This window comes from Sphingomonas melonis, from assembly GCF_013409985.1.
In the GTDB taxonomy this organism is placed as follows: domain Bacteria; phylum Pseudomonadota; class Alphaproteobacteria; order Sphingomonadales; family Sphingomonadaceae; genus Sphingomonas; species Sphingomonas melonis_A.
Genome location: NZ_JACCBY010000002.1, coordinates 56,460 through 171,802, shown reverse-complemented (window position 1 = coordinate 171,802; position 115,343 = coordinate 56,460). Strand labels below are relative to the sequence as shown.

Genomic DNA, 115,343 nt, shown 5'->3' with positions numbered 1-115,343 from the left:
GCGCATCATCGCGGCGAGCGCGAGCGTCTTGCCGCCGCCGCCCGCGCACAGGTCCACGATGCGCTGGCCGGGCTGTGCCTGGGCGGCAAGGCTGACGATCTGGCTGCCGGCGTCCTGCACCTCGGCCTGACCGGCGAAGGTATCGACGTTGGTGCCCGCCGGCAGACGCAGCGCATCCGGCAATCCGGGGATCGGCGCGCCGCCGAGTTGGGCGGCGAGGGTGGCGGGGTCCGCCAGCAGGCGATTGACGCGGATGTCGAGCGGCGCACGGGCGATCAGCGCCGCCTGTTGCTCCGCGGTGATCCCCGACGCCGCGAGCGCGTCGGCGAGCCAGGCGGGCATGACGCCGCCGGCCGCCGCCGCCTCGCCCGCCCCGATCGGTGCCGGCCCGTGGGTCGAGCCGTCGAAGGTCGCCGCGACCGCCGCGTCATCCGCCGCGACGGCGAGCATCGCGGCACGGCCCGAGGCAGGAACCTCGCCGGCGCGACGGATCGCGGCATAGACGAGGTCGCGCACCGCGCGGCGGTCCTTCGACCCGGCGTAGCGGCGGGTGGCGAAATAGCGCGCGATCAGCGTGTCCGCGGCCGCGCCGCCGCCACGCGCGGCGGCGATCACGTCATCGAGGAGTTCGATCGCGGCCTGCGTGCGGGCGGCGGGCGTCACCGTGGGTAGAAGGTCATGGAGTCGGTCATATCCTGCCGGACGGCCGGCGCGCGGCGATGCACTGACGTGCCGCCCTCATCACCGGGTCGGGTAATTGGGTGCTTCGCGGGTGATGGTGACGTCGTGGACGTGGCTTTCCTTCAGGCCGGCGCCGGTGATCTGCACGAATTGCGCGCGCTTCTGGAGATCGGGGATCGTCGCCGAACCGGTATAGCCCATCGCCGCCTTGATGCCGCCGACGAGCTGGTGGATGACGTCGCGTGCCGGGCCCTTATAGGCCACCTGCCCCTCGATGCCTTCCGGCACCAGCTTCATCTGGTCCTTGATATCGCCCTGGAAATAGCGGTCCGCCGAGCCGCGGCCCATCGCGCCGACCGAACCCATGCCGCGATAGCTCTTGTAGGCGCGGCCCTGGTACAAGAACGTCTCGCCCGGTGCCTCTTCGGTGCCGGCGAGCAGCGAGCCGACCATGCACGTCGAGGCACCGGCCGCCAGTGCCTTGGCAAGGTCGCCCGAGGTGCGCAGGCCGCCATCGGCAATCACCGGAACGCCGTGCTTGGCAGCGGCTTCGGCGCAATCCATCACCGCCGTGAGCTGCGGCACGCCGACGCCGGCGACGACGCGGGTGGTGCAGATCGAGCCCGGACCGATGCCGACCTTGATGCCGTCCGCGCCCGCGTCGATCAGCGCGCGGGTCGCCTCTCCCGTCGCGACGTTGCCGGCGACGACCTGGACCGAATTGGACAGCTTCTTGACCCGCTCGACCGCGCGCGCCACGTCGCGATTGTGACCGTGCGCGGTGTCGATGACGATCAGGTCGCATTCGGCGTCGACCAGCGCCTCGGTGCGCTCGAAACCCTTGTCGCCGACGGTGGTCGCCGAGGCGACGCGCAGCCGGCCTGAAGCGTCCTTGGTCGCGGTGGGATAGGTCACCGCCTTTTCGATGTCCTTCACCGTGATGAGGCCGACGCAGCGATAGGCATCGTCGACGACGAGCAGCTTCTCGATACGGCGCTGGTGAAGCAGGACGCGCGCCTCCTCCTGCCCGACATCGGTCGAGACGGTGGCGAGATTGTCGTGGGTCATCAGCTCGGCGACGGGCTGTTTGGGATCGCCGGCAAAGCGGACGTCACGGTTGGTGAGGATGCCGACGAGCTTGCCGTCGCTCTCCACGACCGGGATGCCGCTGATCTTGTGATGCGCCATCAGCGCCTGCGCCTCGCCGAGCGTGGCGGTGGGCGCGATCGTGATCGGGTTGACGACCATGCCCGATTCGAAACGCTTGACCTGGCGCACCGCGGCGACCTGTTCCTCGATCGACAGGTTGCGATGGAGCACGCCGATGCCGCCCAATTGCGCCATGACAATCGCCATGTCCGCCTCGGTCACCGTATCCATCGCCGAGGAGAGGATCGGGATGTTGAGCGCGATGCCGCGTGTCAGCTGCGTGCGCGTGTCGGCGGTGCTCGGCAGGATGTCCGACTCGCCGGGTACGAGCAGTACGTCGTCGAAGGTGAGGCCGAGCCGGATGTCCAAGGTGCCGTTTCCTCGCGGGAGGGAGTAAGTGGCGGGCCATGTAACCGCAGCGCAGCATCTGCGCTAGAGGGCGGCGAGATGTGCTGCGACGTATTCGGTCACCACGCCGACGAGCGAGCCGCCGAACCGCGGGTTGAGTTCGAGGATGCGAAGCTGCTCGCCCTCCCATTTGTAGTTGAAGCAGCAGGTGCCTTCATAGCCCAGCGCTTCCAGGATCGCGGTGCAGGTGGCGAGCGCCGGGCCGGGGTCGGCGGGTGCGATGCTCGCAGGGCGATCGACCGCGCCGCGAATGCCGAGCGGTTGGCCCATGTCGTAGCGATAGGCGACATGGAAACGGATCGTGCCGCCGATGCGCAGGAGGTGGAGGACATATTCGTCGGCACCGGCGATCGCGCGCTGCCGGAAGACATCGGGGGACTCGCGGCCGTCATCCTCGCCGGGGCCGCGGATCATCGCACAGCCGAGGCCGAAATCGCCGCGCCGCGTCTTGCGGATATAGGGATAAACGGTCGGCCGGGGGCCGAGCAGGTCGGGCACCGTCGCGCCGAAGCCGTGATCGATCAGCCAGAGGTTGAGCGCCAGCTTGTCATCGCACAGGGTGACGAGTTCGCGGGTCGGCAGCACCGTGCGGCCGGCGCGGGCGCCGTCGATCTGCTCGACGCGCAGCGGCACGACCAGGTCGAACCGCGACAAATCGACCGCATCGAACGGCGCAAAGCTCGCTTCATAGCGATGATGGTCGATGTAGCGCGCGATTGCGGGCATCTGCGTGGAATGGTTGCCGAAGAGAATGCGCTGCATGGTGACCTTTGTCGGACGTCGGGCTGTGCTAGTATCAGGCAACGGCGCCAAGAATCACGCCGGCGGGAGGGATCATGGGTATCACGATTGCCGCATTCGCACTGCTGTTGGTGTTGTTCTACCTGTTCACCAGCATCAAGATCGTCCGCCAGGGGTATAAATATACGATCGAGCATTTCGGTCGCTACACCGCCACCGCCAGCCCCGGCTTCAACTTCTACCCTGCGTTCTTCTACCGGGTGGGGCGGAAGGTGAACATGATGGAGCAGGTGATCGAAATTCCCGGTCAGGAGATCATCACCAAGGACAATGCGATCGTCTCGACCGACGGCGTCGTGTTCTTCCAGGTGCTCGACGCACCCAAGGCGGCCTATGAGGTATCGGATCTGTATGTCGCGCTGCTGCAACTGACGACGACCAACCTGCGCACCGTCATGGGTTCGATGGACCTCGACGAGACGCTGTCGAAGCGTGACGAGATCAATGCCCGGCTGCTCTCGGTGGTCGATCATGCGACGGTGCCGTGGGGCGTCAAGATCACCCGCGTCGAGATCAAGGACATCCGCCCGCCTGCCGATATCGTCACCGCAATGGGCCGGCAGATGAAGGCGGAGCGCGAGAAGCGCGCCAACATCCTCGAGGCGGAGGGCACGCGCGCGTCCGAGATCCTGCGCGCAGAAGGGCAGAAACAGGCGCGCATCCTCGAGGCTGAAGGCCGCCGCGAATCGGCCTATCGCGATGCCGAAGCGCGCGAGCGTGCGGCGGAGGCCGAGGCCAAGGCGACGCAGGTCGTGTCGGAGGCGATCGAGACCGGCGGCACGCAGGCGATCAACTATTTCATCGCGCAGAAATATGTCGAGGCGATCGGCAAGTTCGCGACGAGCCCCAACGCCAAGACGATCCTGTTCCCGGTCGAGGCGACGCAGTTGATGGGGACGCTGGGCGGGATCGGCGAACTCGCCAAGGACGCGTTCGGCAAGGCCCCTGCCCCCGCCCCCACACCTGCCGAGCCGCAGGCAAAGCGCGGGCCGTTCGAACTGCCCCAGGCGTGACACTCGATTCGATCGGCGGCGCGGGCGGTGCATGGCTGATCGCCGCGCTGCTGCTCGGCATCGCCGAGTTGGTGATCCCCGGGGTATTCGCGGTGTTCCTCGCCATCGCCGCCGCCGTGGTCGGCGTTGCGGTGCTGGTGATGCCCGGCCTGCCGCTCGCCGCGCAGATCGGCGCCTTCGCGCTGTGGAGCATCGTCACCGTGCTGATCGGCAAGCGCTGGTACGTCGACTTTCCCGTGCCGAGCAGCGACCCGCAGCTCAACGATCGCGTCGCACGGCTGATCGGCACCACCGCGGTGGTGCAGGTGGCGATCGGTCCGGAGGGTGGCCGCGTGGCGATCGGCGACGGCTCCTGGCCGGCGCGGGGCGTGGTGGCCGAAGCCGGCGCGCGGGTGCGGATCGTCGCGATTCGGGACGGTATCGCGATCGTCGAACCGGCCGGCTCTTAATTCGCACCGGCGCGCCGTTGGCGGGTGTAAGCGAGGCCGCGATCTGCTATATGTCAAATGTGACACAGAGCATCCCCCACGCCTTTCCGATCGGTATCGATCCGGCCGACATCGACTTCATGGGCCACGTCAACAACGCGAGCTATCTGAAGTGGGTACAGGATGCGGTGGTCAGCCACTGGCAGAAGCTGGCCCCGGCCGAGGCGGTCGCCTCGCACCTTTGGGTCGCGCTGAAACATGAGATCACCTATCGCAAGCCGACCTTCCTGGGCGACGACGTGATCGCGACGGTGCTGCTCGAGAAGGTACAGGGCGCGCGCGCGTTTTACGCGACGGTGATCCGGCGTGGCGAAGAGGTGCTGGCCGAGGTGAAGTCGAGCTGGTGCTGCCTTGATGCCGAGACGCTCAAGCCGGCGCGGCTGGCACGGGATATCGTTGAGCAGTTCTTCCAGCGGGGCGACGCGCCGATGCCGGCGACGGGGCTGGTGGAGCGCCGCTGACGATTGGTTCTTGGATTTGGCCGAGGGACGGTGTGCCGCGCATAGGCGGGGGCGGACAGTCTAGGGCGTGATCGCGCTGCTTGAGGGTTGGTCGCGCTAGGCTGGATCGACATTCGAGCTTTGGGGACAACACCTGCCTTGGCAGGGCCAAGCTATCGTGTGGACGTTCGCTTGAGTCCGCCGCCCTGTCATCCCACCCCGTCACCCCGGACTTGTTCCGGGGTCCACTCTGCTGCAAGGAGAGGGACTCGATGGGACACCGTTCTCCTGTGGCCCGGTGGACCCCGGAACGAGTCCGGGGTGACGGATGCGAGGAGGACGCCGATCGAACCTCATCACCGGAGCCATAGGCGATAGCCCTCCCCCTGCGGGAGGGGAATTGGGCTGAATGTCGATCCGGCCTGGGTCTGACGGATCTGAACGTCGCCACGGGCGTCTTGCTGAGCGGATGCTTTAGCCGAAACGTGACCTTGCGCTCGTAGGTTGCCGTGGCTTCCCCTGCTTTGGGTCCCGGGACGGCCTGCTCTGAACAAGCCTGCCGCGCAGCCGGCAATCCCCCGCTATGCCTAAGCGATGAACGCCATCTGCGAATAGTCCCGCCATAACGCCCGCGTCTCACCGCTCCGGCCGTGGCGCGACGCGAGACGCGTGACCTCCGCGGCCAGATCCTCGCGTGGGGTCACGTCGAAATGGCCGAGCCAGGCCAGGAACGGCTTGCGCCACAGCGCCGGCCAGCCCGATTGCATCCCGAAATCCACGACCGCGAGCCGCCCGCCCGCCTTGGTCATCGCCAGCCCCTGCGCGAGCGCCTCGCGCCATGGCGGGATCATCGACAAGGTGTAGCTGAACATGACGCGGTCGAACTGCGCCACCCCGAACAGCGCCTGCGGATCGCAGGCGGCGGCATCGCCTTGCGCCAGCGTGATGCGATCGGACAGCCGGGCGGCGGCGACGTTGGCACGTGCGGTGGTCAGCATCGCCTCGGAAATGTCGATGCCGTACAGTCGCGCCTCCGGCCAGGCGCGCGCGGCACGGATCAGGTTGCGTCCGGTGCCGCAACCGATCTCCACCAGCGTGCCGCCAGGCTGGAGATCGAGCCCCGCAATCAGCCGGTCACGGCCGAACAGATAATATTTGCGGGTGAGATCATAGATATGCCGCTGCCCGCCGTAGATCCGATCCATGCGGGAGGCGTGATCGCCCTCAGCCATCGGCGAGCACGTAGAGATGCACGCCGCCATAGATCGCCGAACGATCCTGCGTGGTGAAGCGACGCGATTCCTCGGCACGGTATTGCCAGCGGGCGACGATCGCGTCGGGGACGCGCCCGGGGATGATGTTCGCCTCGCCCGCGGTACGGAACAGGATGCGCGCCCCCGGCCGGGCGGTACGGGTGATCTCCGTCCACAGCGCGCCGAGCTGCTCGTCCGTCATCCAGTCCTGCGCATCGAGCAGGATGTAGCGATCGCGCGACGCGGCGGGCAGCGCGGCGAGATGCTCGGTCATATTGGCGTGGCGCAGCGTGACGCGGTCGACGCGCGAGACGATGGCGTCGTAATTGTCCGCCTGCAGATAGGGCGGCAGCGGCGCCGCAGGGCCATCGGCATAGCGGCGCCCGAAAGCCTGCCACGCGAAGTAATTGTCGCGCAGGTCGAAGCCGCAGGCGAGCTTTTCGAGCCGCTGGCGGAGCACCGCCGCCATGCGGCCGTCACCGGCAAGCGCCTCGAACTGCGCCGGAGGGATGCCGAGGCCGAACAGGGAAGCGGGCTGATCGGTCAGCCATTTGACGAAGCCGCGATCGAACACCGGCGCGAAGTCGCGTTCGAAGATGGCGCGCTGTTCCTCGATCGTCTCGGCTTCGAGCAGCAGCCGCGGATCGACGCCGTTGAGCTTGGCGAGCAGATGCGCCGCGCCGATGAACCGGCCGAGCAGGCCGCGCTTGTGGACGCCGCTGGCGAACCCGGCGATGCGGCGGCGGCCGCTGAGATCGCGCCCCTCCCAGTAACGGCGGGTTGGTTCGTCGATATGCGGGCGGATGTAGCGTTGATAGGCGGCGAGGTTCTCGCGGCTCGCGGCGTTGCCGAAGAAGCGGTGGAAGCTCGCATGATCGGGCAGATGACGCGCCGCGGCGAGCTTGAGCGTGCCGAGCGCGATATGCGCGGTGTTGAGGTCGACCGCGTCGATCGCTTTGGGATTGGCGGTCAGGTAGGACAGCATGTTGCAGCCGCCCGACGCGATGGTGACGACATGGCTGTCCGGCTCGATCGCCAGCGCCGCCATGTCGACCACCGGATCTTCCCAGATCTGCGCATAGACGAGGCCGCGGAACGCCCAGGTGAAGGCACGTTCCAGCAGACCCTGTTTGGAAAGGTGGCCATGGCGCTGCATCGCGGCTGCCACTGCCTTTTGCGTTCCGGTCATCATCCGCCCCTACATGGTCCTGGGCGGGCCCATGCGCCGCCAATGTGACGGCGCATGGTCTGTTGCGCGATACTATCGTGACAGCGTCAGGCGGCGGCGGTCGCCGTGTTCACCTGCGGTGCCGACTGGCGCACGCCAGCGTCGACGTGATCGGCAAATTGCGCAAAATTCTCGACGAACAGGTCGACGAGTTTCGCCGCGGTCGCGTCATATGCGGCCGGGTCCGCCCAGGTGCTGCGCGGGTCGAGGATCGCACTGTCGACGCCGGGCACCGCGACCGGGACCTGGAAGCCGAAATTGGGGTCGGTCCGGAATTCCGCGTCGTTCAGGCTACCGTCGAGCGCCGCGTTGAGCAGCGCGCGGGTGGCCCTGATCGGCATGCGATGGCCGACGCCATATTTGCCGCCGGTCCAGCCGGTGTTGACCAGCCAGCAATCCACTCCGCCACGTGCGATCCGCTCCTTGAGCAGATTGCCATAGACCGACGGGTGACGCGGCATGAACGGTGCGCCGAAACAGGTGGAGAAGGTGGCGTCGGGTTCGGTGACGCCGATCTCGGTACCGGCGACGCGGGCGGTATAGCCCGACAGGAAATGGTACATCGCCTGATCGGGCGTCAGCTTGGCGATCGGCGGCAGCACGCCATACGCATCCGCCGTCAGCATCACGATGTTCTTCGGCACCCCGCCCATATTGTCGCGCGAGGCATTGGGGATGAAGTCGATCGGATAGGCGCCGCGGCTGTTCTCGGCGAGGCTGTTGTCGTCGAGATCGAGCTGACGGGTGACCGGGTCCATCACGACGTTTTCGAGGACGGTGCCGAATCGCTTCGTGGTCGCGAAAATCTCCGGCTCGGCATCGGGCGAGAGGCGGATCATCTTGGCGTAGCAGCCGCCTTCGAAGTTGAAGACCGCGGTATCGGACCAGCCATGTTCGTCGTCGCCGATCAGCGTGCGGCTCGCGTCGGCGCTGAGCGTCGTCTTGCCGGTGCCGGACAGGCCGAAGAACACCGCGGTCGAACCGTCCGCGCCCATATTGGCCGAACAGTGCATCGGCATGACACCCGTCGTCGGCAGCAGATAGTTGAGCAGGCCGAACACCGACTTCTTCATCTCGCCCGCGTAGCGCGTGCCGCCGATCAGGATCAGCTTCTCGGTGAAGTTGACCGCGATCACCGTCTCGCTGCGGGTGCCGTGGCGCGCGGGATCGGCGCGGAAGCTCGGCAGATCGATGATCGTATATTCGGGGACGAAATCGCGCAGCTCATGCTCTTGCGGCCGGACCAGCATCGTGCGGATGAACAGATTGTGCCAGGCGAGTTCGTTGATGACGCGCACGCGGACGCGATTTTCCGGCTGCGAACCGCCGTACAGATCCTGGACGAAGAGATGCTCCTTGTCGCGCAGCGCGGCGAGGAAGTCGGCCTTGAGCGCGGCGAAATGGGCCGGGTCCATGCCCTTGTTGGACTTGCCCCACCACACGCTCTGCTCGGTCTCGGCATCGCGGACGATGAACTTGTCCTGCGCCGAACGGCCGGTGTGCGCGCCGGTCTCGACGACCAGTGGGCCATCGGCGCTGAGCTTGCCCTCCCCGCGGGCGACCGCGGCCTCGACGAGCCGTGCGGTGACCAGGTTCCAGTGAAGATCGGCTCGCGTCTCGATTGTCTGGCTCGCGAGATCCGCGTGCGGAATGCGCTCGTTCACGTACATCCTCCCAATGCTTTCAACCCGGCGCGCGCATCCTGGGGAGGGTCTGCACGCACGCCGGTGACGGAAGGCGGCATAGGGCGGCACCGCCGTAGCGTCAAACCGGGACGCGACGGATGGTGGATCGTTGTGGGACGGGACGATGTTGCTTTTGCGGCCGTATGTCGGCTGTCGGGGGGTCGCGCCGCGTGGCGGACCCGCCGTGCGCCCCACCCCCGATCGCCCCGGTTGAGCCTTGCGCCGCTTTGCCCTACCGCATGCCGATGATGCCGAGGGTTCCCCACGCATGACGGCGACGATCGCGCTGGTCGACGACGACCGCAACATCCTCACGTCGGTTTCGATCGCCTTGCAGACCGAGGGGTTTTTGACCCGCGTCTATTCGGACGGCGAGACCGCGCTGAAGGCGCTGACCGATAACCCGCCCGACCTCGCCATCTTCGACATCAAGATGCCGCGGATGGACGGGCTCGAACTGCTGCGCCGGTTGCGCGAGAAGAGCCAGATCCCGGTGATCTTCCTGACCAGCAAGGACGACGAACTGGACGAGGCGCTCGGCTTGGCGATGGGCGCGGACGATTATATCGCCAAGCCGTTCAGCCAGCGCCTGCTGATCGCGCGCATCCGTGCGATCCTGCGACGCACCGACCTTGCCGCCACCCCGGCCGAGGACAATGAGACCGCCGGCGCGGGCCCGCTGGTGCGCGGCCGCCTGTCGATGGACCCGGCACGGCATCGCACCACGTGGGGCGGTGAGCCGGTGACGCTGACCGTGACCGAATTCCTGATCCTCGAGACGCTGGCGCAGCGGCCCGGCATCGTGAAGACGCGCAACCAGCTGATGGATGCCGCCTATCAGGACGACATCTACGTCGACGACCGGACCATCGACAGCCATATCAAGCGCTTGCGCCGCAAGTTCCGCGGCGTCGATCCCACCTTCGACGCGATCGAGACCCTGTATGGCGCCGGTTATCGATTCTCCGAGGAGTGAGCCGCGGCCCGAGGGTGGCGATCTCGCGCTGCGCTGGTCGGGGCAGATTTCGCTCACCCGGCGTATCCTGGCGGTCAACATCATCGCGCTGCTGCTGCTCGCCGGCGGCTTCTTCTATCTCGATTCGTATCGCAGCCGGATCGTCGACAGCCGCGTCGCGCAGGCGGGACGCGAGGCGCGGCTGATCGGCGAGGCGCTGGCGATGGTCGCTCCCGATCAGCGCGACGACCTGCTCCGGCGGCTGGCGCGCGATACCGGTGCGCGTCTGCGGGTGTTCGATGCGACGGGGCGGACGATCGTCGACAGCCGCGCGCTCGGTTCGCGCAACGCGGTGCTGCTCGATCCCGACAAGCAGGCGTGGGACCAGGCGGTGGCGCGCTGGCTGGATGCGGGGATCGACATCGTCGTCGGCGCCGCACGCCCTCCCCTCTATCGCGAGCGCCGCGACGGGCGGCAGTGGCCCGACGTGCGCGGCGCCCAGTCCGGCCGGACCTCCGCCAGCGTGTGGCGGGCGCCCGACCGAACGCCGGTGATCACCGCCGCGGCGCCGCTGCCCGACGGCCGCGTCGTGATGACCACGATCAACGCGCGCGACATTACCCAGACGGTGCGGATCGAGCGGTTCCGGCTCAGCCTCGTGCTGCTGCTGGTGACGATCGTGTCGGTGCTGCTGTCGCTGTTCCTCGCGCGGACGATCGTGCGGCCGCTGCGCCGGCTGGCGCGGGCCGCTGTGCGCGTGCGGCTGGGGCGGGCGCGAGAGGTGGTCGTCCCCCGCCTGCCCTCGCGCCGCGACGAGATCGGCAGCCTCGCCCGCGCGCTGTCGGACATGAGCCTCGCCTTGCGTGCCCGGATCGATGCGACGGAGGCGTTCGCGGCCGACGTGACGCATGAGATGAAGAACCCGCTCGCCTCGCTCCGCTCCGCGGTCGAAGGACTCGATGCGGTGAAGGACCCGGCGCTGCGCGAACGCCTGCTGTCGATCGTCCGCGACGACGTGCACCGGCTCGACCGGCTGATCACCGACATTTCCGAAGCCTCGCGCCTCGACGCGCAGCTCAGCCGCGCCAAGTTCGAGGCGATCGACGTTGCCGCGATGATCCGCGCCTTGGTCGATCAGCGCATCGCCCGCGAGGTGGAACGCGGCGTGCGCCTGCGCTTCGACCATGCCGGCGCGCCGCTGGTGACGCTCGGCGAGGGCGCGCGGCTCGAACGCGTGTTCGACAATCTCATCGACAATGCGCTTTCCTTCTCGCCCGACGGCGCGCTGATCGCGATCGCGGTGACGCGCGAGGGCGACGACCTCGTCGTCCGCGTCGAGGACGAAGGGCCCGGCGTGCCGGAGGAAGCGCGCGAGGCGATCTTCCGCCGCTTCCAGTCGATCCGCCCCGAGGCCGAGGCGTTCGGCCAGCATTCCGGCCTGGGGTTGGCCATCGCCCGCACGATCGTCGAGGCGCATCAGGGCAGCATCGCCGTCGAATCGCGTGAGGATCGGCTGAGCGGCGCGCGGTTCGTCGTCCGCCTGCCGCTTGCCGAGCGATGACCCGGGGGGACCCCGCCATGTTCCTGTCCGAACGCTGCCACGCCACCTGCGTCGCGATCCACGGCCATGCGGTGCTGCTCGAAGGGCCGCCGGGCGCGGGCAAGTCCGATCTCGCACTGCGGCTGATCGATCGCGGTGCGATACTGGTCAGCGACGATCAGACCTTGCTGGTGCGCGACGGCGCGATGGTGCTGGCGCGCGCGCCGGCGACGATCCGCGGGCAGATCGAGGTGCGCGGGCTCGGCATCGTCAGCATGGCGTCGATCGACGATGTGCCGGTCGCGCTCATCGTCCGGCTCGACGGCGAACCCCTGCGCATGCCAGAGCGGCAGCGGCGGCGGCTGGCGGGAATCGAGGTGCGCGAGATCGCGCTCGATGCCTTTCATGCCGCGACGCCGCTCAAGATCGAATGGGCGTTGCGCCAGCCCGAGGCGACGCCGGAATGACGGGCCGGAATAAGGGGCTGGAATGAGGCCGGAATGAGGATCGTGCGATGACCAAGGACATATTGCTCGTCACCGGCCTGTCCGGGGCCGGCAAGTCGACGGTGCTCAAGACGCTGGAGGACCTCGGCTGGGAGGTGGTCGACAACCTGCCGCTGGTGCTGCTCGACCGGTTGCTCGACGCGCCGCTCGCCGCGGCGGCGGCCGACCATAGCCAGCCGCTGGCGATCGGCATCGGTGCGCGCACGCGCGACTTCGACCCGGCGCGGATCGTCGAGCGCATCCGCGCGCTGCGTGACGACCACGGCCTCGACGTCGGCATGCTGTTCCTCGACTGTTCCGGTGCCGAGCTGGAGCGACGCTATTCGGAAACGCGGCGGCGCCACCCGCTCGCCCCCGACCGGCCGGCGGGCGACGGCATCGCCCGCGAACGCGAGCTGCTGCGCCCGTTGCGCGACTGGGCCAACCGGCTGATCGACACCACCGACCTCACCGCCAACGCACTCGCCCAGCAGGTGCGCACCACCTTCGCCGGCCACGGCCGCGACGCGCCGGTCCTGTCGATCCAGTCGTTCGGCTTCGCCCGCGGCCTGCCGCGCAACGCCGATCTGGTCTTCGACATGCGCTTCCTGCGCAATCCGCACTGGGACCCGGTGCTGCGTCCCGGCACCGGGCTCGATGCCGACGTCGCCGCCTATGTCGCCGCCGACCCGGCCTATCCGCAGGCGATGGAGCAGATCGGCAGCCTGCTCGAATTGCTCATCCCGCGCTATCGCGCCGAGGGGAAATCCTATGTCAGCATCGCCATCGGATGTACCGGAGGGAGACACAGATCGGTGCATGTCACCGAGTATCTCGCTGACCGGTTGCGCAAAGCGGGATTTTCGCCCACCATTACGCATCGCGACCTCGGGGCCGCACCGCAGGACTCGCTCGAGGGGCCGCCGGCCAGCAAATGAGTAACGTATCTGAGATGATTGGCCTCGTTCTGGTGACGCACGGGCGGCTCGCCGAAGAATTCGTGACCGCGATGATCCACGTCGTCGGTCCGCAGGATCGCATCGCGACGATCTCGATCGGTCCCGACGACGACATGGAGGAGCGCCGCGCGGATATCGCCGCGGCGATCGCCACGGTCGAATCGGGGCGCGGCGTGATCGTGCTGACCGATCTGTTCGGCGGCACCCCGTCCAACCTCGCCATCTCGCTGATGGAGCGCGGGCGGGTCGAGGTGATCGCGGGCATGAACCTGCCGATGCTGATCCGGCTGGGTTCGGCGCGCAAGTCGATGAAGGTCGTGGAGGCGGTCGCCGCGGCGCGCGAGGCGGGACGCAAATATATCTCGGTCGCCTCCGAAGTGCTCGGCGAGGCGGCAGCGTGAGCGACGCGGTCACGCGTACCGTCCTCATCACCAACAAGCGTGGGCTCCACGCGCGGGCGAGCGCCAAGTTCGTCACGCTCGCCTCGACCCAGCCGGTCGAGATCCGGGTGAGCAAGGACGATGGCGCGGTCACCGGCACGTCGATCATGGGACTGATGATGCTCGGCGCGGCCAAGGGCGATTCGATCACGATCAGCGCGAGCGGCGATGGCGCCGAAGCGGCGGTCGGCGCACTGTGCGAGCTGGTCGAAGCCAAGTTCGGCGAAGATTGAGCTTGCACTGACCGGCCGCTGTGCCGGAGGGGGAAGCCATGCCCCGTGAGATCACCGCCTTTTCCAACCCGCTCGTCAAATATGCCCGCGAGCTGCGCGACAAGAAGCACCGGCGTGGCGCGCGCCAGTTCATGGCCGAGGGGCTGCGCATCCTCACCGAGGCGCGCGAGACCGGGCGCCTGCCGCGCATCCTCTTCTACGCCGCGGCCAATGCCGATCATCCGCTCGTCCACGCGCTGTCGATCGACGTCGAGATGGCGGGCGGCGAGTCGATCCAGACGACGCCCGACATCCTGTCCAAACTGTCGGGCAAGGACAATCCGCAGGCGGTCGTCGGCGTGTTCGACGAGTTCGACCGGACGCTCGCCGATCTCGACCGGGGATCGTCGGGCATCTGGCTGGTCGCCGAGCGGCTGCGCGATCCCGGCAATCTCGGCACGATCCTGCGCACCGCCGATGCGGTCGGCGCGGGCGGGCTGATCCTGATCGGCGAATGCGTCGATCCCTTCTCGGTCGAGGCGGTGCGGGCGAGCATGGGCGCGCTGTTCACCATCCCCGTCGTGCGCAGCGAATGGGCCGAGTTCCTCGGCTGGCTGCGCGAGGAGCCGGGGCAGCTCGTCGGGCTGAGCCTCGACACCGAGCATGATTATCGCGCGGCGCGCTACGCGGCGCCGACCTTCCTGCTGACCGGCAACGAGGCGCAGGGGATGCCGGCGGACTATGCCGCGGCGTGCGACCTGCTGGTCAAGATCCCGATGCTGGGCAAGGCGGACAGCCTCAACGCCGCGGTGGCGACGGCGGTGATGGCCTATGAGGTGCTGGCGCAGCAACGGAGGTAAGGGGCAAAGGCGCGACTGCAAACGCAGTCGCGCCCCTGCTGCACCTAAACGGCGTTCCGAGCCAAAAGCTCGATAAAGCGAGTCATCGCAAGCGATGCCTCCGCCCTATTGGTCCAACCACGCCGCGATACCACGATCTTGTCCGACCCGGGCATGAACCCAAGCCAGTGCCAAAAGCCGTGGCGGTCTAGATGCAGGTCGAAGAGCAAGTTGCTCATCTTCCTTCTCCAGGCCTCGCGCCTTCTGCTGTTTAGCTCCGGTGGTCCGAGGTGATCGGGGCCTCTTTGAGGCTCTTCTCCACTTCCTAGAAACCAAGCCTACATGGCAGTTTCAGACGCTTCATTCTCCGAGGGAGACTTTCCCAAGGACCGATCATCGGGCCACGCATCGCTGCGCAACTTCGAGAGCGGACGGGTAGCTTGATCGATCATCGGGGGCGAATCAATGGTTCTGTTGCTCGTTTCGACATTAAGTGTCTCAAATCGGCGCGCACTCGTCAGGACCTGTGACTCGATGCTACCAACAAATGAATTGTAGGCAGTCACCGCTGTATCCAAGTTCTTGCCGAGCCTTGTTACGTGCCCCCCCATCACCGAGAGCCGCTGATAAAGCTCTTTGCCCAAGGCGGCAATTTCACGCGCTTGATTCGCTAAGTTCTCCTGCCGCCACACCGCCGCGACGGTGCGCGCGATCGCGATCAGGTTGGTCGGCGTCGCCAGCAGCACCTTCTTGTCGAAGGCATAGTCCCACAGGCCGGCATCATGCTCCAGCGCGGCAGACAGGAAATGCTCGCCGGGAACGAACATCACGACATATTCGGGCGTGTCGTCGAACTGCGACCAATAGGCCTTGGCGGACAAGCCGTTGATGTGGGCGCGCATCGAGGCGGCATGCGCGGTCAGGCCGATGTGGCGCTCGCCCTCGTCGACGGCGCCGAACGCATCCTGATAGGCGTTGAGCGAGACCTTGGCGTCGATGATCAGCGACTTGCCGCCGGGGACCCGGACGATCGCGTCGGGACGCAGCCGCCCCCCCTCGCCGTCCGCGACGCTGACCTCCATCGCGAAGTCGGTGTGTTCGGCAAGACCGCAGGTTTCGAGCACGTTGCGCAGCTGCTGCTCGCCCCAGCGACCGCGTGCCTTGGGCGCGTTGCGCAGCGCATTGACCAGTTTCGCCGCCTCGCCCGAGACACGCTCCTGGCCGAGGCGCATCTGTTCGATCTGGCCCTTGAGGTCGCCGAACGCGTCGCGGCGCTCCGCCTCGACCTTGGCGACGCCCTCCTCGTAGCGCGCGAGCCGCTCGTTGACCGGCTGGAGCAGCGATTTGAGGTTGTTGCCGGCAAGCTCCTCCGACTGGCGGAAGCGCGCATCGGCGCGGTCGAGGAACGCCTTCTGCGCGTCGGTCAGCGCCTTGTTGGCGAGGTCGTTGAACTGCGCCGCCATCAGCTCCTTGGCATCGCGCATGTCGGCAAGCCGCGCCTCGAACGCCTCGATCTGCGCGCTGGTGGTGGCGAGCGCGGTACGCGCGGCGTCGCGGTCGGCGCGGATCGTCGCGAGTTCGTCGCGTAGCGCGTCGAGCGCGGCGGCGCGATCGTCGGTCTGGGCGCGCAAAGCGGCGAGGTCGCGCATCGCCTCGTTGCGTTCGCGTTCGACCGCGTCGCGTGCGCGAGCGACCAGTTCGGCGTCGGCAGCCTTGCTCTGCGCGACGGCGAGATCGGCAGCGAGGCTGCCGGCCTTGCGACTGGCGAGCAGCCAGCCGATGAGCAGACCCGCGGCGAGCGCGAGGATGGCGATGATGACGGTCGACAGGTCCACGTTCATTCCCTTTGGCGGCCGGCGGACGTCACGATGGATGTCAGCGGCGGTCTTTTCGCGGTGAGGAACATAGATCGAACGTCGGGGGGAAGACAGTCCCTAAATAAGGCATGTGGGTCGCTCGACGCTGCCGAGTTCGGGCCATCCCGTTCACGGGCAGGGCTGTCGCACAGCCACGCTTATGTGAGCCCTTGCCGAACTCCCCGCCGATACCGTCACCCCGGACTTGTTCCGGGGTCCACTCTGCGACGAGGAGCACGGCTTGAGCCGACACCATTCCCGTGCGGCGCGGTGGACCCCGGAACAAGTCCGGGGTGACGGACGCGGCGAGGAAGCCGACCGAGCCGACCGAGCCGCCCCGCGTCCGTGCGTCAGCGGCGCATCTTGGCCAGCTTCTTCATCACCATATCGCGCTTTAGGCGGCTGATATGGTCGATGAAGAGCACACCGTTGAGATGGTCGATCTCATGCTGCATGCAGGTCGAGAGCAGGCCGGTCAGCTCTTCCTCATGCGTTTCGCCCTGTTCGTCGAGCCAGCGGACGCGGCAACTCGCCGGGCGGGCGACGTCGGCATATTGTTCGGGGATCGACAGGCAGCCTTCGTTATAGCTGCTCATCTCTTCGCTGACCGACAGGATCTCGGGGTTGATATAGGCGTGCGGCGCCTTGATCGGCTTGTCCTCCTCGTCCTTTTCGTCCTGAAGGTCGATGACGAGGATGCGGCTGTCGACGCCGACCTGGATCGCGGCGAGGCCGATGCCGTTGGCGTCGTACATCGTATCGATCATGTCCTGCACGAACGCGCGGGTCTCGTCAGTAACGTGCTCGACGGGCTTGGAGATCAGGCGCAGGCGCGGATCGGGGACTTCGACGATGGGGAGGACTGCCATGCGGCGTGAGCTAGGTGGCGAGGAGTTTGGCGTCAAGTTCGGGCGTATTCCTCCCGGTGCAGGGAAGAAGTTATACCGGCCGCCGCGCGCGCAGCGCCTGCGCGAGCGTCCCCTCGTCGAGGTAATCCAGTTCGCCGCCGACCGGCAGGCCGTGGGCGAGCTGGGTCACGCGCACCGGGAATCGCTCGATCCGGTCGGCGAGATAATGCGCTGTCGTCTGCCCTTCCAGCGTCGCGTTCATCGCAAGGACGACCTCGTCGATGCCGCCCGCCTCGATACGGGTGACCAGCGCCTCGATCGCGAGATCCTCGGGGCGGATGCCTTCGAGCGCCGAAAGCCGCCCGCCGAGGACGTGGAAGCGGCCGGGGAACAGGCGCGAGCGTTCGAGCGCCCAGAGGTCCGCCACCTCCTCCACCACGCAGAGCGCGCGCTGGTCGCGGCGCGGGTCGGCGCAGATCGCGCAGGGATTGGCGGTATCGACGTTGCCGCAGGTGGCGCAGGTCTCCAGCCGCTCGTCGACCGCCTCCAGCGCGGCGCGCAACGGGCCGAGCGCGGCTTCACGCTTCTTGAGCAGGTGCAGGACCGCGCGCCGCGCCGATCGCGGGCCAAGGCCGGGGAGACGCGCCAGCGCCTGGGTCAGGGCTTCGATTTCGGGAGACGCCATGACGGAACAGATAGGGGGTTGCGCCGCCGCCCGCCAGCGCGTTGAAGGCCCCCATGCGGATCATCTTCATGGGAACTCCCGACTTCGCCGTACCGACGCTGGAGGCGCTGGTCGCGGCCGGGCATGACGTCGTCGCGGCCTATAGCCAGCCGCCGCGGCCGGGCGGCCGGCGCGGGCGCGAGACGGTCGCCTCGCCGGTGCAGCAGCGTGCCGAGGCTTTGGGGATCGCGGTGCGGCATCCGGTCAGCCTGAAGGACGCGGAGGAGCAGGCGGCGTTCGCGGCGCTCGATGCCGATATCGCGGTGGTCGCGGCCTATGGGCTGATCCTGCCCAAGGCGGTGCTGGCGGCGCCGCGCTTCGGGTGCCTCAACGTCCATGGCTCCCTGCTGCCGCGCTGGCGCGGGGCGGCGCCGGTGCAGCGCGCGATCCTCGCCGGGGATGCCGAGACGGGCGTCGGGATCATGCAGATGGAGGCGGGGCTCGATACCGGGCCGGTGCGGCTGGAGGGACGCGTGCCGGTCGATCGCAAGACGGCGGGCGACTTGACCGCGGAGCTGGCGGCGCTGGGCGCGCGGCTGATGGTGGAGGTGCTCGGCGACCTCGACGCGCATCCGCCGGTGGCGCAACCCGAGGAGGGCGTCACGTATGCGAGCAAGATCGACAAGGCGGAGGCGCGGATCGACTTCACGCGCAGCGCGGTCGAGGTCGAGCGGCTGGTGCGCGCGATGAACCCGGCGCCGGGCGCGTGGTTCGAGATCGCCGGCGAGCGGGTGAAGGTGCTCGGCGCGGACGTGCTGCCATTCAGCTTCCCCGGCGGCGAGGGGACGACGGTGGACGATGCGCTGACGATCGCTTGCGGCGACGGCGCGATCCGGCCGACGTTGGTGCAGCGCGCCGGGCGCGGCGTGACCAGCACGGCCGAGTTGCTGCGCGGCTTTCCGGTGCGATCGGGCACGCAGCTTTGACGCGGTTCGCGCTGACGGTGGAATATGACGGCCGGCCGTTCATGGGCTGGCAGCGGCAGAAGCACGGGCCCAGCGTCCAGCAGGCGCTGGAGGAAGCGGTGTTCGCCGTCACCGGCGAGCGTGCCGCGGTGCATGCGGCGGGGCGGACCGATGCCGGGGTGCACGGGCTGGGGATGCGCGCGCATGTCGATATTGCCAAGGATATCGCGCCGTTCCGGTTGATGGAGGCGCTCAACGCGCGGGTGCGGCCGGCGCCGGTGGCGGTGCTCGACTGCGTCGTGGTGGCGGACGACTGGCATGCGCGGTTTTCGTGTCTGGGGCGGGCGTATGACTATCGCATCGTCAACCGACGGGCGCCGCTGACCTGGGAGGCGGGGCTCGCGTGGCAGGTGCCGCAGGTGCTCGATGCCGATGCGATGGCCGCGGCGGCGGCGGTGCTGGTCGGGCGGCACGATTTCACGACGTTCCGCTCGGCGCATTGCCAGGCGGATAGCCCGGTGCGGACGCTCGACGTGCTGTCGGTGGCGCGGGCGGGCGAGCGGATCGCGGTGCGGGCGGCGGCGCGGTCGTTCCTCCACCATCAGGTGCGCTCGATGGTGGGGTGTCTCGCCCTGGTCGGGATGGGGCGATGGTCGGTGGAGGACGTGCGGGTGGCGCTGGAGGCGCGGGATCGGGCCCGGCTAGGGCTTAACGCTCCGCCCGATGGGCTGTTCTTCGTGTCGGCGGTATATTGATTCACGCGAAGGCGCGAAGGCGCGAAGGTGGTGCGACCGGAACATCCGCAGCACGTTCCCCATGCGGTGGCGGGTCTTCCGGTCGATAGGTTCGCCCTTGGCGAAACCTCTTCGCGCCTTCGCGCCTTCGCGCGAACCAATTACCGGAAGAAGCGCGCTGCCAGTTCGACGTGGGTGGACCAGCGGAACTGGCCGACGGGCTGGACCCAGTCGATCCGCCAGCCGCCGTCGACCAGCAGACGCGCGTCGCGGGCGAAGCTCGACGGGTTGCACGAGACGTAGCCGATCACCTTCGACTGGCAAGCGGCGAGCGCCTCGACCTGGTCGCGGGCGCCGGCGCGCGGCGGGTCGATGACGATCGCGTCGAAGCGGTCGAGTTCGGTCACGGTCAGCGGACGACGGTAGAGATCGCGATGTTCGGTGAAGACCGGCAATTGCCCCCTGCCCGCCGCGGCCTTGAGCGAGAAGAGCGCATCGCGGGCGCCCTCCGCCGCGTAGACACGGGCGGCCAACGCCAGCGTGAAGGTGCCAAGCCCGGCGAACAGGTCGGCGACGGTGGCCGCGCCGCTGGTCGCCTCCCGCATCGCGGCGACGAGCGCGTCCTCGCCCTCCTGCGTGGCCTGCAGGAAGGCAGCGGGGGGCAGCGGCACCGGATGGCCGCCGAGCGTGATCGTCACCGGCTGTGGCTCCCAGCGCGTCTCCGCACCGATGCCGCTGTCGAGCGTGAAGCGGGCGATGCCATGGCGTTCGCAGAAGCTCGTGATCGCCTCGGCGGCGGCGAGGCCGTCGGCGGTGAGGTTGGTCACCATCACGTCCGGCCCCTGATCGGACAGCGTCAGATGGACGTCGCCGCGCCGCTTGAAGCCGAGCTTCTGGAGCAAGGTCCGCAGCGGTGCGACGATCGCGAACAGCGCGGGCGCGAGGATATGGCATTCGCGCATGTCGACGATCGCATGGCTTTTCTCGGCAGTGAAACCGAGCGTGACGCGGCCGCCCTTCCCTTCCGCGTGCAGCGTCGCGCGGCGGCGGGTGTTGGGCGGTGACACCAGCGGCGGGCGCAGCGTGGCGGTGAGGTCCTGGCCGTCGAGCGCGCTGGCGACGCGGTCGGTCACGAAGGCGGCATAGGCGTCGTCGTCGAGATGCTGGAGCTGGCAGCCGCCGCATTCGGGGAAATGGCGGCAGGGCGGCTGCTGGTGGTGCGGCCCATGGGTCAGCGTGCCGTCGTCGTTCAGCAGGTCGCCGGGCGCGGCGAAGGCGGCGTGGCGGCCATCGGCGGTAACGCCATCGCCGCGCGCCGCGACGCGCAGAATCGTATCGGGGGAGGTCATGCGCCGGCTCTGGCCGGGGTGAGCGCATTTGCCAAGTCGTCGGCGATGAAGCTTTTCCCGGCGATACGCGCGGCGCGGGCGTGCAACCAGACGCCGGCATCGGCGGCGGCGAGCGGATCGACATGCGCGTGCGCGAGTTGCGCGGCGATCGTGCCGGCGAGCACGTCACCGGTGCCGGCGGTGGACAGCCAGGGATTGCCGGCCGGGTGGATGCGGGCATGGGTGGCGCTCGCCACGATCGTGGTGGGGCCTTTGAGGACGACGATGGCGTTCGCACGGGTCGCGGCGGCGCGTGCCTGATCGATCAGCGAGCCGTCGGGTGTGCCGAACAGCGCGCGGAACTCGCCAGCGTGCGGCGTCAGCACGACGGGGTGGCGGCGGTCGTGCAAAGCCTCGGGGTCCAGGAGGTGGAGCGCGTCACCGTCGATGACGAGGGGATGCGCGTCGGCGTCGATGAGTTCGTGCAGGCGGTGGCGCGCGTCGTCGTCGCGGCCGAGACCGGGACCGATGAGGATCGCGCCGATCCGCTCGTCGGCGAGCGCCTCGGGATCGTAGGAGCGGTGGACGAGCGCGTCGGGACCGCCCTGGCCGCTGCCGCCATAGAGCGCGACATAGCCGGCGCCACTGCGCAGCGCGGCGACGGCGGCGAGCCGGGCGGCACCCTCCATCCGTCCGGCGACGACCGCCACCATGCCGCGGGTGTATTTGTGCGAGTCGGGGCCCGGCTGCGGCAGGGTCGGCGCCCGCACCACGCTGACCGGACCCGCGCAGTCGATGCCGAGATCGATCAGGCGCACGCTGCCGCATGTCGCGGCGGCCGGATGAAGGACATGCGCGGGCTTGAGCGCACCCAGCGCGAGCGTGACGGTGACGGGATGGTTGCGCGCCCAATCGGCTGCGGTGGCGGTGTCGGCGTTGGTGCCGCTCGGCAGGTCCGCGGCGATGACGACGCGCGCCGTCGCGGACAGGCGGGCCAGCGCTGTATCGATCTCCGGGGCAAGCGGGCGGGTGACGCCGGTGCCGAACAGACAGTCGAGCAGGATCGGCGCGGGGCCGGCCTCGGCCAGCGGCTCGATCGCACCGGTCCAGGCGGCACGGGCGGCGGTCGCCGCGTCGGTCTTCGGCGGTACGCTGGCGGCGACGCGGACGGCGTGGCCGAGCCCCGCGAGCGTGACCGCGGCGACATAGCCGTCACCGCCATTGTTGCCCGGCCCGCAAAGGATCAGGATCTCGCCACCGGCGGCAAGGCGGCGCGCGGCATGGGCGATGCCCTCCCCCGCCCGCTGCATCAGCGCAGTGACCGAAACGCCGCCGGCGACGGCAGCATCTTCGGCGGCGCGCATCTGCGCGGCGGTGAGGATCGGCCGGCCATCGATGGCGATCATCGCGCCGCTCCGATCGTGGCCGGCAGGCGATAGCGGTCACCGCCGACCGCGACGTCGATCGTGCCCTTCTCCACGATGCTCACCATCGCGGGCTCCGCCCCATCCGCCGCGACGACGCCGCGCCCATCGCGGGTGACGAGCAGGCGGCGGAAGCCGCCATCGGGGTGGCGCAGGGTGAGGATCAGGCCACGCGTGCCCGGTGTCCGGTTCACGGTACAGTCGCGCGCCATCGCAGCGCCACCGCGCGCGCAGAGGATGTCGCCGTCATGCTCGGCCACCGCCTGCGCCACGGCGTTGCCGCCGGTGCGCGGATCGCTGCAGGCGGCGAGAAGCAGCAACGCCGCTCCCGCCGCCGCGCGATCAGATATCGGCATAGACGTGCGTTTCGGCCTTGGCGCCGGGATGGGTGACAGCGCCCTGCCAAGCGGGACCGACGTTCTGGGCATAGCGCCACAATGCGCCCGAGCCGTAATCGTTCACCCGCGGGCGCCATGCCGCCCGCCGCGCCGCCAGCACCGCCTCGTCGACGACGAGGTCGATCGTGCCGGCCTCGGCATCGATGCGGATCGTGTCGCCATCCTCGACCAGGGCGATCGGGCCGCCCTCGGCCGCCTCGGGACCGACATGGCCGATGCAGAACCCGCGCGTCGCGCCGGAGAACCGGCCGTCGGTGATCAGCGCGACCTTCTCGCCCATGCCGAGCCCGTAGAGCGCGGCGGTGGTCGACAGCATCTCGCGCATGCCGGGGCCGCCCTTGGGCCCTTCGTAGCGGATGATCAGCACCTCGCCCTCGTTGATCGAGCGGGCTTCGACTGCGGCGAAGCAATCCTCCTCGCAGTCGAAGACGCGCGCCGGCCCCTCGAACTGGAGGCGGTGCATGCCGGCGACCTTCACAATCGCGCCATCGGGCGCGAGGCTGCCGCGCAGGCCGACGACGCCGCCGGTCGGGCTCAGCGGCGTCCTGACGTCGTAGATGACCTTCTGGTCGGGGTTCCACGTCACCTGATCGATGTTCTCGGCGAGCGTCTTGCCGGTGACGGTGATGCAATCGCCGTCGAGCAGGCCACCGGCAAGCATCGTCTTCATCAGCATGTAGACGCCGCCCGCCTCGTACATGTCCTTCGCCACATACTTCCCGCCGGGCTTGAGGTCCGCGATGTACGGCGTTGATTTGAAAGCTTCGGCAACGTCGAACAGGTCGAAGTCGATGCCCGCCTCGCTCGCCATAGCCGGCAGATGCAGCGCGGCGTTGGTCGAACCGCCGGTCGCGGCGACGACGCGGGCGGCGTTGATGAAGGCGGCGCGGGTGCAGATGTCGCGCGGACGCAGCTGCTTTGCGACCAGCTCCATCACCTGCGCGCCGGCGGCGACGGCGATCTGTTCGCGGGTCGAATATGGCGCGGGCACCATGTTGCTGTTGGGCAGGCTGAGGCCGATCGCCTCGCCGACGCAGGCCATGGTGTTGGCGGTGAACTGGCCGCCACAGGCACCGTGGCCGGGACAGGCGACCTTTTCGAGTTCGTGCACTTCCGACAGCGGGCAGCCGCCGGCGGCATATTTGCCGACCACCTCGAACACGTCGACGACGGTGACGTCGCGATCATGGAAGCGGCCGGGCAGGATCGAGCCTCCGTAGACGAAGATCGACGGGATGTTGAGGCGCAGCATCGCCATCATCATGCCGGGCAGCGACTTGTCGCAGCCGGCGAAGCCGACGAGCGCGTCGTAGCAATGACCGCGGACCGAGAGTTCGACCGAATCGGCGATGACCTCGCGGCTGACCAGCGAGGCCTTCATCCCCTGATGGCCCATCGCGATGCCGTCGGTGACGGTGATCGTGTTGAAGCGGCGCGGCATGCCGCCGCCCTGGATCACGCCGGCCTGCGCGGCATCGGCCTGGCCGTCGAGCGTGGTATTGCACGGTGCGGAATTGTTGCCGGCGCTGGCGAGCGCGACGAACGGCTTGGCGATATCCTCCTCGCCGATGCCCATGGCGTAATAATAGCTGCGGTGCGGAGCGCGTTCGGGGCCGACCGAGACGTGGCGGCTCGGCAGGCGGGACTTGTCAAACTGGGTCATGGCGACGCCCTATGTCGCGAGAGCCCCCGTCAACGCAAGCTTGTTACGCGGATAATCGTATTTTCAGCTACGAACGTCCGTCGACACGCCGTGCGGCGTTCGCCCATCGGGTTCAGAGCGCGTCGAGCGCCTTGGCGACACCGTCCATGGTGAACGGCTTCTGCAATACCGGCCGGTCGCGGAACTGCGCATCGACGCTGTCGTCGCTGCCGCCGGTGGCGAAGATGAAGGGGATGTCGCGGGCCGCCAACGCTTCGGCGATCGGCGTGCTCTTTTCACCGCCGCGCAGGTTGACGTCGAGGATCGCGGCGTCGATGCCGCCGTCCTCGACCCGCGCGAGCGCGCCGGCGACCGTGTCGACGGTACCGGCGGACGTCTTGTCCAGGACCTCGAGAAAATCCTCGAGCATCATCGCGATGAGCGGTTCATCCTCGACGATGAGGATCTGCGTAGGAGAAGCCATGCCGCGCCCTTACCCGCGGTCATTGCGCAATGCCAACAGATGATTTTGTCGCGCTGCGCTGTGGCGAGGCGTGCGCGTTCGAATTGCGCACCATCCAGCGCGCTGGATGTGGGAAATCGCCGTCCGTGTGATCCCGAGCCACCGCATCGCCCCCGCCCCCTGCCCGCGGCGTGTCTACCGTCCGACCAGCACGTCCCGCGCCGCCTCGGCGAGCTGCTGGACGCTGAACGGCTTCGGCAGGAAGGCGACGTTGTCGAGGTCGATCGAGCGGCGCAATTGCTCCTCCGCATAGCCGGACATGAAGATGATCGGCAGGTCGGGATAGCGGTCGCGGGCGTGGCGGACCATCGTCGGGCCGTCCATCGTCGGCATCACCACGTCGCTGATCAACAGGTCGGGGCGGCCGTTGCGTTCGAGCAGCTCGAGCGCCGCCTCGCCGTTCTCCGCGGTCATGACCGTATAGCCCTGCCGCGTCAGCGCGCGCTCGGCGACGGCGCGGACCATGCCCTCGTCCTCGACGAGCAGGATGGTGCCGGTGCCCCACATCTCGACCGGCTTGGGGCTGGGGCGCGAGGCGGGGACGCGGGTGACGGTGCCGGCCGCATGGACCGGCAGGTACATGGTGAAGGTGGCGCCCTGCCCCGGTTTCGATTCGGCGAAGATCCAGCCACCCGACTGTTTGACGATGCCATAGACAGTCGACAGGCCGAGGCCGGTGCCCTTGCCGACTTCCTTGGTGGTGAAGAAGGGTTCGAAAATCTTGGGCAGGATCTCCGGAGGGATGCCGCCGCCCTCGTCGCTCACCACCAGCGCGGTGTAATCGGCGACGGGCAGGATGTCGGAGGCCATCGCGCGCACCTCGGTGGCGGTCACCGACTTGGTCTGAATGGTCAGCGTGCCGCCGCCGCCCGGATTGTGCGCGAGCATCGCGTCGCGCGCATTGACCGCGAGGTTGACGACGACCTGTTCGAGCTGCCCCGGATCGGCGCGCACCGCACCGAGGTTGCGGCCATGGGTGACGTCGAGGCGGATCTGTTCGCCCATCAGGCGCTTGAGCAGGTTGGACACTTCGGCGACGACATCGGGCAGTTGCAGCGTCTGCGGGCGCAGCGTCTGCTGGCGGCTGAACGCGAGCAACTGGCGGGTCAGGCTGGCGGCGCGGTTCGAATTGGTGCGGATCTGCTGGATGTCGTCGTAATCGCTGTCGCCGGGCGAGTGCCGCATCATCATCAGGTCGCAATGGCCGATGATCGCGGTCAGGATGTTGTTGAAATCATGTGCGACACCGCCGGCGAGCTGGCCGACCGCCTGCATCTTGGTCGCCTGTGCGACCTCGCGCTTCAGACGGCTTTCCTCGCTATTGTCCTTGAGGCTGAGCAGCACCGCGGCATCGCCGAGCCCGCGGGCGCCAGCGATGGTGAGCGCGACCGGCTCCTCGGGATGGCTCTTGAGGCGCACCGCCATGTCGGACGAATGCGTCGCGCCGCCGGCGAAGCGGCGAATCGCATCGGCGACCGCGGCCTTGTCCTCGCGCACGACGAGATCGCCGGGATAGAGCGGCGGGGTGCGCGATTCGACCCCCGCGGCGCGGATGAAGGCGTCGTTCATCTGGAGGAACTTGCCCTCGCGATCCACGAGCGCCATGCCGAACGGCATCAGGCTGACCAGGCTGCGCACGTGCGCCGAGGCGGAGGCGCCGATCGCGGGCGCGCTGTCCTCGTCGTCGAGCAGCGCGACGAGCACCGGCGCATCCTCCGAATCCATGAAGGGGATCTGGACGACGCGCAGCGGCGTGCCGTCGAGGCCCTCGCGCTCGAACCGGACGAGGCCGCGGCTGTCGGTGATCAGCAGCCGGGCGAAATCGCGCCCTTCGAGGCGCTCGCCGCTGCCGAGCGCGCGCTGGGCGAGCACGCGATTGGCGGCGCGGACGCGGCCGTCGGGGCAGATCAGCGCCGCCATCACGCCGGCGCCGCCGAGCCGGTCCCCGGTCGCGCCCTCGATCAGCGCCTCGGTGGAGGCGGCGACGTCCTGCTCCTCGAGCACCGAGAAGCGCCAGACGAGCATGTCGCCCGCATCGCCAGCGCGGGTGATACGCGCGCAGATACGGTGGACGCCGACCTGGAGGTTGCGGACGACGCCATTGCCCTCGCGCCAGGCGATGCGCCCGGCGTTGCCAAGCAGCGCGACGCCGTCATTGTCGAGCGGCAGGCCGGGCGGCGTCGGGAAGCCGGCGAACAGCGCCTCATAGGCGTCGTTGGCGCAGACGAGGCGGCCGGCACGATCGGTGATCGCGACCGCGTCGCTGCTCGCCTGGGCGACGGCACGGGTGAATTCCCAGTCGATCGTGCGGGGTTCGGTGGCGTGCTGCGGGGTGAGCAGATGCCAGGCGAAGACCATGCCGGCGGCGATGATGCCGACCGCTAGGAACCCGGCGGCGGCAACAAGGCTGCCGACGACGGCGAGGACCAGGACCGCGGCGGCGAGCGTGATCACGCCGGCGATCAGCGCGGCAGTGCGGGTGGGATGATCGAAGATCGGAGGCGACGCCATGGCCGCGCCGTCATCGCGGGATCGGACGGGTCAGGTCAAGCGATTGGTGGGGGCCTGGCGCACGAGCAAGTCGTTGGGGCGTATCGGTTCCCTCTGGCGGGCGCGAATATCTCCCCCGTGAGTCGGGCAGGACAAGCACATACGGTCGAGGTGGCGAGGTTAGGTTCGTTCCGCATCCTCCTCCTACCCGTCACCCCGGACTCGTTCCGGAGTCCACCGGGCCGCGGGGGTTTGCTGTGTTCTCAACCCACTCTCCTCGCCGCAGGGTGGACCCCGGAACAAGTCCGGGGTGACGGGGGAAGTTTGGCAGGCGCGGGGCAGAAGGGGTGCTGATCGGCAATGCCCCCCTGCCCACGGGTCGGGGAGAAACCCGCTACCAGATCCGCACGCGCTGTTCCGGCGGCAGGACGATCTTGCCGGTCGGGGCGGGTTTGTACGCCGCATACCAGGGGTCGAGGTTGCGGACGACCCAGGTGCGCTGCTGCGACGGGCTGTGCGGATCGGTCATCAGCCGCTGCTTGAGGTTGGCCTCGCGATAGTTGCGGCGCCACACCTGCGCCCAGCCGAGATAGAAACGCTGGTCGCCGGTCATGCCGTCGATCACCGGTGCCTCGCGGCCATTCAGCGACGTCTTGTACGCGTCATAGGCGACCGACAGGCCGGCGAGATCGGCGGTGTTCTCGCCGAGCGTCAGCGCACCCTTCACGTGCAGGCCGGGCAGCGGCTCGTACGCATCATATTGCACGACGAGCTTGCCGGTGAGCGCCTTGAACCGTTCGACGTCCTGTGGCGTCCACCAGTCGGTGAGTTGGCCCCTGGCATCGTATTTCGAGCCCTGATCGTCGAAATGGTGGCTCAGCTCGTGGCCGATCACCGCACCGATGCCGCCGTAATTGACCGCCGGATCGGCGTTGGGATCGAAGAACGGCGGCTGCAGGATCGCGGCGGGGAAAACGATCTCGACCATGCCGAAATTGGCATAAGCGTTGACCGTCATCGGCGTCATGCCCCATTCCCAGCGCTGCAACGGCTTGCCGAGATGGCCGATGTTATAGGCATAGCGCCATTCCGCCGCACGCCGTTCGTTGCCGAACGCGTCGCCGGCGACGATCTTCAGTGCGGAATAGTCGCGCCAGCGATCGGGATAGCCGATCTTCGGAGTAAAGGCGGCAAGCTTGGCATGCGCCTTGACCTTGGTCTCCGGCGCCATCCAGTCGAGCTTGTCGATGCGGGTGCCCATCGCCGCCAGCACGTTCTTGACGAGGCTGTCCGCCGCCGCCTTGGTCGCGGGCGGGAAATATTGCGCGACATAGACCTTGCTGACCTCGTCGGACAGGGCGCCGCTGGTGAAGCCGACCGCGCGCTTCCAGCGCTCCTCCTGCTGCGGCGTGCCCGAGAGCAACGTGCCGTAGAAGGCGAATTGCTCGGCATCGAAGGCGGCGGGCAGCACGTCGGCGTAGTTGTCGAGGCTGCGGATGAGGAGCTGGTCCTGCAACACCGCGATCGGTGCGGCCGCGATCAGTTTGGCGATGCCGGTGATCGCCGAGGGCTGGCTGACATTGAGGCTGTCGACCGGCGTGCCGAGCGCTTTCAGATAGGTGACGAAGTCGAAGCCCGGCGCGCTGCGGGTCAGGTCGGCCATGCCGGTCTTGTTATAGGTCTTGTTGGCGTCGCGGCTGTCGATCCGCGTCCAGCTGACCTGCGCGATCTGCGTCTCGAAATCGACCAGCGCCTTCGCCCGCGCCGCGGCATCGGGTTCGCCGGCGAGGGTGAACATCTTGGCGATATGCGCCTCGTAGCCCGCCTTTTCCTTCGCGTTCTTGGCGTCGAGATAATAATCGCGATCGGGCAGGCCGAGGCCCGACTGGCGGACCCCGACGATATAGACTTCGGGGTTCTTGGCGTCCTGACCCACGCCGGTGCCGAATGGCGTGCCGACGCCCTGCTTCGCCGCCCTGGCGATCAGCGTCGGATAGCCCGCCTTGGTCACCGCCTTGATCTCGGCGAGCCATGGCATGATCGGGGCGAGACCCTTCTTCTCGATCGCCGCGGTGTCGAGATAGGTCGCATAAGCGGTGCCGATCTTCGACCCCTTGGTCCTGGCCGCCGATTCGAGGATGCCGCGGGTGCGGTCGCGCGAGCGATCGGCAAGCACGTCGAACGCGCCGAAGCTCGACTTGTCGGCGGGGATGGCGGTGGTCTTCGCCCAGGTGCCGTTGGCATAGTCGTAGAAATCGTCGCCCGGCGCGACCGCGGTGTTCATGCCGGCGGTGTCGAAGCCATAGGTGCCAAGTTCCGGCTTGCCGATCACGGCGGCGGCCGGCGCGGGGGTGCTCTGCGCATGGACGATGCTGGCAAGCGCCGAGGCGCCGAGCAGACCGGCGAGGAGGAAGGACTTCATAGCATCTCCCAAAAACGAAAACGCCGCCCGCTCCGGGTGGAGCGGGCGGCGGAAAAGCGCGTGATTACCAGATCTTGATGCGGTCTGCGGGGGCCAGATAATATTTCTGCCCCGGCTTCACGTCGAACGCCGGATACCAGGCGTCGAGGTTGCGGACCACATAGGCACGCCACTGGCCCGGGGTGTGCGGATCGGTGGTGAGCTGGTTCTTGATCGACGCCTCGCGCGCCTTGGTCTGCCAGACCTGACCGAAACCCATGAAGAAGCGCTGGTCGCCGGTGAAGCCGTCGAGCACCGGCGCCTTCTTGCCCTTCAGCGACAGCTTGTAGGCGTCATAGGCGACGTTGATGCCGGCAAGATCGGCCATGTTCTCGCCCAGCGTCAGCTTGCCGTTGACGTGGCTGCCGGGGATCGGCTCGTAGGCGCCATATTGCGCGACGACCTTGTCGGTCAGCGCGGTGAAGCGCTGGACGTCGGCGGGGGTCCACCAATCGGCGAAATTGCCCTTGGGGTCGAACTTGCGGCCCTGATCGTCGAAATGGTGGCTCAGCTCGTGGCCGATCACCGCGCCGATCGCGCCGTAATTCACCGCCGGGTCGGCATTGGGGTCGAAGAACGGCGGCTGGAGGATCGCGGCCGGGAAGACGACCTCGTTCATCAGCGGATTGGCGTAGGCGTTGACCGTCTGCGGCGTCATGAACCATTCACTGCGGTCGACCGGCTTGCCGATCTTGTTGAGCTGGCGGTTGTATTCGAACTCGGCGACGCGGTCGGCGTTGCCCAGCACGTCACCCTTGACGACGCGCAGCGCGGTATAGTCGCGGAACTTGTCGGGATAGCCGATCTTCGGCGTGAAGGCGGCGAGCTTGGCGCGCGCCTTCACCTTGGTCTCGGGCGCCATCCATTCGAGCTTGGCGAGACGCGCGTCCATCGCGACGATGAGGTTGTGGACCAGCTCGTCCGCCTTGGCCTTCGCCTCGGGCGGGAAATACTTCTGGACGTAGATCTGGCCGACCGCCTCGCCGAGGCTGCCGTTGACCAGATCGACGCCGCGCTTCCAGCGCTCCTTGAGCTGCGGGGTACCGTTGAGCGTCGTGCCGTAGAAGGCGAATTGCGTGTTGACGAAGTTCGACGACAGCAGAGGCGCGGCGTTCGAGATGGTGTGGAACGCCATATATTCGCGCCACACCGGCAGCGGCGTCGCGGCGACGATCTTGGCGATGCCGGTCAGCGCGGAGGGCTGGCCGACGATTACGCGGGTCTGCGCACCGAGGCCCTGCGCGGCGAGCATCGCCTTCCAGTCGAAGCCCGGCATGCTGGTGGCGAGATCGGCGACCTGCGCGGGGTTATAGCCCTTCTCGACCTGGCGCAGCTCGGCGCGATCCCAATGCGCCTGCGCGATCTGCTTTTCGAGATCGTAGATGCGCTGCGCCGAGCCCTGCGGATCGGGCTGGCCGGCCATGCGCAGCATGTCGGCGATGTAGGTGACGTATTTGGTCCGCGCCTCGGCGAACTTGGCGTCGTCCTTCAGGTAATAGTCGCGGTCGGGCAGGCCCAGGCCGCCCTGGCCGAGGTAGACGGCATAGACCGTATTGTCCTTCAGGTCCTGCTGCACGCCGGCGCCGATCGGCACGTCGATGCCGTGCATCGTCGCCTCGCCGAACGCCTTGGCGAGATCGGCCTGCGAGCGGATCGTGGCGATCTTGGCGAGATAGGGCTTGAGCGGTGCGGCACCGGCGGCTTCGATCGCGGCGGCGTCCATGAAGCCGGCATAGGTGTCGCCGATCTTGGCGGCGACGGGGTCGCTGCTCGGGCTTGCCGCCGCGCCTTCGATCACCGCGCGGGTGCGCTGGTCCGACAGGTCGCGCAGGATGCCGAAGCCGCCCCAGCTCGCCTTGTCGGCGGGGATCTCGGTGCGCGCCATCCAGGCGCCGTTGACGTAATTGTAGAAGTCGTCGCCGGGCGCGACCTTGCGGTCCATGGCGGTGAGGTCGACCCCGAAATCGCCGAGCTTCGGCTTGCCGGGAGCGGCCGGCGCCGTCGCGGTGGAGGTCGTCGTGCGCGACGCACTCTGCGCATAGACCGCGCCGGATGCCGCCGAGGCGAGCAGTATCGCAGCAAGTACCTGTTTACGCATATTTTCCCCCTGTCTCATGATATGGTATCTCGGATGTTGTACCGGCTTGCCGCGGCGCGTCAAATGCGGTTCGGCGCATGGCGGTGACGCCATTTGCGTGCGATCCACAGGCGCCAACCGAGCGCGCTCAACGCATAACCGAGCGCGGCGCAGATGCTGGTGAGGATCACGAGGCCGAGTGCGAAGGCCGGCCCCTTGTCCCACAGCCAGCCGAGCGCGCCGGTGACGCGATGCAGCCAGTCGGTCGCCTCCGCCACCGGCTGGACGATCGCGGGCGCATCGCTGTGCAGCATCCAGGCGCCGATCCGGTAGGCGACGAACCACAGGAAGGGCGTGGTCAGCGGGTTGGTGATGAAGGTGGTGAGTGCGGCGACCGGCACGTTGGCGCGGAACGGCAACGCGAATAGCGCGGCGATCGCGATCTGCGCGACCGGGAAGAGGAAGCCGGCGACTATGCCGAGCGCGACGCCGCGCGGCACCGAGCGGCGATTGAAGCGCCACAGCCCCGGCTCCATGACGCGATGCGCGACCGGCCGGAGCAACCGGTTCGATTCCATCGATTCGCGGGTCGGCATGTTGCGACGACACCAGGCGACGCTTTTCTGGAACATGCGGTGCGCGTTTCGCTCCGCTCAGCCGCGGTCGCGCATAATGCGACCGGCTTCGCGCTTCCATTCGCGCTCCTTGATCGCGGCGCGCTTGTCGTGGTCCTTGCGGCCCTTCGCCAGTGCCAGCTCGACCTTCGCACGGCCGCGACCGTTGAAATAGACGCTCAACGGCACGAGCGTCATGCCCTCACGCGCGACCGCGCCGTGCAGCTTGTTGATCTCACGCTCGTGCAGCAACAGTTTGCGCGGACGCTTCGCCTCATGGTTGAAGCGGTTGCCGTGGCTGAACTCGGGGACGTTGGCGTTGACGAGCCAGACCGATCCGTCGCGCACCTCGGCATAGCTTTCGGCGATGCTGCCCTCGCCGAAGCGCAGCGACTTCACCTCGGTCCCGGTGAGCGCGATGCCCGCCTCGTAGACGGTGTCGATGGTATATTCGAACCGGGCCTTGCGGTTCTCGGCGACGATCTTCTTCTTGTCGAAGGTGGCGGGTTTGGGACGCGACATGTGAGCGCGATGTAGGAGGTGTTGCGGGCAAGGGGAAGCGGGCGCGGGTTATATCGTTTGGACGCTCCGATCCTTGCCCCGCCTTGGCAGGGGGATGGCATGTGGGCGTCCGCGTGAGCCCGCCGTCTACCAACCCCGCTCCGTCACCCCGGACTTGGTCCGGGGTCCACTCTGCGGCGGGGAGAAAGGCTTGAGCCGACACTGTTGCCTTGCGGCACGGTGGACCCCGGAGCGAGTCCGGGGTGACGGGTAAGAGGAGGAAGCCGATGGAGCCTCATTACCGCATCCATATGCCCGCCAGGCGGAGGTGGCGCCGCAAAGCGGTGACGGAGGATACGGTAAGTTTGGCCGTATGCGGCAACGCCCCCTCTACCACCCGGCTGCGCCGGGCGGTTCCCAGCGCAAGGGCGGATTAGATGAGCCCCGCATGCGCGAGAGCGGCATCGACCGCCGCCCGCGACGCCTCCGACGGCCAGGTCATCGGCAGGCGCAGGCCCTGCGGGAAGCCCGGCCGGACGCGGGTCATCGCATATTTCACCGGCCCCGGCGACGCATCCGAGAACAACGCGTCGTGCAGCGGGTAGAGCCGGTCCTGCAACGCCAGCGCGGCGGCATAATCGCCGGCCTGACACGCCGCCTGGAAGGCGGCGCACAGACGCGGGGCGACGTTGGCCGAGACGGAGATACACCCCACGCCCCCCATCGCGTTGAACGCCAACGCCATATCGTCGTTGCCGGACAGCTGGACGAAGTCCGGGCCGCAGCCGGCGCGATGTGCCGAGACGCGGGCGATCGCCCCGCTCGCGTCTTTCACCGCGACGAAGATCTCGGGAAAGGCGGTGACGATCCGCACCAGCGTCGCCGGCTGGATGTCGGTGACGGTGCGGCCGGGCACGTTGTAGAGCACGATCGGCAGCTCGGACCGTTCGGCGAGATGCGCGAAATGCTGATAGATGCCGTCCTGGCTCGGGCGGTTGTAATAGGGCGGGACCATCAGCGCGGCGTCGGCGCCGGCATCCTTGGCGCGGGCGATGTTGGCAGCGGCGACCTGCGTGTCGTTCGAGCCCGCGCCGGCGATCACCGGCACGCGGCCGGCCGCCTGCTCGACGCAGATGCGGACGATGCCGAAATGCTCGTCGGCGGTCAGCGTCGCCGCCTCTCCCGTGGTGCCGCAGGGGACCAGCGCCGACGATCCCTCCGCGATCTGCCAGTCTATAAGATCACGATAGGCCGTTTCGTCGAAGGCCCCGCCGTCGGCGAAGGGGGTGACCAGGGCGGGGATGGAACCAGAGAACATGGGACTTTTCGGGCTCCTGCTGCGCCGGGTCGGGATTTTCGTTCAGGACAGATACGGGTCGAGACCGTATGATGTCCACATGCACCCGACCAGCCTGCCGATCTCGATCCTCATAGCCGCCTTCGCCGGAGTGACCGCGGCGCCCGTACAGCAGCAGCTCCTGCCCGGCAATCAGGCGAGCAGCCCCGACGCGCTCGAACGCTATCGCACCCAGATGGCGAACATGTCGCCGCAGGCGCCGCAATCGCCCGCCGACGGGGCGATCGCCGCCGCGATCGCGCAGTGGAAGACGATCCAGCAGACCGACGCGCTGCCGTTCGACAGCTATGCCGGCTTCCTGATGGCGCATCCCGGCTGGCCCAGCCAGACCGCCAACCGCCGCGCCGCGGAACGGCAGGCGGCCAATGCCTCGCCCAACAGCGTGCTCGCCTTCTTCACCCGCTTCCCGCCGCAGTCGGCGGCGGGGCTCGTCGCGCAGGCACGCGCCTATCAGGCGATCGGTCGCGTCGCCGAGGCACAGGCCGCGGCGCGCGCCGCCTGGCGCAAGGGCGGGCTGTCCGCGAACGACGAAGCGACGATCCTGACCGGCTTCGCCAGCGCGCTGACGCCGGACGATCACGACGCGCGGATGGACGCGCTGCTGTGGCAGAATGCGACCGGCGTCGCCGCGCGGCAGATCGTCTATACCAGCCCGGCACGACGGCCGGTGTTCGAGGCGCGGCTCGCCTTCCGCACCAACGCCGCCAATGCCGCCGACCTCGCGATGCGGACGCAGGACCAGTTCGCCAGCGATCCGGGCTATGTCGCGGATCGCGCGGTGTGGCTGCGCAATTCGGGCGCCTCGCCGACCGCGCGCAACTGGCTGGCGCGGCCGCGCAGCCTCGCCTCGCGGCCCGGCGCGGTCGAGGCGTGGTACGAGGTGCTGCTGACCAATGCGCGCGGTGCGGCGGCGGACGGCCAGTATCAGCTCGCCTATGACATCGCGCGGCAGGTCGACGATGCCTATCCCGCCGGCACCGACGTCTCCACCAAGCCTTATGGCGAGCGCGACGATTATACGAGCCTCGTCTGGCTTGCCGGGCAGACCGCGCTCAAGCAGCTCGGGCGGCCGGCGGATGCGATGGTGATGTTCGAGCGCTACGGTCGCGGATCGCAGGCGCCGCAGACGCGCGCCAAGGGCTTTTATTGGGCCGGTCGCGCCGCCGAGGCCGCCGGCAAGTCGGCCGAGGCTGCGGCTTATTATGCCCAGGCCGCCACCTATCGCGACCAGTTCTACGGGCAATTGGCGCTGGAGCGGACCGGCCGACCGCTGGTCGCGCCGCCGGCGATCGGCACCCCGGCGATCGCGCCCGAGGTCCGGCAGGCGTTCGCCAATCGCGAGACGGTGCGCGCGGCGCGCTTCCTGGGTCAGATCGGCCAGTGGCAGGACCAGACCGCCTTCATCCGCCAGATCGCCGCGGATGCGACCACGCCAACCGATCACCTGCTCGCCGCCGAGCTGTCGACGCAGATCGGGCGCCCCGACCTCGGCGTGCTGGTCGGGCGCAGCGCGATGCAGAACGGGCTGAGCGACTATTCCGCGGCGGGCTTCCCGACCGTGGCGGTGCCGGCCGGCTATGAAGACAATTGGACGCTGATCCACGCGATCGCACGGCAGGAAAGCCAGTTCGACAAGACCGCGGTCAGCCATGCCGGCGCGCGCGGCCTGATGCAGCTGATGCCCGCCACCGCGCGCGAGCAATCGGGCAAGATCGGCATCGCCTACGACCCCGCGTCGCTGACCACCGACCCGAAGCTGTCGATCATGCTGGGATCGAGCTATTTCCAGCGCATCTTCAACATCTACGGCAGCTATCCGCTCGCCATCGCGGCGTATAACGCGGGTGGCGGCAACGTGAACAAATGGCTGCGGGCCAACGGCGACCCCCGCACCGGCGCGGTCGACATGGTCGATTGGATCGAGGCGATCCCCTATCAGGAAACGCGCAACTACGTGCAGCGCGTGATCGAGAATGCGGTCGTCTACGACCTCATCAATCCGGCGCGCGCGAAGAGCCGCGGGCCGGCGAATACGAGCTGGTACCTCGGCAAGGGCCGTCCGGGCTGAGCCATGGCGATGGAGCAACGGCCGAATTACATCACCCCCGCGGGCTATGCGGTGCTGCGCGCGGAATATGAGCGTCTGTTCGGCACCGAGCGGCCGGCGCTGGTCGAGACGATCGCCTGGGCGGCGGGCAATGGCGACCGGTCGGAGAACGGCGATTATATCTACGGTCGCAAGCGGCTGCGCGAGATCGACCGGCGGCTCGGCTGGCTGTCGAAGCGGATGAAGGCGGCCAAGGTCGTCGATCCGGCGCGGGCCGAGGACCGGACCCGCGTCTGGTTCGGCGCGACGGTGACGATCGCCGACGAGGACGACAACGAACGCATATTGACGCTGGTCGGCGACGACGAGGCCGAGGCGGGCGCTGGCCGGATCGGCTGGAACGCGCCGATCGCGCGCGCGCTGCGCGGTGCGACCGCCGGCGACCTGCGCCGCGTGCTGCTGCCGGCGGGCGAGAAGGAGTATGAGGTGATCGCGGTTCGCTATCCCGAGGCGTGATCCGCAACGGACCGTTTCGGCCCTTCGCATTGTCGCCACTGGCGGGATGGCCGATGTTTCGGGCCGACAACGAAAGGTCCCCCGTCATGCCCTTCCCCGCCCGCTGGTCGCCCCAGCTGCTCAGCGTATTTCGCTTCGTCTTCGGCCTGCTGTTCTTCAGCCATGGCGTGTCGAAGTTCTTCGCGCTGCCGCCCTTTCCGATGCCGCTCAACCCCTTGCTCACCGTCGCGGGGGTGCTCGAACTGGTCGGCGGGGCGCTGATCGCGCTGGGATTGGCGACGCGCCGGGTCGCCTTCCTGCTGTCCGGCCAGATGGCGGTCGCCTATTTCCTGGCGCATGCGCCGCAGGGCCTGCTGCCGCTGGCCAACGGCGGCGAGGCGGCGATCCTGTATTGCTTTGCGTTCCTGTACCTTGCCGCCGCCGGCGGCGGGCGCTGGAGCATCGATGCGATGCGCTGGCAGGCGTGACCCGGCTCTGATAGGCCGGGCGGATGCCCGACGACAACAATCGCAATATCGCCCTGCTGATCGACGCCGACAACGCCTCCTGGCACGCGATCGACCCCGTCCTGACCGTGCTGGCCGAGCTCGGCACGGTCAACATCCGCCGGGTCTATGGCAATTGGTCGAAGCCGGCGCTGAAGGGCTGGCGCGACATGACGCTGAAGCACGGCATCGAGCCGCAGCAGCAGTTCGACCTGACCAAGGGCAAGAACGCGACCGACATGAAGATGACGATCGACGCGATGGACCTGCTGTTCCGCGGGCGGATCGGCGGCTTCGGCATCATGTCGTCGGACAGCGACTTCATGCCGCTGGCGATGCGCATCCGCCAGGACGGCATTCCCGTCTATGGCTTCGGCAATCTCAAGACGCCCGAGGCGTTCAAACAGGCGTGCACGCGCTTCATCGATGTCGGCGCGCTGGTCAGCGAGGCGAAGGCCGAGGCGATCGTCGCGGCCAAGCCGGCAAACGTCGACGTGCCGATCGGCGAATCGCTGCCCCCCTCGATAGCCGCGCCCAAGGCGAAGAAGCCGATCGATCCCGAGCTGATCGCGCTCCTCATCGACGCCTATCAATCGGTCAAGCGCGACGAGAAGGGCTATGTCAGCCTGTCGGCGATGGGCCAGCTCGCCGGCAACCGATCGAGCTTCGACGCGCGCAACTACGGCTATCAGCGATTGTCCGACCTCATCCAGGCCGTGCCGAACTTCCAGACCGAGCGGCGCGAGGACGGGCGCATCTTCGTCAAGCGGGTGCGGTAGCGTCGCCGCCGCCGCAGTGGTAAAACGGCGTCATGACTGGACTGGCGCCGCTCATCACCACCCCCCGGCGGGTCAAGCTGCGGGTCGAGGACTATCTGGCGCTCGATGCGGCAGGGGCGTTCGACGCCTATGGCAAGACGGAATTGATCGATGGCGAGATCGTTCATATGAACGCGCAGCATCGACCGCACGCACGGATCAAGTCACGCCTGTTCCGAATGCTGGCAGATGCGCTCGACCGGATCGATGGACGGCTGGAGGCGCTGGTCGAGGGCTCGATCGCGATGCCGCCGCATAACGTTCCCGAACCCGACATTGCGATCACCACCGAGCCGGAGGGCGACGGGCTGATCCCGCTTGCCTCACTCGCGCTGGTCATCGAGGTGGCGGATACGACGCTGCGCAACGACCTCGGCCGCAAGCGGAAGATCTACGCACGGGAAGGCGTCCCCGAATATTGGGTGGTCGACGTGAAGGACGGCGTGATCCACCAGATGGCCCATCCGAAGGGCGCGGGCTTCGCCACGGCGCGGCGCATGTCGTTCGGCGAGCCGATCACCGCCCTGACGATCCCCGGCCTGACGGTGTCGACCGATCGTCTGTCAGGGCAGGACGCGTAACGCCGCGAGGCTGCGATCGCCTGAAGCAAACGGCAACGGCATGTGGGAGGAGGGGGCGGCTCCGTCGCCGAAGCCGCCCCCTGCCCGTTCAGCGCGTGAGCTTCTTGTACGCCAGCCGGGTCGGCCGGTCCGCGGCATCGCCGAGGCGACGGCGCTTGTCCTCCTCGTAGCTTTCGTAATTGCCCTCGAACCATTCGACGTGGCTGTCGCCCTCGAACGCGAGGATATGCGTGCAGAGGCGATCGAGGAAGAAGCGATCGTGGCTGATCACCACCGCGCAGCCCGCGAACGTCTCCAGCGCCTCTTCGAGCGCGCGCAGCGTCTCGACGTCGAGGTCGTTGGTCGGCTCGTCGAGCAGCAGGACGTTGCCGCCCTCCTTGAGCATCTTGGCCATATGGACGCGGTTGCGTTCACCGCCCGAGAGCTGGCCGACCTTCTTCTGCTGGTCGGGGCCGCGGAAGTTGAACGCGCCGACATAGGCGCGCGTGCCCAGCTCCTGCTTGCCGAAGCGGAACACCTCGAGCTCGTCCGAGATTTCCTGCCAGACGTTCTTGTTCGGATCGAGATCGTCGCGGCTCTGGTCGACATAGCCGAGCTTCACCGTCGAGCCGACCTCGATCGTTCCCGCATCCGGCTGTTCCTGCCCGGTGATGAGCTTGAACAAAGTCGACTTGCCGGCGCCGTTCGGGCCGATCACGCCGACGATGCCGCCCGGCGGCAGCGTGAAGTCCAGGTTCTCGAACAGCAATTTGTCGCCGTACGACTTGGTGAGGCCCTTCGCCTCGATCACCTTGCCGCCGAGCCGCTCGGGCAGCTGGATGAGGATCTGCGCCTTGCCGGCGACGCGATTCTCCTGCTTCGCCATCAGCTCGTCGAACGCGCGGATACGCGCCTTCGACTTGGTCTGGCGGGCCTTCGGCGTCTGGCGCATCCAGGCGAGTTCGTCGGCGATCGCCTTCTGCTTGCCGGCCTCCTCGCGCTCCTCCTGCTCGAGCCGCTTCGCCTTCTTCTCGAGATAGCCCGAATAGTTGCTCTCGTAGGTGTAATAGCGGCCGCGATCGAGCTCGAGCACCCAGTTGACGACATTGTCGAGGAAGTAACGGTCGTGCGTCACGAGGATGACGTTGCCGGTATATTCCTTGAGGTAGTTTTCCAGCCACGACACGCTCTCCGCGTCGAGGTGGTTGGTCGGTTCGTCGAGCAGCAGGATGTCGGGCTTTTCGAGCAGCAGCTTGCACAGCGCGACGCGGCGCTTCTCACCGCCCGACAGGCGGGTGACGTCGGCATCGCCGGGCGGGCAGCGCAATGCCTCCATTGCCTGTTCGAGCTGGCTGTCGAGCGTCCAGCCGTCGACCGCGTCGATCTTGGCCTGCAGCTCGCCCATCTCCTCCATCAGCGCGTCGAAGTCGGTGTCGTCCTTGGGATCGCCCATCTCCGCCGAGATGGCGTTGAAGCGATCGACGAGGTCCGCGACGGGGCGGACGCCGTCCTTGACATTGCCCATCACGTCCTTGGTCGGATCGAGCTGCGGCTCCTGCGCAAGGTAGCCGACGCGCACGCCTTCCGCCGCCCAGGCCTCGCCCGTGAAGTCCGGGTCCATGCCCGCCATGATCTTCATCAGCGTCGACTTGCCGGCACCGTTGGGGCCGATGATCGCGATCTTCGCCGACGGGATGAACTGCAGGTGGATATTGTTCAGAACGGGCTTGTTCGCGCCCGGGAAGGTCTTGGTCAGACCTTTCATGACGTAAGTATACTGGACGGCCATATGCCGACGGCTCCTGATCGATAAGGACGGGAAATCTTGAAGCGGCATGTAGCGATCCGATGCCCCCCGTGCAAATGCCGCCGCCGGGCGGCGCGGTGGCTTGTGTCCGGCGGGGCCATCGCTCACACCTTCGCCGACACGACACAGGGGAACCACCGAATGACGCGTATCGCTTTGGCCTTGCTGGCCCTTGCCTCGTCCACCACGCTGTCGGCGCAGCGTACCGCACCGCCCCAGCCGGCGCCGGTCGACCCCAGGGTCGCGACGCTGCGCGACGCCGCGCTGAAGGACGAGTTGGCCTACGACATCGTCGAGGGGCTGACCACCGAGGTCGGCCAGCGCCTCGCCGCCACCGAAGCGGAAGCACGCGCGCGCACTTGGGGCGTCGCCAAGCTCAAGGCGCTGGGCTTCAAGAACGTGCACGTCGAAACCTATCAGATGCCGGTCTGGCTGCGCGGCGAGGAGAGCGCCGAGGTGCTCGCCCCCTTCCCGCAAAAGCTCAAGCTGGTCGCACTCGGCAATTCCGGCGCGACGCCGGCGGCGGGCCTCACCGCGCCGGTCGCGATCTTCCGCAGCTATGGCGACCTCGCCAACGCGCCGGCCGCGGCGGTGCGCGGCAAGATCGTCTATGTCGGCAACGCGATGGTGCCGACGCAGGACGGATCGAGCTATGGTGCCTATGGCCCCGCGCGCTTCGTCGGCCCGGCGCTGGCGGCGCGGCTGGGTGCGGCGGCGATCATCATCAAGTCGATCGGCACCGATCATCATCGCAACCCGCACACGGGCGTCACCAACTTCCCCGACGGCGTGACGCCGATACCCGCGGCGGCGCTGTCGGTCAGCGACGCCGACCTGCTCGAACGGATCGCCGATCGCAACCAGACGATCACGCTCAAGCTGGTGCTCACGCCCCGCTTCGCCGGCACCGGCACGTCGGGCAACGTCATCGCCGAGGTGCCGGGCAGCGACCCCAAGGCGGGAATCGTGCTGGTCGGCGGCCATCTCGATAGCTGGGACCTCGGCACCGGCGCGATCGACGACGCCTCGGGCATCGCGATCACGACCGCCGCCGCCAAGCGCCTGCTCGACGGGCCGCGGCCGAAGCGGACGATCCGCGTCGTCTGGTTCGGGGCCGAGGAGCCGGGCGGCTATGGCGGCAAGGACTATGCACGCGTGCACGGCAGCGAGCGTCACGCGACCGCGGGCGAAAGCGATTTCGGCGCCGACCGCATCTGGCGCTACGAGGTCAATTTGCCCGACAGCGCCAAGCCGATCGCCGACCGGCTGCAGACCGCGCTGGCACCGCTCGGCATCAGCCGCGGCACGGCGGTGGGCGGCGACGGCACCGATGTCGGCCCGACCCTGGCGCTCGGCGTCGCGGCGATCGACCTCAACCAGGACGGCACGCGCTACTTCGAAACGCATCACACGCCCGACGATACGCTCGAACGGATCGACCCGGAACAGCTCCGCCAGAACGTCGCCGCGTGGACGACGATGCTCGCCGTGGTGGCCAACGCACCGGAGGATATCGGGCCCGTCACGCCGCGGCGCTGACCGCCGACGAATGCCGGAACCTTTCCCCTAGGTGAATTTCCTGATTGACCGGGGGAAGTCGTGCGGTATTTGGGCTGTCTCGCGACGGCGATCGGGCCGGCCGCGATTTTGCTTTGCTTTGCTTGGGAGCAACCGAATGAAGAAGATCGCTTTCGTTCTCGCTGCCGCCGGCCTGATGTCCGTCGCTGCCTGCAACAAGTCGCCTGAAGCTGCTGCCGTTGAGAACAACGGTGACATGCTGGCCGACAACATGGAGGCGCAGGCCGACAACATTGACGCGCTGGCCGACAACACCTCGAACGCTTCGGCCGCTGCCGCGCTCGAGAACGTTGCCGACAACACCAACGCCGCAGCGGACAACGTCCGTGACGCAGCCGAGGCCAAGGCCGACAACATGTAATCGCGCTGCGTCGGGTCCGCCCGGCGCGCCGATCATGCTGTTGCACGATCTCGAAGGGCGCTTCCCGCATGGGAGGCGCCCTTTTCGTTGCGCACGACGCGACGCACCGTCTTTTTCTTTGCCGCGGGTTGCGCTAGCGATCCCCGAGGTGGGGCCTGTAGCTCAATGGTTAGAGCTGGCCGCTCATAACGGCTAGGTTGCGGGTTCGAGTCCTGCCGGGCCCACCAAGATTTTCGTCATGCCTCACATACTTGTGCGCAGCGAAAAGCGTGCACCGGACTCGGATCGATCCTGGCCAGTAGACGCCGCGTCGTCTCGGCGCTCCCGGCTGCAGCTTTTCGCCGCGGGTTCGTCTCGAACTCGGCAGACATAGCATGTCGAGGAACGCCTGCCTGGTTGGAGCGTGCATTCCGGCCCGACCCGCCGTTGGCATAAACAGCTTCGTTTCACCTCACGCTGCCCCTGAAGCCGTTGCTTCTTTCCTATGCACTGCCTCGTCGACGATTTCTGCGATTGGGTCGCAATAAGGCATCTGCTATATGCGCGGCATGGCGGGAAAGGTAGGCAGCGCGACGCTCGGGGACATCGATCGTGACAGTCTGTTCCTGGCGCTGCGCCCAGACTTGCTCCGCTACGGTCGCGCGATCGCCGCCGATGTCGCCGATATCGAGGATATCATCCAGGAGACATGGCTCCGCTTCAATCGAGCCGGCCCGACCCAGCGTTCGGCGGAGCCGCGCGGCTTCCTGTTCCGGATCGTGCGCAACCTCGTCATGGATGGCTACCGCCGTCGCCGGATTGAGCAGCGGCTGTTTGCTTCTGACGGGGGCGACGCGGCCGCATCCGTGCCAAGCGACGAACCCTCGGCCCACGCACGGGTTGAGGCGACCAGCGAGCTTTTCGCAATTGGAGCCGCGATCGAACGACTACCCCGGCGAACGCGCGAGGCGTTACTGATGCATCGGGTCCATGGCATGAAGCTGGTGGACATCGCCGAGCGGCTGGAAATTTCCAAAAGTCTGGCGCAGCAACTGGTCGTCGAAGGCCTTGAGCGATGCCGGGAGGCACGTAGACGGACCGGATAGTCCCGCACGATTGCGCTGGAAATAGGCAGGCGTCATCCGTCCTATCGGTCAGAGTGCTGGACGGTGCTCATCAGCAAGGAAAGCCGCTGGCGTCATGACCCCGAGAGAGGATCGGAAACGAATCGACCGGGAGGCGGCGATCTGGTTCGTGCGCCTTGCCGACGATCCGGAGGACGCCCCCCTGCGCGCGCAATTCGCCCTCTGGCTCACCACCGGGCCGCTGCATCGCGCGGCGTGGGACGAAATGCGCGCCCTCGACGCATCGGTGGGCGTCGCGGGTGCCGACCGGAGCCGCGTCGGAACGGCTCGACAGGATGCTGTCCTCGGTTCAGCACGGACCCGCCCATTCCGGATCAGGTCGCGCATGGCGATCGCCATTGGGATCACCGCCTGCGTCGCATGGGCGACCGGACCGGACCTCCGCATCCGGGTGACGGCGCAAGCCATTGCGCCGGCCGGACAGGTTCAGGTGATCGCGCTACGCGACGGCAGCCACGCCTGGCTTGCGCCCGGTACGGCGATCACCTTCACCACCCGCCCGAACGAGCGCCGCCTGACCTTGCTGCGCGGCACCGCTTTTCTCGACGTCGCGCATGACCCGGCCCGTCCCTTTCGCGTCGAAACCGACCGGGCGCTGGTCAGCGTGCGGGGAACCGCGTTCGAGGTCAGTGCCGGCGAGCCGACCCATGTCGCAGTCGCGCGGGGGCTGGTCAGCGTCGCGGATCGACAGCAGCATGAACTCGGTCGGCTCAGAGCAGGCGAGGTGATCGCGTTCGGCGCGGCGATCAAGCCCGAGCGGCGATCCATCCAGATCGACCGGATCGCCACTTGGCGGGTCGGCCAATTGATCGTCAACGACCGCCCAGTCGGAGAGGTCATCGCCGCGATCCGACCCTGGTATCCCGGTTACATCGTTGCGCGTGGCGCCGGACTTGCCCGCGACCGGGTGACCGGCGTGTATGATCTGCGCCACCCGGATGACGCGCTGGCGGCGCTTGCCCGCGCCCGGCCGATCCGCATCGACCGGATCACATCCCGGCTAAGGATCGTGACGGCGGACTGATCCGTCGCTGATTATTCCTATGCCTCAGTATCTTGGCGCTGCGGGCGGCGGAATCTACCGACCCGCGCATTTTTCCGTGGAAAAGTCCCGGCATTGTTCGTCCTATAAATGCGAACGCATCGCAGTAGCATTGTGGGCGTATGAGGCTCTAGCGGGGGACATGACGCGTGACGTCGGGGAAAACATTCGGACATTGCAGGTCGTTAGGCTCGGTGATCTGCCTATTGCTGACATCAGTGTCGGCGGCGGGATTGTTGCCGCAAGCGGTGCATGCACAAGCCGTTGCGGCGGCGCAAGCGTTCGACATTCACGCAGCGACCATGGCCGATGCTTTGGTCGAGTTCGGCCGACAGGCGGGGCTTCAGGTCAGCGTCAGCGCGGAGGATGTGCGCGGCCTGTCCGCGCCAGCGGTCACCGGCACGATGACTGCGACTGAGGCGCTCAGCCGCCTGCTGGCGGGCAGCGGCTTCACCTACAGCGTCGAAGGTCGCATCGTCACGCTGGTCCGCGCGCCGGCCCCGGCTGCTGGTGCCATCGCGCTCGATCCGCTGCGGGTGCAGGACGCCACGCCGGACGCGGCATTGCGCGAGACCGGCACCGAACGCGACGCACGCGGCCACGACGCGGTCTATGACCTGGACCAGTCGAGCGTCTTCGCGGGACGCGAGGAGGTCGAGCGATACAAGGGCGTCAACGCCGCCGACGTGCTCAAAGGCATGGTCAACGTGTTCAGCGGCGACGCGCGCAACGGCGGCGCTCTCGATCCCAGCATCCGCGGCGTGCAGGGTCCGGGCCGCGTGCCGGTCATCATCGACGGCACCGAACAGGCGCTGGTCGTGTGGCGCGGCTATAACGGCGCGGGCAATCGCAGCTATATCGACCCCAGCCTGATCGCGGGCGTGCAGGTGCTCAAAGGACCGGGCTCGACGCGCGGCGTACATGGCTCAACCGGCGGCGCGGTGGTCGTCAACACGCTGGACGCCAGTGACATCCTGAAGCCCGGCCAGCCTATCGGCGTCGAGCTGAAGCTGGAGGGTGGCAACAATTCCACCGACCCGCGCCTGCCGACGCTGCTGACCGGCAAGGATTACCGCACGGTTCCGGATTTCGTCTGCCCCGGCAATTTCCCCTCGCCGACCTACCCCTATTGCGACAAATCGCTGCGCGTCGCGCTACGCCACGACGATGACAATCACCTGCTGTCGCTGGGCGACCGCGCCTTCCGTATTGCCGTCGCAGGGCGCACGGGCGATGTCGACCTGTTCGGCGCCTATGCCTATCGCGAGCGCGGCAATTACTTTTCGGGCAAGACCGAACCGGGCTATTACCAGCAGCGTGACGGCCAGCTGGAGGCCGCCACCTATGTCCGCAAACTGGGTCTCAATTACGAACCCGGCAACGAAATCCCCAATACCTCGACCGAATCCGAATCTTGGCTGTTCAAGGCAGGCTGGCACGTCGCGCCCGATGCCGCGTTGCAGATCGGCTTCCGCGACAGCAAGTCGCGGTTCGGCGAGATCATGCCATCGCGTATCTTCTACGCCGGGAACGGCTATTTCGGCGACGCACAATGGCCGTTGAGCAAGGTGCACGCGCAGGCGTGGAACGCCGACTATAAATGGCAGCCGGACAGCCGCTGGATCGACCTGAAACTGTCCGGCTGGCGAACGCATACGGTCAGCGACACCTATACTTCGGGCGGCTTTCCCAATGCGGCGTCCTACGAGGACCCGATCATCGTCAACAATGCGGTCGCCAATGCGATCAACACCCGCACCGGCTTTTCGGGCAGCAACCAGTTCAGGCTCGCCTCGCGCCTCGACCTGCTGCTTGAGGGCAATTGGCAGCATGAGAAACTTGCCTCCAACGATAGCTATTCGACCGCGATCGCCAACGGTTGGCGCGCCTTCCCGCGCGCCGGGCGGCGCGAGGAATGGCGTATCGATCTGAAAAGCGAATGGCGGCCGACCGACTTCCTCAAGGTCAACGGCGGACTGACCTATGCCAAATTCTGGGCGCAGGACGATTTCCTGCCGGAATATATCCGGCGTAAGGGTGGGTCGATTTTCGATGTCGTCCCCGTGTCCAGGTACATAACCTATAAGACGAGGCAATTCGGGATTGATGTATATGAAGCCTTTCTTCGTTCGCAGGATTATACCGAAAGGGCGATTCAGCGCAAACTAAACGAATACAGAGCCAAGCCCTTTCCGATCGACATCGAACGCAAGGCTCCATGGGATGCTGATGCGAACGGGAAATACTCGAGGTACACCAATATCTGTCTGAATGGCGACGTCAACCAGATCGCCAACTACCTTTCGGATAGCTGCCGGTCAGGCTTAGTTCAGGGCCGGGTTTTTACAACCGAAGCGAAACGCAGACGAGGCGATGGCTGGGCGCCCAATTTATCGGCCACCCTTAATCCGACCGCCAGCACACGCGTCTATGTCCGCTATGCCGAGGCGTGGCGCTTTCCCAGCATGTTCGAAAGCACGGTCGGCTTCTCCGCCTCGGTCAACCTGAGACGCGAGCTGAAGCCCGAGCATATGTATAGCTGGGAAGCCGCAGCCATTCAGGATCTGCGACCGCTGTTCAGCCTGACCGGCGACGATCAGCATGCCGACCTCAAGTTGACCTGGTACAGCAACCTCACGCACGACGTGATCGATCGCGACAGCAGCCTGATGTTCAGCAATATCGATCGCCAGTTGATCGGCGGTCTTGAACTACAGGCACGTTACGACAACGGTGGCTTCTTCACCGAGATCAGCGCCGGTCATATGACTGTCAATAAGGTTTGCGATGCCGAAGTCGCCATACTTACCGACCCTGACAAAGGGCGTGTTCCCGATTGCGTTAACTATGGGTTCGTCGTCAGCTACCTGCTGACGCAGGCAACACCGAAGGACAGCATCAACTGGTCACTCGGTGGTCGCTTTTTTGAAAGACGGCTCGAACTGGGCGGCCGGATGTCATGGTATAACCAGTACCACAATCCGCAACTCTACGAATTCACCAGCCGCGCCGTTTGTGCCGGAGGAGGCTGCGCGCTCAACATTCCCTATGTCTGGGGTGAGACGCTAACCGTGGATGCCTATGCCCGGTACCGGTTCAACGACCGGTTCGCCGCCGAACTGGTTGGGACCAATCTCAACGACCGATATTATCTGGACCCCCTTTCGCGCTCGATGATGCCGGCCCCCGGCCGCACCGTGCGAGTCAGTCTGACGGGACGGTTCTGATCCGCAATTCAGGGCCGCCGCCGCATCCCTCTATCCTTGCAAGACACGGGATGACGAAGACGACCCTGGATGAATGCGCCTGAATGGTCAGGCGCTCCAACCGCAGGAGACGTAGAATGAAGTACGCTCATCTCAAAGCCCTCGGCCTCGCATTGCTCGGCTCGGCCGTCCTAGCCGGTACGGCACAGGCGCAGATCGTTGGCGGGTCCAGCGATACCGACAAGGTGAAGATCGGCGAAAGCACGGTCAATGGCGGCCCTCACACGTCGGGCAAGGTCGGCATTCATGTGCCGAACCTCGACAACGGTAAATATGTCGACTTCCGCGGATTACAGAACGTCATTCCCGCTGACCTGAACGGCGTGGTCACCTATACCGACACGACCACGACCACGCCCCGCCACAATGCGTACGGCCGCTTCGACTTCGCGCAGGTCAGCTCGCACGACGTCTATTTCGGCGAATGGTCGCAGACCGGCAGCGCCACGGCGGGCGATCACACCGTCTATTATGGCGGCACCGGCGCATCGTCGTCGCTGCCGACGGCGGGGACCGCGACCTATGCGGTGAAGGGGATCAGCGACTATCAGAATCGCAGCATCCTGACCGGCACCTTCACCGCCGACTTCGCCAACAAGGAACTGACCGGCTCGATCCAGTCGTCGGGCGGCTACAAGGTCGACATCGGCACTGCCGATATTCGCGGGACGACGATCAGCGGCTCGGGCGCCGTCGCCTCGCAGGGCAGCAGCACGCTGGCCAGTGGCGGCACGGTGAACGGTCAGTTCTTCGGCACCAACGGCAGTGCGCTGGCCGGCACCGCCGCGTTCGCGGGGGCGCGTCAGTACGACACCGCCTTCGGCGGCACCAAGAACTGATCGCCCGATCGTGGCGAAGGCCGGGTATTCGACGAAGCCCGGCCTTCGTTTTTTCCCCTCCCGACAGGCCTCCCCGCACTTGCGACCCCGTCTCCCCCGCCCTCTGCCCGCGCTGCTGCTCTGCGCCGCCACGCCCGCGCTCGCCCAGACCGAACCGGGGCAGGACACGCGCCTTCGCCTCGACCAGCAACTCGACCGGCAAAGCAAGAAACAGGACGCCGATACCCGCGAACAGGCCGCGGCGCTCGACGGCGCGCCCGCGTCGATCACGCTGGACGGCGAGACCTATGCGGTCGGCACCACGCCCGACGATATCGGCCGCGCGCTCTACGCCGCGCTGTCGCACCGGCAATGGGCGGACGTCCGCCGCTTCCTCGCAGCCTATGAAAAGCTCGCCGAACCCGACCCCTTGCTGGTCGATTATGCCCGTGGCGCGCTCGCCCGGCAGGACGGGCATTTCGCCGATGCCGAACGCGCCTATCGCCGGCTGCTCGCCGCACGGCCCGATTTCCTGCCCGGCCAGCTCGAACTCGCCCGGCTGCTGTTCGAGGACCACAAGGACCGGGAGGCACGCGCCGCATTCGAGGCGGTCCGCGCGCGGCTGGCCGCCGGCTCGGACCAGAGCAGCGGTGTGCTCCGCTCGGTCGACCTGTTCCTCGCCGCGCTGCGCCGGCGCAGCGGCTGGCAGGGCAGTATCGCGATCGGCCCCGGCTACAGCAGCAATCTCAACCAGTCCTCGGCGAGCTATACCTGCCTGTTCACCACGACCGACGGCAATTGCCTGTTCGAGCGCACGGTCCCCGATCCGATCGGCGCGCCAGGGATCACGATCGAGGCGGCCCTATCGCGCCGTTTCGCCCTGGCCGGCCATGGCGGCCTGCGTGCCCGCACGCTGCTGTTCGGCGACGTCTACCCGGGTCAGCATGGCTATTCGCAGGGAACGCTCATCACCCGGATCGGCTATGAGCATCAGACTGCGCACGATACGCTCGCCGTGTCGCCGACCGTCGATCTCGGCACGCTCGGCTCCTCGCTGCTGTACCACGCCGCCGGCGTTAACGCCGAATGGACGCACGGCATATCGCCGAGAGCGCTGGTCAAGCTGGAAGGCAATTATCGCCGTTACGCCTATCCATTGCGCGCGTATCGCGCGCAGGACGGCGATCAGGCCGACCTGTTCCTGACCGGCTGGTATGGGCTGCCCGGCGACTGGCTGCTGCTCGGCGGCGGCGATATGGTCGACAAGCGTGCCGCCAATGCTGAGAACGCCTATCGGCAATGGGGCGCGCGGTTGGGCGTCAGCAAATCGCTCGGCCACGCAGCGACCGTGCTCCTGATCGGCGCCACGCGCTGGCGCGCCTACGGTGGCTATAGCGAAACGTTCGAGGCAAAACGCAGCGATCGCGAACAGGTCTATACCGGCATCGCCCGCTTCCCATCGCTGGAATTGCGCGGGCTCGTTCCCGAACTGCTCGTCCAACACACTCGGGTCACCAGCAATATCGACTGGCTTTACTCCTGGCACCGCACCACCGCCAGCCTGAGGCTGAGCCATGTTTTCTGACCTACGCCCTCCTTCCCCTCGCCCTGGAGACTTCGTCATGAGCCCGCTGCCCGACCTTGCTATCCCCGCGGATAGCCGCGCTCTCCGCCTCCGCGCGATGACCCGCGAGACACATGAACGGCTCGATCATACGGTGATGAATGCCGCCTCCTTCGCCACCCGCGACGGCTATGCGCGCTTCGCTGCGTCCCAGTATCTGTTCCACCGGGACATCGACGCGCTCTATGCCGATCCCGCCCTGCGCGCCGTGCTGTCAAACTTGGCGCTGCGGCGGCAATTACCGCTGCTCGCGCTCGATTTGGCGGATCTCGGGGCGCCCGTTCCGCCGGGGGAGTCGCCGCCGATCTTCGCTGCCGACAAGCCGATCGACCTACCGACCGCGCTCGGCTGGCTGTACGTCGCCGAGGGATCGCGGATGGGTGCCGCGCTGCTGCGCAGGGAGGCCGCCAAGCTCGGCCTGTCCGACGGCTTCGGGGCGCGCCATCTCGCGCCTGCGCCGGAAGGCCCTGCCGCGCATTGGCGCGCCTTCGTCCGGGCGCTCGACGCGGTCGATCTTGCCCCAGAAGATGAAGCGCGGGTGATCACCGGCGCCACCGCTGCCTTTGCGCAGGTACAAGCCCATGTCGACCAACGGCTCGGCTGACCGCCCTGCACCCGCGTCGGTTCGGCACGCGCGGGGCCGCACGACCCGGACTCTGCGGATGGCGCTCGGCCTCTTCTTGGTCGGGATCAGCTTTGTCGGCCTGTTCGTGCCGCTGCTGCCAACGACCGATAGCCTGATCCTTGCGCTGCCCTGTTTCGCGCGCTCATCGGTGCGGCGGGAACGCTGGTTATTCGATCATCCGCGAGGTGAGCCGCCGCTATGCGCCTGGCGAGCGGAGCGGGCGATTCCCCGCCGCGCGAACATCGCAGCCTGTGTCGAGATGACGGACGATTACGCGATCTTCTGCCTTGCCGCGCGACCGGGTCAGATCGCTGCGATGTCGGTCGCAGCCGCGATGATCGGCAGCGCGGCCTGGATCGTCACCCGGCCTAGCCCGAGCATGGAGGCGTGACGATCATGGATGGACACGACCGGCGGCGTGACGCGCGCTATTGCGACCGGCACAGTGACTGGTCGAGCCGGCTGTTCGGTGTCGGCGGCACCCTGCTGATCGCCGCGCTGGTGCTGGCCGGTGCCCTCGTCACCTGGACGATCGTGCGACCCGCGCCACCGATCACGCGGCCGATGGTGGTGAACCTGATGCCGCTCGCCTCACCTCCGGAGCCTGTGCGCGATGTCGCGCCCGGCCCGCAGCAGGTCGAGCGGCAGGCGGCCAAGCCCGATACCCGCACAGTGGCTGCGCCAGTCCCTGTCATCCCGCTTCCGGCGCCGCCCGCGGCCCCGACCCGGCCTGCGGAGGCCACGCCGCCGACCGATCCAGCGCCGCCGGTTGTCCAGACGACCGCTCCGCGCACGATCGCCGCGCCCGTGATGGATCGCCTGTCCGACGCTGCCAGACCAGATTGGGAAGGCATCCTGCTCGCGCATCTCGAGCGATTTCGCCGCTATCCCCCACGCGCCCGTGCCGCCCGGCAGCAGGGCATTGTCCATGTCCGGTTCCGGATGAACCGTGCCGGCATGGTACTCGATGCGCAGGTGGTGCGCGGATCAGGGTCCGTCTCGCTCGACCAGGCGGCGCTCGAAACATTTCGGCGGGCGCAGCCGTTGCCGGCGATCCCGCCGGATAGGCCGGACCAGCTCGAATTGACGATCCCGGTCGAATTCCACCTTGACCTGCGCTAAGTCAATCCAAACGCGTGACCGAATGGTGTCCACAGTCGTTAGCCCGGTCCCTCGGAGACGCGCCGCTCGAGGAGCAACAGGTCGGCGCGGCCGTGGGCGCCATAGACTTGCACGGGCGGCAACTGCGGCTGGTGACGAACAGGATTAGTGGTCCAGCGCCGTTCGAATCCCAGATCCGACACGCAGCGGTTTGAGCGAGAGATCGAGCAACGGAGCCCTTCCTCAAAGCAGGGTGCCGTCCAGCGTAATCAGTTGTCCGATCGCGACTGGCGTGCGGCAGGCGATACCCACCCTAAGATTGCAGTCGGCAGCAGATCGCAACGCCAACGCAAGCGATAGGTGCTGCCAGCTTGGTAGAAACGGTCAGCAGCAGCTCGATCGGGACTACCGCCCCAGGACGCTTGCGAACGGCACTTGTCCTGATGCGGGACCGCCCGATAGGGCTCGGACGCCCCATGCGATCCACGCACCATTGGCAAGCTCGCTGACCGCCCACCCATTCTCAAGGACGCCGCACGCACCGGCCAGATGCGCACCGGTCCGCATCGCGGGGTTAGAAGTTGAACTTCGCGCCGGCACTGAAGTTGCGGCCGACGACCCCTGTATAGTGCCAGCTGTTGAGATAGTTCGGGTTGGTCGTATAGGCGCCCGAGGCCAGCGGCGCGCGGGCGTTGGTCAGGTTCTGTACGTTGACGAAGAACCGCAGCTGGTCATTCACCTCCACAGCCGCGTTCAGGTCGACGTAGATGAACGGGCGCACATAGCATTGGTTGTTCTTGTCGCCACCGTCCGGCACCGGCGCCAACGTATTCTTGCACGACAGATCGATCACCCCGTCGCTGTCGTTGGGCTTGATCCGGTCAGCCGCGACCTGTTTGATCCTCCCAACATAATAGGCCGTCGTGGTAAGCGAGAATTTGCCCACCTCCAGCGCGTTCTGCCAGTTGCCGCGGATGCTTGGCGTACCGCCGCCTGACGACAGCCTGTACGGCCCCAGCGTTCCTGCGTACTTCTGCACCACGCCCTCGGGGGTCACCAGATCGAGGCGAAGCACGCGGGTGACGTCGAGGCGACTGATCAGGCGCACGCCATCCGACAGCGGAACATTGGCGCTGGCCTGCATGTCGATGCCCGAGCTGATCTGATAATTGGCGTTGGCATAGGGTGCCTTGAACACCAGCAGTCGCGGTAAGGCGCCCGGGTTATAGGGATCGGGCGCATCGACGACATCGCATCTATAGCCTTCACCCACGCGAGCAAGCGCAGCGCAGGCGTCCGCCTTGTTGGTCTGGCCATAATAAGCGTCGATCGCGGCGGCTCCCTTAGGCCCACTGACGATGAGGTTTGATTTCTTGATGTTGTAATAGTCGACGGTCAGGTTGAACCAGCGCGTCGGCTTGATGATCGTACCGAGCGTAATGCTCCGCGACACTTCCGGGAGAATCTCGGGTGCGCCCTGCGCCGCGGTACCCAGGATATAGGTGCTCGTATAGGCCGGATTGCTTTTGTGCGCTTCGATGAAGCTTTTAGGCGGCGTGAAGGGCGAGAAGCCGGCGTAGCTGCTCGCCGGGTTGTACTCCGCGAAGGTCGGCGCGCGGAACCCTTGCGAATAGGTGGCGCGAAGCGCGATCTGCTCGACCGGCGTGAACTTGACACCGACCTTGGGCGAGAAGTGGCTGTAGCCCTGCGAATAATGATCGTATCGACCCGACACGTTGAGGTCGACTTCGTTGGCGAACGGCGCGTCGATCTCGAAGAAGCCGGCCGTCACGGTCTGACGTCCCTGGGCGGACGACGTGGTCATCCCATAATAGCTGAGGTCGGCGTTCTGGTTGCGGTTCATCAGCGTCTCGCGACGCACCTGGAAGCCCGCGCCCATGTTGAGATCCCCGCCGGGCAGCGCCATCACGGCCTTGATGATCGAGCCGCCGATCGTCGCGATCGTCGAGTAGGAGGGCGTGGTGCGGTTCGGCGATATCTGGCTGCGCACGGCCGCAGTGTTGAGTTCGGGATTGACGAAATTGTACGCGCCCGTGTTGATCGCGTTCAACAGGCCCTGGACGTTGATGGCGCCATATTGCGTGATGCTGAAATCGTCGCGGGCGTAGACGCCATTCAGGCGGAACCTGAAGCCATTGCCGAGATTGCCCGAAATGCCCCCCGTGGCGCGGAACACGTCGACATAGCGTTCGCTGCCAGTGGGGATGTCGCCGAACAGATAATAGATGCGCGCGGCACCATCGCCGGGGTGTTCGGCAAAGGCGGCCGCATAGGGGTTGTTTGGGTTCAGCCTTTTGTCGGCCGCGTTGGCGCAGTTCACACCCGCCGAGCAGACATAGACGGGCAGGACGATGCCGGGGTTCTTAGAAGACAATGCGGGTGAACCGCCAAACGGCTGGTTCTGAAGGATGGACGAAGGCACGTCCACGATGCCGACGTCGGAATGGGAGTAGCTGGCACTCGCGAAGGCTTCCAGATTGTCGCTGAGGCGCATGGTAAGCCGACCGGTGGTCGAATACCGCTGCTGGCGGGGCTGGACGATGAAATACTCATCGGGGATGTTGTGGGCACAGCCGGTTCCCTGGGCCTCGTTTGTGTTCACCGTGAAGGTGCCGCGCGGGCAGGCGTTCGGGTTGAGCAACTGATATTCATTGGTGGGTGGCGCACCGTCCTGGCCGGAGAGCGGATTGTTGAGATCGGTCTGCGTCACGCGGGTGACGACCGCCTGCGGGTTCGACACCACCAGCGAGTCGTCGTTGCGGTTGCGGTCGGCCAAGCCGCTGGGCCGCAGGTCGAGCGTGTTGAACGGATAGCCGCGTGAGTGGTTCTTGATGTACCCATCATAGGTGTATTCACCGTTCAGGTAGAAGTTCCAGCCCTTCTCCTCGTAATTGCCATAGCCGGCGGTCAGCGTCGCACGATAATGCGAGCCATCGCCCTGCTCGGTCGTACCGCCTTCGGCCGACCCTTCGATGCCCTCGAAATGCTTCTTGCTGATCAGGTTGACCACGCCGCCGATCGCGTCCGCGCCGTAGGTCGACGATGCGCCGTCCTTCAACACTTCGATACGGTCGACGATGCTGAACGGGATCGAGTTGAGATCGACATAGGCGTTGTGGCCGTCGTCGTTGAGCGGGAAGTTCGCCGAACGCAGCCCGTCGATCAGCACCACGGTCGACGAGACCCCCAGGCCGCGCAGCGACACCGCGGCGCCGCCCGCCGAGAAGCCGTTACGGAAGCCGGTGGAAATCGACCCGGCGCTGTCGGCCGACACCGAGCGGATCGCGGCCTGCGCGGTCGTGATGTTCGCGCGTTCCAGCGTCTCCGCGGTCAGCATGGTCACCGGCGAGATCGAGGTCGCGTTGGAATCGCGGAACAGCGTGCCGGTGACGACGATCTCGTTGCCCTGGCCGGGATCGGCCTGCGCGGCGGGCTTGCTCGCCTGCTGATCCTGGACGGCCGCCGCTGCCGGCGCCTGCGGCGCTGCGGTCTCATCCGCGCGGGCTGCCTCCGCCACCGCCGCCGGCGTCGCGTCCTGCGCTTGGGCCTGGACCGCCATCGCGGTCAGCAACGCCGCGGCCGAAACGCCATAGCGCAGGGTCGAACATGCAGATTTCACCAAAGTCACCAAGCTCACCCCTTGTCTTGCAGCAGCGGGGTGCGCTGACACGTCTACCCCCCTGCTCTCCCGTCCCCATCTTAGGAACGAAACGACGGGAACGGACTCGCTCGGCAAATTCCGTGACCAAGCGCCGCCCGTAAGCGGCCGTCGTCGGTGCGGCCTGAAGCCGCTTCACGGAAGATCGCCGCTGGCGCAGCACACATGAGCGGACCGAACCGGCGCCCTATCCGTGGCTGGTACATGCCGATCCATTGTGGAGGACGATCTGAAAGGCTGCGCAGCAAGCATGTGCCTCATGCTTTGAGCGACGCTCATCACGAGGACTGTACCCATCGGTCGTCTTCTACGTCGGGGTCCTGTCGCAAGCCGCACAGCTCAGACTACGACAGGCCCGTGGGATGGCGTGACGCCAATGCTGCGCGACGCGGGCGACGTGATGTCGATTTAGCGCAAGACGCCCGAGATGCCGCCGCTCGGCGAATCAAACAGCGACAGTGCGTACCGCATCAACCGTCCACTGTTTGTCATACCGCCCTCGGGCCCCGCGCCGGCCGGATTTGCCACTCTGGCGGGGCGGCGGGCGGACGGGCTGGTGCAGGTGCCGGTCAGGATCAACGGCGTCGTCATCGATGCGCGGATCGACACCGGTGCCACCATTTCGATCGGCAATCCGGCGGCACGGGCAGCCCTCGGGCTGGCGGCGGACGATCCCCGCTTGCAGGCCGACTGCGCCATTCGCGGCACCACCCGCCGCCCCCCCCCCCGCGCCGCCGCTACGCCCCCGGCCGGACCGGCCGGGGACACGGGCGGGCTATTGCGCCGGGCCGATCAGCTTCTGGGCGAAATAGGTCATCTGCAGCGCCTGGAGCCGGGCCCCCTGTTCGATGTCCGCGTCGCCCGAATGGCCGCCGGCGGTGTCCTCGTAGAACAGGTACGGCAGGCCGTAGTCCTTCAACCGCGCGGCGAACTTGCGGGCGTGCTGCGGCCCGACGCGATCGTCCTTGGTCGTCGTCCAGATATACGGCTCGGGATAGGCCACGCCCTTCTTGATGTTGTGATAGGGCGAGATCGTCGCGAGGAACGCCTTCTCCTCGGGCACCGTCACCGAGCCATATTCGTCGACCCAGGATGCGCCCGCCGCAATCTGTTCGTAGCGCAGCATGTCGAGCAGCGGCACCTGGATGGTCACCGCCTTCCACAGGTCGGGGTGCTGGTTGAACTCGACGCCCATCAGCAGCCCGCCGTTCGACCCGCCATAGATGCCGAGTTTCTGCGGACTGGTCAGCTTCCGCGCGATCAGGTCCTTCGCAACGCTCGCGAAATCGTCGTAGATCACCTGCCGCTTGGTCTTGCGGCCGGCGTCGTGCCATTTGGGGCCGAACTCGCCGCCGCCGCGGATGTTGGCGAGCACGTAGCTGCCGCCGCGCTCCAGCCACAATTTGCCGGTGATCGCCGAATAGCCCGGCAGCATCGGCACCTCGAACCCGCCATAAGCGGTCATGATCGTCGGCGTCGTGCCGTCGAGCGCGATGCCCTTCTTGTGGACGATGAAATAGGGCACCTTGGTGCCGTCGGTCGAGGTCGCCTCATGCTGTTCGACGACGAGGTTGCTCGCGTCGAACTTGGCCGGCAGCGTCTTGACCGGCTTGGCGGCGCTCGCCGTCGCCGCGTCGAGCGGCAGCAGCGTGGTCGGGGTCAGGAAGCCGGTGACGGTGAGATAGCCGTGGTTGCTCTTGTCGTCGGCGCTGGCGACGCCGAGCGAGACATTGTCGGGCAGCGCGATCGGCCGCGCCGTCCAGCCCGCCTTGCCGGGCGTGTAGACCGCCGCGCGGCCCCGGACATTGTCGTTGTAGATCAGGACGACATGGTCCCTCGTCGTCACCACCTCGTCGACCGACTGGCGCGGCGTCGGCGCGAACAGCACGATGGGCTTGATCGCATTGGCCTGCACGTCGGCGAGCGGCGCGGAGGCGACCGAGCCGGCGGTCACCGCGCCCCAGGGATCGCTGGTCTGGAACAGCACCTGTCCCGCCACCATGCCGACCGGGCTGGTCCGCGCGGGGATATCGAGCTTCTTGGTGCCCGCCGGGGTCCAGACGTGCGTCTCGCCGCCGAAGAAGGTGACGCGGCGCTCGATCGCGACCAGCCGGTTGCCCTGACCGTCGGTGATCACGCCGGCATAGGTGCCGAGCTGGTCGGTCGGCTGGCCGCGGAAGATCTCGCGGGCCGCGGCGAGCGGCTGGCCGCGCTTCACCATCTTGACCACGAACGGATAGCTGGACGCGGTCATCGTCCCCTCGCCCCAGTCGCGGCTGACCAGCAAAGTGTCCTTGTCGAGCCAGCTCGCGCCCTGCTTGGACTTGGGCAGCGCGAAACCGCCGTCGACGAAGCGGCCGGCGGCAAGGTCGAATTCGCGATAGCTGATCGCATCCTCGCCGCCCTCCGACAGCGCGACGAGGCACAGGCGCTCCTCGGGCTGGAGGCACGAGGCGCCCTTCCACACCCATTTCTTGCCCTCGGCCTTGGACAGCGCATCGAGGTCGAGCACAGTCGTCCAGTGCGGCTGCGGCTGGGCATAGTCCGCCTCGGTCGTCCAGCGCCAGATGCCCTGCGGATGATCGGCGTCGCGCCAGAAATTGTAGATGCGGCCGAACAGCTGGCTCGGCATCGGGATACGGTCCTTGGCGGAGGCGATCGCCAGCGCCTCGGCATAAAAGGTCCGGTAGCGCGGGTCGCCCTGTAGGCGCGGCAGCGTCCTGGCGTTCTCCGCCTCGACCCAGGCCAGCGGCTTGGCGCCGTCCTTGTCCTCGAGCCAGATATAGGGATCGGTGTCGGTGGTCGGCGTGCGCGTCATCGGGGCGTTCTGCGCGAGCGCGGGCGCGGCGGCAAGGATCGTGGAGGCGATCAGCAGCGTACGAAGGATCATCGGCGCGGTTTCTCCCTGTGGTGGACCGGTCTTGCCGGGCAAAGCGCCGCCGCGCAATCCGTCCGTGACCTCGCCGCCGGAGGCACGCCGGTCGCCGGCAGTCCACCCTCCCCCGCCGGAGCGAGGGAGGGCATGCGACCTCAGAACACCGCCCGCGCGGTCTCCTCGCCCATCATCCGCTGGCGGACGAGCGGGATCGCCGGGCCGCCATAGCTCAGGAACTGGTCGTGGAACGCCTTCCACGCCTTGCGGCCGCCGCGCGTTGCGGTCCAGTCGTCGCGCAGCTTGCGGATCATCAGCTTGCCGAGCGTGTAGTTGAGATACGCCGGGTCATAGGTGCCGCGCGCCGCCTGCTGGCGCGAATTGCCTTCGTCCTGATAGCATTGCTCGCGGAACATCTGGAGGCTCTGCTCCTGCGTCATGCCGCGCGCATGCAGGCCGATCGCCGACAGGAAGCGGCAGTCGCGTAGTAGCGCATTGCTGATCTGGCCGACGTGCGTCTCGGGATCGCCGTCGCCGAGCCCCGCTTCCCACATCATCTCCTCGGCATAATGCGCCCAGCCCTCGGCAAAGGCATAGCCGACGAAGATCCGCCCGAACATCGACTTGGAGCGATTGGCGTGCAGGAACTGGAGGAAATGGCCCGGCATCACCTCGTGCACCGAGGTGAACAGCAGATCCTTCTTGCCCGGGACGAAGGCGTCGCGCGTCTTCTTGTCCCACGCCGGATCGGGCGGCGAGATATAATAGACCGACGGCACGTTCTTCTCATACGGCCCGGCGGGGTCGATATAGGCCGAGTTCTGCCGGTTGTACGGCGGGCTCTCCTCAACCTTCGCCTCCTCGGTGCCGGGGATGGTGACCAGGTCCTTGGCAATCACGAACGCGCGCAGCGTCGGGATCTGGCGCCGTGCCTCCGCGACCGGGCCGTCGGCCGATTTGTTCGCATTCATCTTGTCGATACAGGCGGGGATCGTCTGCCCCGGCGCGAACTGCTTGCAGGCGGCGGCGAGCGCGTCCTGGTTGCGCTTGAGGTCGGCGCGACCCGCCGCCTCCAGCGTCGCGAGCGAAGTGTCGACGCCCTCGGTCGCGCGCACCATCCGCTGGAACCGATCGGCGCCGAGCGCGAAGCTGCCGGTCGCGGTGCCGCGCTGCGCATTGAGCCAGCTGCCGAGCTCGCGCATCGCCTTGCTCGCCGCCGCCGCCGACGTGGCGAGCTGCGCCTGCAACGTGGGATCGCGCACGTCGGCGAAGGCGGTCTTCGCGTCGCCGACATAATAATCCGCAAAGCCGTTGAACCCGGCGACGCCGTAATCGATGAACGAGCGCGGCATCGGCGTCTTCAGGTTGGCGCGGATCGCCTGCGCCGCCGCCGGCACCCGCCCGAAGAAGGCGATCAGCGCCTTCAGCCGAGTCGGCGCATCGGCATAGGGCCGCGCGATATAGACGTTGGGGTCGAGCCCGCCGCCGACATAATAGGCCGGGTTGGTATGCGGCTGGTCGGCATCCTCGAGCCAGAACAGCTTCCCCTCCGCGACGCGGATCAGATAGTCGCGCTCGAACCGCTCGTCGGGGCTGAGATCGGCATCGCCGAACGCGCGCGCACGATCGATCGCGTGGTGGAGGAAGGCGGACTGGCGTTGCAGGCCGGCGGCGCTCCAGTCGGGCAGCTGGCCGTCGAAATCATGCCGCCCCTGATAGACCGCATTGGCCGGATCGAGCTTGAACCAGCTTTCGACGAAGCCGTCACGGAATTGCGCGAAGCCGTTCGTCGGCGCCGGACGCGCCGCCGCGCTGTCGTTGGTTGCCGAGGGCGCGCCGCCCGAACAGCCCGCCACCGCGAGCGCGAGCAGCGATGCCGCCGCGAAGATACGCATAACCTGATCCCCTGATCCGTGTTTCGCTTCGTGTTTCGCGCGCGATGCTGGCAGCGGCGCGCCGCGAACGCCAGCCCGCGATGGCGAGGAACGGCCGGCGGTCCGCCACGTTGACCGCGCTGACATTACGAGAGGACGGTTTCATGCCCTACGTCAAGACGCGCGACGGCACCGACATTTACGTCAAGGACTGGGGATCGGGCCGCCCCGTCATCCTGCTGCACGGCTGGCCGCTGTCGGCGGACAGCTGGGACCCGCAGATGATGGCGCTCGCCGATGCCGGCTTCCGCGCCATCGCCTATGACCGCCGCGGCTTCGGCCGTTCCGGCCAGCCGTGGAGCGGCTATGACTATGACACGCTCGCCGACGATCTCGCCGACGTGATGGCGGCGACGGGCGCCGACAGCGAGGCGACGCTGGTCGGCTTCTCGATGGGCGGTGGCGAAGTCGCGCGCTACATGAGCCGCCACGGCGGCAAGGGCGTGATCGCCGCGGCGCTGGTCGCCTCGGTCGTGCCCTATATGCTGAAGACCGAGGACAATCCGCACGGCACGCCCGAGGAAAAGCTCGCCGAGATCGGCGCCAACATCCAGAAGGATCGCGCGCATTTCTTCCGCGACACCTTCTTCAAACAGTTCTTCGGCGTCGGCGTGATCAGCCATCCGGTCAGCGACGATCTGCTCGACTGGGCGACGACGACCGCGTTGCAGGCCGGGCTGAAGCCGACGCTCGCCTGCGCGGAGGCGTTCGGCCACACCGATTTCCGCCCCGACCTCGCCGCGTTCAACGTCCCGACGCTGATCATCCATGGCACGTCGGACCAGACGGTGCCGATCGATGCCGCCGGCCGTGCCGCCGCGGTGGGAATCGCGAACAGCCAGCTCGTCGAATATGACGGCGCGCCGCATGGCTTGTTCGCGACGCACGGCGATCGACTGACCAACGATCTGCTGACGTTCCTCGGGCGGTAACGCCGCGTCCGCCGGTCGCCTCCGCCTGTCGCGGCATCGTGCGCAACGATGCGCCGCGGCAGGCGCGGGGCGAACGGACCGGATCGACGGCCGAACGGCCTCTCGCGGCTGGCATCCTGCCCGCCGCTCCAGTATCGAACCCAGCGGGCGCCGCCCGGCGTCCGCGATATATAACCTTGGCGGGGATGCGTTGCGTGACCGATCCTGAAATCTATCCGATCACCGGCGATTGGACCAACGCCAGCCTGAACGCCAAGACGTATGAGGATCTCTACGAGGCGGCGGCGAGCAGCCCCGGCAGCTTCTGGCTGGATCAGGCGACCAAGCGCCTCGAATGGATCCGGACGCCGACGATCGGCGGCGACTGGTCGTTCGCCAAGGCCGACTTCCACATCAAATGGTTCGCCGACGGCCAGCTCAACGTCGCGACCAATTGCATCGACCGGCATCTCGCCAGGCGCGGCGACACGGTCGCGATCATCTGGGAACCGGACGAGCCCTCCGAAGAGCCGCGCCATATCACCTATCGCCAGTTGCACGACGAGGTCGGCCGCTTCGCCAACGTGCTCAAGGCGCAGGGCGTGGCCAAGGGCGACCGCGTCACCCTCTACATGCCGATGATCCCCGAGGCGGCCTATGCCGCGCTCGCCTGCGCCCGGATCGGCGCGATCCATTCGGTGGTGTTCGGCGGTTTCTCCGCCGATGCGCTCGCCGGCCGAATCGAGGATTGCGGGTCGAAGATCGTGATCACCGCCGACGAAGGCCGCCGCGGCGGCAAGCGGATCAAGCTGAAGGCGTGCGTCGACGAGGCGGCGGCCCGCGCGCCGACGCTGGAGAGGGTCATCGTCGTCAAGGCGACCGGGGCCGAGGTGGCGATGAGCGCGCGCGACGTCTGGTATCACGAGGCTGCCGCGAACGTCGGCACCGACTGTCCGGCGGAACCGATGGCGGCTGAGGACCCGTTGTTCATCCTCTACACCAGCGGGTCGACCGGCAAGCCGAAGGGCGTGCTGCACACCTCCGGCGGCTATCTGCTGTGGGCGGATTTCACCTTCAAGATCGCCTTCGACTACAAGCCGGGGCAGGTCTTCTGGTGCGCCGCCGACATCGGCTGGGTCACCGGCCATACCTATCTGCTCTACGGGCCGCTCTCGAACGGCGGCACGACGCTGATGTACGAGGGGCTGCCGACCTGGCCCGACGCAAGCCGCATCTGGCAGGTGGTCGATCGTCACAAGGTCCATACGCTGTTCACCGCCCCGACCGCGCTGCGCGCGCTGATGAAGGAGGGCGACGCCTTCGTCCGCCAGACCGACCGGTCGTCGCTCAAGCTGCTCGGTTCGGTCGGCGAGCCGATCAATCCGGAGGCGTGGCGCTGGTACCATGATGTCGTCGGCGAGGGCCGCGCGCCGATCGTCGACGCCTGGTGGCAGACCGAGACCGGCGGCATCATGATCGCCCCTTTGCCCGGCGCGGTGCCGATGAAGCCGGGTTCGGCGTCGAAGCCGCTGCCCGGCGTCGTGCCGCAGCTGGTCGACGACAAGGGCACGGTGCTGACCGGCCCGGCGCAGGGCAATCTGTGCATCACGCAGAGCTGGCCCGGCCAGATGCGCGGCGTCTGGGGCGACGACGAGCGCTTCTTCCAGACCTATTTCACCACCTACGAAGGCAAGTATTTCACCGGTGACGGCTGCCGCCGGGATGCGGACGGCTATTACTGGATCACCGGCCGGGTCGACGACGTCATCAACGTCTCGGGTCACCGCATGGGCACCGCCGAGGTCGAGAGCGCGCTGGTGCTGCACGAGGCGGTCGCCGAGGCGGCGGTCGTCGGCATGCCGCACGAGGTCAAGGGCCAGGGCATCTACGCCTATGTCACGCTCAACGCCGGCCGCGACGGCGACGAGGCGCTGCGCAGCGCGCTGGTGGCGTGGGTACGGCAGGAGATCGGGCCGATCGCCACGCCCGACAAGCTCCAGTTCGCCCCGGCGCTGCCCAAGACGCGCTCGGGCAAGATCATGCGCCGCATCCTGCGCAAGATCGCCGAGGGCGACATCACCGCGCTCGGCGACACCTCGACCCTCGCCGACCCGGCGGTCGTCGACGACCTGATCATCAACCGCGTCCCCTGACCCTCCGTCCTGACGGTAAAGGACGCTCACAACCAAGCGGTCTTATCGGCCCCACCCCCACCCAAGCCCACCCCGTCACCCCGGACTCGTTCCGGGGTCCACCCCGCGGCGAGGAGAAAGGCGCGATTGGAGCCGTTCCCCTGCGGCCGGGCGGATCCCGGCACGGGTCGAAACCACCACAAAACTACGCCAATGCTCCTGAGAGAGCAGCAGCTCAGGCGGAATAGACATCCAGCCCAATTCCTCCCCCGCCAGGGGGAGGTGGCATGCCGAAGGCATGACGGAGGGGGAGGACACGCATCCGAAGACGTCGCTTACCGCCCCCTCCGTCACGCCCTTCGGGCGCGCCACCTCCCCCTGGCGGGGGAGGAATTGCTCCAACCCTGCCTGGCCGGGCCAACCGGACCGACCACCGCAAGCCACCCGCACGCCCCAGCCGCCACCCGCCCAGCGCCCCATCCTTTCAAACAGGCCGTCACCCCGCCGCCCGCCCGCGGGGCGGAGCGGGTTGCCCTCGCCCGCCACCCCCATTAGGCACCCCGCCTGAAGGGAGCCCCGAGCAATGACCATCGCGAGCAGGATCGGCTGGATCGTCGTGGCGCTGATCGGCGCCGGTGCCCTGGCGGTGATCGCCACCGCACGCGGCGAGGCGGTTAACGCGGTGTGGATCGTCGTTGCGGCGGTCTCGGTCTATCTCATCGCCTACCGCTTCTACTCGCTCTACCTCGCCAAGGTCGTCGTCGGCATCGATCCCGCGCGCCCCACTCCGGCGCAGCGCCATCCCGACGGGCTCGACTTCGTCCCGACCGACCGGCGCGTGCTGTTCGGCCACCATTTCGCCGCCATCGCCGGTGCCGGGCCGCTGGTCGGGCCGGTGCTCGCCGCGCAGATGGGGTATCTGCCCGGCATGCTGTGGATCCTCGCCGGGGTGGTGCTCGCCGGTGCGGTGCAGGACTTCATGGTGCTGTTCCTGTCGATGCGCCGCGACGGTCGCTCGCTCGGCGAGCTGATCCGCATGGAGATGGGCGCGGTGCCGGGGACGATCGCCCTGTTCGGGGCGTTCATGATCATGGTCATCATCCTGGCGGTGCTCGCGCTGATCGTCGTGCGGGCGCTGGCGGGCAGCCCCTGGGGCCTCTTCACCGTCGCGGCGACGATCCCGCTCGCGATCCTCATGGGCATCTACACCCGCTGGGTGCGGCCGGGCCGGATCGGCGAGGTGTCGCTGCTCGGCCTCGTCGGGCTGATCCTCGCGATCGTCTACGGACAGGATGTCGCCGCCTCCGCCAGCCTCGCGCCGTGGTTCACCTATACGCCGGTGCAGCTGTGCTGGATCCTGATCGGCTATGGCGCGGTCGCGGCGCTGCTGCCGGTGTGGCTGCTGCTCGCGCCGCGTGATTACCTCTCGACCTTCCTCAAGATCGGCGCGATCGCCGCGCTGGCGATCGGCATCGTCGTCGTCGCGCCACCGATGCGCATGCCGGCGCTGACCCGGTTCGTCGACGGCAGCGGCCCGGTCTGGTCGGGCTCGCTCTTCCCCTTCCTGTTCATCACCATCGCCTGCGGCGCCGTGTCGGGCTTCCACGCGCTGATCGCCAGCGGCACCACGCCCAAGCTGATCGCCAGCGAGGGCGATGCCCGCTTCATCGGCTATGGCGCGATGCTGATGGAAAGCTTCGTCGCGATCATGGCGCTGGTCGGCGCGTCGATCATCGATCCCGGCGTATATTTCGCGATGAACAGCCCCGCGGCGATCGTCGGCACCGATCCGGCCAGCGCGGCGGCGGCGGTGACCGCGATGGGCTTCCCGATCACGCCCGCGGCGATCGCCGCCACCGCCAGCGACGTCGGCGAGACGACGATCATCAGCCGCGCCGGCGGCGCGCCGACGCTGGCGGTCGGCATGGCGCAGATCTTCAGCCACCTCGTCGGCGGCCGCGCGATGATGGCCTTTTGGTACCATTTCGCGATTCTCTTCGAGGCGCTTTTCATCCTGACCGCCGTCGACGCCGGCACCCGCGCCGGGCGCTTCATGTTGCAGGACCTGATCGGCCTCGCGATACCACGGTTCCGCAACTCGACATCGCTCATTCCCGGGCTGATCGGGACTGCGCTGTGCGTCGCCACCTGGGGCTTCTTCCTCTACCAGGGGGTCACCGACCCGCTCGGCGGGGTGAACACCCTCTGGCCGCTGTTCGGCATTTCCAACCAGATGCTCGCCGCGGTCGCGCTGGTGCTCGCCACCGTCGTGCTGTTCCGGATGAAGCGCGAACGTTATGCCTGGGTGACGGTGCTGCCTGCGGCGTGGCTGGTGCTGTGCACGGTAACCGCGAGCCTGCTCAAGCTGTTCTCGGCGGATCCCAAGGTCGGCTTCCTCGCGCACGCCCGCCGCTTCGCCGACGCGGCGGCACGCGGCGAGACACTCGCCCCGGCCAAGTCGGTCGCTGAGATGGGTCGGATCGTGATGAACGACCGGATCGACGCGCTGCTCTGTGCGCTGTTCCTCGCGGTGGTTGTATCGATCATCGGCTACGGCATCCGCACGTGCCTGCTCGCGCGGCGCCTCGACCACCCGAGCACCAGCGAGCTTCCCGCATGCGCGGTAGCGGCGGAATGACCATCAAGGCGATCCTGCGCGGGCTTGCCGACACGGGGCGGCTGATGGTCGGGGTGCCGTGCTACCGCACCTATGTCGACCATATGACGGCAGCCCATCCCGATCAGCCGGTGATGAGCGAGGCCGCCTTCTTCCGCAACCGGCAGGACGCGCGGTATGGCGGACGCAACGGCGGCCGTTGCTGCTGACGCAGTCGCCCGCGTCACGACCGCCGGGCGGCTCAGCCCAGCAGGGCGAACGTCACCGCGCAGATCGACAAGGCCGCACCGCTCGCGCAGCATAGAATGCCAAATCCGCATTGGCACAAGGTCGGTTGATACCGGTCCATAGCACCTCTCCTATCCGTCGCTCTTCCGGCGACGTGGAGAGGCTAACACAGGCCGATCCGGATGCAATAGGCCTCAGCGGCGCGGGCGCGCCTCTTCCGCGTCGAGCGCCGCCGACAAGGTTGCTAACATGCCGGAAAGCGTCGCGCGCTCCTCTGCCGTGAGTGCGCCGAACACCCCGCGGATCAGCTCCTGGCGCAGTGGTTCGGTCTCGCCGATCACCCGGCGCCCCTCCTCGGTGATCGACACCTGTTTGACCCGTCGGTCACGCTCGTCCGGCGTACGCAGCACCAGTCCGTCCCGCTCCAGCCCATCGATCGCCTCGGTCACCGTGCGCGGCGCATAATCGAAGAAGTCGGCGATGTCCGCCGCCCGCGCCGGCCCCCGCTTGTTGAGGAACAGCAGCAGCTTGGTACGTGCCAGCGATGCGCCCTGCTCCGCCATGCGCTGGTTCATCAGCCGCTGCATCCGCAGGAAAAGCCGAAACAGGTCGGCGGCAAGGGGTTCGCAATCAGTCATATGTGAGGACCCTCATTAAATGGTCTTGCACAATGCTGCAAGTGCGAGCATCACAGCGCCGATCAAAGCAAGAAGATGAAGCTGATGACCGAAAACGAGCAAAATCGGGATGATAGCGCCGAATCGCAGGGCGAATCGGATCAGGCGCCGGGCAAGCCCTCACCGCTGAAGAACCCGCGGGTGCGCATCATCCTGTTGATCGTGCTCGCGGTGGCGGTGATCGGCGGCGTCCTCTGGTACGTGCGCTACCAGAGCGTCGGCAAATACATGCAGGGCACCGACGACGCCTATATCCAGGCCGACGCGGTGACGATCTCGCCCAAGGTTTCCGGCTATGTCGACAAGGTGTTTGTCGCCGACAACCAATATGTGAAGGCCGGCACTCCGCTCGTCCAGATCGATGCCCGCGACTATCGCGCGCAAGCCGCGCAGGTCGAGGCGCAGATCGATGTGGCGCGCGCCAATGCCGAGGGCGTGCGCGCGCAGATCCACGAGCAGCAGGCGGCGATCGACAAGGCGCGGTCCGACCTTGCCGCCGCCCGCAGCGATGCCGCCTTCGCGCATGCCGAGGTCGTCCGCTATCAGCCGCTCGCCGCCTCGGGCGCAGAAACGCGCGAGAAGCTCTCGCAGCTGCAGAACCAGGCGCGTCAGGCGGATGCGCAGGTCGCCGCCGCGCAGGCGGCGCTGACCAGCGCGACGCGCCGCGTCGGCACGCTCCAGGCGCAGGTGCAGCAGGCGCAGGCACAGGGCGAGGCGAGCCGCGCCCAGCTCGCTGCCGCCCAGGTGAATGTCGGGGCGACCATCCTGCGCGCGAGCATCGACGGTCGGGTCGGCGACAAGACCGTGCGCATCGGCCAGTTCGCCCAGGCGGGCACGCGGCTGATGTCGATCGTTCCGGTCCAGCAGCTCTACGTCGAGGCCAATTTCAAGGAGACGCAGCTCGGCCTGATGCGGGTCGGTCAGCCGGTCACGCTGGAAGTCGACGCACTGCCCGGTGTGGAAATCCACGGCCGTGTCGAGAGCGTGTCCCCCGGTACCGGCGCGCAATTCTCGCTGCTGCCGCCGCAGAATGCGACCGGCAACTTCACCAAGATCGTCCAGCGCGTGCCGGTTCGCATCGCGCTCGATGCCGGCCCGGAGACCCGCAAGCTGCTCGTCGCCGGCATGTCGGTCGATGTGACGGTCGACACCCGCTCGGCCAAGGGCAGCGTCAAGCGCATCCGCGACGAGCAGGATCAGCACAACGAGCGGCGCGGCCGATGAGCGCCGCTGCCGCCCCTTCGGCCGCGGCTGGGCGGGCGCGGACCGGAACGCCCGAGCGCGCCGACCTTGCCGCCTGGCTGGCGGTCGCCGCGGGCAGCCTCGGCGCGCTGATGGCGACGCTCGACATCTCGATCGTCAACTCGGCGCTGCCGGTGATCCAGGGCGAGATCGGCGCGAGCGGCACCGAGGGCACTTGGATCGCCACCTCGTATCTCGTCGCCGAGATCATCATCATCCCGCTGTCCGCATGGCTGGAAAGGGTGCTCGGCCTGCGCACTTTCCTGCTGATCGCCTCGATGCTGTTCACCGCGTTTTCGGTAGTCTGCGGCCTGTCGACGACGCTGACGATGATGATCATCGGCCGCGCCGGCCAGGGCATTACCGGCGGCGCGCTGATCCCCACGGCGATGACGATCATCGCGACGCGCCTGCCGCGTTCGCAGCAGCCGATCGGTACCGCCCTGTTCGGCGTCACCGCGATCCTCGGCCCCGTGCTCGGACCGCTGATCGGCGGTTATCTGACCGAGAACGTCAGCTGGCATTACGCCTTCTTCCTCAACGTGCCGGTGGGCGCGGTGCTGCTCGTATTGCTGCTCGTCGGCCTGCCCCACCAGAAGCCGCACCTCAAGGAACTGCTCAAGGCCGACTGGCTCGGCATCGCCGGGCTGGCGCTCGGGCTCGGCGGGCTGACCGTCGTGCTCGAGGAGGGGCAGCGCGAGCAATGGTTCCAGTCGGCGCTGATCATCAAGCTGACCGCGCTCACCGTCTTCGGTCTGGCGATGCTGTTCGCCGGCCAGTTCATCGCCGAAAAGCCGGTGGTCAAGCTGCGCCTGCTGATCGACCGCCAGTTCGGCAGCGTCGCGATCATGGGCCTCGTGCTCGGCATGGTGCTGTACGGCAGCAGTTACGTCATCCCGCAGTTCCTCGCCGCCATCGCCGATTACAATGCGCTGCAATCGGGCAAGGTCGTGCTGCTCAGCGGCATCCCCAGCCTGTTGATGATGCCGCTGGTGCCGCTGATGATCCGTCATCTCGATATCCGCATCGCGGTCGCCTCCGGCCTGCTGCTGATGGCGCTCAGTTGCCATCTCGACACGACGCTGACCGCAGAGTCGGTTGGCAGCGCCTTCACCGATTCGCAGCTGTTGCGCGGCGTCGGGACGATCCTGGGCTTCGTCTTCCTCAATCAGGCGGCGATCGCCTCGGTCCGGCCCGAGGAGGCCGGCGACGCGGCCGGGCTGTTCAGCGCCGCCCGCAACATCGGCGGCTCATTCGCGCTCGCCGGAATTGCGACGTTGCAGGATCAGCGCAGCTATCTGCACAGCCGGCGCATCGACGAGGTGCTCAACGCCAATTCGGTCGCGTTGCAGGACTATCTCGCGGGCACGGCGCGCGCATTGGGCGATAGCGCCACCGCGATCCAGTCGCTCGGCGGCACGATCCAGCGCGAGGCGCTGGTGATGACCTATAACGATTTGTTCTGGCTCCTGTCGGTCGGCATCTGTTGTGTCGTGCCGCTCGTCCTGTTCCTCCGCCCGCTGCCGCAGGGCGGCCCCGTGGCGATGCATTGAGGCGATGATGCACCTTCTCCGCTCCCCTTCCCTGCTGCTGCTGCCGCTGCTCGCGCTCGGCGCCTGCACGGTCGGCCCGAACTATGCCGGACCGCCCAGGACCCTGGCCGACAGCGCAGGGCCGGCGACCTTCAAGCGTGGCGGCGCACTTGCCTCGCCGACGGCGCCGGGCGTTGCCGCCTGGTGGACACAGCTCAACGATCCGCTGCTCACCGAACTGGAATCACAGGCACTCGCTGCCAATCCCAATATCGCGGTGGCAACGGCGCGGCTGCGGCAGGCGCGCGCCGCGCTGCGGCTGGAGCGGGCCAACCAGGCGCCGAGCGCCAATGCCTCTGCCACCTATCTGCACGCGCGCATTCCCGGGTTCGACTTCGGCGGCAACGGCAATGGCGGTGACACGGGGGCCAGCGCGGTCGACGTCTACAACGTCGGCTTCGACGCGAGCTGGGAGGTCGATCTGTTCGGCGGTCGCCGCCGCTCGGTCGAGGCGTCGCGTGCGCAGGAACAGGCCGCCGAGGCGAATGTCGCCGATGCGCAGGTCAGCCTCACCGCCGATGTCGCCCAGGCCTATGTCAACTTGCGCGATGTCCAGCGCCGCATCGCGCTGTCGCGGGACGCGGTGCAGATGCAGCAGCAGATGCTCGAGCTGACGCAACAGCGCTTCACGCGCGGCGCAGCATCCGACCTCGATGTCGAGCGGCTCCGCGGTCAGGTGGAGGCGACGAACGGCCAGATCCTGCCGCTGCAGGCGGAGCTGGAAAGCTACCTCAACGCGCTCGCCGTACTGACCGGCCAGGAGCCGGGTGCGCTCGACGCCCGCCTCACCCCGGCCGCCCCGGTGCCGTTGCCGCCCGCGCTGGTCGCCGTCGGCGATCCCGCCGCGCTGCTCCAGCGCCGGCCTGACATCCGCGCCGCCGAGCGTCAGCTGGCGCAGCGTACCGCCCAGATCGGGGTCGCGGACGCGGCACGCTTCCCGCGGCTCAACATCCTTGGACTGATCGGGCTCGGTGGGACCAAGCTGTCCGACATCAGCCCGGACAAGCTGGTCGGGCTCGCCGCGCCGATGCTGCAATGGAATTTCCTCGATTTCGGCCGCAACCGCGCGCGGATCAACCAGGCCGAGGGGCTGCGCGACGAGGCGGCGGCGCAATATCGCGGCGCCGTGCTGAGCGCGCTGAAGGATGCCGAGGACGCGCTCTCGCGCTTCGGGCATCGCCGCGAAACGGTCGCCAGCCTGCTGCGCAGCAAGGCCAGCGCCGACCGCGCCGCCGACCTGATGCAGCAGCGCTTCCGCGCCGGCACCGCGACGCTGATCGACACGCTCGATGCCGAACGGCAGCGCGTCTCCGCGGAGCAGAACCTGTCGGCCGGCACCGCCGGGCTGACCGGCGACTTCATCGCCCTTCAGAAAGCGCTCGGGCTCGGCTGGGGCGCGGTGCCGCCCGCGGCGTAATCGACTGCGCAATATGTTGATCTTACAGCCACATTCTGGAAGAGGACCGTATACGCGCCGCGTTCCTTGCGCTGGGAAATGAGCCGATGAGCATCGTCGTACGGACCCTGTCCGACCAAGTTTTCGAAATCGTCCGCGAGCGGATCGTCGACGGGTCAATCCGCGCCGAGGCGCCGATCCGCCAGGACGCGCTGGCTGCCGAACTGGGGGTCAGCAAGATCCCGCTGCGCGAGGCGCTCGTGCGGCTCGAACATGAGGGGCTGATCCACAGCCAGGCGAACCGCGGCTATGCGGTCCGCGCGCTGTCGGCGGAGCAGGCCGACGAAATCTATGCGCTCCGCCTGGCGATCGAGCCACGTGCCGCGGCGATCGGCGCCGCGGAGGCCGACGATGACGACCGGAGCCATGCCACCAAGTCTCTCGTCGCGCTCGAAGAGGCGCGCGATGCCGCGCCGACCGAGGTCGCGGTGCGTCACCGCCGTTTCCACGTCGCTTTGGTCCGGCCGGGCGACCGGATGCTGACGACGCAGTTGATCGAGCGGCTGGCGATGCTGGCCGAACGCTATGTCATCGCGCATCTGGAACCCGCCGGCCGGTTCGCCCGCGCCGATCGCGAACATCGCGACCTGCTGACGGCGTGGCTGGACGGCGACGGTGCGACGGTCGAACAGTTGATGATCCAGCATCTCGAGCTGACCCGCGCCGATCTCGACGCCGAATTGCAGCATCTGCGCAACGCATGAAGGCGGCGCGGCGGTCGCCGCGCGCGCCGCTGGTCCTATAAAGCTGTCATGGAATGGAGATCCGCTTAGGATCGATCCGGCCGCTCGCTCCGAGCGGATGAAATGGTCGGGGCGACAGGATTCGAACCTGCGACCCCCACACCCCCAGTGTGATGCGCTACCAGGCTGCGCTACGCCCCGACCGAGGGACCGTCGGCGCAAGGCCTTCGATCCCGGAGCGGGGCCTGTAGGCGGGTCCGCCGGGGGATGCAAGCGGCCTTTATCGTTGCCGCGCCGGGAAGAGCCGTTGCAGCGGCGCAACATTGCGCGCTGCCCTGACCGATGCTAGCGCGCGGATATCTTGTGCGGAGGATTTCCCCCGCCGATCAGCCATGCACGGATCCGATGTTCATCTCTCCAGCCTATGCACAGACCGCCGGCGGCGCCGCTGAATCCGGCGGCTACGCCCAGCTTATCAGCTTCGCGCCGCTGCTGCTCATCTTCATCGTCTTCTACTTCCTGATGATTCGCCCGCAGCAGGCGCGGATGAAGGCGCTGCAACAGGCGGTCGCCGCGGTGAAGAAGGGCGACAGCGTCGTCACGGCCGGCGGCGTCGTCGGCAAGGTCACGCGGGTCGAGGACAATTTCGTCGAGGTCGAGATCGCACCCAACACCCGCATCCGCGTGGTCAAGGCGACGCTGGCCGAGGTGACCGGCCTCAACACGAAGCCGGCGAACGACTGATGCTCGACTTCCCGCGCTGGAAGGTAGTCTCGATCTGGGCAGTGCTCGCGCTGCTCTGCGCGCTGGCCATCCCGACGTTCCTGCCCGAATCGACAACGGCGAACTGGCCGTTCCACCCGCGCGTCAACAAGGGGCTCGACCTCGCCGGCGGCAGCTATCTGATGCTCGAGGCGGATACGCAGGACCTGGCGAACACGCGGATCGAAGCTCTGCGCGAGCAGATCCAGGGCACGATGCGCAACGGCACGCCGCGGATCGAGATCGGTGAAATCTCGACGCGCAACAACCAGATCAGCTTCATGCTGCGCGATCCCAGCCAGGTCGACGCGGCGCGCGAGCGGCTGCTCGGCATCACCGGCGGCGGTGCCGGCATGACCGGCCAGCGCGAATGGGACATCCAGGTCGTCGATTCGAGCCGCTTCGTACTGTCCCCGACGCAGGCCGGCCTGCAGCAGGCGATCAAGACGGCCATGGAGGACGCCACCAACGTCGTCCGCAAGCGTATCGACGAACTCGGTACGCGTGAGCCGACGATCGTCCGGCAGGGCGACAATCGCATCCTCGTGCAGGTTCCGGGCTTGCAGAACCCGCAGGCGCTCAAGGATCTGCTCGGCAAGACGGCCCGGCTCGAGTTCAAGCTGGTCGATACCACCGCCAATCCGGCCGATCTGCTCAAGGGCATCGCCCCGGTCGGCAGCCAGGTGCTGCCGTACCCCGGCAATCCCTCCGGCATTCCGTTCATCGCGGTGAAGCGGTCGGTCATCATCTCGGGCGACCAATTGGCGGATTCGCGTCAGGCGTTCGATCAGCAGACCAACCAGCCCAACGTGCAGATCACGTTCAATGCGGCCGGCGGCAACCGTTTCGCTCGCGTCACGCAGCAGAACACCGGCAAGCCGTTCGCGATGATCATCGACAACAAGGTGATCTCGGCCCCCAACATCAACGAACCGATCCTCGGCGGCAACGCTGTCATCAACGGTGGCTTCACCGTCGAGAGCGCCAACCAGCTCGCGATCGCGCTGCGCTCGGGCAAGCTGCCGGTCGCTCTCAAGGTCATCGAGGAATCGACCGTCGGCCCCGATCTCGGCGCAGACTCCATCCGAGCCGGCATTCTCGCCTGTTCGGTCGCGGTGGCGCTGGTCGTCGCCTTCATGTTCCTGACCTACGGCCGGTTCGGGCTCTATGCGAACATCGCTGTCGTCATCAACGTGTTCGTCATCCTCGGCGTGCTCGCGCTGCTCAACGGTACGCTGACGCTTCCCGGCATTGCCGGCTTCGTGCTGACGATCGGTACCGCGGTCGATGCCAACGTGCTGATCAACGAGCGTATTCGCGAAGAGCGCCGGCGCGGACGCACGGTCGTCCAGGCTGTCGAACTCGGTTACAAGGAAGCGAGCCGCACCATCTTCGAGGCCAATATGACGCATGCCATTTCCGGCATCATCATGTTCGCGCTGGGCTCCGGCCCGGTCAAGGGCTTCGCGGTCGTGCTGCTGATCGGTATCGCCACCTCGGTCTTCACCGCCGTCACCTTCACGCGCATGCTCGTCGCGCAGTGGATTCGGCGCGAGAAGCCCAAGACGATCAACATTTGAGGCGAAAGGCCAGAACATGCGCCTCCTGAAAATCGTACCCGACAATACGAACATCGACTTCGTCCGCCTGCGCGGCTGGGCGTTCGGACTGACGCTGCTGCTCAGCGTGATCGCGATCGGCATCACCGGCCTCAAGGGGCTGAACTTCGGCGTCGATTTCGTCGGCGGCCTGATGATCGAGGAGAAATTCCCGAGCCAGCCCGATCAGGACAAGGTGCGGACGGTCATCGATCGCCTCGGCGTCGGCGATGCGTCGCTGCAGCAATTTGGCGACCCGAAGACCTTGACGATCCGCCTCCCCGTCCAGGAAGGCGCCGATGAGGGAGCGACCAACGCCGTCGTCAAGAAGGTCGAGACCGCGCTGGCGCAGGCGTTTCCCGGCGCCACCTTCAGCCGTTACTCGACCGTGTCGGGCAAGGTGTCGGGCGAGCTGATCCAGCACGGCGTCCTTGCCGTGGTGCTCGCGGTGCTCGGCATCGGCCTGTTCGCGATCCTGCGCTTCGAATGGCAGTTCGGCGTCTCCACGATCGTCGCCATCGTCCACGATCTGCTGATGACCGTGGGCTTCTTCGCGCTGACTCAGTTCGAGTTCGATCTGAACATCATCGCGGCGGTGCTTACCATCATCGGCTATTCGATCAACGACAAGATCGTCATCGACGATCGCATCCGCGAGAACATGCGCCGCTATCGCAAGATGGATATGCGCGAGATCATCAACCTGTCGGTCAACGAGACGCTGCCGCGTACCGTCATGACCTCGGTGACGATCCTGCTCGCGCTGATTGCGATGCTGCTGCTCGGCGGCCACGTGCTGCGCGGCTTCACCGCAGCGATGATCCTCGGTATTGTCGTCGGCACTTATTCGTCGATCTACGTGTCGTCGTCGCTGCTCATCACGCTCGGCCTGCGCGCCGAGCCGACCGGCGGCGAGAAGCCGGCGCGCGGCGTGACGGACAATGCGGAGCGCGTCGCCCCGCGCGAGCGCTGAGCCGATGCGCATGCAGCCCGATGCCCAGAGCGGCGGTCCGATCGTACGCGGCTTCGTCGGCAGCGGCTTCCGTATCGACGAGGAGCACGTCGTCCGCGCGTTGCTGATGACGCATGAAGAGGCGGCGGAATGGACACCGCCGCCGCTTGCCGATCTCGGCGAGGCGGCATTGCAGATGCTGATCGACGCCAGTCCCGAATTCATCCTGATCGGCACGGGCGCCACGCTGGTGCGGCCGCCGGTGACTCTGGTCGCCGCGCTGGAGGATCGCGGGATCGGGGTCGAGGCAATGGACAGCCGCGCCGCCGCCCGCGCCTGGGGCGTGTTGCGCGGCGAGGGCCGCGTCATCGGCGCCGCGCTCTACCCCCTCGACGCCTGAGGCATCGGAACCGCGTCGCGCCTATAGCGGGCGACCAAGCCACATAGATGGTCGACAAGGGCCGCCGTATTCGCCTCCCAGGTGAACGGCAGTGCACTGGCGCGCACGGCTTTAGGCTCCGGCGGCGCGGCGAGCAGCTCGGCAATTGCCGTCGCGAAGGCCCCCGCGTCTCTCGGCACGATCCGTCCGGCAGCACGGGATGTCACCAGCTCCCGCGCACCGCCCGCGTCCGAGATCACGATCGGCGTGCCGCAGGCGAGCGCCTCGATCCACGCATTCGCCAATCCCTCCGACGCGGAGGCCAGCGCCATCACATCCGCCGCGGCGCAGATTGCGGGCAGGTCGCCATGCGGGACGCTGCCGAGCATATGCAACCGATCGCCCAGGCCCAGCTCCGCCCCGCGTGCGATCAGCCGATCCCGCTCCGGTCCGTTCCCGGCGATCGCCAGCGAAACATCCGGCAAGGCGGCGACGGCTTCGATCACCAGATCATGCCCCTTGCGCGGGATCAGCGCGCCGAGCGACAGCACCAACGGTCCCGCGAGCCCAAGCGCTGCCTTCGCCACGCTACGGTCTTCTACAGGCCGGAAACGATCGAGGTCGACGCCGGTATGATGGACGCGGATGCGGTCGGCGGGCATGCCGAGCGCCGCCATGTCGTCCCGCATCGACGCGCTCACCGCCAGCAGGCCGTCGGCCGCCTGCGCGGCGGCGATGACCTGTGTCGCGGTCGGACGCTGCCTGCCCCAATGATGGATATCGGCACCACGCGCCTTGATCGAGACGGGGACGCCGTAGCGCTTGCCGAGCACCACCGCTGCTGGTCCGTCAGGGAAGAAGAAGGATGCATCGATGACGTCGAAGGGGAAGTCGGCCCGGATCTGATCGAGTAGCGGCGTCAGCGCGCGGACCAACCGGTCGACGTGCCAGCGGCCGCGAACCGCGGGGATCGACGCGAAGCGAGGACGATAAACGTCGAGCCCCTTCCATTGCTCGCGCTGCGGCAGGGTCAGCTTGTCGGCATGCTGGATACGCGCGAGCGGCCCCGGCGGCAGACCGATGGGTGCAACGACACGGACCTCGACACCGTCGGCAGCGGCGAGGCCCCGCGTCTGCCGCTCGACGAACACCCCGAAATTGGGCCGGGTGGCATCGGGGAAGAGCGTCGAGAGCGTCAGTACGCGGACCATGATCCGCGTACTAACCACATGACGTTAAGGCTTTCCCCAATCGGATCGTCAGATCCGCTGCGTGCCGGGGTAGGCAAACAGGATATCGGCATCACCGCTGGTGGTGACCGTCTCGCTGCCCGTCACCGTCAGGCACTCACCGGCGTTAAACGCCACCCCCGCGATCTCGCCCGAGCCGCTGATCGGCACGAGCCAGCCGGTGCGGCCTTCCGGCAAGGCCACCTGCCGCTCGCCCGCCGACCAGCGTTCCAGCACGAACTTCGGCCCCTCGACCAGGATGGTGCGCCCCTCGCCCGCAGCGCCCGGCGAGGTGATCGGCTGATAGGGCGTGAGGTGCGAGACCGCGACGCCGTCGTCGAGGTGCAACTCGCGATCGCTGCCGTAATCGTAGAGACGGTAGGTCGTCTCGCTGTTCTGCTGCACCTCGATCAACGTCAGCCCGCCGCCGATCGCGTGGATCGTCCCCGAGGGCGCATAATAGAAATCGCCGGCCTTGACCGGCACCCAGTCGAGATCGTCCTCGATCGAGCCGTCCTGCGCATCGGCGCGCAGCTTGTCGGCGGTGATCGGCGCCTTGGGGCCGAGTGCGATCGTCGAATCGGGGCGGGCGGCGAGGATCGTCCAGCATTCGTCCTTGCCGCGCGGCAGGCCGCGCGCATGCGCCTGCTCGTCGTCGGGATGGACCTGCACGGACAGTTTCTGGCCGGTGAACAGATATTTGATCAGCAGGTCCGGGGAGGTGTCGCCCGGCTCCTGAAACCAGATCTCGCCGATCGGCTCGCCATCGGCCGGCGCATCCTCGAACCCGAAGCCCAGATCATGCCGACCCCATGGCTTTTCGACGCGATGGGTGTGGAGCAGGGTAGCAGGCATGCGGGTCCTTTCGTGATCGTATCAACTTGGCGCCAACGTGCGACGGGGGGGATTGTTCGCACGGGCGGCCTTACGCTAAGAGCCTTAGCCGATGCGTATCCCCCAGTCCAAGGCGCTTGCCGCAGCGCTGATCGCCGTCCTCGCGCTTCCCGTCGCGGGCTGCGCCCGCAATCGTGCGAAGTCCGACCTGCCCTATGTCGCCCGCGACGTCGGCACGCTGTATTCGACGGCGCGCAAGCGGCTCGATCAGGGCCGCTACAAGGAGGCGGCGGTGCTGTTCGACGAGGTCGAGCGCCAGCATCCCTATTCGATCTGGGCACGCCGCGCGCAGTTGATGAGCGCGTTCAGCTATTACCTGAACAAGGATTATACCCAGAGCATCCAGTCGGCGCAGCGCTTCCTGTCGGTCCATCCCGGCAACCGCGACGCGCCCTATGCTTATTATCTCGTCGCGCTGAGCTATTACGAGCAGATCCGCGACGTCACCCGCGACCAGAAGATCACGCGCCAGGCGCTCGACGCACTCGGCGAACTGACCCGCCGTTATCCGAACACGCGCTACGCCTCCGACGCGCGGCTGAAGATCGATCTGGTCAACGATCACCTCGCCGGCAAGGAGATGGAGATCGGGCGGTTCTACGAGACGCGCGGCCAGTGGCTGGCGGCGACGCTCCGCTTCCGTACCGTGATCGACAAGTTCCAGACAACGACGCACACGCCCGAGGCGCTGATGCGCCTGACCGAAAGCTACCTCGCCGTCGGCCTGCCCGAGGAAGCGCAGAAGGCCACCGCGGTGCTCGGCGCCAATTATCCCGGTACCGACTGGTACAATCACGCTTACGAGCTGATGCAGAAGCATCCGGTCAAGCCGGTCGCACCGATCCCGCCGGGCCAGCCGATCATCCCGGCCGGCACGCCCGGGGCGAAGACGCCCTCGCTCCCCGGCGAATCGGGCACGGCGGTACCGAAGGCGGAGGCGCCCGGCGCACCGACGCCGATCGGGACGACCGGCGGCACCACCGGCGGCCCGGCACCCAGCACCGAGACGCCGACGAGCTGACGGCCCGCCGCCGGGTGAGCCGCCTTTCGTACGACAGCAGAACGTTTAGGGATCAACATCCCGCTAACGCCGCGCTATATCCGCCGCAATGCTGACCGCGCTGTCCATTCGCGATGTGGTGCTGATCGAGGCGCTCGACCTGGAATTCGGGGCGGGGCTCGACGTGCTGACCGGGGAAACCGGCGCGGGCAAGTCGATCCTCCTCGACGCGCTCGGGCTCGCGCTCGGCGGGCGCGGGGAAACCGGACTCGTCCGCCACGGCGCCACGCAGGCGGTCGTCACCGCGACCTTCGATCCGCCGAGCGGCCCGCTCGCCGCGCTGCTCGACGACAATGGCGTCGAGGTCGAGCCGGGCGAGCCCTTGCTGATCCGCCGGATCGTCAAGGCCGATGGCGGAAGCCGGGGCTTCGTCAACAACCAGCCCGCCGGCGCGGCGCTGCTGCGCGAGATGGCGCCGATGCTGGTCGAAATCCACGGCCAGCATGACGACCGTGGCCTGCTCAACCCACGCGGCCACCGCGCGCTGCTCGATGCGTTCGGACGGGTCGATCCGGGCGACACGGCCCGCGCCTGGACGACGCTGCGCGCCGCCGAGACCAAGCTCGCCGCTGCCCGTGCGGAGATCGAGACCGCCGCCCGCGATCGCGAATGGCTGGAGCATGCGGTCGGCGAGCTCACCAAGCTTGCCGCCGAGCCCGGCGAGGAAGAGGCGCTGGCCGACAAGCGGCGCGACATGCAGCGTGCCGAGAAGATCGCCGACGAGCTCGCCGCGATCGACGACTATCTGGAGGGGTCGAACGGCGGCCTCGCACAGCTGCGCCAGGCGGCGCGCGTGCTGGAACGGATCGCCGAGGATCACGTCGCGCTCGGGGAAGCGCTGGCGGCGATCGACCGCGCCGTGATCGAGGCGACGGTGGCCGAGGAGCAGCTCACCGAGGCGCGCCGCGACCTCGCCTTCGATCCGCGCGCGCTCGAAGAGGACGAGGCGCGGCTGTTCGAGCTGCGCGGCATGGCGCGCAAGCATCGCGTCCAGCCCGACGAGCTGGCCGCGCTTACCGAGGAGCTGCGCACCAAATTGGAACGGCTCGACGCCGGCGAGGGCGGCATCGCGGTGCTGGAGAGTGCCGTCGCCGCGGCCCGTGCCGATTACGACGCGGCGGCCGACATCCTGTCGAAGCGGCGTCACGCGGCCGCCGAGCGGCTCGATGCCGCGGTGGCAGGCGAACTCGCTCCGTTGAAGCTCGACGCGGCACGCTTCCGCACCGTCGTCGTCACCCACGCACCCGACGGCTGGTCCTCGCATGGCAAGGATCGCGTCGAGTTCGAGATCGCAACCAACCCCGGCGCGCCGTTCGCGCCGCTCGCCAAGATCGCCTCGGGCGGCGAACTGTCGCGCTTCATCCTCGCGCTCAAGGTCGCACTGGCGGAAGAAGGAGGCGCGGCGACGATGATCTTCGACGAGATCGATCGCGGGGTCGGGGGCGCGGTGGCGAGCGCGATCGGGGAGCGGCTGGCGCGACTTGCCGAACATACGCAGCTGCTGGTCGTCACCCACTCGCCGCAGGTCGCGGCGCGGGGCGCGGAGCATCTGCTGATCGCCAAGAGCCACGACGGCACGGTGACGCGAACCGGCGTCCGCATCCTCGACGAGGCGGAGCGGCGCGAGGAGATCGCACGGATGCTCTCCGGCGCGACCGTGACCGACGAGGCGCGCGCACAGGCGGAGCGGCTGCTCGAAACCGCGTGATGCGGGGATCGCGGGACCGGCATGGGCCGATCCCGCGCGACGCGATCAGATCGCGCCGGTCCCGCCGTTGGCGCCGAACGCACTGCCCGTCGTGAAGCTGTTGCCGCCGTCGGCGAGCGCCACGTAGAGGCCGGCGAGCTCCGCCGGTTGTCCTGCCCGCCCCAGCGGCGTGTCCTGGCCGAATTCGTGCATCTTGCCCGGCAGCTGCCCGCCGGCGACCTGCAGCGGCGTCCAGATCGGCCCGGGCGCCACCATGTTGACGCGAATGCCCTGCTTGCCGAGCTGCTTGGCCAGCGCCTTGGTGAAGATCAGGATCGCGCCCTTGGTCGAGGCATAATCGAGCAGTTCCTTTTCCGGCGCGACCGAATTGACCGAGCCGGTGTTGATGATCGCCGCACCCGGCTTCATCAGCGGGATCGCCGCCTTGCACAGGTGGAACATCGCATAGACGTTGGTCTTCATCGTCCGGTCGAATTGCTCGGCGGTGATCTCGGCGATCGACTCCTTCGACTGCTGATAGGCGGCGTTGTTGACGAGGATATCGAGCCCGCCGAGTTCGCGGTTGGCGCGGGCGATCAGGTCGCGGCAGAATTTCTCGTCGGTCAGATCGCCCGGGATGAGGACCACCTTGCGACCCTCCGCCCGCAACAGCCGCGCGACATCCTGCGCATCGGGTTCTTCGGTCGGAAAATAGTTGATCGCGACATCGGCCCCCTCGCGTGAAAAGGCGATCACCGCGGCACGGCCGATCCCTGAATCGCCGCCGGTGACCAGCGCCTTGCGCCCCGCAAGCCGGCCGGACCCGCGATAGCTCGCCTCGCCGCAGTCGGGGACGGGCTTCATCTCGCGCTGCAACGCCGGCCACTTCTGCTTCTGTTCGGGAAACGGCTGATTGGTGAACTTGGTGCGCGGATCGGCCGGCGCCGCCGCCGGAGCGGCCTGGGCGAAGGCGGGAGCGGCAACGGCAGCGGCGCCCGCGACGGCGGCGCCTTTGAACAGGTCGCGACGGTTGGTCTGGTCGGTCATGGCAAAACTCCGGGATGTATCCGTCGCAATCGCCCGCCGTCGCGGTTGGTTCATCGCCGCGCAAAGATTTTGTCTTTTTACAATAGGATGATGACAGATGCGGCGGAGCGGACGCAGCACGGCTTGCCCGATCACCCCCCGGTCCCCTACCCCGCTGCCATGACCGACCTGCCCAAAACCGCGCCGGACGCCGCCGCAGAGCTGGAAGCGCTCGCTGCCGAGATCGCCCACCATAACCGGCGCTACCACAGCGAGGATGCGCCGGAGATTTCCGATGCCGACTATGACGCTTTGGTCCGGCGCAATGCCGCGATCGAGGCGGCCTTTCCGGAGCTGGTCCGCGCCGATTCGCCCAATCAGCAGGTTGGCGCCGCTCCCGCCGCGCATCTCGCCAAGGCGCCGCATGCGCGCCCGATGACCAGCCTCGACAACGCGTTCAGCGACGAGGATGTCGTCGAATTCGTCGCGCGCATCCGCCGCTTCCTGCGGCTCGACGACGCGGAGCCGGTGCTGCTCACCGCCGAACCCAAGATCGACGGCCTCTCCTGCTCGCTGCGCTACGTGAATGGCGTGCTCGAACAGGCGCTGACCCGTGGCGACGGCCGGATCGGCGAGGATGTGACCGCCAACGTCCGCCACATCGCCGACATTCCCCAGCATCTGCCCGCTGACGCGCCCGCGGTGTTCGAGGTCCGGGGCGAAATCTATATGGCCAAGGCCGATTTCGCAGCGCTCAACCAGCGGCTGCTCGACGAGGCGGAAGACCCGGCCAAGGCGCGCCAGTTCGCCAATCCCCGCAACGCCGCGGCGGGATCGCTGCGCCAGAAGGATGCGCGGGTCACCGCCACCCGCCCGCTGCGCTTCTTCGCCTGGGGCTGGGGCGATCACGAGGCGCTGCCGGAGGCGACGCAATCGGCGATGATGCAGCACATCCGGCGCTGGGGCTTCCGCGTCGCCGACGACGATCTGATCACGCCACTCACGCCCAATATCGCGAGCGCAGGCGATGCCACCGCGGTGCTCCGCACCTATGCCGGCATCGAGGCGCAGCGCGCCGATCTGCCGTTCGACATCGACGGCGTCGTCTACAAACTCGACCGGCTCGACTGGCAGGAGCGGCTGGGCGTCGTCGGCCGGGTTCCGCGCTGGGCGATCGCACACAAATTTCCCGCCGAACAGGCGCAGACCACACTCGAGCGGATCGATATCCAGGTCGGCCGTACCGGCGCGCTGACCCCGGTCGCGCGGCTCGCCCCGGTGACCGTCGGCGGGGTGGTCGTCACCAATGCCACGCTCCACAATGCCGACGAGATCGAGCGGCTCGGCGTGCGTGAAGGCGACCGCGTCGTCGTCCAGCGCGCCGGCGACGTCATCCCGCAGATCGTCCGCAACCTGACCCCCGACGCCGACCGGCCCGCCTGGCCCTTCCCGCGCCTCTGCCCCGATTGCGGATCGACCGTGGAGCGCGACGAAGGCGAGGTCGTCTACCGTTGCACCGGCGGGTTGATCTGCCCCGCGCAACGCGTCGAGCGGCTGATCCACTTCGTTTCGCGCCACGCGTTCGACATCACCGGCCTCGGCGCGACGCTGATCGAGGCATTCTTCACCGACGGCCTGATCCAGTCGCCGGCCGACATCTTCCGCCTGACCGAGGACCAGCTCGCCGCGCGCAAGAAGGACGGCCGCACCTGGGCCGCCAATCTGGTCGCGGCGATCGAGGCGCGGCGCGAGATCGCGCTCGACCGCTTCCTGTTCGCGCTCGGCATCCGCCACGTCGGCGAGATCACCGCCCGCGACCTTGCGCGGCGCTATCGCTCGATCCGCGCGCTCGGCGCCATGCTGCGCCACGCGGTGTTCCTCCACCACCAGATCCAGCCGGTACTCGGCGAAAGCGACCGCAAATTCGTGCTGCGCCGCGACCGGCTGCTGGTGGCGGCGATCGAGACGCCTGGCATCGGGCCGGAGGTCGCCGGCGCGCTGATCGGCTTCTGCGCCGAGCGTCACAATCGCGATGTGGTGTTCGACCTGCTGCGCGAGGTCCGACCCACCGACGTGGTGTGGGAAACCCGCGCCTCGCAGGTGAGCGGCAAGACCGTCGTCTTCACCGGCAAGCTCGAAACCCTGTCCCGCGACGAGGCCAAGGCCCAAGCGGAAGCACTCGGCGCGCGCGTGTCGGGATCGGTGTCGGCGAAGACCGATCTGGTCGTCGCGGGCGCCGACGCGGGGTCCAAGCTGAAGAAGGCGAGCGAGCTGGGCATCACGGTCATCAGTGAGGCGCAATGGGCTGAAATCGTGGCGGAAACCGGATGATCGCCGGGATCGACAATCGTTCCGTATCGAGACTAACATCATAAAAGCGTGGCGTTTTTGCAACGCACAAAATCAGAAGCGCGACCGGTACGCGGGGGCGCTCGTCAATGTCACAAACTCGCAATAATCACCCGACATGGGCAGCGGCAACGGTCAAAGACGAGCCGCGATTCCAGAGCTCATCGCTCAAAGGGGACTAGATCAAATGCGTATGACATTCGCTTGTGGCGTGGCCTTTGCCGCGCTCATGATTCCAGGCGCGGCCTTCGCTCAGTCGACTGGTACTGTCGACGCGGAAGCCGACGAGATCGTGGTCACCGGCCGCGTCGGTGACGGCACTGTAGCGGGCATCTCCACGCCAAACACCTCCAAGACTCGCGCGGTCCTAAGCCAGGAATTCATCGCACATCAGACCCCTGGCCAGACGATCAACGACACGATCAACATGCTTCCCGGCGTGAGCTTTCAGAACAACGATGGCTACGGCGGGTCGGGCGGCACATTGTCGATCCGCGGCTTTGACGGCAGCCGCGTCTCTCAGACATTCGACGGCATTCCGGTTAACGATACCGGAAACTATGCTATCTACTCCAACCAGCAGCTCGACCCTGAACTGATCGACCAGGTCAGCGTCAGCCTCGGTTCGACGGACGTCGACAGCCCGACCGCATCGGCAACGGGTTCGACGGTCAATTATCGCAGCCGTAATCCCACCGAAGAATTCCATGCCAGGATGCAGGGGTCGTATGGCTCCTACGACATGTTCCGCATCTTTGGCGTCGTTGACACCGGCAACTTTACGTCGATAGGTACCCGGGCATGGGTCGCGGCCAGCACCCAGACCTACAACAACCCGTACAATCCCCGCAGTGGCGTTGATAAGCAGCAGTATAACGCAAAGCTGTATCAACCGATTGGCAGCAGTGGCGACTTTGTTTCGCTCGCCGGCCACTACAACCGTAACCGGAACAACAACTTCAGCTCGGCCGTCCTGCGCACCGATCCTACGGTCATCAGCGTCACCGGAACCGCGCCCAACCAGTCGCTGACGACGACGCCCCGCGTTGTCGGTACGGCATCGAACAATCGCTTTCCGCTCACCCGCGGCGAGCGCGACTATGATCAGGGACTCTGCCAGACCGACACGCCTACGGCTGGCGTAGCGGACGTGCCGAACACGTGCGGCACGGCGTATGACTACAGCTACAACCCGTCGAATACCGCGAATGTCCGGATGAACTCGCGGTTCACGCTGGCCGACGGCCTGGTGCTGACGGTCGATCCAAGCTACAGCTATACCAAGGCAAATGGCGGTTCGAGTGCCGTCAAGGGCAACGAAGGCTTCTTCTCGCGCGCAGCGACGGCCGCTTTGGCTGGCATCACCACCCCGATCTATGGATATATCGGTGGTCAACCTTACTTCGGCGGCCGAGATCTGAACCACGACGGCGATACGCTCGACACGCCGGGTCGCAACGCCGCCACGGGCGCGCTGACCAACACCACCCAAGGCGTCGAGCTCTACGCGCCTAGCCACACCGAGACGAACCGCTTCGTCGCTGTGGCCAATCTGCGCTACGACTTCGCTGATACACAGACTGCCCGCATCAATTACACGTTCGATTATGGTCGCCATCGCCAGACGGGCGAGGTCGGCTACCTGCTGCCTAACGGCTATGCGGCGAATGTCTTCCCGATCGACAATCCCATTCTGGATGCGAGTGGCAAGCCGATCGAGAAGCGCAATCGCAAATCACTGGCCATCCTGCACCAGGTGTCCGGCGAATATCGCGGTCGTTTTATCGACGACAAGCTGACCATCAACGCAGGCATCCGCGCGCCGTTCTTCAAGCGAAAGCTGAACAATTTCTGCGTAAGCGAGGCTGGCAGCAACATCGGCTTCGTCGATTGCTTCAACGATCTGACGGCGCAGGCGGCCTTCCTGACGGCGAACCCGACCTACGCGGCACCGCAAAAGCGCGAGTTCAACTACAGCAAGGTATTGCCGAGTGCCGGCTTCACCTTCCAAGTCGCGCCATCTTTCAACATCTACGCCAACTACTCAAAGGGTTTACAGGTTCCCGGTACGGACAACCTGTACAACTCCTTTGCGTTCCCAATCACCAACGCACGTGCACGGCCTTTGCCGGAAACGACCGATAACATCGATGCCGGTGTTCGCTACCAGTCCGGTAAGATCCAGGCGTCGTTGGCGGGCTGGTACACCTTCTACACCAACCGTCTCGCTTCGGCCTACGATCCCGAGCTTGACGTTACCATCTACCGCAACCTCGGGACGGTGCATAAATATGGCGTTGACGGCAGCATCGCCTACGCACCGGTTCGTCCAGTACTGCTCTATGTCTTCGGGTCGTACCTGAAGTCGAAGATCCTGGATAACGTAGCGACGGGTGAATGCTCCGCCGCCAACGTTGCTGCGGGTGCATCGGCAGGCGTAGGAACATGCACGACCGTCGGACAGCAGGTTTTTGCGCTGACGGCCGGCAAGCGCGAGGCAGGTGCTCCGGTGTATACCTTCGGTGGTCGCGCGGCGTTCGATCTCGGCTGGGTCCAGTTTGGAGCTCAGGCCAAGCGGACTGGTCCTCGCTACGTCAACGACCAGAACCTCAACGTGGTGCAAACCTATACGCTCAATGGCGTAGTCACCCCTTATCAGGTGTATGGCGCCAAGGTCCCCGCGTATACGACGGTCGATCTCGATGCCCGGCTGGCACTCAATTGGGCTGGCCTCAACGACCGTACCTATCTGCAGTTCAACGTCACCAATGTGTTCGACGAACTGTACGTGGGTGGCTTCACCGGCAACGTTTCCAATTCGAGCGTACGCAATGCCTTCATCGGCGCGCCACGTACGATCAGCGGTACGCTGGTGGTCGGCTTCTAACACAGGAGCACGTCACTTACTGACGGGCCGCCGCTCCCAGGGAGCGGCGGCCCTTCTTTTTTGCACGACCGGCCTCCGCCGTGTAGAGACGCCCCAACATGGCGACCCTACCCGCCCCATCCCGCCCGGCGCTCAACGTGCGTCCGTTCTTCGAGAACAAAAGCCGCGCCTTCTGGACGTTGCAGGCCGTCGGCTGGACCGGCTACCTGCTGCTCCGCGGCGCCTCGACGCTGACCAACCTGTCGCTCGACGTCATCATCCCGGTGATCTTCGAAGCGATCGTCGGCTATTGCGTGACGCTGCTGCTCTCGACGCTGTACGGCTATTTCCGCAGCCTGCCGCGCGCGCCCGGCCTCATCCTGACGATCCTCGCCTTCGCGCTGGCGACGTTGTTCTCCGCCTTTCTCGACGCATTCACCTGGTCGCTGATCCAGAACGGCCAGCCCGGCGTGACGTTGCCGCGCATGCTGGTGTCCTTCTACGTCACCTTCACCGCGCTGTTCGGCTGGTCGGCGCTCTATTTCGGCATCAACTTCTACCTGATCGTCGAGGATCAGATCGACCAGATGCAGCATCTCGAGAACCAGGCGTCGTCGGCGCAGCTCGCGATGCTGCGCTATCAGCTCAACCCGCACTTCCTGTTCAACACGCTCAATTCGATCTCGACGCTGGTGCTGCTCAAGCAGACCGAGCGGGCGAATGCGATGCTGAGCCGCCTGTCGGCCTTCCTGCGCTATACGCTCGCCAACGAGCCGACCGCGCATGTCACCGTGGCGCAGGAGGTGGAGACGCTGAAGCTCTATCTCGAAATCGAGAAGATGCGGTTCGAGGAGCGGCTGCGGCCCGTCTTCGATATCGATCAGGCCGCCGAGCGCGCGCGGCTGCCCTCGCTGCTGCTCCAGCCGCTGGTCGAGAATGCGATCAAATATGCGGTCAGCACGCAGGAGGAAGGCGCCGAAATCTGCGTCCGCGTGCGGCTCGCCGGGGATCGCGTGCAGATCGGCGTATCCGACACCGGACCGGGTTTGCTCGAAGGCCGGGTGATGCCAAGCCTTTCAACCGGCGTGGGTCTCCCCAATATTAGGGAGCGGCTGATCCAGGCCTATGGCCCGGATCACCGCTTCGAGACGCGTACCGCGCCGGCTGGAGGCTTTTCGGTGGAGATCGAAATTCCCTTCCAGCTCGACGATCTGAGTAGAGAGGCCGCATGACGATCAGAACCATCCTGGTGGACGACGAACCGCTCGCGATCCAGGGATTGGAGCTCCGGCTCCAGGCGCACGATGATATCGAGATCATCGAGAAATGCTCCAACGGCCGCGAGGCGATCCGGGCGATCAAGACGCACAAGCCCGACCTCGTCTTCCTCGATATCCAGATGCCGGGTTTCGACGGCTTTTCGGTGGTCCAGGGATTGATGGAGGTCGAGCCGCCGCTGTTCGTCTTCGTGACGGCCTATTCCGACCATGCGCTGCGCGCGTTCGAGGCGCAGGCGGTCGATTATCTGATGAAGCCGGTCGAGGAGGCGCGGCTCGCCGACACGATCGAGCGCGTCCGGCAACGGCTCAGCGAGAAGCGCGGGGTCGAGGAGGTCGAGAAGCTCAAGGAGGTGCTCGCCGAACACGCCCCCGAAGCGGCGGCCGATATGGTCGACGGCGGCGACGCGGTCAGCGCCAATCGGTTCGAGAAGCTCATCAACATCAAGGATCGCGGGCAGATCTTCCGCGTCGATGTCGATACGATCGAGCGGATCGACGCGGCCGGCGATTACATGTGCATCTACACCGGCGACAACACGCTGATCCTGCGCGAGACGATGAAGGATCTGGAGAAGCGGCTCGATCCCCGCCGCTTCCAGCGGGTGCACCGGTCGACGATCGTCAATCTCGACCTGGTCAAGCAGGTCAAGCCGCACACCAATGGCGAATGCTTCCTGGTGCTCAACTCGGGCGCCAGTGTGAAGGTCAGCCGCAGCTACCGCGACGTGGTCGCGCGCTTCGTCCACTGAGCGACGGTGACGGGTGGCACGCCGGCCGGCGCCGCCACCCGTCCGCCCTTATATCGCGCGGCGCCCGGTGAAGAGCTGGATCAGGCCGACGATGATCGCAACGACCAGCAGGATGTGGATCAGGCCACCAGCGACGTGGAGCGAGAAGCCCAGCAGCCACAGGATCAGCAGGATTACGGCAATCGTCCACAACATCGTTCGGCATCCCTTGCAACGCGACAGACCACCAGGCCGTCGTCAGACATAAAACGTTACGCAGGCGGTGCATGTTCCGCTGTCGGATCAGGCATTTGAAAGAACGACCTTAGCCGGCAAACGCCGCGCGCGCCCGCGGGTCGAGCCAGGCGAGGGCTTCGGCGTGGATGGCGGGCGCCGCGACCATCACGCCGAAGGCGGTCGGGTCGGGCTTGTTGTAGCGCAGCGGGGCACCGAGCGCGTCGCTTACCGTCGCGCCCGCCTCCGCCGCGATCAGCGCGGCAGCGGCGATGTCCCATTCATTGCCCCAACGCAGCGTCGTCAACAGATCGGCCTCGTCGGCGGCGACCATCGCCATGCGCAGCGCGATCGAATTGGGCTTGTGCACCGCGGTCAGGTGGCGATCGATCTTCGGCAGTGCATCGGTCGGCACCCGTGCCCCGGCCAGCACGCTGCGGTCGCCGGCGCGCAGCGCTAGATCGTTGCGCCATGCCCCCTGCCCCAGCGTCGCCCGCCAGCGCTCGTCGCGCGCCGGCGCCTCGAGCACGCCGAGCACCACCTCGCCCGCATCGACGAGCGCGACCGACACCGCCCAGCCCGGCCGGCCCCGGATATAATCGCGGGTGCCGTCGATCGGGTCGACCACCCAGACGCGCGTGCGGCCCAGCCGTTCGGGGCTGTCCACGGTTTCCTCCGACAGCCATCCCGCCTCCGGGAGCAGCGCCGTCAGCCGTGATCGCAACATCCGGTCGACATCGAGATCGACCTCGCACACCGGACTGCCCGGCGTCTTTTCCCAGCGGGCGAAGTCGGTCTGCCAGCGGTCGAGCGCCATGGCCGCGGCTTCCCGCGTCACCTCCGCCACCGCGGCGGTCAGCTGGCCGAGGGCCTCAGCCACTCGCGACCGTCATACCGTCGACCCGCAGCGTCGGCACGTTGATGCCATAGCGGAAGGCGAGATCGTTGGCGGGGGTCAGCGCCAGGAACATGTCCTTGAGATTGCCCGCGATGGTGAATTCGGCGACCGGGCCGGCGATCTCCCCGCCGACGATGCGGAAGCCCGCCGCGCCGCGGCTGTAATCGCCGGTGACGCCGTTGATCCCCTGCCCGATCAGCTCGGTGACGTACACGCCATCGGCGATGTCGGCGATCAGCGTTTCGACCGGCACGATGCCCGCCGCCATATAGAGGTTGCTCGGCGACACGCCGGGGCCGCCGCCGACGCCGCGCGCGGCATGGCCGGTCGGCTCCAGCCCCAGTTGCCGCGCCGAGCCGCTGTCGAGCAGCCAGGTCTCCAGCATCCCATTTTCGACGATCGCGACCGGCGACACCGGCAGCCCCTCGCCATCGAAGGGGCGCGAGCGCAGCCCGTGCGGCCGATGCGGGTCGTCGCAGATCGATACGCCGCTGGCGAATACCTGCGTACCGAGCGCGTCGAGCAGGAAGCTGGTCTTGCGCGCGATCGACTGCCCGGAAATCGCCCCGGTGAGGTGGCTGAGCAGCGACGAGCCTACCCGCGGATCGAACACCACCGGCATCGGCCCGCTCGCGACGCGGCCCGGATTGCGCCGCGCCACCGCACGTTCGCCGGCGAGGCGGCCGATCGATTCGGCGGTGTCGAGATGCGCGCGCTTGCGGGCGGCGTGGTGCGCATAGTCGCGCTCCATGCCGGTCGCGGCATCGCCGGCGAGCACGCTGGCCGACAGGCTGTAGGCGGTGGCGGCATAGGCGCCGGCAAAGCCGTGGCTGGTTGCCAGCGCCCAGACCGACCGGGAGGCACTGGCGCCGCCGCCTTCGCTATTGGTGACGCCGGGAACCGCGCGCGCGGCGTCTTCGGCCGCCAGCGCCCATTCGCGCAGCGCGGCGGGCGACGGATCATCGGTGTCGACGAGATCGAGCAGCGGCGGCGCGCCGTGCAGCAGCCGCTCCTGCGGGGCGAGCCCCGCCCAGCGATCCTCGGGCGCCTCGCGCGCCATCGCGACCGCGCGTTCGACCAGCGCGCTGGTCGCCTCGGTCGACAGGTCCGAGGTCGAGACGCTGGCCGATCGCTGACCGACGAAGACGCGCAGGCCCAGTTCCTCGCTCTCCGACCGGCCGACGTCTTCGAGCGCGCCGAGGCGGACGGAGAGATCGAGCGAGGCATCGGCGGCGAAGACGGCATCGGCGGTGTCGGCTCCGGCACGGATGGCGCGGGCGACGATATCGGCGGCGCGATCGCGCGCCTGATCAGGTGTGAGCATCGTCACGACTTAGGGGCAGCGCTGGCGGGATGCTAGGCCTCCGAATGGTGGCAACGCGTGTCACCACCGACAGGATGGACGGTTTGACGAAACGATACGCCTTTACCTGTAACCGCTCACGGTATGTGGCGGCATTCTGATCGCGCCATATGGCGGGCCGGGGCTGCGCTCGTTCCTACAAGGATCGATTTTGGGAAAGGGCGGCCTGTTCGCTACGGAGCCATGCCACCCCTACGCCAATCTACTTCAGCGGCAGGAACAGTTCCGCGACCGCTTCATGTTCCGGCACGTCCGGGAAGAAGGTGACGCGCTGGCAGTAGAGCGGGAAGTCCCGCGCTTCCTCGCCGCTGGCCGGTAGCCACTCGCGATAGAGGTATAGGGCGGCAGGCTCCAGATTGTCGGTGTTGCCGATAACGCGAAGCACCGCACAGCGTCCGCCGGGAATGGTGCCGGCCTCGATCCGCTCACCATGCGTCTCAATCGGGCGATCGGTGCCGACGCACAGGTCCATGCGGTAGTCGACCGGGGGCGTCGTGCGTGGATCGGAGTGGAACACGTTGAAGGTCGGGCTGACCTTCGGCGACAGCCCGATTGCCTTCCGCCAAGCGATGAACCGCTGGATGGTCGCGCCAATCGTCGCCGGGTCGCCGCGATGTTCCATGATCGCTACGGGCGTCGGAGCCACGTCGCGGATCGTCACGTCGTCAGGGGTATAGGTGGTCTGCATGCGCTTATTCCTCGCGTTGTCGAGAGGCCCGAAGGCCGCAAGCCACGGCTCCCAATCGGGAGCTTTCCTGAACGACGACGGCGACTGCCCGAACCGTTGCCGAAAGGCGCGGGCGAAGGCGTCTGGGGCATCGTAACCGGCGTCCATCGCTATGTCGGTGACGCTCTGCGCGTCCCGGTAGGCCAGTAGGTGGGATGCCCGCTTCATGCGGGCGAGCTGGATATAGCGATGCACGGACAGCCCGAAGGTCGCCGTGAACTGCCGGTGGAAATGGTATTTTGAGAAGGCAGCGACCCCGCTCACCGCCTCCAAGTCCAGATCGCAATCCAAGTGCCGGTCGATGTGATCCAGCACCCGCTCCATCCGGGCTTGGTAGTTGGGAAGCGCCGCCTTCATCGTTCTATCCTCCGTGGCGACGCCAGCTAGGCGCTCTCATATATGAGGCGCTCGACCGATCTTGCGGTTCTACGCCGGATCGACCTTCAAGTTTGGCAAAGACTCCTCCCCCGCCAGGGGGAGGTGGCGCGGCGCAGCCGTGACGGAGGGGGAGGTAAGCGACGTCCTTAGTGGCGTGTTCTCCCCTCTGTCATGCCTTCGGCGTGCCACCTCCCTCTGACGGAGGGAGAATTAGGGTGATCGTAATCTCCAGAAATTTGAAATTATTTTCAGGGATAACAGGCCAAAAATCGTGCAACTCAATGTACTTCTATTATCTATTGTGCGCACGCATGAGGTTATACAATATGATGTTTCACTTGACTTAAGTTGACGAGGTTCCAAGATCGCGGAGTGAAATCATGGGCAATCTGGACTGCCGTATTGGCGCTGCTGCCGGCCGGAGGCGTGTGCGCCACCATGCCGCAGACTCCGTCCTCGCCTCGCCAAGTCAGCCCGCTCATGCCGCCCCCACCGGAGCCGGGAACGATCTATGATCCAACGGCCGGACCGTTCGTCGTGCGGCTGACCAGACGTGAGGAGATCGACGACGACCAATATGGCGTCATCGCCAACGCCGTCGCAAACTGGCGCGGTCCGCCGCTCCAGGCGTTCGAAATCTGCTATCAGTCGCGAAAGGACCATCGCGATCCGACCGATCTCGTCGCCTTGAAAAAGGTAGCCGACGCCTTGAAAGCGCAGGGCGCGGAGGCGGTGGTGATGCCGAGCGGCGATGACTGCGCGCCGTCGTCGCCGCGTTCGACATGGCCGGGCGCCTATGTCCTGATCATGGGCGTCGTCCGCCTCTAATCGCTTCGCCCCTGACGATCGGCGACGCCCTCACCCCGCCGTTCCCACCACCACGCAGGCGAGGAACATCAGCAGGCCGGCGAAGCGATTGCTGCGGAAGCGGGCGAGCGCGTTGCCGCCGTCGTCGGGGCGGAGCGTCGCGACCTGCCAGACGAGATGCGCGGCGACCGGCACCAGCGCGAGCAGCGCGATCGGATCGGGGCGGACGCACCAGATCGCGCCCGCCCAGCCGGCCAGCGCCAGCGCGTAGAAGAGCGCGGTGCCACCCTTGACGTGCGCGCCCATGCGCAGCGCCGACGAGCGCACGCCGATCAATGCGTCGTCCTCACGGTCCTGCAGGGCGTAGATCGTGTCATAACCGATCGTCCAGGCGATGCAGCCCGCGTAGAGCAGCCACATCGGCAGCGACAGGTCGCCGGCGACCTCGCTCCAGCCGACCAGCGCCGCCCAGGAGAAGACGAGGCCGAGCCACGCCTGCGGCCACCAGGTGATCCGCTTCATGAAGGGGTAAGCGGCGACCGGCGCGAGGCTGGCCAGCGCGACGCCGGCGGCGAGCGGGCGGAGCTGCACCAGCACGACGAGGCCGATCAGGCAGAGGACGAGCAGCCAGGCCCAGGCGAGCCGCAGCGAGACGAGCCCGCTCGGGATCGGGCGGGCGCGGGTGCGCGCGACCTGCGCATCGAGGTCGCGATCGACGATGTCGTTGTAGACGCAGCCCGCCCCGCGCATCGCAATGCTGCCGGCGAGTATCCACAGGATCAGCGGCCAGCGCGTCAGCGTGCCGCCGGCGAGCGCCACTGCCCACGCCCCCGGCCAGAACAGCAGCCACCAGCCGATCGGCCGGTCGAGCCGGGCGAGCAGCGCGAGGCCGCGTGCGGTCGGCGGAAGGCGGCCGACGAGGCCGCGGTGTTCGCTGTCGGGGACGATCTCGGCTGACATGGCGTGCCTTTGCCGCGCAATCGCCGCCGCGGGCAAGGGCACGAGACCGCTTTTGCCTCGCCAAGCCGGGGAAAGTCCGGCAATCGCCGGCGATGATCGGGTTGTCGGTAGCGGTGGGACGGTTCGTGGAGGCGCTCTTCTGGGCGATTCTGCGCGTCGCCGGGGTCGTCGCGGTCGCGGTCGTCGCGGTGGCGGCGGCGGCGTTGCTCGCCTGGATCGTCGCACGCAAGCTGTGGGCGCGACAGCAGCGCCGCAAGGGAGGATCATGACCGCCACCCCCGCCTGGCCGCCGCGATCGACGCCGCGGCTGTTCGTCGAGACCGAACTCGCGCCCGGTCCGCTGCGCATCGAGGGGCCGGCGGCGCATTATCTCGTGTCGGTGATGCGGATGGCACCGGGCGATCCGGTGAAGGTGTTCGACGATATCACCGGCGAATGGCTCGCCACCGCCGCCAGCGTCGGCAGGCGCGAGCTGATCGTCGACGTGTCGACACGCTTGCGTCCGCGCGAGCCGGTGCCCGACCTGTGGCTGTGCGCCGCGCCGCTCAAGAAGGGGCGGATCGACTGGCTGGTCGAGAAAGCGTGCGAACTGGGCGTCGACCGGCTCGTGCCGGTGGTGACGCAGCGCACGATCGTCGATCGCCCCAAGCTCGACCGGCTGCGCAGCCATATGATCGAGGCGGCGGAGCAATGCGCGCGGACCGCCCTGCCGGTGCTCGCCGAATCGGTGAAGCTGGCGGCGCTGCTGCGCGACTGGCCGGCGGACCGCGTGCTGTTCTTCGCGGACGAGACCGGCGGCGCGCCGGCCTATGAGGCGATGCGGGCGCGGCGCGGACCGGCGGCGATCCTGATCGGGCCGGAGGGCGGCTTCACCGAGGAGGAACGCGGCGCGATCCGCGCGCTGCCGCAGGCGGTCGGGGTCGGGCTGGGACCGCGCATCCTGCGCGCCGACACCGCGGCGGCCGCGGCGGTTTCGCTGTGGATGGCGGCGGCCGGGGACTGGCAGGAAAGCTGACTGGCGCCGCCGTTCATCCGCGCGTAAGGGCGCGATCATGACGACCAAGACCGAGAGCGCCGAGACCTCGCCGATCATCGAATCGCGCGACCAGTTGATCGCGAGCTTCGCCCGCGGCGAAAAGCCGAGCGAACGCTGGCGGATCGGCACCGAACATGAGAAGTTCGTCTATCGCCTGAGCGACCATGCCGCGCCGAGCTGGGACGAGCCGGGCGGCATCCGCGACCTGCTCCAGGCGCTGCAGCACTATGGCTGGCAGCCGGTCGAGGAGGGCGGCAAGATCATCGCGCTGAACGGCGCCGACGGCAGCGTCAGCCTGGAACCGGCCGGACAGTTCGAATTGTCGGGCGCCCCCCTCGACAATCTGCACCAAACCTGCGCCGAAACGGGACGCCATCTCGAACAGGTGAAGGCCGCGGGCGACAAGCTCGGCATCGGCTTCCTCGGGCTCGGCATGTGGCCGGACAAGCGCCGCGACGAACTGCCGATCATGCCCAAGGGCCGCTATGCGATCATGCTGCGCCACATGCCGCGGGTCGGCAGCATGGGGCTCGACATGATGCTGCGCACCTGCACGATCCAGGTGAACCTCGATTACGCGTCCGAAGCCGATATGGTGAAGAAATTCCGCGTCGGGCTGGCGTTACAGCCGCTGGCGACCGCCCTATTCGCGAATTCGCCGTTCACGGAAGGCAAGCCGAACGGCTTCCTGTCGTATCGCAGCCATATCTGGTCGGACACCGATCCGGCGCGCACCGGCATGCTGCCCTTCGTGTTCGAGGACGGCTTCGGCTACGAGCGCTACGCCGACTATATGCTCGATGTGCCGATGTACTTCGTCTACCGCGACGGGCGCTATATCGACGCGGCGGGCCTGTCGTTCCGCGACTTCCTCAAGGGCGAACTCAGCGTCCTGCCCGGCGAGAAGCCGACGCTCGACGACTGGAACGACCATTTGTCGACCGCTTTCCCCGAGGTGCGGCTCAAGACCTTCCTCGAGATGCGCGGCGCCGATGGCGGGCCGTGGAACAAGATCTGCGCCCTGCCCGCCTTCTGGGTCGGGCTGCTCTACGACGGCCAGGCGCTCGACGCGGCCTGGGACCTCGTCAAGGACTGGTCGATGGAGGATCGCGAGGCGCTGCGCTCGGCGGTGCCGAAGCTGGCGCTCGATGCGCCGCTGCCCGGTGGCGGACGGCTCGGCGACATCGCGGGCCATGTGCTCGACATAGCGCATGCCGGCCTGGCGGCGCGCGCCCGCGGCAACGCGATGGGCGACAACGAGACCGGCTTCCTCGATCCGCTGCGCGAGGTGGTGCGATCGGGCAAGGTGCCGGCACAGGTGCTGCTCGACCGCTACCACGGCGAATGGCAGGGCGACCTGTCGCGCGTCTATGCCGAGGCAAGCTTCTGAGGACGACGCCCGGCGCATTTGTCGGGCGTTCGTGCCGAGCCCCCCACCCCATGGTGAGGCTCACCCTGGTCAGACGGGCTCGGCACACTTCGTAGGATGCGGCGTCAGTCGAGGCGCAGCGCGGCGCGGGCGACGCGTTCCACCTCGGGGTCGAGGGGCGGCGGGGTCATGTCGACGTTCGCTTCAAGGTGATCGGCGATCGCGGTGAGCGCGTGGATGCGCGCCGCCTTCTTGTCGTTGCCGTTGATCACCGTCCACGGTGCGCCGCCCGTGTCGGTGCGGGCGAACATGTCGTGCATCGCATCGAGATACTCGGCGCGGCGCGCGCGATTGCGGTAATCGTCGAGGCCAGTTTTCCACCGCTTCCACGGGTCCTCCAGCCGATCCGCCAGCCGCCGATCCTGCTCGGCCTGAGAGACGTGGACGAACAGCTTGATGAAGGTCGTGCCGCCTGCGATCAGCTCCGCTTCGAAAGCGTTGATCTCCTCATAGGCGCGCTGCCACTCCGCCTCGCTCGCATAGCCCTCGACCCGCTCAACGAGGACGCGGCCGTACCAGCTGCGGTCGAAGATCGCGATGTCGCCCGGCTCCGGCAGGACGCGGCGGAACCGCCAGAGGAAGTCGTGCGCCTTCTCCTCCTGCGTCGGGGCGGCGATCGGGTGGACGTCGAAATGGCGCGGGTCCCACATTGCGGTCAGGCGCTGGATGATGCCGCCCTTCCCCGCTGCGTCCCAGCCCTCGAACATTACGACCGCGCGGCGGCGATGGACGATATAGGCAACGAGGATCCGCTCGAGCCGGTCCTGCAACGCGGCGAGATCGCGCTTGTAATGGCCCTTGTACGGCTTGGTCTTCTCATAGTCGGCAAGATCGATCACGCGCGTCATCCTCGTCTGCATGGCACAGACGAACGCACCAGCCGCCGCGTCGGTGCAGGTGGCGCGAAATTCGGACAGCGGTGGGATCAGTCGGTCGGTCCGTGCCAGTCGATCCACGCTCCATAAGCGTGGCAGGTGGCGAGATGATGGGTGCGGCCGTCGGGCCAGACGGTCAGCGACAGATGTACCGCGTCGCGCGCCGGGGTCCATTCGAAGGCGACGCGGGCGAGCGGGCGGGTCGCCGTGGCGCGCGCGCCGGCATCGCGGAACGCCGTCTCGACCGTCTGACGGCGGGCGGGGTCGAGATATTGAAGCGCCATCGAGTGGACGACCACCCGGCAGCGGCCGTCCGGCTGCGCCGCGGCGAGCTGTTCGGGCAGCCAGACGGCGATATCGCCGGTGTCGACCTGAGGCGGCCGTGCATGGGCGATCGCCAGCGCCTCGGCCAGCCGCTCGGACCGGTCGTGCTGGTCGGCCCAGATATAGGCCATCAGCCGCGCGCAGGCGGCCGCGTCGGTGACGTCGAGCGGGCGCAGGTCGACCCCGCGCGCCGAGACGATCTCCACCGGATGCACGCACGGCGGCGGCCCACGCCATTCCGGCGCGACGCGTACCGGCGAGCCGGCGGTGCCGACCACCCGGCCGCCGAGATCATAGGCGTACCGGTCGAGGTTGAGGTTGAGCCCGGCGCTGGCACCGAGTTCACGCAGTTCGCAGGGCATGTCGTGGTGCGCGCGCGCCACCATCAGCGCCGCCATGATCGCAGCGGTGCGGCCGACCTCGTTGGTCTGCGGCGGGTCGCGCATCCATTCGACGATCACGTCATCGGCGATCTCCAGCGTCTCGCCGATGACGCGGTCGAAATCGCCCGCCTGATCGCGGTACAGCTCAGTCAGCGCGGCGATGGTGCCGCCCCGCGCGACCGCATGCAGCGCCGCGTTGAAGCGCATCGCGAGCGCATCGGCGGCGACGTCGCGCGGCCAGGCGGCGATGAGCGCGGCGGTGCGCGGCGCGCGGTGCAACTGGCGCTCACCCGCCTCCAGCACCGCGGCGACGAAGGTCGACCCCATCGCCCGCACCGCCTCTGCCTGGCGACGCAACGGTCCGCGCGTCGGCAGGGCATCGGCGATCGGTCTGGTCATTCGGGTCACGCTATTCAAAACGAGTCCCAATCACCGTTGGCGACCAGGCGGGGGCGTGGGGCGGTCTTGGGAAGTTTGGTCATCTTGCGCTTGGCGGCTGTTAGAACCCGCACCGGAGCTGGCGGTGGCGCCGGCAGCGCCGGGGCGTGGTCGATGGCGAAGGCGCCCACCGAATGGCTGAGCTCCTCCGCCTCGCCCGCGAGCCGCCGCGCCGCCGCCGAGGTTTCCTCGACCATCGCCGCATTCTCCTGCGTCATCGTGTCCATCTCGCTGATCGCGACGTTGATCTGGCCAAGGCTCTTGGCCTGCTGATCCGAGGATTGGGCGATCGCCTCGATCGCGACGCTGACCGCACCGACGCGGTCGATGATCCGCGACAGCGCCTGGCCGGTCTGGCCGACCAGATCGACACCGGTCCGGATATGCGCGGAGGCGGAGGTCACCTTGTTCTTCACCTCGGTGGCGGCGTTGGCAGACCGCTGGGCGAGCGCGCGCACTTCCTGCGCGACGACGGCGAAGCCGCGGCCGGCATCGCCGGCACGCGCCGCCTCGACGCCCGCATTGAGGGCGAGCAGGTTGGTCTGGAAGGCGATGCCGTCGATCAGGCTGATGATCTCGGCGATTTCCTTGCTCGCCTTTTCGATGCCGTTCATCGCGCCGATCGCCTCGCGTACGACGGCGCCGCCGCGCTCGGCCTCGCCGCGCGTCTCGACCATCGAGCCGCTCGCGCCGATCGCCGCGCCGGCGCCCTCGCGGATCGATTTGGTCACCTCGTCCAGCGCCGCCGCCGATTGCTCGATCGCCGCCGCCTGCTGTTCGGTCCGCTGCGACAGGTCGAGCGTCGCGCGGTTGATCTCTTCCGAATTGTGCGTGATCGCCTGCACGCTGTCGCGCACCTCGCCGAGCACGCGCGACAGGCTTTCGGTGGCGTCGTTGAAGTCGCGCGACAGGCTCTTGAACGCCTCGGGCACGTCGGTGATCCGGACGGTGAGATCGGCTTCCGACAGGCGATGCAGCGCGTCGCCGATCGTCGCGCCGGCGGCGTCGCGGTCGCGATCGGCGGCAAGCTTGGCCGCGGCAGCGTCACGCAAGACAGTGACCGCGCGCGCCATGTCGCCGAGTTCGTCGCTGCGGTCGGTCGCGGTGATCGCGACATCGTGCTGGCCCCTGGCGAGGTCCGCCATCGCGGCGGTCAGCGCGCTGATCGGCCGCGCGATCGAGCGGCTCAGCACCATCGAGAGGGTGATGGCGATGCCGATCAGCGCGACGGCGCCGATCACGAGCGTGATGAGGGCGGTGCTGATCGCGCTGTCCTGTCGCGCCGCGTTGCGCTCCATCTCCTTGGTCTCGGCGTTGCGCAGGTCGCGCAGCGGCAGTGCGACCTTGCTGACCAGCACCTTGTCACCGGCGGCGCGCACGGCGGCCTCCGCCTCCTCGCGATGCCCCGCCTTGACCCAGGCGATCAGCCGGTCGCCCCAGTCGCGCCGCCAGGCGAGCGCCTCGCGGTTGGCGATCCGGACCTGCGCGAGCTTGATCGGATCGGTGAGCATCTGCTGCAACTCGACGGCGGTGTCGTCGAACTCCTTGCGCCCCTCCTCATAGGATTTGAGGTAGCTGGTATCCCCCGTGACCAGGAACCCGCGCAACTGGCTGTTCTGCCGCAGCATCGACGTCTCCAGCGTCAGGGCCTTGGCGAAGATGGTCTGGCTGACGTTGTTCCGTTCGGTCGACCGTTCGATCAGCATGATGTTGGCGAAGAACACCAGCATCACCACGGCAGCGGACGCGATGATGGCCAGAAAGGACAGGCCCAATTTACGCGGTATCTTCATGGTCGTCGGTTCCTTCGGGGGCAGGATGAGAGATCTGAAGCGCGCGCGAAGGATGACGCCACGGACGCCCGGATCCCGCGGCAGCGGGATGGCGGGCGGATGGCGTACCTTGGCGTCGAGACGCTGCATCTCCGACAGGCTGTTCGCGCCCGGAGATCAGGGGGAAACAGAATGGGGCCGGTGCGTTCAGCATCGACCGTGACGCCTTGCGGCCACGGCGCCGCCGGGATCGCCGGCAATGCCGGTGCTGGAACAGGCCGGGCCGGTGCTGGGACAGGCCGGAGCGGCATGGCCGGTGCGTCGCTGCGACAGGGTCATTTCCATATTGTAGTCGCTGGCACGGGCCATGAGGCACGGGTGCCACAATGTTTCTCCCCGTCGGCCATGTCGTTGACGGTGCCGGCCGGGGATCGGGGCGGTGCGGCGGACCACACGAACGGGCGTCACGCGGAGCATGGCGAGGCGACGATGCCGTGGCAGGAGCCGGATCCTGCCACGGCATCGGTCGGGTCAGAAGCGCGACCGCAGCGTCAGGCCGTAGGTGCGCGGCTCCGCGAGGAAGGCGGTGGTCAGCGCATTGCCCCTCCCGCCGAACCGCTGGACCTGCGACTGGCTGCCGGTTCCCTGGACATAGCCGGTGGCCGCGATCTGCATATACTGGGTGTCGAAGACGTTCTGGCCCCAGACTTCGACCGCCCAATGCTGATTGCGACCGCGGATGCCGATGCGGGCGTTGACCAGGACATAGCCGTCCTGACGCTTTTCGGCGAACAGGTCGGAACCGGTGTTATAGTCGCTGGTCATCCGGCTATCGACGTAGAACAGGCCGGTCAGGCCATGGCTGCCGATCGCCGGAGTCCAGGTCGCCGCGCTGGTGACGACGTGCCGCGGTGCGTTCGACATCTGGCTGCCCGGCAGCATGAACAGGCTGGCGCTGAGCGGGGCGCCCGCGGCGCTGCCGACCAGATTGTCCCGATACTGCGTATGGGCATAGGTATAGCCCAGCGTGAAGGTGACGTCGCGCGTCGGATAGGCGCCGGCCTCCAGCTCGAAGCCTTGGGTGACGACGCCCGACCCGACCTTGCCCTTGCATGCACCCGTGGTGGAATAGGTATCGCGGTCTTCGCCGTTCAGCGACTCGTCGCACGCTCCGATATTCTGCACGACATAGGCCGAGCCGTTGAATGTGTTCAGCTGGAAGTCGCGGAAGGACGAGCGGAACCCGGCGAGATTGGCACTGAACTTCTCGGTGCTGTATTTCACGCCGAGTTCGAACGCCTGAACGGTTTCCGGATCGAAGCGCAGGTCGCTCGCGCGCGAGCTGCCGAGCGCCAGGCCCGAGCGGGCCAGATTGTAGCCACCCGCCTTGTAGCCGCGGGCGTAGGACCCGTAAAGCAGCGTGCTCGGCGTCGCCTGCCACGACAGGACCGTCGTGCCGGTGAACTGCCCCTCGCTGATCGAGTCCTTCAACGGTACGCCGTTGAGCGCCTGGGTCGAATTGCCCGCGCAGACGAGCGCGATCAGGCCGGCCGCCAGCCCGCGACGCTTATCATCGGCGTCGCTCAGCAATCCGCCGAGCGCCGCCTGTTGCGCCGGGCACACCGCATTGTTGCTGTTGAGCGCGGCGTTCAGCGCCTTGTGCTCATGGGTGTAGCGCAGGCCCGCGGTGAAGCTGAGCGTATCGGTGATGCGGAAGATGTTGTGGGTGAAGAAGGCGTAGTTCGTGCTGGTCTGGTCGAACTGGTCGCGCACCGTCCCGATGTCACGCGCCTGATCGAGGCGATCGAGGCCGTCGACGATCGTCTGCCCCATCTTGGCGGTCGCGAAGGCGCGCGCGACGGGGCTGAGGCAGCCGGGGCGCGTCGGGTCGCGCAGCGCGGCGCTGGGGTTGAACCGTGCAACGACGCTGCATGCGGCGAAGGTACCGAATTGCGTGCCGAATTTGAGATTGTCGGCGACTTCGAGGGTCTCATGCGCGAAATAGCCGCCGACCAGCCAGTCGAGCCGGTTGTCGAACAGGCCGCCGCTCAGCCGCGTCTCGTGCGTGTAGGTGCGGAAGCGGCGATAGGCATTGCCGTCGTCGCCGCGATAGGCGAGGTCGAGGCTGCCGTAATCGACATCCGCGGCATCGCCGGCCTGATACTCGCGATAGGCGCTGATCGAGATCAGCTGGACGTTGCCGATCGTCCAGCCGATGCGGGACGACAGGCCGTAGTCCTTGACGACATTGGCATAGGCCCGGCCGGGCGAATTCGCGATCTGCCGATTGTACGGATCGCCCGCGCTCGGCAACACCCCGCCGAGGGTCTGCATGATCGAGACGATGGGGTTTTGCGGCGAGACGGTGAAGTCGCCGGGAACGTTGGGGGTCGGATCGATCTTCTCGCGCGTGTCGACATAGACCGCACCGCAGCATTTCTCGTTACGATACGTATAGTCGCCGATCAGCCGCAGCGAGAGGTTCGAGCTCGGCTTGAAGAACAACTGGCCGCGGACGAAATAGCGGTTGCGATCGTTATAATCGGTCTTGTTGACGACATCGTGATAGAAGCCGTCGCGCTTGCCGACGACACCGTCGATGCGGAACGCCAGCGTATCCTTGATCACCGGGCCGGTCAGCGCGCCGGCGAGACGGATCGCATTGTAATTGCCGTAGCTCGCCTCGCCATAGCCGCCGAAGGTGAATTCGGGATATTTGGTGTAGATGCTGATCGCGCCCGCCGAGGAGTTGCGGCCGGACAAGGTGCCCTGCGGCCCGCGCAGCACCTCGATCCGCTCGACCTCGCCGAGATCGTTGAGGCCCGAGCCGGTGCGGCTGCGATAGACGCCGTCGATGAACACTGCGACCGAGCTTTCGAGGCCGGGATTGTCCCCGACCGTACCGATGCCGCGCAGGCGGGCGGTGGCGTTGGCCTCCGAGCCGGTCGAAGTGACGAGCAGCGACGGTGCGAGCTGCGCCATCTGCCGGATATCGGTCGCGCCGGAGTGGCGCAGTGCGCTGGTGCCATAAGCGCTGACCGCGATCGGCACGCTCGACAGACGCTGCGAACGCCGCGTCGCGGTGACGACGATGTCGGAGGTGTTCTCGGCAACCGTCGGCTGCGCCTTGTCCTTCTCGCCCTGATTGGCCGTCGGTGCGAGCCCGCGCAGGCCCTGCGCATCCGCCTGCCCGACCACGCCTGCACAACTCGCCGCAGCGAGCAGGTATACCCATTTACGCATTTTGACCGCCCCCGGTTCTTGATGTCTTCAGGGGGCGTTGCCGTCACAATCAATAACGATGTCTTAAATTCAAGATCACCAAAATGCCACAAATATAGGATCAGCGGTACTAATCCCGGTTCAACCCCTTCTATCTTATAGGAACCGTATCGGAGCCGCGAATGATCCGGATTATCAGGTCCTGAGCGCACCAGTGGACGGAGGCACCACCCGCCGGTGCCCCGTCAGGTCAGATAGGCGTGGACGATCTCGATCAGTTCGTCGGCGGCGAGTCGCTGGCGGCTGTCGGTGGCGGCATCGGGATCGACGAGATGCTCGCGGATGTGATCCTCGATCACCTCGGCGATGAAGCCGTCGAGCGCGCCGCGACAGGCGGTCGCCTGTTGCAGCACGCGGGCGCATTCGCGGTCCTCGGTCACGGCACGCTCGATCGCCTCGATCTGCCCGCGCATCCGCGCCAGTCGGTTCAGCAGCTTCTTCTTCTCTTTCTCGACGTGCGCCATGCCTGCTCCATTTTGGACTTGATCCTATACCCCGGATGGGTATGTGGCGTCCATCGGCATCGCGGCAGACGCGAGTCGACAGAGCGGATCGCCCGCTCGCCTGACGAAGGACGATGATGAAAACCCGATCTACGCCCGTGTCCAGCGAAGGGGACAGTAGGAGCGTCGCTCCCCTGATCCACGTCGCCGGACATGCCCCGGTCGGGGAGTGCACGCCCACCGCCTGAGTGCGGCTGCGTACCTCCCGGCCGGACCCACTATCCGGACCAAGGAGGTCGCCATGATCCTGTCGATACGACGCGCCCGTCCGCGCGCCGACGCCGGCCGCACCGAGCCGCTCAACCGCCGCATCCGGCTGGCCGCGTGCCGCCTGCAGCACCGCCGCGACCTGCGCGAGCGCCGAACCGCGGCGGCCTGACCGCCGCCGCACCCCCTCGCTGCTATCCCAACAACGCACGCGGAGTTCGTGCCATGACCCATCTTGTTCTGGACGGGGCGACGACGCGCGCCACCGCCCATCTCGACGACGCCCATCGCGGCGACATCATCGGTGCCTTCGGCACCATCGCGCAGGACGATATTGGCGCCCGCCGCGACTGGCGGCGCAAGCTGCTGACGCTCGCGGCCATCATCGGCCCCGGCCTGATCGTGATGGTCGGCGACAATGACGCGGGCGCGTTCGGCACCTATACGCAGGCCGGGCAGAATTACGGCACCAGCCTGCTCTGGACGCTGCTGCTGCTCGTCCCGGTGCTGTACGTCAATCAGGAGATGGTGCTGCGCCTGGGCGCGGTCACCGGCGTCGGCCACGCGCGGCTGATCTTCCAGCGGTTCGGCCGCTTCTGGGGCGCGTTCAGCGTCATCGATCTGTTCCTGCTCAACGCGTTGACCATCGTCACCGAATTCATCGGCATCACCCTCGGCCTCGACCATCTCGGCGTACCCAAGGTCGCCGGGGTCGCGGTCGCGGCGGTGCTGATCATCGCGGCGGCGAGCACCGGCAGCTTCCGCCGGTTCGAGCGATTCATGATGGTGCTGGTGTTCGGCTCGCTGCTGCTGATCCCGGTCGCGCTCACCATCCATCCGCCGGTCGGCCGGATCCTGCACGACGTGCTGGTCCCCGGCCTGCCCGCGCACGCGCAATTGTCGGAGGTGATGCTGCTGATCATCGCGATCGTCGGCACGACGGTGGCGCCGTGGCAGCTCTTCTTCCAGCAGAGCTATCTGATCGACAAGCGCATCGGGCCGCGCTTCATGGCCTATAGCCGGATCGACCTGTGGGTCGGCATCGTGGTGGTGATCGTCGGCGGCGTCGCCATGATGGCGTTCACCGCCGCCGCCTTCGCGGGCACGGCCGAGGCGGGTCATTTCGCCGATGCCGGGGCGGTGGCGCGCGGGATCGCTGCGCATGGCGGGCGGCTGATGGGCGTATTGTTCGCAGTCGCGCTCATCGACGCCTCGATCATCGGTGCGTCGGCGGTCTCGCTGAGTACCGCTTATGCGATCGGCGACACGTTCGGCATCCGCCATTCGCTGCACCGCTCCCCGCGCGAGTCGATCGCCTTTTATCTCGTCTTCGCCGGGCTGATCGCGGTGGCGGCGGCGCTGGTCCTCATCCCCGGTACGCCGCTGGGGCTGCTGACCAATGCGGTGCAGTCGCTGGCGGGCGTGCTGCTGCCGAGCGCGACGGTGTTCCTGCTGCTGCTGTGCAACGACAAAGCGGTGCTGGGGCCGTGGCGCAACGGCCGCTGGCTCAACCTCTTCACCGGGGCGGTGATCGCAGTGCTGGTGCTGCTGTCGGTGATCCTGACCGCGTCGGTGCTGATCCCGGACCTCGGCGCCACCGCGATGCTGTGGATCCTCGGCGGGGGCCTCGGCATCGCACTGCTCGGCTGGATCGCGCAGCAGCTGATCGCACCGGTTCGTGCCGTGCCGATCGATCGCACCGGTCGCGACGACTGGCGGATGCCGCCGCTCGGCACGCTGGCTCCGGCGACGCTGCGGCGGGGCGAGAAACTGTGGTTGACGGTGCTGCGCCTCTACCTCGTCGTCGCCGGTGGACTGGTGCTGATCCGCATCGGCCAGCTCGCGCTGACCCACCAACTGTAATCAAGCGCTCCTAGGGGGACCAACATGACTCGTATCGCAACCCTGCTGGCGGGCGCCTGTGCGCTCGCCGGCCTGACCCTGCACATCCCGGCGCGGGCGCAGACGATCGCCGAACCCGCGGTGGCCGATCAGGACTGGGCGATCCACGGTCAGGCGACCGGCGTGCTGCAGGGCACGCCCGCCTTCACCTCGCCCTATGCCGGACCGAACAGCCTGACGCCGCGGCAGATCAAGGAGACGGTCGACGTCACGCTCTACGCCGGCGTGCGGCCGTGGCGCGGCGGCGAGCTCTGGATCAATCCCGAGATCGATCAGGGCTTCGGCCTGTCGAACACGCTGGGCGCGGCCGGCTTCCCGAGCGCGGAGGCCTATAAGGTCGGGCGCAAGCGCCCGTATCTGCGCCTCCAGCGCCTGTTCGTCCGCCAGACGATCGGCCTGGGCGGCGGCAGCGAGACGGTGGCAGGCGCGATGAACCAGCTGGCGACGACGCGCGACACGGACCGGCTGGTGCTGACCGCGGGCAAGTTCGGCGTCGGCGACGTGTTCGACACCAACAGCTATGCGCACGATCCGCGCAGCGACTTCCTCAACTGGTCGGCCGTGGACGCGGGCAGCTTCGATTATGCCGCGGATGCCTGGGGCTATACGACCGGGGTCGCCGGCGAGCTCTATCGCGGCGACTGGACGCTGCGGCTCGGCCTGTTCAACCTCTCGAAGGTGCCCAACGGCGAGACGCTGGAGACGCGCTTCCAGCAATATCAGGTCGATGGCGAGATCGAGCACCGCCATCATATCGCCGGCCGCGACGGCGCGGTGCGGTTCACCGTCTTCCGCAACCGCGGGCAGTTCGGCCGGTTCGACGATGCGCTGGCGCTGGCGGCGGTGACCGGCGGCGATGCCGACACCGCCTTCGTGCGGCAGCGGCGGACGCGGATCGGCGCGAGCGTCAACGGCGAGCAGGCGGTGACCGATACGCTCGGCGTATTCGCGCGCGCCGGCCTCGCCGATGGCGCGATCGAGCCCTATGACTTCACCGATATCGATCGGACCGCGCAGCTCGGCCTGTCGCTCAAGGGCTCGGGCTGGCACCGCGCCACCGACACAATCGGCGCGGCGGTGATCGTCAACGGGATCAGCACCGCGCACCAGCGCTATCTCGATGCCGGCGGCCTCGGCGTGCTGGTCGGCGACGGCCGGCTGCCGCATCCCGGTGCCGAATATATCGGCGAGGCCTTCTACAAGCTGGCGGCGGCCAGGGGTTTCGAGCTGACGCTCGACTATCAATGGATCGACAACCCCGGCTACAATCGCGATCGCGGCCCCGCGAACGTCCTCGCGGCGCGGGTGCACGGCGCGTTCTGACGCGGCACCGGGCCGACGGGCACCACGCTGGCGCCCGCCGGCCCGGGGGTCAGCCCGCCTTGGGCGCGACCGCCTTGTCGACGTCGGTGGTCGCGGCGCCGGCCTGCGGCGCGACGCGCAGGTTGAGCTCCTTGAGCTGCTTGGGCGTCGCGAAATTTGGCGCGCCCATCATCAGGTCTTCCGCCTTCTGCGTCATCGGGAAGACGATGACCTCGCGGATGTTGGGCTCGTCGGCGAGCAGCATGACGATCCGGTCAATGCCCGGCGCCGAGCCGCCGTGCGGCGGTGCGCCGAACTTGAACGCGTTGATCATGCCGGCGAAGTTGGTGTCGACCTCGGCCTGCGAATAGCCGGCGATCTCGAACGCCTTGTACATGATCTCCGGACGGTGGTTCCGGATCGCGCCCGACGACAGCTCCACGCCGTTGCAGACGATGTCGTACTGATAGGCGAGGATGTCGAGCGGGTCCTTAGTCTCCAGCGCCTCCATCTCGCCCTGCGGCATCGAGAAGGGGTTGTGGCTGAAATCGACCTTCTTGTTGTCCTCGTCATATTCGAACATCGGGAAATCGACGATCCAGCAGAATTCGAACCGGCTCTGGTCGATCAGGCCGAGGCTCTCGGCGACGCGGGTGCGGGCGAGGCCGGCGAGCTTGGCCGCCTGGCCTTCCTTGCCCGCGGCGAAGAACAGGCCGTCGTCCGGCCCCAGGCCGAGCGCGTCGGCCATCGCGGTCATCTTGTCCTCGCCATGGTTCTTGGCGATCGGGCCGCCCCATTCGCCGCCCTTGCGCGTGGCATAGCCGAGACCGGCGAAGCCCTCGCCTTGCGCCCAGGCATTCATGTCGTCGAAGAACTTGCGGCTCTTGTCGGCGGTGCCGGGCGCGGGGATCGCGCGGACGACGTCGCCGGCCTCGACGATCGAGGCAAAGCGGCCGAAGCCCGAACCGACGAACTGGTCGGAGACGTCGCTGATCAGGATCGGGTTGCGCAGGTCGGGCTTGTCGTTGCCGTATTTCAGCATCGATTCGCGATAGGGGATGCGCTTGAACGGCAGCGCGCTGACCGTGCGGCCCTTGCCCTGCCAGTCGGCGAACTCCTCGAACACGCCGTGGAGGACGGGCTCGATCGCCTGGAAGACGTCTTCCTGCGTGACGTAGCTCATCTCGAAATCGAGCTGGTAGAATTCGCCGGGCGAACGGTCGGCGCGCGCGTCCTCGTCGCGGAAGCAGGGCGCGATCTGGAAGTAGCGGTCGAAGCCGGCGACCATCAGCAGCTGCTTGAACATCTGCGGCGCCTGCGGCAGCGCGTAGAACTTGCCCGGATGGACGCGGCTGGGGACGAGATAGTCGCGCGCGCCCTCGGGGCTCGACGCGGTGAGGATCGGCGTCTGGAATTCGGTGAAGCCCTGCCCGATCATCCGCTGGCGGATCGACGAGATCACCTTCGAACGCAGCATGATGTTCTGGTGGAGCCGCTCGCGGCGCAGATCGAGGAAGCGATAGCGCAGGCGGATATCCTCGGGATATTCGGCATCGCCCGCCACCGGCATCGGCAGCTCCTGCGCGTGGCTCTGCACGGTCACGCCGCGCGCGAACACCTCGATCGCGCCGGTGGCGAGATTGGGGTTCTGCGTCGCTTCGGACCGCGCCTTCACGATACCGTCGATCGTGACGACCGACTCGACGCGCAGCGATTCGAGCGTCGGCAGCGCCGGCGAATCGCTGTCGGCGACGATCTGGGTGATGCCGTAATGGTCGCGCAGGTCGACGAAGAGCACGCCGCCGTGGTCGCGCTTGCGATGGACCCAGCCGGACAGGCGGACGGTCTCACCGACGTTGCTCGCGGTGAGCGCGGCGCAGGTGTGGGAGCGATAGGCGTGCATGATCGTTTCTTCCGGCCGGATAATGGCGTTGTGCGAAGGGTCGCGCTTCCCCGTCTCACTTGGCTTTGTCAACCCGGCCGCGTGTGGCTATGGCGAGTGCCATGCATATCCACCCGTTGATTACAGACAGCGCGACCCTCGCCAATCTGTGTGCCCGCCTCGCCAATGCCGACTTCGTGACCGTCGACACCGAGTTCATGCGCGAGAGCACCTATTACCCCGAATTGTGCCTCATCCAGATCGCCGACGTGAACGAGGCGGCGGCCATCGACCCGATGGCGTCGGGGCTCGACATGACGCCGCTGCTGGAGCTGCTCACCGACAATGAGGACGTGCTGAAGGTCGTCCACGCGGGCGGGCAGGATATCGAGATCATCTACAACCTGACCGGCAAGACTCCCCACCCGCTGTTCGACACGCAGGTGGCGGCGATGGCGCTCGGCCAGGGCGAGCAGATCGGCTATTCCAACCTCGTCGACAGCTGGCTCGGCATCGCCGTCGACAAGGGCGCGCGCTTCACCGACTGGGCGCGGCGGCCGCTCGACGCGCGGCAGATCGAATATGCGATCGGCGACGTCACGCATCTCGCCGCGATCTTCCCCAAGATGCTGGAACGGCTGCGCAAGACCGGCCGCGGCGTGTGGCTCGACCAGGAAATGGAGCGGCTCGCCGACCCGGCCAATTACGCCAACGATCCCGATCAGGCGTGGAAGCGCGTGCGCATCTCCGGCCGCAAGCCCGACGTGCTCGGCCGGTTGAAGGCGCTGGCGCGCTGGCGCGAGCTGGAGGCGCAGTCGAAGGATCTGCCGCGCGGCCGCATCGTCAAGGACGAGACGCTGGGCGACCTCGCCGGCCATCCGCCGCGCAAGCAGGCGGACCTCGCCAAGGTGCGCGGCCTGTCGGCAACCTGGGCGTCGAATGACATCGGCGGGCGGCTGATGGCGGCGATCGAGTCGGCGCAGCCGCTGGGGCCGGACGAACTGCCGCCACGCGACGATCGCAAGCCGGGGCTTGGCAAGGAGGGCGCTTTGGTCGCCGATCTGCTCAAGCTGCTGCTCAAGATCCGCTCGCGTGATATCGACGTCGCGTCGCGGCTGCTGGCGCGATCGGAGGAGTTGGAGGCACTCGCGGCAGGGGTACGCACCGGCCTGCCGATGCTGGAGGGCTGGCGGTTCGATCAATTCGGGCGCGATGCGCTCGATCTGGTCGAGGGGCGGCTCGGCTTTGCGGTGCGTGGCGGCAAGCTCAAGATGACGCGAACGGAGGAAGCAGCATGATTCGGATGGCCTTTCTACTGCCGGTGCTCGCGGCGGGATGCGCGACGGTACCCGCACCCGCACCGGAGCGCGGCCCCTGCGTGGTCGACGAAGCGGCGAAGATCCGCTTCGCGGGCGTCAAGTTCCGCGAGCGGATGCGGCCCGAGATCGAGCATCTGACGCACTCCGCCACCTCGCGGGTGGTGCGTCCGGGCGACATGACGACCAAGGACTATCGCGTCGACCGGCTAAACATCATGCTCGACGATGGCGGGTTGATCGACAATCTGCGCTGCGGATAAGCGCCACGCGCCCGGCAGGCCCCCGCGCCGCCGGGCCGGTTAGCGGACCGCGAGGCGTGGCTTGCGCTTGAGCGCGGTCGCCAGCGCGGCATGGCGGCGCTCGACCGTCTCGGCATAGAGCGGGCGGTCCGCCTCGCCCAGCGACAGCGCGATATGGCCAGGCTCCAGCGCCAGCGCGGCGCGTTGCAGCGGGCCGGCGAGTCCGGCGCTGAACCGCTGGCCCAGCCGGATCGCCAGCCCCCATTCGATCGCCAGCGCGATTTGCCCGGCGCTTGCCAGGCCCGCGAGCAGCGGATGCGGCGTCGTGCTGCCGCCGAGGCTGGTGTGCAGCGCCTGTGCGAGCATCGCGCGCTCCGGTGCGTCGATCGCCACCCAATTGCCGTGCAATGCCACCTCGAAGCCGCGTTCGTCGCGGAATTCGGGGTTGGCGCGCCAACCGCTGTCGGCGAGCAGGCAGGCGGCGTGGCGGATGCGGGCGAGCTCGGGCGGATCGGCGGGGAAGAGCGGCGCGATCCAGCCGGCGAGCAGATCGCCATGTTCGGCGAACCGGCCGAGCAGCTTGCCCTCTTCGCGCGCGGCGACGATCAGCGGGTCGAGCGCGCGCGTCTGCGGGTCCAGCGTCGCGTAGAGCAGCCCCTCGCGCAGGCCGAAGGTCGAGGCCATCGCGCTGCCCGAGCCGAGTTCGCGCATCACCACCGACAAGAGCGCGGTGGCGTCGCCGAGCTGGGCGGCGCGCACCGACGACATGCCGGGCACGCTGCGCAGCCGCGGCCGCGACAGATGCGCGATGCTGCGGCCGAGCCGGCCGACGGTTTCGGGAGCGAGCGTGTAGCCGTGGATGATCGGCAGCGGATAATGGGTGAGGCTCATGTCGAGCCGCGCCAGCGCGCGCCACGACCCGCCGACCATGTAGAGCGGCAGCCCCCTGCCCCGCCCGGTCCAGCCCGCATCGGCGATCAGCCGGGTGACATGGCGATCGAACGCCGGGCCGCGGCTCGCGCGCAGCGCGGCGATGCGCAGCACGCCGAGCGGGAAGGAGATACGATCGGTGACGGTACCGGCGACGACGCGGACGAGTTCGAGGCTGCCGCCGCCGAGGTCGCCGACGATGCCGTCCGCATCGGGGATCGCCGACAGCACGCCCATGCCCGCCGCCGTCGCCTCCTGCTCGCCGGAGAGGAGTTCGACGGTGAGGCCGAGATCCCCGGCGGCGGCGATGAAGTCGGCGCCGTTGCTGGCATCGCGCACCGCGGCGGTGGCGACGGTGCGGACGGGTGCGTCCATCTCCCGGGCGACCATCGCGAAGCGGCGCAGCGCACCGATCGCCAGCGTCATGCTCTCGGCGTCGATCGCGCCTGTCGCGGCGAGGCTGCGGCCGAGGCCGGCCATGACCTTCTCGTTGAACAGCGTCGCCGGGATGCGCGGATGGCCCTGATACACGACGAGCCGCACCGAGTTGGAGCCGATGTCGATGATGCCGGTGCGGGGATAGGTGCCTGTCATTGCCGGCTCAACGGTCGGCGCCGGCTGGTGTTCAGATGGCGGGCGATCGCGCAGCGCGGTGATGAACGGGAGACGGACCATCAGCGGGCGACCTGCCGGCTCGGGGCCCGTGCTCCGGACTGGCTCGAACCGACCGTCACCCCGGACATGTTCCGGGGTCCAAGGTGCGGCGGGAGCAAAGCCCCTTGCCCCTGCAGAACCGTGGATGCCGGAACCCGCCCGGCATGACGGCGTGAGCCGGAACGGGGGTCCGATGCCCGAGACGAACGGACGGACGGCGCCTGCCGCCGATCAATCGTCAGACCCGAACCCCCGCCCCCCGCCGCCGTCATCGCCGCCGCCGCAGCGCCAGCGTCGGCACCGCATTGCTGCCGGTCAGCGCCGCGCCACGACCGGACAGCGACGGATTGGTCATGAAATAGCGGTGGAGGTTGAACGGCTTCTCACCGGGCGCATCGCGGACGTAGCGGCCGTCCGACTGCAATTCCCAGCTTTGTTCGCTGTCGATGAGGTTGGCGACCATGACCTGATCGAGCACCTGATCGTGCACGGTCGGGTTCTCGATCGGCAGCATATATTCGACACGCCGGTCGAAGTTGCGCGGCATCCAGTCGGCCGAGGAGATGAACACCTTGGCGCCATCGTTGGGCAAGGCCGCGCCGTTGCCGAAGCAGAAGATGCGGCTGTGTTCGAGGAAGCGGCCGACGATCGACTTGACGCGGATATGCTCCGACATACCCGGCACGCCGGGCCGCAGGCAGCAGATGCCGCGGATGATCAGGTCGATCTCGACCCCGGCGCCGCTCGCTTCGTACAATTTGTCGATGATCGCCGGATCGACGAGGCTGTTCATCTTCGCCCAGACCGCCCCGGTCTTGCCCGCGCGGGCATTGGCGATCTCGGCGTCGATCAGGTCGAGCAGCTTCTGGCGCAGGTCGCGCGGGCTGAGGCTGAGCTTGGTGATGTCGGTCGGCTCGACATAGCCGGTGACGTAGTTGAACATCTGCGCCGCATCACGCCCTATCCGCGGGTCGGCGGTGAAGAAGCTGAGATCGGTGTAGATGCGCGCGGTGACCGGGTGATAATTGCCGGTGCCGAAGTGGCAATAGGTGCGGAACTGACCGCCCTCGCGCCGCACGACCATCGATACCTTGGCGTGCGTCTTCCATTCGAGGAAGCCATAGACGACCTGGACGCCGGCGCGCTCCAGCGCGCTCGCCCACAGGATATTCTGCTCCTCGTCGAAGCGGGCACGCAGCTCGACCACCGCGGTGACCGACTTGCCCGACTCGGCGGCGGCGATCAGCGCGTTGATGACGGCGGGCTGCTTGCCGGCGCGATACAGCGTCTGCTTGATCGCGATGACGTCCGGGTCCTGCGCCGCCTGCTTGAGGAAGGCGAGGACGACGTCGAACGTCTCGTAGGGGTGGTGGACGATGATGTCCTTCGCCCGGATCGCGGCGAAGCAATCGCCGCCGAATTCACGGATACGCTCCGGGAAGCGCGGCACGAACGGCAGGAACTTGAGGTCGGGGCGATCCTCGTCGATCACCGCGTCGAGATCGCCGATGCTGAGCAGGTTGCCGCTCTCAGTGATCGTCGCATCCTGTCCGCCCAGTTCGTGGCGCAGCACCTTGGCGAGCGCGTCGGGCATGCCGGTTTCGAGTTCGAGCCGGATCACGCGGCCGCGACGGCGGCGTTTGATCGCATTGGCGAAATAGCGGACCAGATCCTCCGCCTCTTCGTCGATCTCGATATCGCTGTCGCGCAGCACGCGGAAGGCGGCGGCGCCGACCAGCGTGTAGCCGGGGAAGAGCACCGGCGCGAACCGCTTGAGCAGCGCCTCGATCGACACGTAGCGGGCGGGCTCGCCCGGCAGGCGGACGAAGCGCGGCGCGCTCGCCGGGATCATCACCAGCTCGCGCACGGGCTCGCCGTCCGAATCGCGGACGACGTCGAACATCACCGACAGCCCCTTGTTGGGGATGAACGGGAACGGATGGGCGGGATCGAGCGCCTGGGGCGTCAGGATGGGGAAAATCTGTTCGCGGAAATGGCTTTCCAGCCATTCCGCCGCCTCGGCATCGACCTCGTCGCGCCGCAGCACGTGCAGGCCGGCCTCGTCGAGCAGGGTGCGCAGGTCGCCCCAGACCGCCTGTTGGCTGGCCATCAGCGCATCCGCCTCGCGCGTGATCGCCGCGAGCTGCTGACCCGGCGTCAGCCCGTCCGACGAGCGACGGTCCACGTCCTTGAGTTGCTGGCCTTTTAGTCCAGCGACGCGGACCATGAAGAATTCGTCGAGGTTGTTGCCCGAGATCGACAGAAACCGCAGGCGTTCGAGCAAGGGATGCGCCGGGTTGCACGCTTCTTCCAGCACGCGCCGGTTGAAGGCGAGCCACGACAATTCGCGGTTGAAATAGCGATCATTGACCTCGGGGACGAAGGGATCGTCGTCCGGAGCAGCCAAATGCGAAAGGTGGATTGGGCGTGTCATGA

General features: G+C 67.4%; 97 protein-coding genes, 2 tRNA genes and 1 pseudogene (2 of these 100 cut by a window edge). 56 read left to right on the top strand and 44 right to left on the bottom strand.

Annotated elements, in window-relative coordinates; all coding sequences use genetic code 11:
* From HD841_RS07470 to HD841_RS07460, 3 genes are all read right to left on the bottom strand, one after another.
* Positions 1-663, bottom strand: the 5' portion of a protein-coding gene (locus HD841_RS07470; RefSeq protein ID WP_179508272.1) for an RsmB/NOP family class I SAM-dependent RNA methyltransferase. The gene continues 510 nt to the left of window position 1, outside the view; 663 of the gene's 1,173 nt are visible here — the first part of the coding sequence; the start codon lies at positions 661-663; the stop codon falls past the left edge of the window.
* Between the two features lie 78 nt (positions 664-741).
* The gene (guaB, locus tag HD841_RS07465; protein WP_179508271.1) at positions 742-2,199 is read right to left on the bottom strand and encodes an IMP dehydrogenase; all 1,458 of its coding nucleotides are present in this window, start codon (positions 2,197-2,199) and stop codon (positions 742-744) included.
* Between the two features lie 63 nt (positions 2,200-2,262).
* On the bottom strand, positions 2,263-3,000 hold the full coding sequence (locus HD841_RS07460; RefSeq protein WP_179508270.1) for a hypothetical protein: 738 nt from the start codon (positions 2,998-3,000) through the stop codon (positions 2,263-2,265).
* Positions 3,001-3,074: 74 nt separating this feature from the next.
* On the opposite strand from HD841_RS07460, the gene HD841_RS07455 reads away from it, so the two are divergent.
* The 3 genes from HD841_RS07455 to HD841_RS07445 are packed head-to-tail and all read left to right on the top strand — an operon-like array spanning position 3,075 to position 5,001.
* Positions 3,075-4,052: an SPFH domain-containing protein gene (locus HD841_RS07455; protein ID WP_179508269.1), complete on the top strand. Its 978-nt coding sequence runs from the start codon at positions 3,075-3,077 to the stop codon at positions 4,050-4,052.
* Positions 4,049-4,501, top strand: coding sequence for an NfeD family protein (locus tag HD841_RS07450; RefSeq protein ID WP_179508268.1), 453 nt, complete (start codon positions 4,049-4,051; stop codon positions 4,499-4,501). The genes HD841_RS07455 and HD841_RS07450 overlap by 4 nt, the downstream gene beginning before the upstream one ends.
* Positions 4,502-4,560: 59 nt before the next feature.
* Positions 4,561-5,001, top strand: coding sequence for an acyl-CoA thioesterase (locus HD841_RS07445; protein ID WP_179508267.1), 441 nt, complete (start codon positions 4,561-4,563; stop codon positions 4,999-5,001).
* 566 nt (positions 5,002-5,567) lie between these two features.
* Here HD841_RS07445 and HD841_RS07440 read toward each other — a convergent pair.
* From HD841_RS07440 to HD841_RS07430, 3 genes are all read right to left on the bottom strand, one after another.
* Positions 5,568-6,185: a class I SAM-dependent methyltransferase gene (locus tag HD841_RS07440; protein WP_257015342.1), complete on the bottom strand. Its 618-nt coding sequence runs from the start codon at positions 6,183-6,185 to the stop codon at positions 5,568-5,570.
* Between the two features lie 19 nt (positions 6,186-6,204).
* On the bottom strand, positions 6,205-7,422 hold the full coding sequence (locus HD841_RS07435; RefSeq protein ID WP_179508265.1) for a DUF3419 family protein: 1,218 nt from the start codon (positions 7,420-7,422) through the stop codon (positions 6,205-6,207).
* 86 nt (positions 7,423-7,508) lie between these two features.
* Complete coding sequence (locus tag HD841_RS07430; RefSeq protein WP_179508264.1) at positions 7,509-9,131, bottom strand: phosphoenolpyruvate carboxykinase; 1,623 nt, start codon at positions 9,129-9,131, stop codon at positions 7,509-7,511.
* Between the two features lie 283 nt (positions 9,132-9,414).
* Between HD841_RS07430 and HD841_RS07425 the strand changes: the two genes are divergently transcribed.
* The 7 genes from HD841_RS07425 to HD841_RS07395 are packed head-to-tail and all read left to right on the top strand — an operon-like array spanning position 9,415 to position 14,597.
* Positions 9,415-10,122, top strand: a complete 708-nt coding sequence (locus tag HD841_RS07425) for a response regulator transcription factor (protein WP_179508263.1) — start codon at positions 9,415-9,417, stop codon at positions 10,120-10,122.
* On the top strand, positions 10,091-11,662 hold the full coding sequence (locus HD841_RS07420; RefSeq protein ID WP_179508262.1) for a sensor histidine kinase: 1,572 nt from the start codon (positions 10,091-10,093) through the stop codon (positions 11,660-11,662). The genes HD841_RS07425 and HD841_RS07420 overlap by 32 nt, the downstream gene beginning before the upstream one ends.
* A 17-nt stretch (positions 11,663-11,679) precedes the next feature.
* The gene (locus HD841_RS07415) at positions 11,680-12,108 is read left to right on the top strand and encodes an HPr kinase/phosphorylase (RefSeq protein ID WP_179508261.1); all 429 of its coding nucleotides are present in this window, start codon (positions 11,680-11,682) and stop codon (positions 12,106-12,108) included.
* Between the two features lie 47 nt (positions 12,109-12,155).
* A complete protein-coding gene (gene rapZ, locus HD841_RS07410) occupies positions 12,156-13,064 on the top strand; it encodes an RNase adapter RapZ (protein WP_179508260.1) in 909 nt (302 codons plus the stop codon).
* A 14-nt stretch (positions 13,065-13,078) separates the two neighbouring features.
* On the top strand, positions 13,079-13,486 hold the full coding sequence (locus tag HD841_RS07405; RefSeq protein ID WP_179508259.1) for a PTS sugar transporter subunit IIA: 408 nt from the start codon (positions 13,079-13,081) through the stop codon (positions 13,484-13,486).
* Positions 13,483-13,758 (top strand): HPr family phosphocarrier protein, encoded by a 276-nt coding sequence (locus tag HD841_RS07400; RefSeq protein ID WP_179508258.1) that lies wholly within the window; start codon positions 13,483-13,485, stop codon positions 13,756-13,758. The genes HD841_RS07405 and HD841_RS07400 overlap by 4 nt, the downstream gene beginning before the upstream one ends.
* Before the next feature lie 38 nt (positions 13,759-13,796).
* On the top strand, positions 13,797-14,597 hold the full coding sequence (locus HD841_RS07395) for a TrmH family RNA methyltransferase (RefSeq protein ID WP_179508257.1): 801 nt from the start codon (positions 13,797-13,799) through the stop codon (positions 14,595-14,597).
* Positions 14,598-14,914: 317 nt separating this feature from the next.
* Here HD841_RS07395 and rmuC read toward each other — a convergent pair whose 3' ends face one another.
* The 3 genes from rmuC to recR form a co-directional block, all read right to left on the bottom strand.
* Complete coding sequence (rmuC, locus tag HD841_RS07390; RefSeq protein ID WP_179508256.1) at positions 14,915-16,417, bottom strand: DNA recombination protein RmuC; 1,503 nt, start codon at positions 16,415-16,417, stop codon at positions 14,915-14,917.
* Between the two features lie 365 nt (positions 16,418-16,782).
* Complete coding sequence (gene def, locus HD841_RS07385) at positions 16,783-17,301, bottom strand: peptide deformylase (protein WP_179508255.1); 519 nt, start codon at positions 17,299-17,301, stop codon at positions 16,783-16,785.
* Between the two features lie 70 nt (positions 17,302-17,371).
* Entirely contained in the window at positions 17,372-17,965 is a 594-nt protein-coding gene (recR, locus tag HD841_RS07380; protein ID WP_179508254.1) for a recombination mediator RecR, read from the bottom strand.
* 53 nt (positions 17,966-18,018) lie between these two features.
* Between recR and fmt the strand changes: the two genes are divergently transcribed.
* Together fmt and truA are read left to right on the top strand one after the other, a co-directional pair.
* The gene (gene fmt / locus HD841_RS07375; protein ID WP_179508253.1) at positions 18,019-18,930 is read left to right on the top strand and encodes a methionyl-tRNA formyltransferase; all 912 of its coding nucleotides are present in this window, start codon (positions 18,019-18,021) and stop codon (positions 18,928-18,930) included.
* On the top strand, positions 18,927-19,664 hold the full coding sequence (gene truA / locus HD841_RS07370) for a tRNA pseudouridine(38-40) synthase TruA (protein WP_179508252.1): 738 nt from the start codon (positions 18,927-18,929) through the stop codon (positions 19,662-19,664). The genes fmt and truA overlap by 4 nt, the downstream gene beginning before the upstream one ends.
* Positions 19,665-19,804: 140 nt before the next feature.
* Here the strand turns inward: truA and HD841_RS07365 are convergent, their stop codons facing one another.
* From HD841_RS07365 to dapA, 11 genes are all read right to left on the bottom strand, one after another.
* A complete protein-coding gene (locus HD841_RS07365; RefSeq protein ID WP_179508251.1) occupies positions 19,805-20,992 on the bottom strand; it encodes a class I SAM-dependent RNA methyltransferase in 1,188 nt (395 codons plus the stop codon).
* The gene (locus HD841_RS07360) at positions 20,989-22,377 is read right to left on the bottom strand and encodes an NAD(P)H-hydrate dehydratase (RefSeq protein WP_179508250.1); all 1,389 of its coding nucleotides are present in this window, start codon (positions 22,375-22,377) and stop codon (positions 20,989-20,991) included. Before HD841_RS07360 ends, HD841_RS07365 begins: the two co-directional genes overlap by 4 nt.
* The gene (locus HD841_RS07355; protein WP_179508249.1) at positions 22,374-22,751 is read right to left on the bottom strand and encodes a hypothetical protein; all 378 of its coding nucleotides are present in this window, start codon (positions 22,749-22,751) and stop codon (positions 22,374-22,376) included. The genes HD841_RS07360 and HD841_RS07355 overlap by 4 nt, the downstream gene beginning before the upstream one ends.
* On the bottom strand, positions 22,738-24,456 hold the full coding sequence (ilvD, locus tag HD841_RS07350) for a dihydroxy-acid dehydratase (RefSeq protein WP_179508248.1): 1,719 nt from the start codon (positions 24,454-24,456) through the stop codon (positions 22,738-22,740). The genes HD841_RS07355 and ilvD overlap by 14 nt, the downstream gene beginning before the upstream one ends.
* A 112-nt stretch (positions 24,457-24,568) precedes the next feature.
* The gene (locus HD841_RS07345) at positions 24,569-24,919 is read right to left on the bottom strand and encodes a response regulator (RefSeq protein WP_179508247.1); all 351 of its coding nucleotides are present in this window, start codon (positions 24,917-24,919) and stop codon (positions 24,569-24,571) included.
* A 174-nt stretch (positions 24,920-25,093) separates the two neighbouring features.
* Positions 25,094-27,469 carry a hybrid sensor histidine kinase/response regulator gene (locus tag HD841_RS07340; RefSeq protein ID WP_179508246.1) on the bottom strand — a complete coding sequence of 792 codons (2,376 nt, stop codon included), beginning with the start codon at positions 27,467-27,469 and terminating at the stop codon, positions 25,094-25,096.
* A 373-nt stretch (positions 27,470-27,842) separates the two neighbouring features.
* Entirely contained in the window at positions 27,843-29,870 is a 2,028-nt protein-coding gene (locus HD841_RS07335; RefSeq protein WP_179508245.1) for a M13 family metallopeptidase, read from the bottom strand.
* 64 nt (positions 29,871-29,934) lie between these two features.
* A complete protein-coding gene (locus tag HD841_RS07330) occupies positions 29,935-32,007 on the bottom strand; it encodes a M13 family metallopeptidase (protein WP_179508244.1) in 2,073 nt (690 codons plus the stop codon).
* Between the two features lie 59 nt (positions 32,008-32,066).
* Positions 32,067-32,618 carry a DUF2062 domain-containing protein gene (locus HD841_RS07325; protein WP_179508243.1) on the bottom strand — a complete coding sequence of 184 codons (552 nt, stop codon included), beginning with the start codon at positions 32,616-32,618 and terminating at the stop codon, positions 32,067-32,069.
* Positions 32,619-32,639: 21 nt separating this feature from the next.
* Positions 32,640-33,122 carry an SsrA-binding protein SmpB gene (gene smpB / locus HD841_RS07320; protein ID WP_038659218.1) on the bottom strand — a complete coding sequence of 161 codons (483 nt, stop codon included), beginning with the start codon at positions 33,120-33,122 and terminating at the stop codon, positions 32,640-32,642.
* Between the two features lie 412 nt (positions 33,123-33,534).
* Positions 33,535-34,419, bottom strand: a complete 885-nt coding sequence (gene dapA / locus HD841_RS07315; protein ID WP_179508242.1) for a 4-hydroxy-tetrahydrodipicolinate synthase — start codon at positions 34,417-34,419, stop codon at positions 33,535-33,537.
* A 79-nt stretch (positions 34,420-34,498) separates the two neighbouring features.
* Between dapA and HD841_RS07310 the strand changes: the two genes are divergently transcribed.
* The 5 genes from HD841_RS07310 to HD841_RS07290 all read left to right on the top strand — a co-directional run bounded on the left by HD841_RS07310 (position 34,499) and on the right by HD841_RS07290 (position 38,905).
* Positions 34,499-36,526, top strand: coding sequence for a lytic transglycosylase domain-containing protein (locus HD841_RS07310; protein ID WP_179508241.1), 2,028 nt, complete (start codon positions 34,499-34,501; stop codon positions 36,524-36,526).
* A gap of 9 nt (positions 36,527-36,535) precedes the next feature.
* Entirely contained in the window at positions 36,536-37,021 is a 486-nt protein-coding gene (greB, locus tag HD841_RS07305) for a transcription elongation factor GreB (RefSeq protein ID WP_179508807.1), read from the top strand.
* A gap of 86 nt (positions 37,022-37,107) precedes the next feature.
* Positions 37,108-37,488 (top strand): DoxX family protein, encoded by a 381-nt coding sequence (locus HD841_RS07300; RefSeq protein ID WP_179508240.1) that lies wholly within the window; start codon positions 37,108-37,110, stop codon positions 37,486-37,488.
* Positions 37,489-37,511: 23 nt separating this feature from the next.
* Complete coding sequence (locus HD841_RS07295; RefSeq protein ID WP_179508239.1) at positions 37,512-38,285, top strand: NYN domain-containing protein; 774 nt, start codon at positions 37,512-37,514, stop codon at positions 38,283-38,285.
* A gap of 32 nt (positions 38,286-38,317) precedes the next feature.
* A complete protein-coding gene (locus tag HD841_RS07290) occupies positions 38,318-38,905 on the top strand; it encodes a Uma2 family endonuclease (protein WP_179508238.1) in 588 nt (195 codons plus the stop codon).
* Positions 38,906-38,993: 88 nt separating this feature from the next.
* On the opposite strand, the gene ettA is transcribed toward HD841_RS07290, so the two are convergent.
* A complete protein-coding gene (gene ettA / locus HD841_RS07285) occupies positions 38,994-40,673 on the bottom strand; it encodes an energy-dependent translational throttle protein EttA (RefSeq protein WP_179508237.1) in 1,680 nt (559 codons plus the stop codon).
* 159 nt (positions 40,674-40,832) lie between these two features.
* Between ettA and HD841_RS07280 the strand changes: the two genes are divergently transcribed.
* The 12 genes and pseudogenes from HD841_RS07280 to HD841_RS07230 all read left to right on the top strand — a co-directional run bounded on the left by HD841_RS07280 (position 40,833) and on the right by HD841_RS07230 (position 52,251).
* Positions 40,833-42,230 (top strand): M20/M25/M40 family metallo-hydrolase, encoded by a 1,398-nt coding sequence (locus tag HD841_RS07280; RefSeq protein WP_179508236.1) that lies wholly within the window; start codon positions 40,833-40,835, stop codon positions 42,228-42,230.
* Positions 42,231-42,366: 136 nt separating this feature from the next.
* Positions 42,367-42,630: a hypothetical protein gene (locus HD841_RS07275; RefSeq protein ID WP_179508235.1), complete on the top strand. Its 264-nt coding sequence runs from the start codon at positions 42,367-42,369 to the stop codon at positions 42,628-42,630.
* A gap of 151 nt (positions 42,631-42,781) precedes the next feature.
* Positions 42,782-42,857, top strand: a tRNA-Ile gene (locus tag HD841_RS07270).
* Positions 42,858-43,169: 312 nt separating this feature from the next.
* Positions 43,170-43,715 carry an RNA polymerase sigma factor gene (locus HD841_RS07265; RefSeq protein ID WP_218845456.1) on the top strand — a complete coding sequence of 182 codons (546 nt, stop codon included), beginning with the start codon at positions 43,170-43,172 and terminating at the stop codon, positions 43,713-43,715.
* 94 nt (positions 43,716-43,809) lie between these two features.
* Positions 43,810-43,959: pseudogene (locus tag HD841_RS20980) on the top strand (FecR/PupR family sigma factor regulator); the annotation flags it as partial.
* Between the two features lie 120 nt (positions 43,960-44,079).
* The gene (locus HD841_RS07260; protein WP_257015340.1) at positions 44,080-44,778 is read left to right on the top strand and encodes a FecR family protein; all 699 of its coding nucleotides are present in this window, start codon (positions 44,080-44,082) and stop codon (positions 44,776-44,778) included.
* A gap of 320 nt (positions 44,779-45,098) precedes the next feature.
* Complete coding sequence (locus HD841_RS07255; protein ID WP_179508233.1) at positions 45,099-48,023, top strand: TonB-dependent receptor; 2,925 nt, start codon at positions 45,099-45,101, stop codon at positions 48,021-48,023.
* 116 nt (positions 48,024-48,139) lie between these two features.
* On the top strand, positions 48,140-48,901 hold the full coding sequence (locus tag HD841_RS07250) for a Slam-dependent surface lipoprotein (RefSeq protein ID WP_179508232.1): 762 nt from the start codon (positions 48,140-48,142) through the stop codon (positions 48,899-48,901).
* A 79-nt stretch (positions 48,902-48,980) separates the two neighbouring features.
* Positions 48,981-50,465 carry a surface lipoprotein assembly modifier gene (locus HD841_RS07245; RefSeq protein ID WP_179508231.1) on the top strand — a complete coding sequence of 495 codons (1,485 nt, stop codon included), beginning with the start codon at positions 48,981-48,983 and terminating at the stop codon, positions 50,463-50,465.
* 37 nt (positions 50,466-50,502) lie between these two features.
* Positions 50,503-51,108 (top strand): biliverdin-producing heme oxygenase, encoded by a 606-nt coding sequence (locus HD841_RS07240; RefSeq protein WP_179508230.1) that lies wholly within the window; start codon positions 50,503-50,505, stop codon positions 51,106-51,108.
* Between the two features lie 58 nt (positions 51,109-51,166).
* Complete coding sequence (locus tag HD841_RS07235) at positions 51,167-51,520, top strand: YbaN family protein (protein WP_257015339.1); 354 nt, start codon at positions 51,167-51,169, stop codon at positions 51,518-51,520.
* 5 nt (positions 51,521-51,525) lie between these two features.
* Positions 51,526-52,251: an energy transducer TonB gene (locus HD841_RS07230; protein ID WP_179508805.1), complete on the top strand. Its 726-nt coding sequence runs from the start codon at positions 51,526-51,528 to the stop codon at positions 52,249-52,251.
* Between the two features lie 553 nt (positions 52,252-52,804).
* On the opposite strand, the gene HD841_RS07225 is transcribed toward HD841_RS07230, so the two are convergent.
* From HD841_RS07225 to HD841_RS07210, 4 genes are all read right to left on the bottom strand, one after another.
* Positions 52,805-55,870 carry a TonB-dependent receptor domain-containing protein gene (locus HD841_RS07225; protein WP_179508228.1) on the bottom strand — a complete coding sequence of 1,022 codons (3,066 nt, stop codon included), beginning with the start codon at positions 55,868-55,870 and terminating at the stop codon, positions 52,805-52,807.
* A gap of 447 nt (positions 55,871-56,317) precedes the next feature.
* The gene (locus HD841_RS07220; RefSeq protein ID WP_179508227.1) at positions 56,318-56,608 is read right to left on the bottom strand and encodes a hypothetical protein; all 291 of its coding nucleotides are present in this window, start codon (positions 56,606-56,608) and stop codon (positions 56,318-56,320) included.
* Between the two features lie 76 nt (positions 56,609-56,684).
* Positions 56,685-58,799 carry a prolyl oligopeptidase family serine peptidase gene (locus tag HD841_RS07215; protein ID WP_179508226.1) on the bottom strand — a complete coding sequence of 705 codons (2,115 nt, stop codon included), beginning with the start codon at positions 58,797-58,799 and terminating at the stop codon, positions 56,685-56,687.
* A gap of 140 nt (positions 58,800-58,939) precedes the next feature.
* The gene (locus tag HD841_RS07210; protein ID WP_179508225.1) at positions 58,940-60,676 is read right to left on the bottom strand and encodes a DUF885 domain-containing protein; all 1,737 of its coding nucleotides are present in this window, start codon (positions 60,674-60,676) and stop codon (positions 58,940-58,942) included.
* Positions 60,677-60,819: 143 nt separating this feature from the next.
* Here HD841_RS07210 and HD841_RS07205 point away from each other — a divergent pair, with 143 nt between their 5' ends.
* From HD841_RS07205 to HD841_RS07190, 4 genes are all read left to right on the top strand, one after another.
* On the top strand, positions 60,820-61,647 hold the full coding sequence (locus tag HD841_RS07205) for an alpha/beta fold hydrolase (RefSeq protein ID WP_179508224.1): 828 nt from the start codon (positions 60,820-60,822) through the stop codon (positions 61,645-61,647).
* A 194-nt stretch (positions 61,648-61,841) separates the two neighbouring features.
* A complete protein-coding gene (acs, locus tag HD841_RS07200) occupies positions 61,842-63,779 on the top strand; it encodes an acetate--CoA ligase (protein ID WP_179508223.1) in 1,938 nt (645 codons plus the stop codon).
* Positions 63,780-64,341: 562 nt separating this feature from the next.
* Positions 64,342-66,396, top strand: coding sequence for a carbon starvation CstA family protein (locus HD841_RS07195; RefSeq protein ID WP_179508222.1), 2,055 nt, complete (start codon positions 64,342-64,344; stop codon positions 66,394-66,396).
* Positions 66,393-66,584, top strand: a complete 192-nt coding sequence (locus HD841_RS07190; RefSeq protein WP_179508221.1) for a YbdD/YjiX family protein — start codon at positions 66,393-66,395, stop codon at positions 66,582-66,584. The genes HD841_RS07195 and HD841_RS07190 overlap by 4 nt, the downstream gene beginning before the upstream one ends.
* Positions 66,585-66,797: 213 nt before the next feature.
* Here HD841_RS07190 and HD841_RS07185 read toward each other — a convergent pair whose 3' ends face one another.
* Positions 66,798-67,241, bottom strand: coding sequence for a MarR family winged helix-turn-helix transcriptional regulator (locus HD841_RS07185; protein ID WP_179508220.1), 444 nt, complete (start codon positions 67,239-67,241; stop codon positions 66,798-66,800).
* Between the two features lie 84 nt (positions 67,242-67,325).
* On the opposite strand from HD841_RS07185, the gene HD841_RS07180 reads away from it, so the two are divergent.
* The 4 genes from HD841_RS07180 (at position 67,326) to HD841_RS07165 (ending at position 72,274) form a co-directional block, all read left to right on the top strand.
* A complete protein-coding gene (locus HD841_RS07180; protein WP_179508219.1) occupies positions 67,326-68,504 on the top strand; it encodes an HlyD family secretion protein in 1,179 nt (392 codons plus the stop codon).
* Entirely contained in the window at positions 68,501-70,075 is a 1,575-nt protein-coding gene (locus tag HD841_RS07175; RefSeq protein ID WP_179508218.1) for an MDR family MFS transporter, read from the top strand. Before HD841_RS07180 ends, HD841_RS07175 begins: the two co-directional genes overlap by 4 nt.
* 4 nt (positions 70,076-70,079) lie before the next feature.
* Complete coding sequence (locus tag HD841_RS07170; RefSeq protein ID WP_179508217.1) at positions 70,080-71,531, top strand: efflux transporter outer membrane subunit; 1,452 nt, start codon at positions 70,080-70,082, stop codon at positions 71,529-71,531.
* A gap of 86 nt (positions 71,532-71,617) precedes the next feature.
* Entirely contained in the window at positions 71,618-72,274 is a 657-nt protein-coding gene (locus HD841_RS07165) for a GntR family transcriptional regulator (protein ID WP_179508216.1), read from the top strand.
* A gap of 103 nt (positions 72,275-72,377) precedes the next feature.
* Here HD841_RS07165 and HD841_RS07160 read toward each other — a convergent pair.
* Positions 72,378-72,454, bottom strand: a tRNA-Pro gene (locus HD841_RS07160).
* Positions 72,455-72,658: 204 nt separating this feature from the next.
* Here HD841_RS07160 and yajC point away from each other — a divergent pair.
* From yajC to HD841_RS07140, 4 genes are read left to right on the top strand one after another with little or no spacing between them, the layout of a single operon-like run.
* The gene (yajC, locus tag HD841_RS07155) at positions 72,659-72,997 is read left to right on the top strand and encodes a preprotein translocase subunit YajC (RefSeq protein WP_179508215.1); all 339 of its coding nucleotides are present in this window, start codon (positions 72,659-72,661) and stop codon (positions 72,995-72,997) included.
* Positions 72,997-74,595 carry a protein translocase subunit SecD gene (secD, locus tag HD841_RS07150; RefSeq protein WP_179508214.1) on the top strand — a complete coding sequence of 533 codons (1,599 nt, stop codon included), beginning with the start codon at positions 72,997-72,999 and terminating at the stop codon, positions 74,593-74,595. Before yajC ends, secD begins: the two co-directional genes overlap by 1 nt.
* 16 nt (positions 74,596-74,611) lie before the next feature.
* The gene (gene secF, locus HD841_RS07145; RefSeq protein ID WP_179508213.1) at positions 74,612-75,586 is read left to right on the top strand and encodes a protein translocase subunit SecF; all 975 of its coding nucleotides are present in this window, start codon (positions 74,612-74,614) and stop codon (positions 75,584-75,586) included.
* A 10-nt stretch (positions 75,587-75,596) separates the two neighbouring features.
* On the top strand, positions 75,597-75,965 hold the full coding sequence (locus HD841_RS07140) for an Mth938-like domain-containing protein (RefSeq protein ID WP_179508212.1): 369 nt from the start codon (positions 75,597-75,599) through the stop codon (positions 75,963-75,965).
* On the opposite strand, the gene HD841_RS07135 is transcribed toward HD841_RS07140, so the two are convergent.
* A complete protein-coding gene (locus tag HD841_RS07135) occupies positions 75,947-77,155 on the bottom strand; it encodes a glycosyltransferase (RefSeq protein ID WP_179508211.1) in 1,209 nt (402 codons plus the stop codon). The two genes, HD841_RS07140 and HD841_RS07135, sit on opposite strands and share 19 nt — an antisense overlap.
* A gap of 48 nt (positions 77,156-77,203) precedes the next feature.
* Positions 77,204-78,028 carry a phosphoheptose isomerase gene (locus HD841_RS07130; protein ID WP_179508210.1) on the bottom strand — a complete coding sequence of 275 codons (825 nt, stop codon included), beginning with the start codon at positions 78,026-78,028 and terminating at the stop codon, positions 77,204-77,206.
* Positions 78,029-78,119: 91 nt separating this feature from the next.
* Here HD841_RS07130 and HD841_RS07125 point away from each other — a divergent pair, with 91 nt between their 5' ends.
* Positions 78,120-79,088, top strand: coding sequence for an outer membrane protein assembly factor BamD (locus tag HD841_RS07125; protein ID WP_179508209.1), 969 nt, complete (start codon positions 78,120-78,122; stop codon positions 79,086-79,088).
* 88 nt (positions 79,089-79,176) lie between these two features.
* Positions 79,177-80,835, top strand: coding sequence for a DNA repair protein RecN (gene recN / locus HD841_RS07120; protein WP_179508208.1), 1,659 nt, complete (start codon positions 79,177-79,179; stop codon positions 80,833-80,835).
* Positions 80,836-80,880: 45 nt separating this feature from the next.
* Here the strand turns inward: recN and HD841_RS07115 are convergent, their stop codons facing one another.
* On the bottom strand, positions 80,881-81,861 hold the full coding sequence (locus HD841_RS07115) for an SDR family oxidoreductase (RefSeq protein ID WP_179508207.1): 981 nt from the start codon (positions 81,859-81,861) through the stop codon (positions 80,881-80,883).
* A 159-nt stretch (positions 81,862-82,020) separates the two neighbouring features.
* Between HD841_RS07115 and ligA the strand changes: the two genes are divergently transcribed.
* From ligA to HD841_RS07095, 4 genes are all read left to right on the top strand, one after another.
* Positions 82,021-84,171, top strand: a complete 2,151-nt coding sequence (gene ligA, locus HD841_RS07110; protein ID WP_179508804.1) for an NAD-dependent DNA ligase LigA — start codon at positions 82,021-82,023, stop codon at positions 84,169-84,171.
* A gap of 205 nt (positions 84,172-84,376) precedes the next feature.
* Complete coding sequence (locus HD841_RS07105; protein WP_306455775.1) at positions 84,377-87,076, top strand: TonB-dependent receptor; 2,700 nt, start codon at positions 84,377-84,379, stop codon at positions 87,074-87,076.
* Between the two features lie 98 nt (positions 87,077-87,174).
* Positions 87,175-88,287, top strand: a complete 1,113-nt coding sequence (locus tag HD841_RS07100) for a sensor histidine kinase (protein WP_179508206.1) — start codon at positions 87,175-87,177, stop codon at positions 88,285-88,287.
* Positions 88,284-89,084, top strand: a complete 801-nt coding sequence (locus HD841_RS07095; RefSeq protein WP_179508205.1) for a LytR/AlgR family response regulator transcription factor — start codon at positions 88,284-88,286, stop codon at positions 89,082-89,084. The genes HD841_RS07100 and HD841_RS07095 overlap by 4 nt, the downstream gene beginning before the upstream one ends.
* A 48-nt stretch (positions 89,085-89,132) precedes the next feature.
* Here the strand turns inward: HD841_RS07095 and HD841_RS07090 are convergent, their stop codons facing one another.
* The 4 genes from HD841_RS07090 to HD841_RS07075 all read right to left on the bottom strand — a co-directional run bounded on the left by HD841_RS07090 (position 89,133) and on the right by HD841_RS07075 (position 92,642).
* Positions 89,133-89,279 (bottom strand): lmo0937 family membrane protein, encoded by a 147-nt coding sequence (locus HD841_RS07090; RefSeq protein ID WP_179508204.1) that lies wholly within the window; start codon positions 89,277-89,279, stop codon positions 89,133-89,135.
* 109 nt (positions 89,280-89,388) lie between these two features.
* Complete coding sequence (locus tag HD841_RS07085; protein WP_373562960.1) at positions 89,389-90,177, bottom strand: 3'(2'),5'-bisphosphate nucleotidase CysQ; 789 nt, start codon at positions 90,175-90,177, stop codon at positions 89,389-89,391.
* Positions 90,170-91,519 carry a TldD/PmbA family protein gene (locus tag HD841_RS07080; protein WP_179508203.1) on the bottom strand — a complete coding sequence of 450 codons (1,350 nt, stop codon included), beginning with the start codon at positions 91,517-91,519 and terminating at the stop codon, positions 90,170-90,172. Before HD841_RS07080 ends, HD841_RS07085 begins: the two co-directional genes overlap by 8 nt.
* 241 nt (positions 91,520-91,760) lie before the next feature.
* Entirely contained in the window at positions 91,761-92,642 is an 882-nt protein-coding gene (locus HD841_RS07075) for an AraC family transcriptional regulator (protein WP_179508202.1), read from the bottom strand.
* Between the two features lie 423 nt (positions 92,643-93,065).
* Between HD841_RS07075 and HD841_RS07070 the strand changes: the two genes are divergently transcribed.
* The gene (locus tag HD841_RS07070; RefSeq protein ID WP_179508201.1) at positions 93,066-93,491 is read left to right on the top strand and encodes a hypothetical protein; all 426 of its coding nucleotides are present in this window, start codon (positions 93,066-93,068) and stop codon (positions 93,489-93,491) included.
* 30 nt (positions 93,492-93,521) lie between these two features.
* On the opposite strand, the gene ubiA is transcribed toward HD841_RS07070, so the two are convergent.
* Entirely contained in the window at positions 93,522-94,430 is a 909-nt protein-coding gene (gene ubiA / locus HD841_RS07065) for a 4-hydroxybenzoate octaprenyltransferase (protein WP_179508200.1), read from the bottom strand.
* 92 nt (positions 94,431-94,522) lie between these two features.
* Here ubiA and HD841_RS07060 point away from each other — a divergent pair, with 92 nt between their 5' ends.
* Genes HD841_RS07060 through HD841_RS07050 form a run of 3 tightly spaced genes read left to right on the top strand, consistent with a single transcriptional unit; the run spans position 94,523 to position 96,856 of the window.
* Positions 94,523-94,699 (top strand): hypothetical protein, encoded by a 177-nt coding sequence (locus HD841_RS07060; protein ID WP_179508199.1) that lies wholly within the window; start codon positions 94,523-94,525, stop codon positions 94,697-94,699.
* Positions 94,696-95,445: a 16S rRNA (uracil(1498)-N(3))-methyltransferase gene (locus HD841_RS07055; RefSeq protein ID WP_179508198.1), complete on the top strand. Its 750-nt coding sequence runs from the start codon at positions 94,696-94,698 to the stop codon at positions 95,443-95,445. Before HD841_RS07060 ends, HD841_RS07055 begins: the two co-directional genes overlap by 4 nt.
* A 37-nt stretch (positions 95,446-95,482) precedes the next feature.
* Entirely contained in the window at positions 95,483-96,856 is a 1,374-nt protein-coding gene (locus HD841_RS07050; protein ID WP_179508197.1) for a glutamate--cysteine ligase, read from the top strand.
* 104 nt (positions 96,857-96,960) lie between these two features.
* Here the strand turns inward: HD841_RS07050 and HD841_RS07045 are convergent, their stop codons facing one another.
* The 5 genes from HD841_RS07045 to HD841_RS07025 form a co-directional block, all read right to left on the bottom strand.
* Positions 96,961-97,743: a polyphosphate kinase gene (locus tag HD841_RS07045; protein WP_179508196.1), complete on the bottom strand. Its 783-nt coding sequence runs from the start codon at positions 97,741-97,743 to the stop codon at positions 96,961-96,963.
* A 77-nt stretch (positions 97,744-97,820) separates the two neighbouring features.
* Positions 97,821-98,876 (bottom strand): DUF2332 domain-containing protein, encoded by a 1,056-nt coding sequence (locus HD841_RS07040; RefSeq protein WP_179508195.1) that lies wholly within the window; start codon positions 98,874-98,876, stop codon positions 97,821-97,823.
* 14 nt (positions 98,877-98,890) lie between these two features.
* Positions 98,891-100,708, bottom strand: a complete 1,818-nt coding sequence (locus tag HD841_RS07035; RefSeq protein WP_179508194.1) for a methyl-accepting chemotaxis protein — start codon at positions 100,706-100,708, stop codon at positions 98,891-98,893.
* 510 nt (positions 100,709-101,218) lie between these two features.
* Positions 101,219-103,930, bottom strand: a complete 2,712-nt coding sequence (locus HD841_RS07030) for a TonB-dependent receptor (RefSeq protein ID WP_179508193.1) — start codon at positions 103,928-103,930, stop codon at positions 101,219-101,221.
* Positions 103,931-104,154: 224 nt separating this feature from the next.
* Positions 104,155-104,433 (bottom strand): metal/formaldehyde-sensitive transcriptional repressor, encoded by a 279-nt coding sequence (locus HD841_RS07025; protein ID WP_179508192.1) that lies wholly within the window; start codon positions 104,431-104,433, stop codon positions 104,155-104,157.
* Between the two features lie 280 nt (positions 104,434-104,713).
* Here HD841_RS07025 and HD841_RS07020 point away from each other — a divergent pair, with 280 nt between their 5' ends.
* Genes HD841_RS07020 through HD841_RS07010 form a run of 3 tightly spaced genes read left to right on the top strand, consistent with a single transcriptional unit; the run spans position 104,714 to position 107,904 of the window.
* On the top strand, positions 104,714-104,851 hold the full coding sequence (locus HD841_RS07020; protein WP_179508191.1) for a hypothetical protein: 138 nt from the start codon (positions 104,714-104,716) through the stop codon (positions 104,849-104,851).
* Between the two features lie 53 nt (positions 104,852-104,904).
* The gene (locus HD841_RS07015; protein ID WP_179508190.1) at positions 104,905-106,542 is read left to right on the top strand and encodes an NRAMP family divalent metal transporter; all 1,638 of its coding nucleotides are present in this window, start codon (positions 104,905-104,907) and stop codon (positions 106,540-106,542) included.
* 24 nt (positions 106,543-106,566) lie between these two features.
* Complete coding sequence (locus HD841_RS07010) at positions 106,567-107,904, top strand: carbohydrate porin (RefSeq protein ID WP_179508189.1); 1,338 nt, start codon at positions 106,567-106,569, stop codon at positions 107,902-107,904.
* A 49-nt stretch (positions 107,905-107,953) separates the two neighbouring features.
* Here HD841_RS07010 and aspS read toward each other — a convergent pair whose 3' ends face one another.
* A complete protein-coding gene (gene aspS / locus HD841_RS07005; protein ID WP_179508188.1) occupies positions 107,954-109,786 on the bottom strand; it encodes an aspartate--tRNA ligase in 1,833 nt (610 codons plus the stop codon).
* 101 nt (positions 109,787-109,887) lie between these two features.
* Here aspS and rnd point away from each other — a divergent pair, with 101 nt between their 5' ends.
* Together rnd and HD841_RS06995 are read left to right on the top strand one after the other, a co-directional pair.
* A complete protein-coding gene (gene rnd / locus HD841_RS07000) occupies positions 109,888-111,063 on the top strand; it encodes a ribonuclease D (RefSeq protein WP_179508187.1) in 1,176 nt (391 codons plus the stop codon).
* Between the two features lie 5 nt (positions 111,064-111,068).
* Complete coding sequence (locus tag HD841_RS06995; RefSeq protein WP_257015337.1) at positions 111,069-111,344, top strand: I78 family peptidase inhibitor; 276 nt, start codon at positions 111,069-111,071, stop codon at positions 111,342-111,344.
* Positions 111,345-111,383: 39 nt separating this feature from the next.
* On the opposite strand, the gene HD841_RS06990 is transcribed toward HD841_RS06995, so the two are convergent.
* The 3 genes from HD841_RS06990 to HD841_RS06980 form a co-directional block, all read right to left on the bottom strand.
* Positions 111,384-112,847, bottom strand: a complete 1,464-nt coding sequence (locus HD841_RS06990; protein WP_179508185.1) for a Ppx/GppA family phosphatase — start codon at positions 112,845-112,847, stop codon at positions 111,384-111,386.
* A 328-nt stretch (positions 112,848-113,175) separates the two neighbouring features.
* The gene (locus tag HD841_RS06985) at positions 113,176-115,341 is read right to left on the bottom strand and encodes an RNA degradosome polyphosphate kinase (RefSeq protein ID WP_179508184.1); all 2,166 of its coding nucleotides are present in this window, start codon (positions 115,339-115,341) and stop codon (positions 113,176-113,178) included.
* Positions 115,338-115,343, bottom strand: partial view of an HdaA/DnaA family protein gene (locus HD841_RS06980; RefSeq protein ID WP_179508183.1) — the final stretch only. It continues 633 nt past the right edge of the window; 6 of the gene's 639 nt are visible here — the last part of the coding sequence; its start codon lies off the right edge, out of view — the gene reads right to left on this strand; it ends in the stop codon at positions 115,338-115,340. Before HD841_RS06980 ends, HD841_RS06985 begins: the two co-directional genes overlap by 4 nt.

What these genes read in the sequence shown, in the direction of transcription:
- HD841_RS07235 (WP_257015339.1), top strand. Translation starts at nt 51,167, where the DNA reads ATGGCGCTCGGCCTCTTCTTGGTCGGGATCAGCTTTGTCGGCCTGTTC.
- HD841_RS07010 (WP_179508189.1), top strand. Translation starts at nt 106,567, where the DNA reads ATGACTCGTATCGCAACCCTGCTGGCGGGCGCCTGTGCGCTCGCCGGC.
- HD841_RS06985 (WP_179508184.1), bottom strand. Translation starts at nt 115,341, where the DNA reads ATGACACGCCCAATCCACCTTTCGCATTTGGCTGCTCCGGACGACGAT.
- HD841_RS07425 (WP_179508263.1), top strand. Translation starts at nt 9,415, where the DNA reads ATGACGGCGACGATCGCGCTGGTCGACGACGACCGCAACATCCTCACG.
- HD841_RS07435 (WP_179508265.1), bottom strand. Translation starts at nt 7,422, where the DNA reads ATGACCGGAACGCAAAAGGCAGTGGCAGCCGCGATGCAGCGCCATGGC.
- HD841_RS07430 (WP_179508264.1), bottom strand. Translation starts at nt 9,131, where the DNA reads ATGTACGTGAACGAGCGCATTCCGCACGCGGATCTCGCGAGCCAGACA.
- HD841_RS07105 (WP_306455775.1), top strand. Translation starts at nt 84,377, where the DNA reads ATGCGTATGACATTCGCTTGTGGCGTGGCCTTTGCCGCGCTCATGATT.
- HD841_RS07055 (WP_179508198.1), top strand. Translation starts at nt 94,696, where the DNA reads ATGACCGCCACCCCCGCCTGGCCGCCGCGATCGACGCCGCGGCTGTTC.
- HD841_RS07455 (WP_179508269.1), top strand. Translation starts at nt 3,075, where the DNA reads ATGGGTATCACGATTGCCGCATTCGCACTGCTGTTGGTGTTGTTCTAC.
- HD841_RS07265 (WP_218845456.1), top strand. Translation starts at nt 43,170, where the DNA reads ATGCGCGGCATGGCGGGAAAGGTAGGCAGCGCGACGCTCGGGGACATC.
- HD841_RS07205 (WP_179508224.1), top strand. Translation starts at nt 60,820, where the DNA reads ATGCCCTACGTCAAGACGCGCGACGGCACCGACATTTACGTCAAGGAC.
- HD841_RS07255 (WP_179508233.1), top strand. Translation starts at nt 45,099, where the DNA reads ATGGCCGATGCTTTGGTCGAGTTCGGCCGACAGGCGGGGCTTCAGGTC.
- HD841_RS07345 (WP_179508247.1), bottom strand. Translation starts at nt 24,919, where the DNA reads ATGGCTTCTCCTACGCAGATCCTCATCGTCGAGGATGAACCGCTCATC.
- HD841_RS07195 (WP_179508222.1), top strand. Translation starts at nt 64,342, where the DNA reads ATGACCATCGCGAGCAGGATCGGCTGGATCGTCGTGGCGCTGATCGGC.
- HD841_RS07230 (WP_179508805.1), top strand. Translation starts at nt 51,526, where the DNA reads ATGGATGGACACGACCGGCGGCGTGACGCGCGCTATTGCGACCGGCAC.
- HD841_RS07140 (WP_179508212.1), top strand. Translation starts at nt 75,597, where the DNA reads ATGCAGCCCGATGCCCAGAGCGGCGGTCCGATCGTACGCGGCTTCGTC.
- HD841_RS07365 (WP_179508251.1), bottom strand. Translation starts at nt 20,992, where the DNA reads ATGACCTCCCCCGATACGATTCTGCGCGTCGCGGCGCGCGGCGATGGC.
- HD841_RS07115 (WP_179508207.1), bottom strand. Translation starts at nt 81,861, where the DNA reads ATGACCGACCAGACCAACCGTCGCGACCTGTTCAAAGGCGCCGCCGTC.
- HD841_RS07290 (WP_179508238.1), top strand. Translation starts at nt 38,318, where the DNA reads ATGACTGGACTGGCGCCGCTCATCACCACCCCCCGGCGGGTCAAGCTG.
- HD841_RS07340 (WP_179508246.1), bottom strand. Translation starts at nt 27,469, where the DNA reads ATGGCGTCGCCTCCGATCTTCGATCATCCCACCCGCACTGCCGCGCTG.
- rapZ (WP_179508260.1), top strand. Translation starts at nt 12,156, where the DNA reads ATGACCAAGGACATATTGCTCGTCACCGGCCTGTCCGGGGCCGGCAAG.
- HD841_RS07020 (WP_179508191.1), top strand. Translation starts at nt 104,714, where the DNA reads ATGATCCTGTCGATACGACGCGCCCGTCCGCGCGCCGACGCCGGCCGC.
- HD841_RS07330 (WP_179508244.1), bottom strand. Translation starts at nt 32,007, where the DNA reads ATGCGTAAACAGGTACTTGCTGCGATACTGCTCGCCTCGGCGGCATCC.
- ilvD (WP_179508248.1), bottom strand. Translation starts at nt 24,456, where the DNA reads ATGACCCAGTTTGACAAGTCCCGCCTGCCGAGCCGCCACGTCTCGGTC.
- recN (WP_179508208.1), top strand. Translation starts at nt 79,177, where the DNA reads ATGCTGACCGCGCTGTCCATTCGCGATGTGGTGCTGATCGAGGCGCTC.
- HD841_RS07045 (WP_179508196.1), bottom strand. Translation starts at nt 97,743, where the DNA reads ATGACGCGCGTGATCGATCTTGCCGACTATGAGAAGACCAAGCCGTAC.
- HD841_RS07325 (WP_179508243.1), bottom strand. Translation starts at nt 32,618, where the DNA reads ATGTTCCAGAAAAGCGTCGCCTGGTGTCGTCGCAACATGCCGACCCGC.
- greB (WP_179508807.1), top strand. Translation starts at nt 36,536, where the DNA reads ATGGAGCAACGGCCGAATTACATCACCCCCGCGGGCTATGCGGTGCTG.
- recR (WP_179508254.1), bottom strand. Translation starts at nt 17,965, where the DNA reads ATGGCGTCTCCCGAAATCGAAGCCCTGACCCAGGCGCTGGCGCGTCTC.
- HD841_RS07355 (WP_179508249.1), bottom strand. Translation starts at nt 22,751, where the DNA reads ATGCCGATATCTGATCGCGCGGCGGCGGGAGCGGCGTTGCTGCTTCTC.
- HD841_RS07395 (WP_179508257.1), top strand. Translation starts at nt 13,797, where the DNA reads ATGCCCCGTGAGATCACCGCCTTTTCCAACCCGCTCGTCAAATATGCC.
- aspS (WP_179508188.1), bottom strand. Translation starts at nt 109,786, where the DNA reads ATGCACGCCTATCGCTCCCACACCTGCGCCGCGCTCACCGCGAGCAAC.
- HD841_RS07060 (WP_179508199.1), top strand. Translation starts at nt 94,523, where the DNA reads ATGATCGGGTTGTCGGTAGCGGTGGGACGGTTCGTGGAGGCGCTCTTC.
- ligA (WP_179508804.1), top strand. Translation starts at nt 82,021, where the DNA reads ATGACCGACCTGCCCAAAACCGCGCCGGACGCCGCCGCAGAGCTGGAA.
- HD841_RS07275 (WP_179508235.1), top strand. Translation starts at nt 42,367, where the DNA reads ATGAAGAAGATCGCTTTCGTTCTCGCTGCCGCCGGCCTGATGTCCGTC.
- HD841_RS07015 (WP_179508190.1), top strand. Translation starts at nt 104,905, where the DNA reads ATGACCCATCTTGTTCTGGACGGGGCGACGACGCGCGCCACCGCCCAT.
- HD841_RS07260 (WP_257015340.1), top strand. Translation starts at nt 44,080, where the DNA reads ATGGCGATCGCCATTGGGATCACCGCCTGCGTCGCATGGGCGACCGGA.
- HD841_RS07210 (WP_179508225.1), bottom strand. Translation starts at nt 60,676, where the DNA reads ATGCGTATCTTCGCGGCGGCATCGCTGCTCGCGCTCGCGGTGGCGGGC.
- HD841_RS07220 (WP_179508227.1), bottom strand. Translation starts at nt 56,608, where the DNA reads ATGGCGCAGTCGGCCTGCAAGCGGGGATCGTCCGCCGCCAGCCCGAGG.
- ubiA (WP_179508200.1), bottom strand. Translation starts at nt 94,430, where the DNA reads ATGTCAGCCGAGATCGTCCCCGACAGCGAACACCGCGGCCTCGTCGGC.
- HD841_RS07080 (WP_179508203.1), bottom strand. Translation starts at nt 91,519, where the DNA reads ATGCTCACACCTGATCAGGCGCGCGATCGCGCCGCCGATATCGTCGCC.
- HD841_RS07135 (WP_179508211.1), bottom strand. Translation starts at nt 77,155, where the DNA reads ATGGTCCGCGTACTGACGCTCTCGACGCTCTTCCCCGATGCCACCCGG.
- HD841_RS07415 (WP_179508261.1), top strand. Translation starts at nt 11,680, where the DNA reads ATGTTCCTGTCCGAACGCTGCCACGCCACCTGCGTCGCGATCCACGGC.
- def (WP_179508255.1), bottom strand. Translation starts at nt 17,301, where the DNA reads ATGGCAGTCCTCCCCATCGTCGAAGTCCCCGATCCGCGCCTGCGCCTG.
- HD841_RS07190 (WP_179508221.1), top strand. Translation starts at nt 66,393, where the DNA reads ATGACCATCAAGGCGATCCTGCGCGGGCTTGCCGACACGGGGCGGCTG.
- yajC (WP_179508215.1), top strand. Translation starts at nt 72,659, where the DNA reads ATGTTCATCTCTCCAGCCTATGCACAGACCGCCGGCGGCGCCGCTGAA.
- rnd (WP_179508187.1), top strand. Translation starts at nt 109,888, where the DNA reads ATGCATATCCACCCGTTGATTACAGACAGCGCGACCCTCGCCAATCTG.
- HD841_RS07295 (WP_179508239.1), top strand. Translation starts at nt 37,512, where the DNA reads ATGCCCGACGACAACAATCGCAATATCGCCCTGCTGATCGACGCCGAC.
- HD841_RS06995 (WP_257015337.1), top strand. Translation starts at nt 111,069, where the DNA reads ATGGCCTTTCTACTGCCGGTGCTCGCGGCGGGATGCGCGACGGTACCC.
- HD841_RS07240 (WP_179508230.1), top strand. Translation starts at nt 50,503, where the DNA reads ATGAGCCCGCTGCCCGACCTTGCTATCCCCGCGGATAGCCGCGCTCTC.
- HD841_RS07405 (WP_179508259.1), top strand. Translation starts at nt 13,079, where the DNA reads ATGATTGGCCTCGTTCTGGTGACGCACGGGCGGCTCGCCGAAGAATTC.
- HD841_RS07170 (WP_179508217.1), top strand. Translation starts at nt 70,080, where the DNA reads ATGATGCACCTTCTCCGCTCCCCTTCCCTGCTGCTGCTGCCGCTGCTC.
- HD841_RS07280 (WP_179508236.1), top strand. Translation starts at nt 40,833, where the DNA reads ATGACGCGTATCGCTTTGGCCTTGCTGGCCCTTGCCTCGTCCACCACG.
- HD841_RS07125 (WP_179508209.1), top strand. Translation starts at nt 78,120, where the DNA reads ATGCGTATCCCCCAGTCCAAGGCGCTTGCCGCAGCGCTGATCGCCGTC.
- HD841_RS07100 (WP_179508206.1), top strand. Translation starts at nt 87,175, where the DNA reads ATGGCGACCCTACCCGCCCCATCCCGCCCGGCGCTCAACGTGCGTCCG.
- secF (WP_179508213.1), top strand. Translation starts at nt 74,612, where the DNA reads ATGCGCCTCCTGAAAATCGTACCCGACAATACGAACATCGACTTCGTC.
- secD (WP_179508214.1), top strand. Translation starts at nt 72,997, where the DNA reads ATGCTCGACTTCCCGCGCTGGAAGGTAGTCTCGATCTGGGCAGTGCTC.
- HD841_RS07300 (WP_179508240.1), top strand. Translation starts at nt 37,108, where the DNA reads ATGCCCTTCCCCGCCCGCTGGTCGCCCCAGCTGCTCAGCGTATTTCGC.
- HD841_RS07075 (WP_179508202.1), bottom strand. Translation starts at nt 92,642, where the DNA reads ATGAAGGCGGCGCTTCCCAACTACCAAGCCCGGATGGAGCGGGTGCTG.
- HD841_RS07090 (WP_179508204.1), bottom strand. Translation starts at nt 89,279, where the DNA reads ATGTTGTGGACGATTGCCGTAATCCTGCTGATCCTGTGGCTGCTGGGC.
- HD841_RS07025 (WP_179508192.1), bottom strand. Translation starts at nt 104,433, where the DNA reads ATGGCGCACGTCGAGAAAGAGAAGAAGAAGCTGCTGAACCGACTGGCG.
- HD841_RS07165 (WP_179508216.1), top strand. Translation starts at nt 71,618, where the DNA reads ATGAGCATCGTCGTACGGACCCTGTCCGACCAAGTTTTCGAAATCGTC.
- dapA (WP_179508242.1), bottom strand. Translation starts at nt 34,419, where the DNA reads ATGTTCTCTGGTTCCATCCCCGCCCTGGTCACCCCCTTCGCCGACGGC.
- HD841_RS07185 (WP_179508220.1), bottom strand. Translation starts at nt 67,241, where the DNA reads ATGACTGATTGCGAACCCCTTGCCGCCGACCTGTTTCGGCTTTTCCTG.
- rmuC (WP_179508256.1), bottom strand. Translation starts at nt 16,417, where the DNA reads ATGAACGTGGACCTGTCGACCGTCATCATCGCCATCCTCGCGCTCGCC.
- HD841_RS07175 (WP_179508218.1), top strand. Translation starts at nt 68,501, where the DNA reads ATGAGCGCCGCTGCCGCCCCTTCGGCCGCGGCTGGGCGGGCGCGGACC.
- HD841_RS06990 (WP_179508185.1), bottom strand. Translation starts at nt 112,847, where the DNA reads ATGACAGGCACCTATCCCCGCACCGGCATCATCGACATCGGCTCCAAC.
- smpB (WP_038659218.1), bottom strand. Translation starts at nt 33,122, where the DNA reads ATGTCGCGTCCCAAACCCGCCACCTTCGACAAGAAGAAGATCGTCGCC.
- HD841_RS07180 (WP_179508219.1), top strand. Translation starts at nt 67,326, where the DNA reads ATGACCGAAAACGAGCAAAATCGGGATGATAGCGCCGAATCGCAGGGC.
- HD841_RS07335 (WP_179508245.1), bottom strand. Translation starts at nt 29,870, where the DNA reads ATGAAGTCCTTCCTCCTCGCCGGTCTGCTCGGCGCCTCGGCGCTTGCC.
- HD841_RS07040 (WP_179508195.1), bottom strand. Translation starts at nt 98,876, where the DNA reads ATGACCAGACCGATCGCCGATGCCCTGCCGACGCGCGGACCGTTGCGT.
- HD841_RS07250 (WP_179508232.1), top strand. Translation starts at nt 48,140, where the DNA reads ATGAAGTACGCTCATCTCAAAGCCCTCGGCCTCGCATTGCTCGGCTCG.
- fmt (WP_179508253.1), top strand. Translation starts at nt 18,019, where the DNA reads ATGCGGATCATCTTCATGGGAACTCCCGACTTCGCCGTACCGACGCTG.
- HD841_RS07310 (WP_179508241.1), top strand. Translation starts at nt 34,499, where the DNA reads ATGCACCCGACCAGCCTGCCGATCTCGATCCTCATAGCCGCCTTCGCC.
- HD841_RS07440 (WP_257015342.1), bottom strand. Translation starts at nt 6,185, where the DNA reads ATGGATCGGATCTACGGCGGGCAGCGGCATATCTATGATCTCACCCGC.
- HD841_RS07360 (WP_179508250.1), bottom strand. Translation starts at nt 22,377, where the DNA reads ATGATCGCCATCGATGGCCGGCCGATCCTCACCGCCGCGCAGATGCGC.
- HD841_RS07095 (WP_179508205.1), top strand. Translation starts at nt 88,284, where the DNA reads ATGACGATCAGAACCATCCTGGTGGACGACGAACCGCTCGCGATCCAG.
- HD841_RS07050 (WP_179508197.1), top strand. Translation starts at nt 95,483, where the DNA reads ATGACGACCAAGACCGAGAGCGCCGAGACCTCGCCGATCATCGAATCG.
- HD841_RS07035 (WP_179508194.1), bottom strand. Translation starts at nt 100,708, where the DNA reads ATGAAGATACCGCGTAAATTGGGCCTGTCCTTTCTGGCCATCATCGCG.
- HD841_RS07215 (WP_179508226.1), bottom strand. Translation starts at nt 58,799, where the DNA reads ATGATCCTTCGTACGCTGCTGATCGCCTCCACGATCCTTGCCGCCGCG.
- HD841_RS07030 (WP_179508193.1), bottom strand. Translation starts at nt 103,930, where the DNA reads ATGCGTAAATGGGTATACCTGCTCGCTGCGGCGAGTTGTGCAGGCGTG.
- HD841_RS07130 (WP_179508210.1), bottom strand. Translation starts at nt 78,028, where the DNA reads ATGCCTGCTACCCTGCTCCACACCCATCGCGTCGAAAAGCCATGGGGT.
- HD841_RS07460 (WP_179508270.1), bottom strand. Translation starts at nt 3,000, where the DNA reads ATGCAGCGCATTCTCTTCGGCAACCATTCCACGCAGATGCCCGCAATC.
- HD841_RS07420 (WP_179508262.1), top strand. Translation starts at nt 10,091, where the DNA reads ATGGCGCCGGTTATCGATTCTCCGAGGAGTGAGCCGCGGCCCGAGGGT.
- ettA (WP_179508237.1), bottom strand. Translation starts at nt 40,673, where the DNA reads ATGGCCGTCCAGTATACTTACGTCATGAAAGGTCTGACCAAGACCTTC.